We start from the raw sequence: 115,343 nt of genomic DNA on the forward strand, positions 1-115,343 counted from the left end.
CTATAGCGTCCACGACGAGGTCATCCTCTAAAAAGCTGGTCAAGATAACGATTTTGAGACCAGGAAATTCCGATAGCACTGCACGAGTAGTCTCCACACCATTCATCACAGGCATCATCAGATCCATCAGCACGAGATCGGGTAAGCCTTCATGTCCACCAGCACGCAGCATCTCCAGCGCTTCCTGTCCATTTGCTGCCTCACCTATAACCTCAAACGTCGGCTCCAGCATCAGATATGTTTTAAGACCCATCCGCACCATATCATGATCATCCACGAGCAACACTCTTATGACGCTCATGCTCTATTCCTCCTCGTCCTCTGTATCTGTTCCTAATGCTCTTTTTTCCTCTAACTCAGAGTTCCCTTGCACAAACTTAGGGATATGTACGCGTATGGTCGTTCCCGCACCTTTACGGCTAATAATCTCCACTTGTCCACCCAGTTTCTCCGCACGTTCGCGCATGGTGGTAAGACCGTATGATCCCTGTTTTTGCTGTATATGTTCAAAACCTTGACCGTCGTCGCTAATACTCAGCACAACCTGTCTTGACCCTTCACGCAGCGATAAACTGACCAGTCTAGCTTCAGCATGCTTCACAATATTCGCCATAGCCTCCTGGATAATCAAGAATAACTGATGTTCAATAGCCTCAGATAATTCTCCTTGCAGCTCAAGCTCCTTCATTCCTTTTAAGCCGTTCTGGCGGCAATAATCTGGGAACCATTTTTCCAGTGCTTCGAAGAGATTCCTGCCTTCCAGCTCCACCGGTCGCAACTGTGCAATAAGTGCTCTCATCTGCTTTTGTGCCATCTGTGACATTGCAATTAACTGATCCATTACCAATTGACCTTGAGCTTCATTAACCTTCAGCACTTTAGGCAGCGAAGAAGCCGACATATGGATGGCAAAAAGCTGTTGGCTCACCGTATCATGCAAATCCCGGGCCATACGCCTTCTTTCCTCCAACACCGCACTCTCCGCTGCCTGTTCCTTCTCAATAACCTCTTGTTCACCCAATCGCTGCAGAAGCTGCATCTTGTTCTCAACCGTATCCATCATGACATTAAATTCATGGTACACTCTCGCAAAAGACTGGTCATCACTCTCTGGCATACGAACGGACAGATTCCCTTTTGCCACCTGCAGCATATTTAGATCCAGATGATCAATCCGGCGCTGAATGCGCTGACCTGCCATATAGCCGATTACAACAGTGAACAACACGATCCCCAGACATAAGTACAGCCACATGCGATAATCCATTACTTCGATATACCCAAGGCAAGTGCCTGCATACATCAACCCGGCGCTTACGGCTCCAGTGAGCAAAAAGTAAAACAACAACAACCATTTGGTATTACTAAAGATTGTTCCCATCTAACCCACCGTTTTAACTTTAATGTCACCTATAAAAGCACTTACGTTAATGCGGACCTTTTTGCCCGCTTCTTTATAATAAGGCGTCTTGCATTGAACACTGCTCATAAATCCACTCCGAGACTGATCCAAAACTTCCATATCGCCGATAAATGAACTACTGTTCACTGAGATTCCAAGATCCATATCATTCGGAATGTACACCTTGATGTCACCTATAAAAGCGGAGATATTAATTTTCGTTTCTCCATAAGCAATCTGCGCGTTCGTCAGATCCAGTACAGTATCACCTATAAACTGCGAGACATTTGTATTCTTCAGTTGGAAATGCTCGCGACCCATGTGGACATCCCCAATAAAAGCAGAGCGATTAGTTGACTCCTTGCTGCTACTCTCTGTCTTATGGAACTCCTCATGCCATTCCCCATGTCTTCTAGCATGACGCTCATGACGTTCTTGGCGTCTGCGCTCATGACGCTCCTGTTTCTCCTGCCAACGTGATTCAGCGGTGGACTTAAAAGCTCCAGTTCCGTCCTCATCCTCTTCTTCATCTTTTTGAAGATTAATATTCCAGTCTCGCTCTCCAGAAGGTTTGCCGAATTTCTGCTCGAATTGTTCATCAAGCGTGGAATCCAGCGGCGTTGGCGGCTCCACATCCAGTGAGCTTTTTCCTGGAGGAAAGTAATCAGGTGGTGATGGTGGCGCAGGTGGCACTGGTGGTACTGAACCTCGTGGTTTAAAAATCACATAAAGACCGCCACCAATAAGCATGATTGGAATGAACATTTTGAAAAAATCTCCGGCTGAAATATCGAACCAGTCCAAATTTCGTCCAAGGAAGAACACTCCGATCGCCAGAAAGAAAAAACCGCCGATAGGTGAAGATCCACCTTTTTGATGTTCGTCTCCCGTACCCAGGAGTCGCTTCATCCCCATGAGGATCAAGATAACAGGCCAATAATTTGAGATTAAATAACCTAAGCTGAAATCGGTGTAACCCAATTGTCTAAGTAGAAACATGGCTCCAATCCCTATCAGGATCAAGCCGCCAAAAATCTGACTGGTGAACCTTCTTTTCATATTCCATTTCCCCTTTAAATTAGTGGAACGCTCTCTTCTTCAATCTTATAGCCTTAGTCTACAGGAAGGAAGCGCTCATAAACAGCGGCGAGAGAAGGAACTTCCACTCAGTCTCTAGACGGAGACGAATGGGGTAATATTCCATTTACTTCATTATATATGAAAAATGAAAAAAGACCGTCCCTCAGTTATAAACTGATTGGGACAGTCTCTTTATTCAGCAGTCTTCTGCTTCAGAAGCGCATTATTGTTGCGGTTTCTGAGCTGGCTTAGAAGTATTTCCACTTTGCTTAGTTGCGCCGTCATTCTCAACAGCAAACTCAGCATTGTATTTTTCATTCGGTGTTTTGTAGTTTTCTTGAACTTTAGATTTTTTATTATTAGCCACGTAATTCACCTCCCTTATCCCTTATGCAGCATAGATAATGCTTACTAAGAGAAAATCTCGGATGAGGCTAATGCTCTGCCCCAGTCCGTATTATGGCAAGGTGATGTCACTATTATGCATGACCAAGTGAAATTAAGTTCAATCCACCAAATTCATTGAAGTATAACCGCTAGATCTTAAATGGATTCTTCCAGCAGGGATTGCGGTACAGCATTATAAGTCTCAATTGCCTGAGTGAGCTTCTTCAGCATCACTTCTGTACATGTACCGTTTCCTCGCTTAATGAGCTGAACTACAACTGATTTTTTGCCCCATTCCTTATACACCTGTTTCGTAGTAGCAAAATACAAATCAATCTTCCGCCCTTTAATGGCAGATCCTGTATCAGCTACGATGCCGTATCCATAACCAGGTATATAAAGTATACTCCCTAACGGGATTACCTTAGGGTCAGCAGCAATAGTCGAGACTGTATTCTTATCTCTACGTACTTTAACACCTGAATAAGTGATTCCGTATTCGGGATGTTTAGATGTTTTACCTGTTGATTCATAACCCGCAGTATACCCCGTCGCCATCACTTTCATTGAAGTAATAATCTGGTCAGGAGCTGGCGCAGCTACAGGAACAGAATTCGGCGATTTTGAAGAGCCTGTGCCCCCACTCCCTTTGGTAATTGGAGCTTTAGTGCTCTGTGGTGACTTTGTAGCTACTGGTTTATTTTTTGTTGTCGCAGGAACGATCGGTACGCTGGAATATGGCTCGTTTGATAACAAGGTAGCACGGCCAGTGGTGAGAATAGCTTGTTGATCTTTGGTTCTCATTGAACCAGAATTAGCCTGAGTATGTTGCAATTCGTTCGAAAGCGTTTTGCTAATATCTGTGTGCTGTAATGTGTCTCCTGTCCCATTGGCCACAACTGCTTGATGCTTGGATTCAGGAATGATACCTGCAGCAGTCAACAGTAGGACTATTGTGACGAAAAGACACCAAAACCTCTGAAATATGCCCATTTTGTTCATGTGATAAACCTCCCCCTTATTAGCGAAGGTTTCCCGATTCACAAAATTTTATACATAAAGATCAATTTTCAATCCTTATGGGCATATGACAGAGGTCATTATTAGACGTACTTTTGGTGTTGGTTATTACAAGTAATTAGGAGATTACACGGTCAGCAATTTCCTGGGCTAGCAGCTCAATAACTTCTTGAAGCGGCTTAGCTCCCATATCGCCTTCTCCACGCTTACGGATGGAAACTGTCTCGGCATTCATCTCATTCTCGCCAACTACGAACATGTATGGTAGCTTCTCCAGCTGAGCTTCACGGATCTTATAGCCAAGCTTCTCATTACGTAAATCTGCCTCAGCAGAGATACCACGGCGACGCAGCTTGTCTGTAACTTCCTTGGCATAATCGTCGAAGGCAGTCGAAACAGGAATAACTTTAACCTGCTGTGGAGACAGCCAAAGCGGCAGTGATCCTGCAAAGTTCTCTAACAAGAAAGCAACAAAGCGCTCCATAGTACCTAAAATACCGCGGTGTAGAACGACTGGACGGTGTTTCTGACCATCGTCACCGATATATTCCAATTCAAAGCGTTCAGGCAGCAAGAAGTCGATCTGTACAGTGGAGAGAGTTTCTTCTTTGCCTAGTACAGTCTTGATCTGCACATCCAGCTTAGGACCGTAGAAGGCAGCTTCGCCTTCTGCTTCGTAGAATGGCAGACCAGCTTCTTCTACAACTTCACGCAACATACGCTGTGCAGTTTCCCACATTTCGTCATTAGCGTAATATTTCTCTGTATCCTTAGGATCACGATAAGACAACCGGAAACGGTAGTCATTAATACCAAAGTCACTGTATACCTGTTTAATCAACTCGATTACACGAATGAACTCACCTTTAATTTGATCCAGACGGCAGAAAATATGGGAGTCATTTAGAGTCATCGAACGCACACGGTGCAAGCCAGTCAATGCTCCTGACATTTCATAACGGTGCTGGATACCCAGTTCAGCAATACGGATCGGCAGATCACGATAGCTGTGCATGGAGCTCTTATAAATCATCATGTGATGCGGGCAGTTCATTGGGCGAAGAACAAATTCCTCATTATCAATAGTCATTTTAGGGAACATGTCCTCTTGATAGTGCTCCCAGTGTCCAGAAGTTTTATATAGTTCAACATTACCAAGAACCGGAGTATATACATGCTGGTATCCTAGACTTGCTTCCAGATCCACAATGTATCGTTCCAGAATACTGCGCAGTTTAGCACCCTTAGGCAGCCAGATCGGCAAGCCTTGGCCTACCAATTGATTAAATGTGAAGATTTCAAGCTCTTTACCCAGCTTACGGTGGTCGCGTTTCTTCGCTTCTTCAAGCAGACGAAGATGCTCATCGAGCTGCGCTTTTTTAATCCAAGCTGTACCGTATACGCGTTGAAGCATTTTATTCTTGCTATCGCCGCGCCAGTAAGCACCAGCTACATTCATCAATTTAAAGACTTTGATCTTAGAAGTCGACGGTAAGTGTGGTCCACGGCACAAGTCGAAGAATTCGCCTTGTTCATAGATCGAAATCACACTATCTTCAGGCAATGCTTCGATTAGTTCAAGTTTGTAAGGATCGCCTAGCTCACCGAATATTTGGAGCGCTTCCTTACGGCTAACTTCCTTACGTACGATTGGAAGGTTCTCAGAGATAATGCGATCCATTTCCTTTTCAATCTTTAGCAGATCCTCAGGATTAAGCGGATGTTCCAAATCCATATCGTAGTAGAAGCCATCTTCGATAACAGGACCTACACCAAGCTTAACTTCCTTTGTTCCATATAAACGTCTTACAGCTTGCGCCATCAAGTGGGCAGTACTGTGACGCATAACTTCCAAGCCATCAGGTGAATCCAAAGTTACGATTTCTATCAATGCGCCTTCCTCTAGCGGAGTGGACAGATCCACGACAATACCATTCAATTTCCCTGCCACCGCATTCTTGCGAAGTCCACTACTAATAGAAGCCGCTACATCATCAATATTACTACCTTCTGCGTATTCCCGAACGGAGCCGTCCGGAAGTTTAATACTTACCATTTTAATTTCCTCCTTCATTTCCTTAAGCCAAACAACAATTTTAAATTTTTCGAAACGGAAATATCCACGCATACAAAAAACGCCCGTCCCGCAAAGGGACGAGCGATTGCACCCGTGGTTCCACCCAAATTCGATTCTCTCAATCTGCTCTTAAAGCAGAGTCGAGTCAGAATCCTTCGTAAGCATGGAATAACGACCATGAACCGGCGGTTCTTACTATCCCATTTCAGGGAATTCATAACCGCAGCTACAAAGGGGTAAATCGATAGTAGGATACCGGAGGAAATTACAGCCTATGTTCCCTCTCTCTGATACGGTCCAGAACAATCCATTCATATCTTTGTCAAAGCTGTTAACGTGAATTATGGAGTAATTATAAATCTGTCCTCTCTGACAGTCAAGTCTGTAGAGGGGGCAAAATTTTGTAAACCGCGGAAACAGTCACCTACACGGACAGTTCTGCAGCCAGGAAATAGCGCTAGAACTGTCCTTAACAGGTTACTCTTCTCGGCGTTTCCCAGGTAAGCGGCCTGCACGTTTCAAAGACTCACGCAGCAAGTATTCGATATGTCCGTTTACACTGCGAAATTCCTCTCCCGCCCAACGTTCCAACGCCTCATGCAGATCCGGATCGATCCGCAATGGAAAGCTTTTCTTGGCCCCCATGATGCACCGCCTTAATACAACGAGCCGGCGTTAATGACCGGACTCGCTCCGCGCTCCGACACGATCGCCACCATCAGATTATTAATCATGGCCGCTTTACGTTCTTCATCAAGCTCCACTACACCGCTCTCTTTAAGCTGTTTAATCGCCATATCGACCATGCCAACTGCACCTTCAACAATGATTTGACGAGCAGACAGAATGGCAGAAGCTTGCTGCCGCTGCAACATGGTGCTGGCGATTTCTGTTGAATAAGCCAAATGTGTAAGCCGGGCTTCAATGACTTCTACACCAGATAAGGACAAACGCTCTTGAAGCTCAGTCGCTAACTCTTTAGCAATTTCATCTGCATTGGCACGTAAGGACATCCCAGATTCATTGAAGTTATCATAAGGGTATTTGCTGGCTACATGACGCAGCGCCGTTTCACTCTGAATCTCTACGAAAGCCATGTATTTATCTACATCAAAGAGGGCTTTAGCGGAGTTAATCACCTTAAAGACGATAACTGCAGCAATTTCAATCGGATTACCTTCAACATCATTGACCTTGAGCTTCACACTGTTAAAGTTACGAACGCGTAGGGAAACCGTCTTACGTACGCTGAACGGAATAACTGCGAACAGTCCACTCGTTGCAATAGTCCCTACATATTTGCCGAAAAAGGTGACTACAACCGACTTATTAGGTTGTACAACCGTAATACTCGTACATAGTATTGCTGATACAACGAACAGAATGACCGGTACTGCAATATACTCCTGAACAGCACCATAGATTCCACCAGCCAAACAAACTGCAATTAATGCGATAACCCAAAATCCGCTGACAGGACGAAGCGTCTTCTCCTTCATAAAAAGCACCCCCATAAGATATTCTTTTGATATGATTATGATATCACTTTTGGATAATAATGTGTATACAAAAATGTAATAAAATAATGAATTTATGTTCACAGGTAAAATAAACCTTCGAAATCTTAACCATACAAAAAACGCTTGCTGCTCAATCATCCACTAAACGGATTAACGAGCAACAAGCGTTGATTTAATTTATATATTAGTTCTGCATGATGAAATCATTATCAATCTTCGCATTAGCATCATCGAACACGCGCAGAATATCGTAGCGTGTATTCCGCTGTGCCGGGATTTTGCCTGCTTCGCGGATCAGCTGAGTAATCGATTCGATATTGACCTTGTAGGTCGCGCCCGCAGAAGATACTACGTTTTCTTCAATCATCGTACTACCGAAATCGTTGCAGCCATATTGAAGGGAAAGCTTACCGACCTCTGGTCCCATTGTTACCCAAGAGGACTGGAAGTTCTTAATGTTGTCTAGAACAAGGCGACTTATGGCTACCGTCTTCAGATATTCTTCAGGCGTTTGTCTATCCAGCTTCAGGTTGGTATTGTCCGGTTGGAAGGTCCAAGAGATAAAGGCCAAGAAACCCTCTGAATCATACTTGTTGGCAATACACTCGTCCTGAGCCTCACGCACACGAAGTAAGTGTAATGCCCGTTCTTCCATACTTTCACCAAGTCCAATGACCATCGTAGCTGTCGTATTCATACCGATCTTATGCGCTGTCTGCATGACATCCATCCACTCGCGCCATGAGCCTTTAAGTCGGCTGATCTTGCGGCGTGTGCGATCATCGAGAATTTCCGCTCCACCACCTGGTAGTGAATCCAGGCCAGCAGCATGGATTTCACGCACAACTTCCTCGAGCGATAATCCAGATACTTCCTTCATCTTCATAATCTCAGCAGGAGAGAAGGAATGCATTGTAATCTCAGGAAAACGTTGCTTAATTCCGCGAAGTATATCGGTATAATAGCTGAAAGGAAGATTTGGGTTCGTACCGCCTTGCATCAGTATTTCTGTACCATTTACAGCGATAGTCTCAGCGATTTTTTGGTAAATCGTCTCATCCGGCAATACATAACCCTCATCAGAGCCCGGTCTGCGATAAAATGCGCAGAAACGGCAGTAGACATCACATACATTCGTATAGTTAATATTACGACCAATTACAAACGTGGCCATCGGGTCTGGATGCCAGCGTTCCATTATGGTGTTTGCAGCTGCACCCATTTTCTCAATTTCGTTGCTCTCGAACAGTCGGATGGTATCTTCCAATTGGAGACGTTCACCCCGTAGGGCTTTGTCCAAAATAAGATCTATCGCACTCATCGTTCGCATCCTCCTTCTAAACCCTTAGGGGTATGGTAGAATCACAAAATTACAGGAAGAAAAAACGTTGTCTCTTTTTTCAAGGTGACAACCCTTTCTCATACAATTGAACAGTTCATTTCCTCATCGTATCACAATCTGAACAGCTTGAAAAATGCTTTTACATTCTTCGCAAATTCCTATCCAGAAGAAAAGCAGCATCGCACTAAGCGATACTGCTAGTTATACTCTATTTCTCCACTAACACTCGATTGAACATTTCTTCCTGTTACTTGGACTCAATTTCTGCCCTAGCGGCTTCTAGTGCTTGGCTAAGATCAGCAATCAAATCCTCTGCATGTTCAATACCGACGGAGAAGCGCAGTAAACGATCATCTACACCCACAGCATTTCGAATCTCCACAGGAATATCAGCATGCGTTTGTACAGCCGGATAAGTCATAAGTGACTCTACACCGCCCAAGCTTTCTGCGAATGCAATAAGACGAATATGACGAAGAAGCGGCTCTACGTATCTGGCATCTTTTAATTTGAAAGAAAAAATACCGGTATTGCCTGAAGATTGGCGATTCTGGATTTCATGTCCTGGATGATCAGGCAATCCTGGATGGAACACTTCCGCAATCGCTGAATGCTCTAATAAGTAGTGAGCGATCGCTAGTGCATTGCTCTCGTGACGCTCCATACGCAGCGCCAAAGTCTTCAAACCTCTCATCAACTGATAACTGTCTGTTGGTCCGAGCACGGCGCCAATAGAGTTATGTAGAATAGCTAATTCAGCTGATAATTCTACACCCTTGGATACAATCAGGCCTGCCAGTACATCATTATGACCACCCAAATACTTAGTAGCGCTATGAACTACAATATCCGCACCTAATTCTAAAGGCCGTTGGAAGAATGGAGTCAGCAGCGTATTATCTACAATGCTAAGTAACCCATGGTGACGTGCCCAAGTGCACACGGCTTCAATATCCGTGATCATCATAAGTGGGTTCGTTGGTGTTTCAATAAATACAGCTTTCGTATTTGGACGACGCGAAGCTTCCAGTGCATCCAAATCATTCGTGTCTACATAAGAAGCAGTGATTCCAAACTTGGACATAATCCGTTCCAACAAACGATAGGTACCGCCGTAAAGATCCAGCGAAACGATCAGATGATCACCTTGAGCAAACAAGGTAAGCACCGTTTGTATCGCTGCCATCCCTGAGCTACAAGCAAATCCTGCATCTCCAGATTCCAGTTCCGCAGCTGCATTCTCAAGCACTGAACGGGTCGGACTTTTGGTGCGGCTATAATCAAACCCTGTGCTCTGACCGAGTTTTGGATGACGAAATGCCGTTGCATTATAAATCGGAAAATTAATTGCTCCTGTGGTTGGATCTTCTTGAGAACCTATTTGAGCCAGTCTACTTTCAATCCTAAGTTTGTCATCCATGATTAATGCCTCCTAATTTATATTGTAGCGCTATTATTAGTAAACAATCGGGTCGATATCATAAGGCGTTTCTTGATATACATAGTAATTGAGCCAGTTAGAGAATAATAAATTGGCATGCGCACGCCACACTGCTGGAGGTGTACGTTCTGGATCATCTTTAGGGAAGTAATGTTTCGGCAAAGCCATCTCCATCCCTCTAGACACATCACGGTCATATTCCCATTTCAAGGATAGAGGATCATATTCGGAATGTCCGGTCACAAATATTTGTTTACCATCGTTTGTAGCCACTAGATACATACCAGCTTCTTCGGATTCCGCCAGAATCTGCAGATCTGGATTATTCTCAATATCTTCACGGGAGACATCGGTATGACGAGAGTGTGGTACATGGAATACCTCGTCAAAGCCGCGCAACAGTTTAATGTTATTTTGATTAATCGTATGAGGGAAGACGCCAAAACATTTCTCAGGCAATGCCACTTTACGAACACCAAAATGATGATATAAGCCTGCCTGTGCCGCCCAACAAATATGCATGGTTGAAGTCACATTGTCCTTGCTCCATTCAAAAATCTCTTTCAGTTCTTCCCAATACGATACTTCCTCGAACTCCATTTGTTCTACAGGAGCACCTGTAACGATTAAACCATCCAAACGGCGGTGGCTGATCTCGTCAAAGGTTTTGTAAAAGCTCTTCAAATGTTCAGCAGAAGTATTCTTGGAAATATGGGAACGCGGATGCAATAAAGTAACATCAACTTGTAGTGGCGAATTTCCAATTAAACGCAGCAATTGAGTCTCTGTCGTCTCTTTAGTCGGCATGAGGTTCAGAATAGCAATCCGTAGTGGACGGATATCCTGATGGAAAGCCTGACTTTCGTCCATCACAAAAATATTTTCTCCGGATAGTACTTCTTTCGCCGGTAAACTGTCGGGAATTTTAATTGGCATTGTCTTTCCACTCCTTAGCTGAATTTAGTTATTTTGCCGCACTGCGGCTTGCTGAACATAAAAAGACCTTCCTCGGAAATCGAGAAAGGTCATATCTACAGTCATATGTGCCTCTCTCATCTGCCAGAATGTTCCTGAAAACGATTAGACGTCTACAGAAATTCCGCAAGAATTAGCACCGTGCGTTTACACGCCGGTTGCCGGGTTTCATAGGGCTAGTCCCTCCACCTGCTCTTGATAAGATTTAGCTGTATTCAATTAAATTACTTTAAAATTCACTTTAAATCATGAACCTCCTTTTCGTCAAGTCCATACAATGCTGAAGAAGCCTCAAAATCACAATAAATTTGCTTGAAAGAGGCATACTCCGTTGTTATACTAGACAAGTATTTCATACCTGAACGAAAAGAAGAGGTGAGAAGAAGGATGGAAGGCGACCCGAGCTCGCAAATATGTGTACAGAATGAGCAACCACACAGGATAATCATCAGCTTGCCGGCGGCGGGAGCAGTTCTTCTTCATGCCCTCGAAACGTCATTTGGCCCTATGTATTGATTGTACCGCCGGCCAAGCTGATTTTTTTCTCTGTGCTTAATTTAGCAGTCCCTAGTGAAGACCTGGGGATAGGAGGAGTGAAATCAGATGAAAATCCGGCTGGTAAATGCAGGGGTTTTTACACCTATTGATGAAATTGATGAAACACTAACACCCCCAACGGAAGGGTTCTATTGGATTGACGCCGATGTTGAGGATTTGGAGCTGCTTCAGCCCTTGTTCAACCTACATGATCTTGCTGTTGAGGATTGCCTTAGCGAAGAGGATCAGCGTCCAAAGATCGAAATATACGAAAGTCACTACTTTATAGTTGTAAATAGCATCCGCTTTGACGATGAAGAAATTTTCCTACGGGCGCTCAATGTATTCCTTGGAAGACATTACATCATCACTGTCACGAAACAAAAGATCAATGAACTACGAATCCTGAAGCCTATGCTCTGGGAGCAAGAAGTAAGTGAACCGGATATGTTCCTTTACTTGCTAATTGACCTTGTCGTTGATAACTATTTCTCCGTCGGCGACCGAATTGAAGCTCGGATTGAGAAGCTGGAAGAAGATATCCTCATGCATACCAAGAAGTCACATCTCAGTGAAATTATCGGTCTGCGAAGTGAAATTCTATGGTTGAAGAAAATGCTGGGGCCACAAAAAGAAGTGATCAATACCCTAAATAAAAAAGACCTCCGTCTGATTGATGATCAGCTGCAGAAATATTTTAGCGACATTTATGAAAATGCGGTTAAAATATCTGAAACCTTTGAGACGTATCGCGATCTCATGGGCAACTTACGAGAGGCATACCAATCCAGTATCGCCAACCGCGCGAATGAAATTATGAGAGTATTTACTGCGATTACAACAATATTCATGCCCCTGACCGTAATTACCGGAATCTACGGTATGAACTTTGATCATATGCCCGAGCTTCATACGAAATATGGCTATTATGGCGTTATAGGCGTTATGTTGACGTTAGGCTGTGGGATGCTGTATGTTTTCCGCAAGAAGGAATGGCTATGAAACAAACCGGACGAATAAGCAAGACGAAGGACCTGTAACCGTAAGGTATAAGGAAGCCTTCGTCTTTTTGGTATGCGCAAATTTAAAAACTGGTCGCCATGCCCACTTTATGCGTTTGCTCTCGACGGAAACGGATGCGGATCAATCGCAGACGCTCATAATAAATATCCAATCCTTCAGCAGCGGAAAAGTCGTCGCCATACACCTTATGTAACACCGGTTTTAGGAAAAGATCCCCGAGCTCCACATAGGCATTCCATATCGCATCCTGCTCATTCTGCGGCATATTGCCAAGCTCTACATGGATTAGCTTCTCGACGGAATAACCTTCTCTTTCTAGCTCCTCTACCGCTTCTATAAGTTCACGCCGGTTCACTCCACTATTCAACTTAAGCTGTTCCAAGCCCAACCCATTCTCGATCCCCTGCAGCAAAATCCTCCGCAAGCGCAGTCGTTCTAGCTGCTTCTTATATTTGACTTCTTTCTGTTTATAAAGCCAAGAGACGAAAGACTCCTCTTCAATTACTTCATGCACCCAATTTAGAGGGAAAGCATGTTCCCTTGCCACCGCAGTAGTTATAACCAGCCAATCAGCCCCAAACTGCGCTATCTTGCCTTCTCCAACACCCGGAATTTGCATCAGTTCCTCTGGCGTATGCGGTAGAAATGTACTTAACAAGCGCAACAGACGATTACTGGCGAGAATATAGGGCGCCTTCCGTTCACTCGAAGCCTTACCACGGCGCCAAGCACATAACTCTTCATAAATGGCTTCATTGCCATAATGTTCGCTGTAATATTGAAGCTTCAGCTGTTCCTGATTACGCCCAGTAAGACTATCCTCCTCGTGGAATATCCCATCGATTAAGGGTCGATAGCCATCTCCCATCTTCACTGCTAGCTCATGCCTGTATACACAGAGCATCTCATTCCATGAACCACCTTCATACCACAAATTCTCAATGTAATTCTCCCCACCTGAAAAATCACGCCAGCCCAAACTCCAGATCCCCTCTTCCTCTCCAATCCACAGCTGGGCGTACACCTCTTGATCCACTCCAGATATTCTGGATAAACGGTTCATAAACACAATTTGCATATTCATCCCTACCTTTCTCAACATTACAGCAAGCACAATAACCTTCCGGGAAGAGCCTCCTTCGGAGCGAACAAATCCTTTTTCAATCCGACCCCGAACGCAAAAAAGCACCTCCCTCACGATAAACGCGAAAGAGGTGCTCCCTCATTAAATGCTATACTGTTAGATCCTAGAATACCATATATTACCGAACAGTCAATGTCTTTTTATACTAGCTTCTAGCTAGAGCTAATGTAGCCAATCCAATCGCTCCAGCAAGCCCTGCATTGTCTCCAAGACCTGGTGAGACAACATAATTATCGATGTCAATATTAAGCGATGGATGCTGAACATATCCGCTCAATAACTCTTGCAGCTTAGTGCGAATTAACGGGAACAGGTGGCTTTGCTTCATAACACCACCGCCCATTACGATTTTTTGAGGAGACAGAATCAGCACATAGTTCATGAGTGCATGTGCAAGATAGTGAGCTTCCATTTCCCAAGCCGGATGGTCCACTGGTAGCTCTCCTGCCGGTTGTCCCCAGCGTTTGCCGATCCCCGGACCTGCGGCTAATCCTTCAAGACAATCGCCATGATAAGGACAGTAACCCTCAAACGTATCCTCTGGATGTCTACGAACTAGAATATGTCCCATCTCAGGATGTGACAATCCATGGACCATCTGGCCGCCAACAACCGCTCCTGCTCCAATGCCTGTCCCAACCGTAATATAAAGACAGCTGTCCAAACCTTTAGCCGCTCCCCATTTACTTTCCGCAAGCGCTGCACCATTCACATCCGTGTCAAAGCCGATCGGAACGTTAAATTGCTCAGCCATTGTGCCTACCAGATTATATTGTCCCCAGTGAGGTTTTGGTGTCGTTGTTATGTAACCATAAGTAGGGCTGTCCAGTACGGGATCAATCGGTCCAAAAGATCCGATTCCGAATGCTTCTACATTCTTCTCTTTAAAATAGTCTATTACTAGTCCCATCGTTTCTTCCGGTGTTGTTGTCGGAAAGCTAACTCGGTCAACAATGGTACCGTCCTCATAACCAATCCCACATACAAACTTTGTTCCGCCTGCTTCAATCGCTCCCAATAGCTTCACAGCAATTCTCTCCCTTTCTCTAGTTAGAAGTTGAAACGCTACCCATACACAAATGAATAATATCATTAAAAAAAGCAATCACCAGCCCTAATTATACGTCGAATGAAGCGCTATCACAACAAGTATAAACGCCTTTTGCGTCCTTATAAGGACGCAAAAGGCGTTTAAGAGAGAAAGATAAGGATAATGTTTAGTATGAAACTTATACGTTCTTATAGTTTAACAAAACACCCTCCATGCATCTTTGCATGAAGGATGTCTTCTTTAACCCAAATCGCCTAACTCAATCTGTACAATTCCTCGTTCGTCCTGCACCTCAGCAATCAAATGCATCAAGCTGCCGAACTCTAGCTCCTGAAATTTGCGCGCAGCTGTTTCCCGCTGTAGTTGCCACAAGGCTTCCGTCAGCTCGCAGACCACTGGTACATCGCAACGGATTTCCGCTAGCTCTCGCGATAAATGCAGCATATCCAGATCTGCTTCGATTTTGGTACGCACACCTTTAGGGAGCAGATGCAGATTCTCAATTACACCTTCAACTGTTCCGTATTCGGTCAGCAGTTTCAGCGCAGTCTTCTCACCAATCCCTTTTACGCCGGGATAATTATCACTGGTATCGCCCATAAAGCCTTTCAGGTCAATCACCTGACTAGGCGTTAGACCCTTTTCCTCCAGCAATTCTGCAAGGTCATACACTTTATAGTTAGAGCGTCCCTTTTTCATAATGACGACCTTAACATTCTCATCAATGAGCTGAAGCATATCATGGTCACCCGTCAAAATATATACCTCAGAGTTTTCACTGTAACAAGAAGCCAGCGTACCAATGCAATCATCCGCTTCATAGCCTGCAAGTCCAATATTCGGTACCCCAAGCTCAGCTACTACATCTTTTACTAGCTCGAACTGTGGAATCAGCTCTAACGGGGCTTCAATCCGATTCGATTTGTATCCATCGTATTTCTCGGTGCGGAACGTTCCTTTGCCCATATCCCAGCAGCATACGACGTGAGAAGGCTCAAATGTGCTTACCGCATCGAAAAAATACTGCAAAAAACCATACACCGCATTCGTCGGCAATCCAGCTTTTGTCTTGCGAATATATCCTCCATAAGAGGTCGCATAAAAGGCCCGGAACAGCAGAGCCATTCCATCTACAAGCATTACACGGCCCGTTGTTTCTGCTCTCATGTATAAACCTCTCCCTTAATCGTTCATTGTATTGTTATTAAGCGCTTGTCCATGTTATTGCACAAAGAGTATTCTATCAGAAAATACATGATCTGATAAGGGATCATATAGTTACACATATGGGAGCTTATTCTTATCCTTTGAAATTAACATAAAAGACCACGCTCTCAAAATGAGAAGCATGGCCTTTTGTTGTTTAGCTAGATACGATTATTGCACAGCGGACACACGGTGTGTCTCACCTTCAGCTACTTCAAGTGTAATAAAGCTAATTAGTCCTCTACCATCAGTTGATTCCTGCTTTGCTGTGATGGCAGTGCCGTTATGGTATAACTTACTAACATTTCCAGGGAAGGCCGCTTTCCAGACAAAAGGCTCTCCAGATTGCAACGTAATTGCACTTTCTGTGTTGCCATTATGTTTAACCGTGAGAGTACGGTCGAGAATTGGGATCTCCCCCATCTCCGCCCATTCCAGAGAATGTGCAAGGGCAGGCAGTGTGCTGATTAAAGATGCTCCATTCGCCGCAATTCCCATCAATCCGGTAGCTATGGAACCAATCACGCAATAAGACACTTCTGGGTAATCCCGGCGATCTAGAGTAGGGTCAACCAGCTCCTTCAACTCGTTGAAGGCCTCCTCTTTCTCTCCATACCGATAGAAAATATCCGGCAGATAGGTTTTCCCCTCGACATTGGCTACACGATTGACTTTGACATCCTCCAGCGCCATACGCAGTTTTTCCTGATTACTGATCGAACCGTAATAGAGTGGAAGAAAGTTGCCCTCAGCATGGTAGTCCGTTACGAAGGACCGGTCTTGCAGCATCGCACCGTAGAAACGATCTTTTGCTTCATTCCACCAGTCTTTCTCGTAAAGCTGTTCCAGTTCTTTCGCCTTGTCGGCATACTGCTTCGCTTCTCCAGCTTGGCCTCTAAGACTAGCGAGATGGGCAAACGCTCGGTATCCAGAAATCTGTGCGCCGATCATATCACCGCCGAGCAGCGGATGAAGTCCAGCTTCATTGAAAGTCGCCAAACCTCTTCGGCCATACTCCGGATAATACTCCAATAGACCATCGCCATCTTTATCCCAAGTCTTCGTATATTCATTTAATGTTAATTCGAAGAATTCCAGCAGCTTGCTATCGTTTAAATAATAGTTATCGCCCGTCCATTGGTATTGTCGCCAGCTTGTGTCGATAATATCGAAGTTTGCAGGGAGATTGTACCAGAAGTCCTGGTCATTATCATAATCAACTGGGGCAGGCACATTGTCCTTAGTGATCTCCCAGTATGTACACCAGTCCCGCGATTCCGCAATGTTCTCAGCAAAACGCATGATCATATTCTTAGTATGAAGTCGAAGCCCCAGTACAGCAGCTCCATTGCTATGATGCATAACATCACGAATGCAAAAAGCTTCACGTTCAGGCAATGCTGCCTCATACCATAGCCCAACGTCATCTTCACCAAAATGGGCATATGCTAGTGCCTGCTGTTTGGCCCAGACAAAACCTTCGTTCAACTCTTTGTCAGAGGATTGGAAAGTTACTGCACCTGCTTTAGACTTTATTTCATTCAGATGAGTCATCTCAAAGTCACTCCTGTTATTCTGTTTAGCTTTCCTTAGAACCCGAGAAGGTCAGACCCTCCATAAATGCCTTTTGCGATGTAAAGAACAATAGTATACATGGCAGAGTTATTACGACTGCTGCAGCCATCAACAAATTGGTATCTGTGGCATAGGTGCCTTGAAATCCAGCGAGTCCGAGCGTGAGCGTCTTCCATTTATCGCTGTTAATATAAATCAGCGGCCCCATGAAGTTGTTCCAGGATCCCATGAAGACCATGACGCCAACAGCCATCAAAGCCGGTTTGGACAGCGGGAGGAAGATCGTCCGCCAAATTTTAAAGTAACCGCATCCGTCGATGATTGCCGCTTCCTCAAGCCCAACAGGCAACCGGGAATAAAACTGGCGCAATAAGAAAATATAGAATGCTGAGCCAAAGAAAGCCGGAACGATCAATGGATAAAGTGTATCGAGCATGCCCAGCTTTTTGAACAAAATGAACTGTGGGATCATCGTTACTTCACCGGGTAGCAGCATGGTTGAGAGGACGAGTACGAATAGGAATCCGCTTCCTCTAACCTTTAACCGAGCAAACGCGTAGCCGACAAGCGAACAGGACAGCACCGTACCTATAATGGGCAGAACGGTTGTAATCAAGGTATTAAGCAAATATTGCGGGAATGGAAAGGCCGTGAGTGCCTTGGCATAGTTGGCCCAACGCCAGCGCTCCGGCCAAATACTCATCCCCGAAACTGCAAGCTCCTCTAGACTTCGCAATGAGGCAGAGACCATCCAAACAAATGGATACAGGAACGCAACGCTCCCGATCAGCAGCAGAAGATAGGCCAGCCAGTGCCACTTTTTCTTTGCAGAATTACGCTCTTTTTTGACGGACACGACGCTTCCTCCCTCCGGTTTGCTCTGTTTCGTAGTACACCCATAAAGCACTGCTGCGGAATACAATCGCGGTGAACACTAGGATAATTACAAAGAGTACCCAGGCCAGCGCAGAACCGTAGCCCATTTTGAACCACATAAAGGCATTTTGATATAGGTAATAAGCATAGAACAGCAATGAATTATCTGGCCCTCCGTTGATCATGAAACCTTGGGTAAACGTCTGGAAGGCGCCTATCATACTTGTGACTGTATTGAAGAAAAGGATAGGCGAGATCTGAGGCAGAGTAACATGCCATATTTTTCTCGCGGCAGTGGCACCATCGATTTCGGCCGCTTCATATAAACTTTGCGGAATGTCTGACAAGCCGGCCAGATAAATGATCATATTACCGCCAACGGTCCAAAGGCTCATAATAATTACCGCAGGCATCGACCAATCCGGACTGGAGAACCAACCAGGACCTTCAATGCCAACCAAACGCAGCAGCGAGTTCACGAGACCGACATTCGGATTAAAGATCCAGATGAACAGTACCATTTGTGCAACACCCTGCACCAGTGTAGGGAGATAATAGATCGTACGGAAAATATAAATACCGCGAAGCTTCAGATTCATCAGGATTGCAATAGCAAACGACAAAATGACCTGCAGCGGAACACTTACCAATGTGTAATAAAAAGTAACGGACAACGATTTATAGAAAAGTGTGTCTTTGAACAGCATCCGGTAATTGTCCAGCCCCGTCCACTGCGGATCACTGACCACTTCCCATTTATTGAAGCTGATATAGAACGAGAAGATCATCGGGCCTACCGTAAACAATAGAAAACCGATAATCCAGACCGAAACGAACATATAAAAGCTAGCCGTTTTGGTATGCATAATCTTCTTCTTCACCAGCATTCTCATCAATACAAAAATAACAATGAAGACCAGCGCAATCACGGTCAGAAAAGGGAGAAGCGGCAGTAAATCTGCCGGCATCCCCATTCCTTCATAGAAATTGTAAATCCCTTCTATTATTCCATTCATAGTATTCTCCCGTTAGTTTTGTTGTAGGATCTTATTAATCTTCTCTGCTACCTGCGGGAATACTTCCTTAACATCCTTTTGACCAATTCCGATCGGGGTCGTATCGTCGATAGCTTTCATCTCGTTACCGATCTCATTCGTACGCTTCTGAGCTTCCTGTGCATGCTGCTTCTCCGCAGCAAGAACGAAGGCATTCAGATTCTTATCCGGATAAATGGCTTCAAATGCACTAGTAGCACTGCTCAGAACAGGAATTCCATAGGCATTTTTGTTGCCGCCAATAATTTTTTGAGTTTCTTCATTCTGTGTCAGGTGATTAATGAAAATCTTAGCCGCTTCCGCGTTCTTGCTGTCTTTGCTAAGTGCCAGACCGTTGACTTCCTTAGAACCGCCACCTCCAGGGAACGGTACTAGATCCCATTTAAAGCTTTCTACTTCAGCCATCTGCGGTAGGTACCAAGGACCAAAGTCGGTGAACATACCGATTCTGCCGCCAAGATACCAGTTCATCATGTTCTGACCTTGTTTTTCTGTATCATTCGGTACAATACCCTCTTGCTTGGAAGCAACCATATACTCAGCGGCTTTAATGGCTTCAGGCTCACCCAATGCTGATTGGGTCAGATCATCACTATAGAATTGCCCACCGAACGAATAGATCCAGTTGCCCAGGTATAGCGGTTCAGAACCAAAAACCTTGGTAGCTCCCTCACCAGATGTTAGCTTCTTGGCGATATCATTGAACTCATCAGTCGTCATTGGCTCCGTTTTGCTCGGAAGCGGAATGTCATTCTTCTCAAAAAGGTCCACATTAATTGCCATAACCTTAGGCTTAATAATGAAAGGCGCCGCGTAGGCTTTGCCATCTACACTCATGGAATCAAGCAGTGTAGGCGAGCTGAAGACGGATCCATCCACTTCTAATTCTTGGAAAGCGTTTGCAAAACCAGGTAAATCCCCTCCGGAGATCAGCATCACATCCGGTGCAGTCCCCCCGGCAATCATCGTCTGTAATTTCGTCAGATAATCCTTTTGAATCCATTGACTTTCTACTTGAATATCTGGATAAGTCTTCTTAAAGTTATCTATCGCTTGCTTAATGGCGTCAGCCTCTGACTGGGCTCCCCAATAAGCAAACGTAATTTTCCCTTTAGGAGCCCCACTGTTACCTCCAGAGTTTGAGGAGCTTTGGGCTGTGTTTCCTCCGTTACCGGAGCAAGCGGATAAAGCAATTACAACAAGCAGAGATAAAACAATCAAAGACCATTTTTTCATCATGTTGTCCCCCTTTTGAATGTTTAACTACCTTCAGATGAATGGGTTTCTGCACCGCAGCTGCTTCTGATGATCAGTTTAGATGGAAGTACAATCTTTAACGGCACTTCTCTACCACCGATACGTTCCAGCAGCATCTTTACCGCGCTCTGACCCATCTGTTCTGTATAGATTTTCACCGTCGTTAACGGCGGATTGGCATAGGCGGCCATTTCAATATCATCGATACCGACGATGGCTACATCTTTGGGAACCTTTAAGCCCGCTTCCTTCAGCGCCCTTCCGGCTGCGATAGCCATCGGGTCCGAACCGATCAAAAAGGCCTCCGGCAAGTTTTGCTTCTCAATCGCATCCTTCATGAGCTGATATCCAGTGGACATAGAAAAGTTATTACCGATGTGGACATGTTCAGGCATGTACAAATTCTTTTGCTTCATATAAGCTTCAAAGCTACTTTGCCGCTGATCCAATGAATCTGTACCGGAATTGGAGCCAAAACGATTAATGAAATCACGCGAGCTAATTAGACCGATCCTCGTATATCCAAGTCCAAGAAGATGATCTAATGCTGTTCGAGTTACTTTATCGAAGTCGTTAACAACGGAATCAAAGCGATTCTCATCCGGTGAGTAGTCCACAAAGACGACATTCTGTATCCGACTAAAAAATAAATTATAAGGATCAAACTCGAATTTCCCAATCACAATAAGTCCATCTAAACCTGACAGGCTTTCATAGGATTCATGGTTTACCCAGCGGATAGTACGAGTAATATGCAGGCCAAGCTGATTGAACTCTTTCTCGATTTGCAGTCTGATGGATAAATAATAGGGGTCCTCTGATTCAAATTGCTCCGAACAAAAGGTTACCAACCCAATTTTATAATCTTTCAGATGTGCCGCATGAGTTACTGGACGTCGCTGACTCCCTTTATATTGCAGTTGTTCCGCAGCGGACAGAATCTTTCTCCTTGTTTCCTCCAATACCGATAACGAAGGATCTCCGTTCAGCACCCGGGAAACAGTAGATGCAGATACCCCTGCCAGACTTGCGATATCACGAATAGTTGCCAAAACTAATCACCTTTTCACTTCATATTTGGGAAACACCCCTCACAATCATTTTATAGTTTAGCCAATCATTTGCCAATCTAAATTATGTTTGTTTACTAAACATCAGTGAACTTATGCGTGGTTCTAATATAACAGGGATTATTTTGTTTGACAATACTTATATTTAATCGCTTTCATCATTTATTTTCGCTATTAATGAAGCTTTTATCAGATAATAATTTATAATATATATTCTTGTTTACTATACGTTTCGTAAATATTATACTCATAACGAATGGTAAACAGTAAATATCTATTTTTTGAACTAGGAGGCATTATGAAAACTTTAATCAACAACGACTGTCCCCATGTAACTCTTATTAGCGACAACCCTTTCTTTGAGAGCACTACCACTGTTGAGACCATCGAGGAGAATCTTTTTCTGATTCATATCCGGTTAACAGCCTTGCAAAAAGATTATCCGCCCGTGTGCCGTATAGAGTGGTCTATTCCAGCAGTTGACATCCATTCCCTCTGGCATCCGGGAACGGACCGAAATAAAGCTTTTCAGGTAGATTGGGGCGATGGCTTCCAATCCAAAAGCACTTCCCTCGCGCCAGTAGCTTCCCTGTTCAACTTAAGCGGACAGAACCGCATGACCTTTGCTTTTAGTGATGCCTTGAACAATGTGTCCATTAAAGCCGGTATCCATGAAGAGGATTCCAGCTTCCTATGCTCTGTAACCCTGTTCGAAGAAGCCCTACCGAAGATGGACCATTATGAAGCTACACTTCGGATCGACCATAGAAATATTCCATACCATAAGGCGTTGGAGGATGTAACATTATGGTGGGAGACCTTACCCGGCTATAAACCGGCCGTAGTCCCTGATGTAGCCTTACGTCCTATGTACTCTACCTGGTATTCCTTCCACCAAGCGTTGAACGCCGCCGAATTAGAGGAGCAATGTAGACTTGCTAAGGAACTCGGCTGTGACAGCATTATCGTCGATGACGGCTGGCAAACAGACGACAACAATCGGGGTTACGCTTTTACTGGCGACTGGGAGGTTTATGATGGTAAGATTCCAGACATGAAATCGCATGTCGAAGCTGTTCATCGACTTGACATGAAATACATGCTTTGGTATTCCGTTCCGTTTGTAGGCAAATGCAGCAAGGTATGGGGTCAATTTGAGAATAAGCTGCTTCGCGTAGATGAAAAACTAAACGCCGGCGTGCTTGATCCTCGTTACCCAGATGTACGGGAGTATTTGATCCACACCTACGAACAGGCCGTTACAGGCTGGGATATCGACGGACTAAAGTTGGATTTCGTGGACAGCTTCAGACTCAGTCCAGATCAGAAGGAAGGAACTGCAGAGGGTAGGGATTACGAATCGGTGCCGGAAGCAGTTGACCGCTTGCTCTCCGATGTTATGGATCGATTAAAAGCCATCAAACCTGATATTCTGATTGAATTCCGCCAGACCTATATAGGCCCTCTGATGCGAAAATACGGCAACATGTTCCGAGCGAACGACTGCCCTAATGATTCTATTCAGAACAGAGTCCGTACACTTGACCTGCGTCTTCTGTCAGGAAATACAGCTGTTCATTCCGATATGATCATGTTTAACCCGAATGAACCTTTAGAGAGTGCGGCCATGCAATTGATCAACGTGATCTTCTCTGTTCCGCAAATCTCCCTGCGTCTTAATGACATCGGGGAGGATTATTTAGCTATGCTGCGTTTCTGGCTAGCTTTCAGCAGGGAGCATAGCGATGTTCTGCTCAGAGGAGCGTTATACCCACAGCAACCGGAGTTACTATATCCTTTAGTGACTGCAAGAAAAGACGACATACAAATTATCGCTATCTATGCCGATGCTGTTGTTCCTATAGATCAGGATGCTTCCCAATTATTCATTGTGAACGGAACCTATAGCGAAAAGCTAGTCATCCGAAGCTCCCTTTCCCCTGCGTACTACAAGATACAGGTTAAAGATTGTTGCGGACAACTCATCAGCTTACAAACCCAGCAAATCAACAAAGGATTACTTGAAGTGTCAGTTCCTAAGGCGGGGATAATTAGCTTTACCCGAGTACCTGGCTCCCTGTAATTCCATCTATAATTCTTGTGTTTTTCAAATAGAGTATAACAAAAAGGGATGCCACAACAGCCATGAAATGACTGTTGGACATCCCCTTTACGGATTTATACTTCGGAAGTATTGGTCCAAGCTTCAGCATATTGATCTTCTTTAAAGCCTACCGTAACTTTAACACCATCAGTGACAATCGGACGTTTATTTAGCATACCATGGCTCGCGAGCAGCTCAAGCTTCTCCTGCTCACTAAGCTGTGCCATTTTGTCCTTAAGACCCAATGCTTTATAGACTTCACCACTTGTATTAAAAAACTTTTTCAATTCTAGTCCGCTATTGGCCAGCAATTCACGCAGCCCCTCAACGGTAGGCGGCTGTTCTGCGATGTTTTGAAGCTCAAGCTCATGACCTTGAGCTTGTAGCCATTTTACTGCACTGCGGCAGGTGCTGCATTTTGGATATTGATATACTTTTAGCTTGCTCATGTTGTTCTCCTTTAATGGTAGTGATGAGTGCGCTACGCTGGCAAATTATTCTTCCGATCGCAGTTATCCTCAGATTTCTTGAATTAGTCCGCTTGTTGCGGATGAAATCCGAGGATAAAGGCGAAATTCCGTTTCTCCAGAACCAATTCACCCTCTCCGCTTAACATCACTAAGATAATTTTTACCTCAAATTCGCTTTCGGGCCTTGCTCCAGTATTTCCTCCAAGGCCGCCATATCAGGCGGCAAAGGAGCTTCAAAGATCATTTCCTGCAGCAGCACCGGATGCTTGAACGTCAGACGCACCGCGTGCAGTGCTTGACGCGGTATGGAAGCATCTAGTGCTGTAACGGACTCTAACTGTTCACTTTGAGTTAAAGTCAATTCCGGTAGATTATACAGCTCATGACGATACATGCTGTCACCAATCAAAGGACAGCCGATAGAGGTCATATGGACCCGAATCTGATGAGTACGACCACTCTCCAACTTCAGTTCAACTTTTGAACCTTGTGCGTATACGGTTTTAACCTCATACCGAGTCAGAGAAGGATAACCTTCCGGTGTCACGATACGCCGATGAGGCTCCTCAGGATCACGGTCAATAGGTCCGTCGATATCGCCGAAAGGCTCCACAGGAGCCCCATGAACAAATGCAGCATAACGTTTGTCCACTGTACCCGCAATCATCTGCTCAGAAATATGCTGATGGCTATACGGATTCTTGGCGATGACTAACACACCGGAGGTTTCCTGGTCCAGACGATGGACGGGTCGAAAGCGGAAACGTTCATTTTTTTGCGCCCAATAATGAACTACTCCGTTAGCCAGCGTATCAGTGTAATGTCCGTGTGTGGGATGCACGATGATCCCTGCTGCCTTGTTTACTACGAGCAGATGCTCATCTTCAAATAGAATTTCAAAGGGAATCGGCTGCGGTAAAATATCATCCGAAGTCTCTGTTTCCATGCGAATCTGTACAATATCGCCTGCCTTAACATGTACGCTGATATAAACACGTTCTCCATTTAATGTAATCCCTTGTTCTGTTTGCTTAAGGCGTGACATCAATTTACGTGAGACATCCATCCGTTTATGCAGGATCGTCTTCAGCAACCAGTCATCCTCTTCAGGCGGTATAATGTAAGTAATTGGTGAATAATAGCTAGTCATATTAGTCTCGGAACACCTTTTTACTGCGAATGTATTCTACATCAGTAATCCCTGCCCGTGTATTAGCCGTCCTAGCCAGCGCAAAGAAATAATCAGATAACCGGTTCAAATAAATAACCGCTTCCGGGTTAATGTCTGCATTTCGTCCAAGTGTAACTGCCCGGCGTTCCGCCCGGCGGCAAACCGTACGGCACACATGTAGAACCGAAGCTAACGGACTGCCCCCAGGGAGGATGAATTTTTCTAGTGGTGGATTCTCTGCTTGAAGATCATCAATCCAGCCCTCCAACCGTTTAGTCATCTCACTTGTTACCATATATTGACCACCATCACCTAGCTTAATAAAAGCCAGATCGGTTCCGCAATCGAATAGCTCATGCTGAATTTCCAGCAGCTGCTCGCGTACATCATCAAACTGATCGTCCTCCATCAGGCTCCTTGCCTGACCTACAAAGCAATTCAGTTCATCGATCGTTCCGTAAGCTTCAACTCGGACATCGTCCTTACCAACCCGGCCGCCAATCACTGAAGTTTGACCCGCATCACCCGTGCGTGTATAGATCACCATGGCTTACTCCTCCTATCCATTCTTCAAATCACATAATGCTAGTTTAAGCTTTCTTATATAAAAATGGCAAATGAAGAGTATAGTTAGCAACTGACATTTGGGCTTAAAGGAACAACAAAAAGAGGACCCTAGGGTCCTCTTCAACAGCATGTAGCGACGTTATTTTCCAACTGGACGCCCCTTCATGTATTCATTTATCTTGAGATCCAGTAAACTGCTAATTTCAATCACATTATCTGAAGTGAATGATTTTTCCTGCAAAAAAAGCTGCTCCATTTTGCTACGGAGTATTCTAATTTCATCTTCCAGAGAGAGTATGCGAGCAGAAGCATCACCCTTGGGGGACAGTTTCCCACTTCCAGAAAAACACTGCCCTCCATAGGAAGGTAAGTAATAATCGGCACTAAGCACAATCATCCCTCCTAAAAGTATTATTGAGCGCGTGCCACAAAATGTCATTAAAGTAATAAAAGCAACTTCAAAGCAACGCTTAATTCCAGAGTAAAATACGTCCTTGTTAGTTCTATTATAGGGGTTAATTACTCTCAAAGTAAAATAATACCATAGGATTATAGGATAGGCTATAGTCCAATTTTCTCTATTCCATTCTCTCTCGTTCCAGTTGTGTGACAAAAGCACCAATGCGTTCTATAGCTTCATTCAGTTGAGCTACTGATGTAGCATAGGAGCAGCGTAAGTAACCTTCACCACCTAAACCAAAGACACTTCCAGGTACAGCTGCCACCTTATATTCAAGCAATAATCGTTGTGCAAACTGATCAGATGTCAGTCCTGTTTTGCGCACGCTTGGAAAAGCATAAAATGCACCTTGTGGTTCATGGCACTCCAGTCCCGCATCACGCAAACCCTTAACAATCAGCCTCCGCCTTTGGTTATAAGAATCGACCATTCGATCCTTCTCTTCCATCCCATTGGTCAGTGCCTCAAGTGCAGCCACCTGGCCCATAGAAGGAGCGCACATCACAGTGTACTGGTGAATCTTAAGCATAGCGGAGATCAAATCAGGGTGACCACAAGCATAACCCATTCTCCATCCAGTCATGGCAAATGCCTTGGAGAAACCGCTGACCAAAATCGTACGGTCCATCATACCTGGCAATGAGGCAAAGCTGACATGATTAATTCCATACGTTAATTCCGCATAGATCTCATCCGAAATTACAATAAGATCATGCTTCTCTACAACCTTGGCGATCGGCTCCCAATCCTCTCGAGTCATAACACTTCCCGTTGGGTTGCTCGGGTAGCACAGAATTAGAACTTTGGAGCGTGGAGTAATCTTCGCTTCCAAACTCTCTGCAGTAAGTTTAAAGTCATTCTCTCCGATGGTTTCGATACCTACAGGAATACCTCCACCAATAGCCGTTATCGGCGAATAAGAAATATAGCAAGGTTCTGGTATGAGGATCTCATCGCCCGGCGTGATCAAAGCGCGCAGAGCCAGATCGATAGCCTCACTTCCGCCGACCGTTGCTATAATTTGATTGGCAGGATCATACTCCACTGCAAAACGGGTGTGCAAATAGTTCGCAATACCCTCCCTTAGTTCAGGCATTCCTGCGTTGGATGTATAGCCTGTAAATCCTCTTTCCAGCGAATAGACACAAGCTTCTCTGACATGCCACGGGGTCTTAAAATCAGGTTCCCCGACTCCGAGTGATATGATATCCTTGCTGCCTGCAGCCAGATCAAAAAACTTACGAATACCCGAAGGCTGAATTTGCTGTACCAGCGGGGCCAAATAAGAATTCATTGATTTGCTGTCTTCTCCGGTTAGCTGCGTTTTGTTCGTGATCATATGATTACTTCCTTTATGGAGAGATCATCAGACGGTTGTCTTCCTCATGCTCCTCGAAGATGATCCCATCCTGTTTGTATTTTTTAAGGGTAAAATTCGTTTTAGTTGAGAGTACTGAATCAATTGGAGACAGCTTCTCGGATACAAAATTGGCCACTTCACGTAAGTTTCGGCCTTCCACTTCTACCAGAAGATCGTAAGCACCTGACATCAGATAAACGGATTTCACTTGTGGATACAGGTAGATTCTCTCGGCAATGCCTTCAAATCCGCGACCCCGTTCGGGTGTAATCTGTACCTCAATCAGCGCTGTCACTTTCTCGTCATCGACTTTATCCCAGTTTACAACGGCTGCATACTTAACAATTACATGGTCCTTCTCTAATTGCCCAATCGCCGTCTTTACGTCTTCTTCTTCCTCGCCAAGCAGCGTAGCTAAGAGTGCAGTAGATCTTCTCGCGTCCTCTTTAAGCAGTTCCAGCACTTTCCTCTTTAGTTCGTTCATTTCCTTCATGCCTTCCCTCCGGATAGTTCGCAAATGACGTTGCGCTATTCATGCGTCGCCCCGCGAAAAGAGTTTAATACTAATATGACATGAATTGAGCATCTCTGCAAACAAAATAACCCCATATGATGTGAGCATAGAAGACTGTGTTTACTCAGCTAATTGGATTTATATACAAAAAACACCCGTTTACACCGGAGCTTTCCGGAATAAACGGGCGTCAGCCTTAAGGTAATGAGGTAGGATGCTTCATCCCATAACCATCTTGGTTACATTAAATGAGACGGTTGATGTTGCCCATTCGAATGAAGATGAGCGTTCGCATTGTGAGCAAAGGATCCAGCTTGTCCGGTTTTTTGCTGAACAAATTGTCCGGCTTTTTGCTGCAATTGCTGTGCAGTTTGGAGCTGTTTGTCTACATCTTGGCGCAATGCTTTTGCAGGTGCAGGATACATATTCAGTTGGGACATCTGCGTATAAAGCTCGCCCTGAAGTCGAAGCGTGTTCATAGTCATGTCGTTAAACACCCGACGAACCGCTGGACATGCCGATTCCGTAGCAGCTGTCGCATACTCACGAACCGTCCGCTTCAAATCACACAAAATGGTGTTCATTAAATCCTCATCTGGCATAAATGCTGCTGGATTCTGTGCATTCATTTTATAACCTCCTTAAGATTAATAATGCAATTATTGTGGGCTTGTTGGTGCGTACTGTTGATGCTGCTGGAGTAACTGAGTGAGTGTATCCATGTGCTGCGTGTGATTTTGGATATGCTGCAAACAAACTTGTCGGACCTGCTCGTTCTGCGTTGTCGCGGCGGTAGCCGCACATTGCTTAAGAAGCAAGTCCTCATTAGAGATGGAGTCTGCGATATATTCCAATTCTTTTCCACTTAGTGCCTGCATTTGCATTGATTGCATGAGTTGTAGTCCCTCCTTGTAGTTGATCCAAACAGGCTTTAGTATACCGCCAAAGCACACCATTTATTTGCCCAACAGCACTAGAGAGTTATGACAGAAATAAGAACATGCTGCGAATGAGACGGTAAAATGCCGCCCATACTAAATAATGGAACAAATGAAGGAGCGATCATTTTCATGAGACTAAATAGCGGCACCCCACCTTGGAGAAGCACTTTACAAGACCCACCAACTTATCCTGCGCTAGAGGATACCATTCACTGTGATTGCTTGGTCGTAGGGGCTGGAATGGGTGGAGCAATGGCATCCTATCGCTTGTCTTTAAGCGGAGCTGAGGCTGTTCTGATCGAAAAAAGACGAGTCGGAAGCGGAAGCTCACATGCCAACACAGGTTTACTACAGATATCTAACGATAAATCGTTAACCTCATGTATGAACACTTTTGGAGAAAAGAACGGCTTGCTCTTTTATCAGTTATGCCAAGCAGGGGTTAGAAATATTTTGGATCTGCCAGCCAAGCTCGATATCGATCCCCAGATCATTCCTCGCAGCAGCCTTCTATATGCCAGTACACTAGAGGATGTACCTGCTCTGCGAGAAGAATATAAGAACCTCGTTGCTCACGGATTCGATTCTGATTTCTGGGAAGAGGATAAAATTGCTTCGGTGTATTCTTTTTCTAAACCTGCTGCACTTTATTCACGCAGTGATGCAGAAGCGAACCCTTTCCGGACAGTTCACAGCCTGATCGCCAAGGCAGCAATGAATGGTGTACACGTTTATGAGCAGACCGAGGCTAAACACTATGAGTTCACTGAAGATGGAGTAATTTGCCACACAGAGAACGGACGTATTATTGCGAAGAAGGTTATTTTTGCAATGGGTTATGAAACGCAGGAGTTTAAAAAAGACCGAGGCGCTGAGCTGATCAATACGTATGCAGTGATGACCAAACCTCTGAAGGAATTCCCAAAGTGGCATGAGCGGAGCCTCCTCTGGGAAACCGCCCGACCGTATTTGTATTTTCGGACAACACCGGAGGGACGTATTATTGCAGGAGGTAAAGATGAACCGTTGACGGATCCAGAGCGCCGTGATATCAGAGTGATTTCACAAAGTCAAAGGTTATTGGAAGAGCTGGAAGCTTTATTCCCTGAAATCAAAGGCATTGAGATAGAATACTCCTGGGGTGCTGTATTCGGATCTACGCGTGATGGGCTTCCTTATATCGGCCCTCATCCCAAGTACCCTCATTGCTACTTCATCGAGGGTTATGGGGGCAATGGGACGGTGTACAGCATGATTGCTGCGGAGTTATTAACCGATACGATTGCGGGTAAACATCGGCCGGAGCTTGATCTATTCTCATTGACACGATCAGCCAAACCTTCTCCTTCTTAGAAAATGGACGTGAATAAGCAATATTGGGGTTTTAAAAAAAAGCTTAGTCCCCTTATGGTCAATAAGAGGACTAAGCTTTTTATGAGGATGCTTATGCTTTATCGGTACTCAGATTACGTACGAGCTGAATACGGTCTTCCTGCGCTAGACTGTGCTGTACATGGAAACAAGACGGGCACACATACACATTAAGGGAGAATGGAGATGTTAATACAGGTCCACCTAGTGTAGCCGGTGCAGATGGCTCGAAGCTGCTAACAAGCTGTTTACCAGCAAGGATAGTTAACTCATGGCATTGTGTACATTCCGGAGCTTCTTCCTGAATCGCTAAGATGCCCGATACACGCTCTTCATACTTATTCAAATCATAATCGTCACCGAATTGGTTGAGCGTGTTGTAAATAGGAACTACACTGTCTTTGTCGACGTCTCCCCAAAGATCATCATCATTAATAACCTCTTGTTTAGGTTCTTCTACAACTTCTTCTTCCTCTTCTTCAATGCCGTCTATCCCTACAGTAACTGTACGATATCCGTTAAGTTCATTGTTGCAGTGAGGACAATTTTCCTCGGGTCCGAATTCCTCGTCCCATACGATTTCGGTATGACACCAAGGGCACACAGTTGTTTCCATCTTAATAATCTCCTTCATACTTCACGTTTAAATTTAGTTCATCATTAAATAAATAATACCGGCTGCTATAAAAGCAATAGCTGACACAAACAGAACTCGGGTAAGAATCTTCATGATATCCTCCTAATACTCCACAAAGTGGAGCTGCTCATTTCAAAGCTTGTCCAGCTTCATCTGGAATCCTTTGTAGGGAGGTGCAAAACTTTCTATTTTTTTAAAATATAGCTGCACCGATCACATAAGACAACGAAACCGAGATCAGCATCGCTATTAGCCCAACAGCACGGTTATCTGCAGCGATCTCCTCATCAATAGAGAACACTGGGGTTAGGAATTCAAATAAAAAATAGGCAAGCAGCAGCAGCAAAAAACCGACGACCGACCACTTCATCGTCTCATAAATCGAAACACCTGATTCAATGCTGAAACGCAGTACGTTGCAAATTCCGAAGATTTTGCCACCAGTAGCCATGGCTACTGCCAAGTTCCCCTTGCGAATTTCTTCCCAGCAATTATATTTCGTTACCATTTCAAAAATAGACAGAAATACAACAAGCCCAAGAATTGCTACTGCAAAGTAGCCAAGCAAGGCACCTAGCGGATGACCCAGCAAAAGATCAATATCTCCTTGCACACTTTTCCCTTCTTTCTGCCGGGCAATCCCGCTATTGCAGCTCAGCCACGGTTACGCCTGCGCCGCCTTCATTATAATTTCCAAGCCTATAGCTCTTAACATGTCTGTGCTTACGCAAATATTCTTGAATTCCTGTGCGGAGCACACCTGTGCCTTTACCATGAATAATAGAAATTTGGCCCAGATTTCCTAAGAAGGCTTCATCAATAAAACGATCCGTCTCCATAATCGCTTCTTCCAAATTCGTACCTCGCAAATCCAGTTCTCTACGAATGTTCTCATCACGGGAGCGTTTAACGGTTGTCGCCTGCCGAAGGGGCGTTGGTACAGAGGCTGCTTTCGAAGAGAGCAGTTCCAAATCATCCAGGCTTACCTTCATCTTCATGATCCCAAACTGTACTAAAGCCTCTTTAGAGCCGCTTAATTCCACTACAAAACCTTTTTGGTTTAAGCTATCTACTTTCACTTCGTCACCAGGACCAATCGTCCGCGGAGTCTTAGCAGGCTTACGAGTAGCGGCTTTCTTACGCGGTGAAGGTTCGGCTTCATCTAGACGTCTCCGTGCTTCAATCAGCTTATGCTCTTTGACTGAAGCGCCTTCTTCCATAGCTAAGCGTCGTAAATCACTGATAATTTCCTCAGCTTCTTTACGCGCTTTCTCCAAGATTGCGCTGGCATCTTTCTCCGCTTTCTCCAGTCGTTTATCTCGCTGACTTTCCAGCTTCTCCAGCTCTTGCTGCTGTCTGCCGCGTAATTCCTCTACTTCGCGGCGGATACTCTCTGCTCGCTCATGTTCCTGTTCCGCTCCAAGTCGATTCTCTTCGAGAGAGGCAATCATATGCTCTACACGTAGATCCTCTTCCTTCACTTCGCCGCGTGCATGCTCCAGAATCGCACCTGGCAGACCTAATCGCTCTGCAATTGCAAAGGCGTTGCTTCGTCCAGGAACACCAATCAGCAAACGATAGGTAGGGCTGAGACTCTGGACATCGAATTCCATGCTGGCATTGATGACCCCTTTACGCTCATAAGCGTAAGCTTTCAATTCGCTATAATGCGTGGTAGCGACCATACGGCATTCAGTCCGGTGAATATGTTCCAGAATGGCAATCGCCAGCGCGGACCCTTCTGCAGGATCCGTTCCTGCACCCACTTCATCAAGCAGAATAAGACTCTTGGGAGTCATTCTACGCAGAATGGAAATAATATTCGTCATATGACTGGAGAATGTACTCAGACTCTGCTCAATGCTTTGTTCATCCCCGATATCTGCATAAATGGCATCAAACACACACATTTGACTACCTTCTTCTGCAGGGATGAATAACCCAGACATCGACATGAGACTCAACAGTCCAATGGTCTTGAGTGTAACGGTTTTACCACCCGTATTCGGTCCGGTTACAATAATGGAGCTATATTGGTTGCCGAGCTCCACATCCAGAGGAACCACATGCTCCGCGGGAATAAGTGGATGGCGTCCTTTGCGCAGCTTCAAATACCCGCGATCGTTCATACGAGGCTGTGTAGCCTTCATATCTCGGGCAAGACGCGCCTTGGAGAAGATAAAGTCAAGCTCACCAAGAATATCGATATCATAAGTCATTTCTTCGGCTATATCAGCTACAAGCGCTGTCAACCTATGCAATATGATCTCGATCTCCCGTTCTTCACGCAGCCGTGTTTCACGCAGCTTATTATTCATCGCCACAATGGACTCAGGCTCGATAAATAAAGTGGCTCCTGATCCGGACTGATCATGTACAATCCCACCGAAATGCGCACGATACTCCGCTTTTACAGGAATAACAAACCGATCTCCACGAATGGTTACCAGCTGATCCTGCAGCATTTTAGCAACGGAAGAAGAACGAATCATGGAATCCAGCTTCTCACGAATTCGGGTCTCTCCTCCGCGCAATTCACGGCGAATCGTAGCTAATTCAGAGCTAGCTGTGTCAAGTACATCTGCGTTCTCGTCTATACATAAACGGATGGCATCTTCTACATGTTTTTGCTCCGATAAAACATCGCTGAGTGAAAATAGGAATTCAATCTTTTCCTCCTCATGCATAGCTGCCAGGAATCGTTTGACTCTTCGTGCGCCGCCAATGGTAGTTCCCACTGCCAACAGTTCAGTTGTTCCCAACATTCCACCTATAGAGGCACGTTTTAGTGCTGCTCGAATATCGCTTATCCCGCCGAATGAAGGAATACCCTTCAGACGATCTACATTAGCCGCTTCGTCAGTGGCTTGAAGTAGCTTCTTCACACCTTCAAAATCACCGGATGGTCTTAGTTGCTCTGCAGTCATTCGCCCCATTGAGGTTTGCGTATATTGCATTAATTTATTTAAAATCTTGCGATATTCAAGCGTATGCAAAATTTTGTCGTCCAATTACAGTCACAGCTCCCTTCATAGATGTTTCCATTATACAGAATTCAAGCCAATTTCGCTATTTGGTATCGGTTAAAGCATAAAAACAAGTATTAAGGTCACAATAAGAACTGCACATATCCTTAGCTTGGGCCAAAGGAGGTTAGTACAGTGAATTTCTTGAGTCATGTGGGTCGTTTTATTGTAGCAGCGCTTGTTCTGATGGTCGTTAGTTGGATTGTTCCACAGTTCTCGGTTGGTGGCTTCTGGAGCGCTCTAATCCTTGCACTGGTGATTGCGTTACTCGGCTGGGTTGTCGAAGGAATCTTCGGCAAAAAAGCAACGCCCTTCGGGCGCGGTATCGTCGGTTTCATCGTTAGTGCATTAGTCATCTGGGTCGCTCAATTCGTAGTGAGTGGAGTCAGCGTTTCCATTCTAGGAGCTATCCTGGCGGCGTTGGTCATCGGTATTGTCGATTTGTTTTTGCCGGTATCCACGCCGTTTGAGGCAGCAAAGTAACGAAAGCTATTTACAACACAGAACCCCTATTTCCGGTTTTTTTCCGGTAATAAGGGTTCTGTGTTGTTTTTATCCATATGACACAATCTCCGCTTCATGACTCTCAGCACAATTGACCACTCTGTTCTTACCTTGCTTTTTAGCGGTATAGAGCGCTTTGTCCGTTTTACGAAAAAGAAGCTCTTTCCCATCCCCAAGCTGATAATCACAAATTCCAATGCTGACAGTAATCGGCTTATTTCCAGCCTGTAAATGCTCGATTTGAGCAATATTGATCCGTAATTTCTCTACAGCCTCATAAGACTCTGAAAAACTTTTGTCTGTAAAAATCACAGCGAATTCTTCACCGCCATACCTAGCCGCAAAATCATTTAACTCAATCATACCGCCCACCTTGTCCGCAATTACCTTAAGAACAAGGTCCCCAACCCTATGTCCGTAGGTATCATTAACTTGCTTGAAGTTATCTATATCGAAGAGCGCCAGCTGTAGTTGAAGATTGTTGCTTTCACATTGCTCCAATAATGAATCCAAATATTCATGAAAGGTTTTATGATTATATAGTCCAGTGAGTGCATCTATCTTCAGCAGCTTATCCGAAATAGCCCTCTCCACCATTAGATCTTGGCCTTCCTTCGTTAATCTCTCCAGATTTACACGCGCTTCCCGCGCACGAATAATTACAGCAAGAGCCATCCCTACAAATATTATAAACACACACTCTACTATTAAGAATTCAAGCAGCGGTTTATGTAGGAATGGCCGTTCCAACCCGAAATATACTCCCGCATAAAACACAATACTAAATAGTCCCATTAGATACAGGAGCTTACGATCAAAATAAATTAGAGCGACCATAATCGGCATCATGAGCGTCATCTGAGCACCATCGACAAAAGGCTCTAATACAAAATACATAAGGTAGGACACTAAAAATCCACAACTAACCACCCCATATTTAGGGGATTGTTTACTATAACGAAGCCACAGCTCCGCAGTAATCATAAGGACCACAATTAGTAAATTACAAGCAATAAATAAGTGCCATAGATTCGTGTCCATGGTTGTTTTTATTTGAAGTCGGTCAATATTCGACAAAAACAGCAACTGTGAGATTAATAAAAGAATAACTACCATCCAATAACCTTTTAAGATTCTACGGTGCCAAACCTCCGTATTTAGCGTATCGTTAGTGCTTGAAATATGTATCCCCTACTTTTGCACGTTAATGTAATAGCTTTCATTATAATAAATTTTAGTTATATTTTCATCATTTATTTGCAATTTACGACAAAGTTTGAACGCTCTCCCTTGTTCACGGATTTTTCACATTTAATCAAAGCGCTTACTTAAATTTTAAGTTATGATGTCTACATAATTGTCACATTTTCACTATGCTTGGACTTCTTGGGAGGAGGTTTAAATCATTAAAAAATTTGCAATTCTACTTTCAATTGTGTTCGTTATAGCACTTACAGCCTGTGGAAACAGCAATGATAGTGCTGCTGGCAATGCTAACACATCGGAGCCGGAGATCGAGGCAGAAACAGAACTTACAATTACAGCTACGAATTACAGCTTTGATCAGGAAGAATATCATCTAAAAAAAGGTGTACCCGTCAAAATTATTTTTAAAAACGATAGCGGCAATCACGGCATCCTTATCCCTGAATTCGAACTCCAGCTTAATAGCAAAAAGTCCTCGAAAGTAATTGTTCCAGAGGAAGCCGGCACATTCGAAATGACCTGTTCGATTATGTGTGGATCCGGACATAGCGGCATGAACGCAAAAATCATTGTGGAATAGATGAATCATTAAAAAGCCGATCGTTAGGGAATTGCCCTGACGATCGGCTTTTTATTTAAGTGAGAAATATAAGACATGGTGTGAAACTTATTAAACAAAGAGGGCTGACCTGAAATAGATCTCTCTACACATCAGGTACAGCCCACTTTCTTGCATCCGACATTCAACTGTCCTGTTCGATCAGTTGAATCCATTCATTATATTCATTCTGAAGCTTGGCATATTCCTCTTGAAGATTACGATGCTCATCCGTCATCTTCTGTAGCTCATTCTGATGCATCTCAAACTGGACCTGTAGCAGACGAAGTTGTCCTTGGGCCAATTCATAATTCTCGCCGACTTCACCAAGCTGCTGAAGCACCTCACTGCGTTCACGTTCAATAGATTTCTGCTTAGCCTCAGCTTCACCGGCCTCCTGCTGCCAAATATCTATCTCTTCACGCAGCTTCGCTTCCAAATCACTCCACTGCTGCTGTCGCTCGAATAATTCCTCGTACTTTTGCTTCCATGAAGCGCCGTACGCCTCTGCTTCCCTCAGAACATCCTGCTGCTCTGCAACCGTAGCAGCGGCCTCAAGGCTAGCTTCAGACAATTCCTCTAAGCGTCGAGCTGTCTCTTCGCCTTCTTCTTGCAGCAGTTGATATCTTTCCTGTAGACGTTCTCCATCTTGCAGCACTTCATCATATTGAGAGATCAGTTCCTCATAGCGTTCACGAAGTGCAGACAGTTCCTTCTGAACCTGTCCACCTTGTTCACGGAGTGCTGCAGTTTCGTGTTCTGCATCTGTACGAAGCTGAGCTTCCCGATCTAACTGTTGTACTAATCCATCCGCTTGACCACGAAGGATCTCAATCTCCTTTTGAAGCGCCAAAGATTTCTCTTCGGTCTCCAGTAGGTTCATTTCAAGCTCACTAATATCTTCCATCCGTTTATCCGAGAGCTCCTGCCAATTTGCTGCCTCCGCCATAGATCCAGCGAGTTCTTCCTGAACACGGTGCAGATTGTCATTCGTTTCCTGTAGTGACTTCCGCAGCTCTGATGCTTCATTCTGAGACTGCTGATAACGCTGGCGCAATTCTTCCAGCTCTTCATTCAACAGCGTGCCTAGCTCAGTAGCAGTACGCAGCTCTTCACTGAGCTGTTCTTCACGTTTAACCACCGCTTCATATTGTCCGAGCAGCGTCTGACGAGCATCTCGTTCACTCTTAAGACTGGCTTCAGCCGAACGGAGTCTAGACTGAAGTTGTCCTGTTCCACCACGAAGCTCAGCCAGCTGTTTCTCGAGCTCTTGAATGTTTTGCTTATGTCTATGTTCCTGAGTACCTTGTGACTGACGAAGTTCCTTATTCTTAGCAAGCTCCCGTTGTAAAGCTTCCCGTTCTTCAGCCAATTCCTTGCTTAGCTTCGTTGTCGTGCTCTCAAGCTCCTTACCCAGTGTCAACTTCGTCTTCTCGAGTTCCTTACCTAATGTTGATTTGGTTTCCTCAAGCTGTTTCTCTAAGGTTGATCTGGTCTCGGTTAACTCAAGCTCCAGAGCAGACAAGGAGTCTGAATTCTCCTTAGTCAGCGTCTCACGGATGTTCTCCAGCTCTTGCAAATGCGCTGCCTTCTGCTCTTCCAACTGCTGTAGACGGATGGCTTCTGCATTCGCTAGTTCCTCTCGATGATTCTCACGCATAGCAGACTGTTCAGCCTCATAACTTGCCCGCAGTTCCTGCAACTCCAGCTCACGCGCAAGCAGCTCCTCTTCCAGCTTCTCTCGTGCGGCTTCAGCCGCTTGGGTTGCCTCTTGCAGCTGGTTAACATGTACTTTACGCTCATTCTCCTGAATTTCCAGATGACGCTTGCGCTCTTCTTCAACCGCAGCAATCAGTCGTGTAGCTTCTTCTTTAGCCGCCGCTTCAAGGCGTTCATATTCTTCTTGTCGCTCCCGCTGAACCTCCAGCAGGCGAGATACTTCCAATCGCAGTTCACTGCGTTCACCTGTCATCATGTTGAGTTCATTTTTAAAATCCTGAACCTGAATAGCCTGCTCCGCCATATGTACTGCTGCAAGCACCGCTATGCGCGGCGTATCCAGTCTGTTGTGTGATTTAGAAATCGTGCGCATATGTTCGTCAACATAACGGGCCACTTGTTTCATATATTCAGTGCTGCTTCCGACGAGTTTATAGGAAGTTCCGTATATCTCCACGGCGACACGTGTCCGGTCCATAGCCACAGTTGTGCCCTCCTTTGTATGTGTGCGGATTCTAAGTTAGTCTTACTGTTTCTATTGTAGCTTTTTTCTTAAGCATTTGGCAAAATCCCTTGTAATCAATAGACTCTCGCTGATATCCTCCGCATTTCACTCTACCCAGAAAAAGCCGCAGCGAATCTCAGTTTCTAAATGGATTCGCTGCGGCTTTACACAATTCCTGCTATTTTCTTAATTCTGCACCAAAAGTTTGTTGAAGGACTGATAATAGCTTATCATGCACCTCTCCAACCTCTTCATCTGTCAATGTATGTTCACCGTGACGATACAGCAGTGAGATCGCAATACTCTTCTTTCCACTCTCTAACTTGCCACCAGTGTACACGTCGAATACCTGCACGGATTGCAGCAAAGTTCCTCCGTTTGCACGGATGGAAGCTAGCAGATCGCCTGCTGGTACAGTTGAATCTACAACTACTGCAATATCCCGTTCCATACCTGGGAAACGTGGAAGCTCATTATATTGCAGACGGCTTTGCGTGTTATCATACAGCGGCTGCAATAGAATCTCAGCTACATAAGTATCCACTAGATCAAGCTCTCTTTGCAGTTCCGGATGAAGCTGGCCCATAGTTCCAATCTTCACACGACCCTCGTCTCCGACTAAATATACCGACGCGGAACGTCCAGGATGATACCCTTCTGGACTATCTCCCTCGTAGATAATTCTGTCTGTAAGACCCAAATAAGCAAATACTGATTCCAGCGCACCCTTCAAATCAAAGAAATCTACAGGCTGTGCAGAAACGTTCCATTGCTTCACGGTTAGGCTACCGCTAAGCAACAACCCCAGCACCGGCAGTTCACGCGGCTGACGAGTCAACTGTTCCTCATCTGTGAAGAAGACATTGCCGATTTCAAACAACGCTAGATCGCTTTGACGACGGTTGGTATTATAGCTAGCAATATCCAATAGTTGTGGCAGAAGGCTAGTACGCAGTACACTGCGTTCTTCACTCATTGGCATAGCCAATTTAACCGCTTGTGAGCCTTCTGATAACTCAGGGAACATTTTGCTTTGTTTCGGCTGGATGAAGGAGTAACCCATCACTTCCTGATAACCGCCATGCGACAACAGGCGACGCAGTTCACGGCGGAGTGATTGCTTATGCGTCAATGCGCCTGGCGTTGTAACACCTTCAATCAGAGTCGTTGGAATATTGTCATACCCGTACAGACGAGCAATTTCTTCGATAAGGTCAACATCATAGCTGATATCGCCACGTCTAGTTGGCACCTGAACTTCGATCAATCCTTGTGCGGTATCCCCGCATTTGAAATGTAGACGACCAAACAATGTCTTCACTTCTAGCAAGGACAGATCTGTTCCGAGATAACGGTTCAGCTTCTCCAAGGACAAAGTAAGTACCTTCTCTTCTCCTGCGACTGTTCCTGCTTGCACAATTCCTTCATGCACAGATCCGCCAGCATAACGCGCAATAAGTACTGCAGCGCGATTCAATGCAGGGATCACTGCATTTGGATCCACTTCTTTCTCGAAACGAAGCGATGCTTCCGAGCGAAGTCCCAGTTGACGCGAGGTTTTACGAACGGTTCCTCCGTCAAACTTAGCGGATTCCAGAACGAGATTTACCGTCTCAGCAGTAACTTCCGTATCCTGACCTCCCATTACTCCAGCCAGAGCTACTGCTTTAGCTCCATCAGCGATAACGAGCATATGTGGCTCAAGCTTCCGTTCTTGGCCATCAAGTGTAGTCAGGACTTCACCTTCATGAGCAAGACGAACGCCGAGTTCTCCGCCTTCTATTTTATCTGCATCAAAAGCATGAAGCGGCTGTCCGTATTCGAGCATCACATAGTTAGTGATGTCTACGATGTTGTTAATTGGACGAATCCCTGCCGCCATTAGACGATTCTGAATCCACAGCGGGGATGCTGCTGATTTAACACCTGAGATATAACGAACTGCGTAATGACTGCAATGTTCTTCATTCTCAATCTTAACGGAAATAGATTGAGCAGCTGCTCCGCTGATCTCAATCATTTCACTCGCAGGATCAGGCAATTTAATGTCGCGTCCAAGAATCGCGCTCACTTCATAAGCAGCACCAATCATGCTTAGGCAGTCTGAACGGTTCGGAGTCAGATCGAATTCCAGAATTTCATCATCTAGACCCAGCAGCTTTGAAATATCTTGACCGATCTCTGTACCTTCAGGAAGTACAAGAATTCCTTCTTGCTGCTCTTTAGGAAGCAATTTATCATTGAGTCCCAATTCTTTAGCCGAGCAGATCATCCCTTGTGATAATACCCCGCGCAGCTTCGCTTTTTTGATATCCAGCCCTGGCAGCTTAGCGCCAACAAGAGCTACAGGAACGGTTTGTCCCGCAGCTACATTCTTTGCGCCACAGACGATTTGCAGATCTTCACCTTGACCTGCATCCACGATACATACGTTCAGCTTATCCGCATCAGGATGCTTTTCTTTCGATTTCACATAGCCGGTTACGATGCCGGAAATCCCTTTATTGCGGCGCTCTACTCCGTCAATTTCAATGCCGGCAGCGGTAATCTTCTCCGCTAGCTTTTCGGCGGTTACTCCTTCAATCGATGTATAATCAGCCAACCATCCGGTTGATACTTTCATGTCCGCTCACTTCCTTTATGTTTCAGATGTATTTATCTACTTGCCGTTCGATCTGCTTCCTGTGGGAGTAGTACAATTTAGGATTACTCGATGAAAGCTTCATACCCGTCCTATTTATAGCAGTCACTACGAAAAATATTGGACTTCCGATCGCTGTTATCCTCAGATTTCCTGATTAGAACCGCTTCTCGCGGTAGAAATCCGAGGATAAAGGCGAACGCTGGCGCTTCTACAGTTCCAAAATTCCTCTCCGTTCCTTCTATTAATAGTCTTTTATTAAGCAAGATCAGTAACCCAATTGCTACTTACTCCTAACCCACCAGCCAGCTCGCCCACCAAAAATCTAAACGCCCTTGAACTGCTTTACAAAACTCATATCGTTGTTATAGAAATGACGGATGTCATCGATGCCGTATTTAAGCATAGCAATCCGCTCAACACCCATACCAAATGCGAAGCCGCTATACTTAGCAGGATCATAGCCACCCATTTTCAGAACATTTGGATGCACCATGCCGGCGCCAAGGATTTCTAACCATCCGCTTTGCTTGCACAGTCTGCAGCCATCGCCGCCACATTTGAAGCAGCTTACATCCACTTCAACGCTTGGCTCGGTGAATGGGAAGAAGCTCGGACGAAGACGAATGTCTGTATTCGGGCCGAACATCTCTTGTACGAATTGCTGCAAGGTGCCTTTCAGATCACTCATCCGAATGTTGCTTCCGATAACCAAACCTTCAATTTGATGGAACTGGAAGGAATGCGTTGCATCGTCATCATCGCGGCGGAATACTTTACCCGGGCAAATGATTTTAACTGGAACTTCACCGTTCATAGCCTGCATAGTACGAATTTGTACCGGAGACGTTTGAGTACGCATAAGCAGGTCATCCGTTAAATAAAAGGAATCCTGCATATCGCGTGCCGGGTGATTTTTAGGCAGATTTAGGGCTTCAAAGTTATAATAATCGGTCTCCACTTCCGGACCTTCAGCCACACGGTAGCCCATACCAATGAAAATATCCTCAATTTCCTGAACCACTCTGCTAAGCGGGTGAACGCCCCCTTGCTGCATGCGGCGACCCGGCAGGGTTACGTCTACTTTTTCAGCCTGCAGACGTTGCTGAGTCTCTTGCTGTTGAAAAGCCTCTTGCTTCGCTCCAATAATCTCCTCAATGGCACTACGCACCTGATTCGCTACTTGCCCGATAACCGGACGCTCCTCAGCACTAAGTCCTCCCATACCACGTAGAACTTCTGTAAGCTCGCCTTTTTTACCGAGATATTTCACTCTTAGGTCATTCAAAACCTGTGGATCCATAACCTCCTGCAACTTAGCCAGCGCCTCAACCTTCAATGCTTCCAACTTCTCTTTCATGGCCGTGTACAGCCCCCTTCAATCATTGTCTAGTTCAACAAAAAAAGGCCTTTCCTCCCGGTAAGGGACGAAAAGACCGTGGTACCACCCTTGTTAGACAAGCTGATCTGTTCCCCTTAAGAGCTTCATCCCTCTTTTGGCTGGACAGATACCTATCTCACTTTATACAGAAATAACGGTCTGTGACCGGTTTCCCCTACGCTTCCTTACAAGGCAATCTTAAGGAATTCAAGGAACTGCTCCGGAGTGAACTTCGACAGCTCTGTATCCTAGAAACGCTCTCAATCACCGGCGTCTCCTCCCTGTAAGTCAGGCACTGTGTACTCTTCTCCATCACTGCATTTCACAATTCAATCTAATTGTCAGGTATCTCTTTTATGCAAGAGATATGTCTGTTTATTATATGCAAAATCTGTCGTTTTGACAAGTTCAAGCATAATTAGGGCAATTTTTATCTGGCTTTAAGCTGGCTTTAAGGTTCAGAGCCATTTTGGGGACTTTTTTTCAGCTAACGTTCAGCGGAGCTTGATAATTTCCATTATTAAGAAGGCATGGTTGTACTCAATCATAAATCACCTTCAAAATACAAGGACTTTCATACCGGGAGGGAATTACATGCATGCACGAAGAACAAAAGTAGCTGTGATCATACTTAGCGCAGCAGTTCTGAGTCAAGCTTCAGCGTATGGAGCATACGCGGCATCAACTACTACTTCATCCACCAAAACAGCAACTGCCACCACTGTATCCACTCTGGATAAACTCGGCTCGATAGCTTTAAAGAGTAACTTTAGTGTGAAGCTGACCGATGTTGGCTTTTTGACTCAGGATGGCGGCAATATTCTTACATACACCCTCAGCTATAACAATGGGAGCGGAAGCAGCATCAATCTTGTGGACTATTTCTCTAAAGTAACAACTGCCGGAGGAACCGTTATCCAAGGAAGCCCAGTAACCAGCAGTGCAACCATCAAATCTATCCCCTCCAAAAGCAGTCAATCCGTAACCTATTACGTAAACGTCGGTAAATCCACATCTTTAAATGGAGTGAAGATTTCAGTATTCGGTTGGGATTTCAGCAGTACCGATTATCAAAAAAAGCTGGGGACCTTCACCATGCCTGTTGCTTTTTCACAAGCGGTCGCTAGAGGCCAAAGTAAAAAGATAACCTTGAATAATCAGCCCGTAACAACCAAAACGGAAAGTCTGCAAATTTACAAATATAACGGTAAGGTATACGCCAAAGTAGGTGTGAGCTTAACCAATCAAGGAACCAAAGTGCTAAGTGATCCTGGACTTAAGGGATACCTCGCATCCGCAGGAGGATCTGTATTTGAATTAACGCTTGATGATGCGAGCAGTAACTACAAAGTACAGCCACAGGAAAAAAAGACGATCTACTACATGACGGAAATCCCCTCTTATATGAAGACAGACAATATGACTCTGCAGTTTGCTGCAGAAGATACCTCATTAAAATTAGCTTTGCCCATCGTCACCTATAACCTTCCCGCTGCTACCACACCAGATCTTGTCGTAGCCAGCAATGTCATCAAGAAGCTTACGATTAACAATAATACTGTCGAGACGCAGTTAAAAAGCGCCAATGTCTATGCCGACAACGGCACTGCGAAGTGGACGCTGCAATTTCGAGTAAAAAATAGCGGCAACAAGGCGATTACTTTGCCTGCTTATGAGTTTACCGTTAAAGCCGCTGAAGGATATAGCTTTCCGTTGGACACGAAGGCTTTCGCAAACCTTACACTCAAACCCCTTGAAGAAAAAATAATTGAGCTCAGTGCAGAAGTTCCGCTAACGATCGCTCAAGGAACGCTACAGCTGCAAATGACTGAACCCGCTGTAGAGGGTAAGATCATTTTTCCTACAGCCTATTATCAGATTCCTTACACACTCCAAACTAACAATTGGCAGGATACAGAATACGCGGTGGAGAACAGTTACGGCACATTTGCTGTCAAGCTTGAGAACATCCAGCGGCTACCTTGGGCAGACAAAGATCAGCTTGTAGCTAAAATCAATATTCGCAACACGAAATCGACCTCTGTGCAGCTTCCTGCATTTACAAGCGTCATTAAAGCTGGTGAGAGTGATATTAGCAGCACTTCCCAAGTTGTCACAGAAAGCACGCAAACCATACTCGGGCCAAATGAATCCGCAGACGTTTATGTCGTGGCCAATGTTCCTTACACCTACCAGTTCAATCAATTAAAAATAACGCTGCAAGAAACCTCCGGCGAAAGCAAAATTAATTTTCTTTCTTTAAGTACAAATCAGTTGGACAGCCGTGTTCAGGAAGTTGCAGCACTAAGTTCCTTCCAAATTGACCTTGAAAGTAAAAAAGCAGAAGTGTTAGAGCGCCGGACAACGGTTTATCAGGGTGCGAGCTCCAATATCATGTACACAGAACTGGAAATGAACAGTGAGGAAACACGTAAATCGGAGCAGGCTCAACTCGTAGCTTATTACAAAACGCCTGACAATCAATATTACGAAGCCGAGGTCAACCAGTCTACCACTTCCACGAGCCCTAACGGAAAAAATCTGGTTACCGTCTGGACTAAGCTTCCACTTGGAGTAGATCCTTCTCAGCTTGTTCTTTATGTCGGTGAAGGGGTATCCGAAGGAAAACTTACGGCTCCTGGCGGGAAATCAACGGGTTATATCAATACGGTGTCACTGGGTCTAAATAATGTTGCGGTGGAGTCAAAAAGTAATCTTTTGGATGTAGAATTGTTCCCTTATACCCTATCCGTTACAAATGCAGTCGCCACCGTCACTGGTGGAAAAGATACGCTAAGCACTGTCCTAACCTACAACCTGTCGAGCAGCACGCTTTACGAATCGGGTACCTATGAGCACAAGCTTGTACTAGAGCTAATCGACCCCTTCGGACAAACGATGGAGAAGACATTAACACTGGGCACAGATCTACCATTAGGGAACTTCAAGTCATACACCACAACATTCACAAGCAATCTTTACAAAACTCTAGGTGGCGGCGCGATCCGATTGAATGTATACGACGAATTCCAAGGTCATCGAAATTTGCTGGGAACTGGGACCTATGTTGTCACTTATCAGGCAGCGTCAACGACTTCAAACAACAATTCCACTTCAAACACCGATTCAAGTGCTAACAATCCATCCGACACTTAGTATGCGAGGGGTGGCCTAAGTTAAAAGAAATTTGATGATCTATGGAGGAAAGAAATGAAGAAGAAAAAAGTGTTGCTCTGGACCATCGGAGTAGTAGCTGTAGTAACAGCCGGATTGTTGGTGTATACATTTTTACCTGATAAGAGCAGTCAGGCTGCTGAAGTGCCCATTAATACAGCCACGGTTACGAAGGGCGATATCGTAGTAAATGTATCTGGAGCAGGCTCCGTCACGGCCACTGAAACAGGAAAAGTGAAAACGAAGGACGCTGGAACCGTAGCTGAGGTGCTTGTCAAAGAAGGCGACAATGTGAAAAAAGGTCAGACATTAATTACCTTCGAAGGCAATGATTTGAGCGACAATCTCAAGCAGGAACAAACCTCTCTTACCTCGCTTGAAGAGGATCTTCAGGACAAGCAGGAGCAGTATAAGAAGCTTGCCGTGGCAGGTGCCTCTGAGGATGAATTAGCCAGTGCCAAACGTTCGATTGAAAAAGCGAAAACGGATATCGCTTCTCAAATCGAAAAAATTGCATCTGTACAAGAGGATATGATCCCTCCAGATCCCCTAACCGCCCCTATTGACGGAACTGTTACAGCAGTTAACATAGCCAGCGGTGAAAAAGCGATGGATGGCTCTGAACTCATCGATATCACCGATTATGCTAATTTAAGCGTCATAGTGCAGGTGGATGAGCTTGATATTCCTACAGTGAAAATAGGGATGCCTGCTACCATTTCATTGGATGCCCTGCCCGACACTGAATTCAAGGGGAGTGTTACTAAGATTGCCAAGGAAGGCACCGTCTCGAACGGAGTCTCCCTCTTCGATGTTACCGTTGGCTTAACCACCTCCGAAGGCGCCCTTGTAGGGATGTCGGCAGAAGTTTCAGTTACAACAGCTGAGAAAAAAGATGTATTAACCGTACCTATTGAAGCTGTTCAAGAAAGAAATGGCAAGTACACAGTTTCTCTCCCTTTAACAGCGGGTTCACCGGGTTCAACCGATTCCTCAAAAGCCTCTAGCGAGGGCCAAGCACCGAGGCCTAGCGGGGCTCCCGATGCTAACGGTGGTGCTATGCCTAGCGGGGCTCCTGATGCTCGCGATGGCGCTATGCCTAGTGGAGCGCCTGATGCTCGCGGCGGTACTATGCCTAACGGAGCAGCTGGCACAAGAAACCGTGGAAATAGTAATCAGCGAACAGTTTCCGTCGAAGTGGGCATCCATGATGAGAGCAGTATTGAAATTGTCAGTGGGCTTAATGAAGGAGACAAAGTGATCATCCCTACTGTCATCTCTACCAAAACAGGTACAACTAGTACTGAGATGCAAATGCAAGGTGGCATGGGCGGTATGGGTGGCGCCGGTTTCGGCGGCGGCGGCTTTAGTGGTGGTGGTGGCTTCAGTGGAGGTGGTACTGGTGGCACGGGCGGAGCACCTGGTGGTGGCGGAGGTGGCAGTAGATGAGTGCTTTAACGCCACTGATCCAAGTCCAGAATATGACCCATGGCTATACTATGGCCGGAGAAACTATGACAGTTCTAAAAAATCTTTCCTTTACAATCGACTTCGGAGAGTTCGTAGCGATTATAGGTCCTTCCGGTTCTGGTAAATCAACACTAATGAACATGCTCGGATGCCTGGATGTATCGGATGAAGGAAGCTATCTCCTAGACGGACAAGAGGTTCGTAAGTTATCCGACAACAAGCTGGCAGTTATCCGGAATGAGAAGATCGGCTTTATCTTTCAAAACTTCAATCTCCTCCCCAAGTTGTCTGCTGTCGAGAATGTGGAGCTTCCGCTAATATACCGCGGCCTCTCACATCGAGAACGCAGAGAAACAGCGCAGCAAGCACTCCTTAAAGTTGGTTTGGAGGAGAGAATGCATCACCGACCTTCTGAGCTTTCAGGAGGTCAGCAGCAGCGTGTAGCGATTGCGCGAGCCATGGCTGGATCTCCCCCGATTCTACTTGCAGATGAACCTACCGGGGCGCTTGATACGCGAACTGGACAAGAGGTCATGCAGATGATACGAGAATTAAATGAGCAGGGTCATACAATCATCCTAATCACACATGACCTCGAAATTGCAAAGCAAGCAAAGCGGATCATTCGTATTCAGGATGGCAACCTCGTAGAAGATCGGAGGAATGCGAGGTGAAATTATTTCAAAGTATGCGGATGGCTCTAAAAAGTATTTACAGCAGTAAAGTAAGAGCTTTTTTAACGATGCTGGGTATTATTATTGGTGTATCATCCGTTATCATCCTCGTTTCTGTGGGGCAGGGAACTACTTCTCAGATTACGGAGCAGCTTAATGGACTCGGAACAAATCAACTGACGGTAAACATCACTGGCCGTGGGGCTACCACCTCCCTCACCTATGAAGAAGCCTTGGCACTAGGAGATATAGAGGGGATAGAAAATGTAGCTCCTGTGATCAGTGGCAACGTTACAGCCAAGCATAATACTGAGAATGTTAGCGTTACAGTTGAGGGCATTACACCTTCTTATGAGGACGTTAAGGATTTTCATGTACAGTCAGGACGTTTCCTGCTTGATATTGATACGGAGTACCGGCAGAAGGTAGCGCTAATCGGCACAGGTACGGCTGAGGATTTATTCGGTACAGATGATCCTGTCGGCCAAAAGGTACAGCTAAACGGGATCAGCTATAAAATCGTCGGTCTTTTGGAAGCAAAAGGCTCTAGTCTAAGTGGCTCCAACGATGATATCTTATTGATTCCTATAGCTACTGCAGAACGTCAGTTAAAAAGCAAAGGCGTACGTTCCATCACAATTGCGACGACTTCAGCAGACACTGTAGCTACCGTAAAAGATAAACTAGAGAGTACACTGGATGCTAAATTTAATTATGCGGATAATGCTTTTAGTGTCTTTGACTCTCAAGAGATGCTGGAAACTGTAAATTCTACGACAGCTACGCTTTCAATGGCACTTGCGGGAATTGCCGGCATTTCTCTGTTTGTCGGGGGGATCGGCATTATGAATATTATGATCGTATCCGTCAATGAAAGAACAAGAGAAATTGGTATCCGCAAAGCAATCGGCGCCAAAAAGTTCGATATTCTCGCTCAATTCATGATCGAATCCATTGTGCTTAGCGGATTGGGTGGGGTGATCGGTGTTGGCATTGGAGTCGCAGGTAGTTGGTTACTAGGAAAGTACACTTCACTTACAGTATCCATTGCTTGGGATATGGTACTGATATCTTTTGTTTTCTCCTTGCTTATCGGCGTGATTTTCGGAATGATGCCTGCGAACAAAGCCGCACGGCTTCGCCCCATTCATGCACTACGTAACGAATAGTAACTTCAAGTCAGCTGCCACAGTCATTATTATGACTTGGCAGCTTTTTTAACATAACAGAACGCATATTTTTGGGGCTGAGCTGGGTATCATTTACGAAGGCGTTGGGTAATAGGATTTATGGATTTGAATATAGATAAGGCAATAGGCCCATACCATAATCATTTAAATTTTTTATTATTGATATTTATTTGAGGAAGCGATTGCTCTATAAGTAGGACGTCCTATATACTTGTTGTACTACAAACTGCGATCCACACACAATTTATCTTTCCCATGCCTCAATTCCCACTATGTTACAACACCTCTTTTTTTTACATAATTACTCTCAACATCTTTGCCTGAAAATAAAACACGCCTGCCACAAATGGAAGTTCCGCAGGTTATAGTTAGCAGCAATAAGATTTGTTAAACATCTTATGCGGGGAGAAGATGACCGTGGCTGGATTTTTCGATATCAAAGTAACACGCAAACTAATCTTTATTTTCGCTGCGATCTCCATTCTACTGGTTGGAATTAGTGTAGCTTCTTTACTCTATCTAAATCACACCATTAACAGAATGTCAGATTCTTTATATGAAGATGTATTTGAGAACTCTGAGCTCATACTGAGCGCTGATCGTGATCTGCATCAAGCCGCAATCGCTCTCCACTCCTCCATGAGCTCGAACCTCACTGACGCTGAACGTGATCAGTTCATTCAGGAATTTAAGGACAATAATCAACAAGCACAAGAACGGGTAGGCCTAGCAAGTTCAGACATCAAATCTATCAACAAACCCTACAGTGATTTGAAACAGGCAAATATACTTACTGAATTAGAGAACGAGCTCCATGCCTTCGAAACATCCCTAGTCCTATGGAAGAGTACAGGAAGTAAATTGATAGCTGAACGAATGCAAATCGGATGGGACCCTGCTTCATATCATGCTGTAAGTCTGAACATGCAGTTAAATGAAGTCAGAACTCATCTAGATCAATCAGAAGACCTGATAGACACCTACGCTTTACAAGTAACAGATGGGTTCCAAGATAAAAAGAGTGCACTCTTTGCGCTATACTCATTGGTCTTCTTTATTCTGCTTCTAGTTATTATTTATCTGGGTCGCAAAATCATTTGGCTCAAAAATGAAATGCTGGAGGAACAAACACTCTATCAGCTAATCGGTGAAACCATGTCTGACTTTATTATTTTGACTGATCCTAACGGGTTGATACTATATAGCTCCCCTTCACATTCAAGTATTCTCGGCTATGTTCCTAAAAAGGGTGATCCACTCTCCAACTACATTCGTGAACCGGAAATTGCTTGGGCTAAACTAAAGAGTGTCGTTCAAGGAACCCCTCGTATCTCAGAGCTACGAATGCGTGGAGCTGAAGGGCAATGGGTATGGCTGGAAACGAAGGTGTCGCCTGTTCGGGGAAGAAATAATTTCCCAGCACAATTTATGTTAGTGTCCCGTGAAATTACACAACGGAAGCAATACGAAGAACGATTACATAAGCTAGCCTTCTATGATCATTTAACCGCGATTCCCAACCGTGCTCATTTCAAAATGTACATGGAGAATCTCATAAACCAACCCGAGGAACGGAGAAAGAATATTGCACTCGCATTGCTGGATTGTGATAGATTCAAGCAGTTAAACGATACCTTAGGACATCTGGCTGGAGACGAATTTCTCCAGCTGCTCTCTCGAGAGCTTTTGCAAACGGTTAAAGGTGTAGGCCAGGCGTTCCGGATTGGCGGTGATGAATTCGCGGTGGTACTGCACCGATTTACTTCTCCAGAAATGTTAGATGAAATGCTACAACGGTTGCTTAAGTTATTCAACAAATCTTGGTCTATTGACAATGGATCTAGCTTCCACACCTCCGCAAGTATTGGTGTAGCCCTATTTCCTGAGCATGGAGGCAGTATTAATGAACTTCTGCGTGCCGCAGATCTAGCGATGTACCTTTCCAAAGACCATGGAGGGAATGAAGCTAATCTCTACTACGAGCTTTTAGATGTAGGTTTATCCAACCAGATCATCGGAAAACCATAAGATCAACAAAAAGAGCTGTTCCGGGGGACAACTAACCCTGAAGCAGCTCTTTTTTATTTTTTTAACTGGTTAACTGCAGATGATCATCTGAGATTCCATCATTCTCCTGATCACGATCTATAACCATGACCTTGATCAGCTCTTCATCCTTGGAACAATCAATGAAGCGATCGCCATCCCCATCTTTCTCTTCCCAGTCATTTAGTCGTAATATATATCCGATAGAATCGGTATCTGGCAACACCTCAATTCGTGCAACTGCACGCCCATCCTCCATATACCGAAAGTCGCATTGTCCGTCCTGAATTCCTGTATCCCAAACCCAAAGATTCCAGCCTTGATATTTCCCATCTGGCCGCTCATAGTGTACTTCGATAATTTTGGACCGCGGTGCTGGCTCACCACATTCATCATAGAGCACCATCATCGACAAGCCTTCAATTTCCACCTCGCTACCTGCGACCTTCCGGAATGCTTCTGTCCCCGCTCGGGTATGATCCACTACCACGTTCCAACCGTTGTTAGCTTCAGGAAGAGATAGCTTTACTCGATCATTATTGGCATTAAAGATGACTGTTATATTGTTCCAGAGGTCACCTCCTGCATGATTTCTAAGCAGGTATGACACGATCCCCCCATCACAGCGCAGAAATTCCAGCGAACGCTCAATTTCCTGCCGACCATGTAGACGAAATGCCGGATGTGTACGCCGCAGTTCGATCAAACCTTTATAATATTGAAATACAGGCTTAAACATACTCTTCATGTTCCAGCGGATCGCGTTTATCGTATCACCGCTACGATAGCTATTATGATCTCCAAATTTACTGCGCAGTAGCTCATCACCGGCATGCAGGAATGGAATCCCTTGCGAGGTCAGGATGATTCCATTTGCAAGTAGGGATCGGCGCACGGTCTCATTGCAGAGAATATTCTCCAGATCTACATTCACGTAAGGATTAGCCCGTGAAATGGCATCCTGAAATCCCCCTTGAACGGTAAGCACCTTATCCCATAAATTCAAATTATCATGGGCCGTTACATAGTTCACCGATTCCACTGGGGAGTCTGTAAATTCGTGGATGGCTCCTTTGATTCCGGCTGCAATAGCCCCTTCTTTACCGTATTCCCCTGTAATGAAGCCCCGTCCCCATCCATCACTATCACCTTTGATCGCCGAACGAAAGTTATCATTGAAGACAGCATATCCTTTCCCCCGCTGCACACCTTTTAGCGTCTTTGTTGCCAGTGGAGAATCTCCACCTGTCCAAGGTTCGCCATATAACAGCAGATTAGGATTCACCTCAAGTCGAAGCTCTTCCGTTATTTCACGCATGGTCACACTATCCATCAGACCCATTAGATCAAATCTGAAGCCATCAATATGATACTCCGTAGCCCAGTAGGACAACGAATCCTTAATATATTTGCGTACCATCGGACGCTCTGTAGCCAGCTCGTTACCAACTCCCGAGCCATTAGATAAACGTCCCAAGTAGTCACGGCGATAGAAGTAATCTGGTACAAGCGGCTCGAAGGGACCCTTCTCCACAGCATACGTGTGGTTGTAAACCACATCCATAATTACTGAAATCCCACGACTATGCAAAGCCTGAACCATTTCTTTAAATTCCCGGATTCGTAGACCTGGATCGGTAGGATCAGTGCTATATGATCCTTCCGGTACATTATAATGCTGAGGATCATATCCCCAATTGTAGTCGGTATGTTCAATGGACGAACCACGCTTTATTACACTTAACTCATCTACGGTCTGGAAATCAAACACGGGCATCAGATGTACATGGGTGATACCCAATTCAACAAGATGATCAATACCTATTGTATTTCCTTCCGGATCTCTTAAGCCAAATTCGGTAAATGCTTTGAATTTGCCCTTATAGTACATGCCAGAGCTCTCATGTGAGGAGAAGTCACGCACATGCAGCTCATAAATAACCGCGTCTGCAGGATGCTGCAATGGAGGAGCAACGTCCTTCTCCCAATGCTCAGGATGGGTCCTGCGCAAATCAACGATTGCTGTTCTTAAACCATTTGCCGATACGGCTGTTGCATAAGGATCTACTGCTTCCGTCACATTTCCATCAGCAAATACAGCACGGTACATATAATATTTTCCTTTTAAATCACCTGATAACTTAGTCTGCCAGACTCCGCCGTTCTGACGCTGCATATATATAATACGCCCACTATCTGTAGAGCTCGGATCAAATCCAATGTTACGTTGATTTCCATCTGTTTCGTACATAACTAGAGATACAGCAAAAGCAGTAGGTGCCCAAACTTTAAATACACTGTACTCCACCGAGTACGTCAAGCCCAGGTCTTTACCTTCATAGACCTCTAACATTAATTCTGTATTTATAACATTTTTACTCATGAGTTAACACCATCCTATGGCTCCCTGGCTAACTTATAGGGATGCTTATAAGTCCAAATATTTCCAATTTAGATCATATTAATACTTGCACAGCTCTGCAAGTCGGTAAAGGAGTATAAACTTTCTATGGATTCATACTATTATTATATGTAAGACATATTTACAGGTTTGGGTTCCTTACCGACTTTATACTCATCACTATTACTATCGGCATAGACATCTGTGCAATAAAGCAAATAAAAAGTGAATTTAATTATTCTAAATTGAGTATAACGCTCACGTATGAACTTAAGCCAACGTAAGAAATAAAATTATCGATATACACACAAAAAAACCGACCTCCAAACATCGGAAGTCGGTAATAGTAGTTGGAACGTTATAAAACGTTTAACGGAGTAATGCATATGGAAATAGTTAGTTAGTGATGCTTTGAACAAGTGCAGCTACTTCTTCAGCAGTGCCAAGTTGCAATGCTTTTGCAGCCAGTTCCTTCATGTCGGCAGCCGACAATTTAGAAATTTGACTACGTGCTGGCAGAATTGACGTTGCACTCATACTGAATTCATCAAGGCCAAGACCTAGTAAGAGTGGAATCGCTGTTGCGTCCCCAGCCATCTCACCGCACATTCCTGTCCATTTACCTTCTGCATGCGCTGCATCAATTACATTCTTGACCAGACGCAGGATGGCCGGATTGTATGGCTGATACAGGTAAGACACCCGTTCATTCATACGGTCAGCAGCCATTGTATATTGAATAAGGTCATTCGTACCAATACTGAAGAAATCAACTTCCTTTGCGAACTGGTCAGCCAGTACAGCAGTGGAAGGAATCTCAACCATAATGCCGAGCTGAATGTTGTCAGATACTTCCTTGCCTTCTTCACGAAGCTTCGCTTTCTCTTCAAGCAGAAGATCACGGGCTGCACGGAATTCACCAAGTGTTGCGATCATAGGGAACATAATGCGAAGATCCCCATGAACACTTGCTCTCAGTAAAGCACGCAGTTGCGTACGGAAAATATCCTGACGATCCAGACAAAGACGAATCGCACGGAATCCTAAGAAAGGATTCATTTCCTTTGGAAGATCCAGATACGGAAGTTCTTTGTCGCCACCGATATCAAGTGTACGTACGACTACCGGTTTGCCTTTCATATTCTCAAGCACAGTACGATAGGCGTTATATTGAATTTCCTCAGAAGGCAGCTTATCGCGGCCCATGTATAGAAACTCAGTACGATACAAGCCTACACCTTCGCCACCATTCTCAATTACACCATTGACATCGTTTGGTGTACCGATATTAGCCGCCAGCTCCACGTGCTTACCGTCTGCAGAAATCGTTGGTTTATCACGAAGTTTCTTCCACTCTGCAATTTGCAAGTCGTAAGCTTCCTGCTTGCTAACGTACTCTGCCACTTCTGCTTCACTAGGATTAATAAGAACGTCACCGTTCAGACCATCGACAATCACTAGATCCCCAGAATTCACTTCTGTCATGACATTCTTAGTTCCAACTACCGCTGGAATTTCCAAAGAACGTGCCATAATCGCGGAGTGGGACGTACGTCCACCAATGTTTGTTGTGAAGCCTTTAACATACTTGCGATTTAGCTGTGCTGTGTCAGAAGGTGTTAAATCCTCAGCGATAACAATAACCTCTTCATTGATTTCTGCAGGACTAACATAATGAATACCCAGCAAGTGGTTCAGCAGGCGTTTGGTCACATCACGCATGTCAGCTGCACGTTCTTGTAAGTAAGCACTCTTCATGTTTTCGAACATTTCAATGAATTGTGTAGCTACTTCGTTTAGTGCATAGTCCGCGTTAACCGATTCCTGACGAATTTTATCAATTACGGGATTAATCAGCTCAGGGTCCTCAAGAATCAGCAGATGGGATGCAAAAATCTCTGCTTTCTTCTCTCCTAGTTCTGCTAAAGTACGCTCTTTAATGGTCTGCAGTTCAGCACTTGATTTAGCAAGTGCGTCATTCAACTTGGCGACTTCTGCTTCAGGATCACTGATACTAGTTTTTGTAATTGTATAATCCGGATGTTTCAGGATAAAAGCACGGGCTACTGCAATCCCTGCTGAAGCCGCGATTCCTGAAATTTTATTCATGGATTTCCCCTAGCCCTTCTTTAATCATTACATCAGAAAGTGCGCTCAGAGCTTCAGCTTCTTCGCTACCTTCAGTAATCAGAGACAAAGTGTCTCCAGCTTCTAGACCCAATGACAATACGCCAAGGATAGATTTCAATGTAACTTTTTTGCCTTTTGCTTCTGCATAAGCTTCTGTACCTTTGAATTTCGTAGCTGTATTTACCAAGGCAGTTGCCGGACGTGCGTGAATTCCATCTTCATCGATAATTCTGAATGTTGTTTGCATAATATTATCCAACTCGCTTTCTTTTAATAGAATATTTTTAAATTTATAGTGAAGGCTTCGCTCCCTTTAATGTTTAAAGGAAGCGTCCACCCTTGCACTTTTACTGAATGGTAATAATATCCTTATCACCAATAGATACCTTACCTGGCTTCTTCAAGGTTACGGAAGAGCCTTCTGGTAAATTGGAGAAAATAACAGGAGACATTACTGATGGTGCATGTGCTTTTACATATTCTAAATCCACTTCCATGATCGGCTGTCCAGCAGCTACAAGGTCGCCCTCTTCGACTAGAACTGTAAAGCCTTGACCTTTAAGCTTAACTGTATTAACCCCTATATGAACGAGCACTTCCTTACCTCCATCGGACATAATGCCGATCGCATGCTTGCTCGGGAACACATTAAACACTTTACCGTAGACCGGTGAAGCAATCTTTCCATCATCGGATAAGAAAGCAAAACCATCACCCGTCATTTTTTGGGAGAATACTGCATCGGGAACCTCAGTGATATCCACTAGTTCACCATTTACCGGAGAGACGATATCTTCTTTGATAATCGCTTCACCAGCTTCACCTGCCTGCTGTTCTTCTTCAGGCTGTGGCGTAGCCGCTACCGGCGTTGGTGCAGGTGTCTTCCCGCTAATTACATCTTGAATCTGAGATTTAATGGTATCGGAACGTGTGCCGAAGATCGCTTGAATGTTATTACCCACCTCAAGCACACCTGATGCACCTAACTTCTTCAGACGAGTCTTATCCACACCTGATTTATCTTTAACCTCCACACGAAGGCGGGTAATACAAGCATCCAGATGAGCGATGTTCTCTTTACCACCCAACGCAGACAAGATGTTTCGTGGTAAATCATCACCCGTTTTAGAAACGGCTTCTGTGTTAGTATCTTCAACCTCATCCGTATCCTCTTCACGACCCGGTGTCATCAGATTGAACTTCCGAATAACAAAGCGGAATCCGAAGTAGTAAATTACGGCAAGAGCAAGACCTACTGGAATTACGAGCCACCAAGCCGTACGGTTCGGGATAATACCAAAGAGCACGTAATCAATAAAACCTCCAGAGAAGGTCATACCAATCTTGACATTAAGAATATGCATGGTCATAAAGGACAAACCTGCAAAAACAGCATGTACTGCGAACAGCAATGGAGCTACGAACAAGAATGAGAATTCAAGCGGCTCTGTAATCCCTGTCAGGAATGAAGTCAATGCTGCGGAAAGCATCAAACCTCCGACAATTTTTTTATTATGAGGTTTAGCTTCATGATAAATGGCCAAAGCAGCTGCTGGAAGACCGAACATCATGAAAGGATACTTACCTGTTGTAAATGTTCCTGCTGTGAATTCTACGCCATCACGAAGCTGCTGCATGAAGATCCGTTGGTCACCTCGAACCAATTCCCCAGCTTTATCTACGTAGGTACCAAATTCATACCAGAACGGAGAATAGAAGATGTGATGCAGACCAAAAGGAATAAGCGAGCGTTCGATTGTTCCGAAGATAAACGCTGCGAGCGTTTTATTCGTATCAATCATACTTTGTGATACATAGTTCAGACCGTGTTGAATTGGCGGCCAAACTAAGGTCAATGCCAGACCAAGAATCAAGGACGTTACCGCAGTCATGATCGGTACGAAACGTTTACCTGCGAAGAAGCCCAGGTAGGATGGAAGTTCGATTTTGAAGAATCGTTTGTACATGGACGATGCCAATATACCGACGAGTATACCTCCAAATACCCCCGTTTGCAGTGTTGGAATTCCTAAGACGCTAGCATAGGAAAAGTCGCCTTGGCTCAGGACATAATCATTGACGCCAATTACAGTACCCATCGTAACATTCATTACGAGGAAACCAATAATAGCGGCTAGACCAGCAACACCCTCACCACCGGATAAACCGATGGCAACACCCACGGCAAATAGTAAGGATAAATTATCAAATACAATTTGCCCTGAGTTCATCAATACGTTCGCAATTGCCTGAACTACATCGTTCTCAAGTGCCGGAACGTATTGTAGAAAATCGGGGTTTACCAGCATGTTTCCTATTCCAAGGAGCAGACCGGCTGCTGGCAGTATGGCTACTGGGAGCATCAGCGCTTTACCGACTCTTTGTAAAACGCCGAAAAGCTTTTTGAACATCATGGTCACTTCCTTTCATTATTCACATTTTCAGTAAAACAGATGCCAAAAAAGGCATGAGCAACACAGTATAAAGGTTGTTATCTAACGGTAAGGTTAGATTACCCCAAGATGGGGACTAGCAACCAAAATACTGTAAATCACTCATGCCTGATCGAATCAGTTACACGCTTGGTATTCTGTTTTAATTAGGACACCGATATTGTAGCACCGTTTTTTTGTAGTGACAAGCTTTTTTTAAAATAAAAGAAAGTATAAGTTTCACTTTATACATTATCCTTATATTTCTCGCTTCGTCTCCATATCCACTTCATCCTCTTTCTTCTGGGCAAGACGTTGCAAATGAACTGTCAAATAACTGACCTCTGCTGGATACACAGGAATTCGCACTCGGTTCTCAATCACCTTAGTTAATTGCCAAGCCAAGGTATACATTTCGGGATACTCTCGTTTCATAAGACCATCCAGCGTAGAAGTCTCCCGCACTGATTCTCCACGGCGCAGTCTTTCTAGAACAAATCGTAGATGAGTCACCAACCGCGAATAATCAAGTGAATCACGTGGAATTCGATATTCGAGATTATTCTCTACAATTCCGATCAAATCACCAATCAAAAGAGAATGCTGTCTGACCTCGGAAATTTGTCTATTACTCAGCGCGCTAACGATATGAAGTGCAACAAAACCCACCTCATCTACAGGCAATTCCACGCCCATGCCTTCATTAATCCTCTCAATCGCATACTCTGCCATCTTATACTCTTCAGGATAAATTTCCTTAGTCTCATACAGAAACGGATTATGAATTGGGATATCTTGTTCATAACGCCGTATAGCAAATGAGATATGATCAGTGAGTGCAATATGAACATGCTCATTAAGTGGTTGACTACTGCTATGCATAATATATAACAAAATTTCATGTACAATCTCAATCAACTTTTCATCCACTTGGGGAAGAAGCTGTTTATATTGTTCCTGTTCTTCTTGGCTGCGGAGAATAAACATCTTCTCCACAGAGGATAGGTTAATCCGATCATGCAATTTTCGATTAAACCCTATCCCTTTGCCAATTACTACAACCTCGGAATATTGGGGATGGTCCGCAATGATAACGTTGTTATTTAACACCTTTGCTACAGTTATGCTACTCATTTTTGCCACCTCTTTTATCTCTAAACACCTGACTTCCAAGCAGCAAACGCAACATGAAACGGTACGATTAAAAAACTCTCGTTACCATCATATCATCAACATTCCGATATTAGAAGAACACTCGCGTTCTATTTTACCCGGAAGGTTCGGCTGGAGAACTTGTATACCAACGTCACGGCAATAACCATATAAGCAATCGTTCCCGCAAGAACAACTAGCGTAAATAGTGACGATGCTTTTGGAAATCCGATACAAGCGACGCTTAGTCCCAATACAATGCTGTTGACGATAAAAAAGAACGGATTTTTCATATTTAGCTCCGTGCTGTACGGTTGAAAGATATAATACATGAACAAATGGTGCACAGAGAAGAACAAGGAAAGACAAAGAATCGTTACCCAAAAGATCACTGCATCCATCAAACCCCAATCTGCACCAGAAAGCAGAAACAGCAGAGTACATGCTAAACATATGGCGACAGCAGGAATAAGATTAAGGCCACTCAATTTAATAAGACGAATCTTAAAATTGTCCAGAATCGCAGTTTGTTCACGATAGAATCCATAGCGCAACAAGCTTAGATCACAATTGTAAAACATCGCTTTGCATACGCGCTCACCTATAGAGGTATAGTTCATTATAAATACAAAAAAGGGAAGTCCACCGAGCAGAAATGCTGTAAATTCGGACGAAGTCTCCGGCGAAATAAGCATCATTAGGACAGCCACTATAAAGAGCACACCAATGATCGTTAAACGCCTCTGGATGGGTTGAATCAACAAGCGTTTATGCCTGGAGAAAAAAATAGCATTCAGGTAGGCGTAACCTGTCTTTCCTTGAAAAGCTTTCCCCATAAGTTCTTCCGACGAAAAGTCCTTCTCCTTAGTCTGAACATCTGCCACCCTTGCTTCTTTCATCATCCGGTTCATATCCAGCAATGGATCATCTATCTTGGTAACGACATCTACAGCACTGCGATAGTTAGGATATTTCCCAATATACACAGCCGCAATTCCTCCAAGTACAACGATCACAAGACTCACGGGGACACTAAATCCTGTCGCATCATTTACAAAAGCGTACCCTAGATAAAGGGGCACATAGGCAAGTAAGCCACCTAGTCCAATCACGGACCATACCCAGCTCATCTTTTTAACTAACACAATTTCTTTTTTGTCAAAAAACCAAAGATTCAGCGCCTCGGTGACTATTCTCCAGGCCGTTAACAGAAGTGTAAGCCATACGCCATGCCAAAGTGGAGCTCCAAAAATTCCTGCAAAGACGGTTAATGCTGGTACATAATAAATAAAGAACGTTAAGCCTTTAATCAATAGCGTAGCATGCATATACTGTTTCGCCGGAATTCTCATCAGCTTCACACATATATATTTATCCCGTTTGGGCTCTAATATAAATACATTCGAAACCGCAGCCACTATAAAGCTCAGAACTATAAAAATATGTAAGAACAATGCATATTGTTCGACGTGCGGCAATTCTTTGTGTGTAAGGACGATTGGCAAATAGATCACAATTCCCAAATAGGCGAACTTGCCTAAAAACCCCCACACTACCTTTAATGCAAGTACTATCCCAGCGAAGACTTGTTTTAGTGCAATGTTAGAGTAAATATCCCCTTTTAAAAGTTTGCCAAGAACAGGCAGCTTTTTGAAATAGTAAATCAGCCGATTGGCTCCGGACGAACCTCTAATCCTCTGAATGCTGCGAAGTGTACTAATCATTGTTGCCATCCTGAAGTAAAGCTATGATTTGCTCCTCAAATTCTGGACTTTGCAGAGTTTCACGCGGAATTTCTTGAAGGGTTCCATGATTTAGAATAACCAACTCGTCACATAAATCGGCGGCTAATTGCAAAATATGCGTAGAAAAAATAATGATGTGATCCTGCTTCATCTCACGCAGCAATTTCTTGATCTCAAGAGCCACAACCACGTCAAAAGAAGTTAAAGGCTCATCTAATAAAATCAAAGGCGGGCGAGTAATGATAAAGCAGAGCATTTGAATTTTATTCTTCATCCCGTGGGAATAACCCTTAATCAGCCGGTGCCGATCTTCTTCCTCAAACTTAATAATTGAAAAATAATCTTCAATGCTTTTATTCGGATCGATCTTCTCACGGTTGATGTCCATATAAAACTTTACGAACTCATAACCTGTCAGAAACTCAGGCAAAATGGGTAGGGAAAATACATATCCGATGTCCTCGTCACGAAGCGGACGGGCACTATCCTTCTCACCAATAAAGGCAGCTCCGCTATCCATTTGGATCTCACCACTCAAACAATTGAAAAGTGTGGTTTTACCTGCTCCATTCCGTCCAAGCAGCCCGTAGATCTTCCCTCTTTCAAAGGTGAAGTCTGCATCTTTAATCACCTGTTTACCATCGAAGCTTTTATGGATATGATCTAAAGTTAGTTGCACGCTCGCGCACCTCTCCTATTCTATAGCTAAGACCCAAAACATAGAGTAAGCCCGGTAGCAATCACCGAGCTTACCTTAAGTTAAATCATTCTATAGTAGTTATTGCTTTAACTAGTCTTCAGGTTGCTCAGCCACAGAAGTTGAAGCTTTGCTCGCTCCCCCCGATGCTGCAGGAGGTTGTATGGAGGTCACGGGTGTGACCGGAACAGCCTTGCTTCCAGTTGACCCTGAGGATCTAGTCGTCAGCCCTTTGATCAGGGCCTCTACGTCAATTCCAGAGACGCTCTTCAGCATCTCAGGAGCCGTAGACATCAACTGGGTTACATAGTTGCTGACACGTGCCGCACCTTCACCATTACCGGTATCTACAACCGTAAGCTTATCAATGGATGCCAGCGGCTTCGCGATTTGGCCAGCCAAATCAGGCAGCATTTTGACGATAATATCGAGCACGGCTGCTTCGCCGAATTTCTGGAAAGCTTCCGCCAGCTTTTCTTTGGCTTCTGCTTCCGCTAGACCGCGCAACCGGATAACCTCAGCATCCGCTGTACCTTTAGCTAGCTCTGCATCCGCCATCGCTTGACCTTCAAGACGCTTCTGCTCAGCTGTCGCTTTAGCTTGCGTTTCAATACTATATTGCAAGGCATCTGCCTCACGCATTCTCTTCGCCTTATCAGCTTCCGCCGCTTGCTCTACTGCGTAACGATCCGCTTCCGCTTTTTTCTTCACTTCTGCGTCGTACTGCTTCTCACGAACTTGAATTTCTTTGGCTTGCAAATCGATTTCACGTTCCTTACGTACCAGCTCAACCTTCATCTGTTCTTCAACAACGGTCTGCTTTGCACGAGCCTCTTGAATATGATAAGCCTGGTCGGCTTCCGCTTTCGCTGTATCCTGATCCCGTTTAAACGCAGCCACTTTAAGCTGGTTTTCCTTGGAGGCTTCGGCGATATTCGTATCCCGCAGCAGTTCTGCTTTTTGCCCTTGCTCTTCAGCGTTTGCCTTTTGAATTCTCGCATCCCGCACTGCTTCTGCTTCAGCGATCTCTGCATCCCGCTTCACTGCAGCTATCCGCGGTTTACCTAATGCGTCAAGATATCCATGTTTGTCTCGGACATCCTTGATAGTAAAGGAAACAATTTGCAGACCCATTTTCTTAAGATCACGTGCCGCCACGCCTTGAACCTCTTGCGCAAAACGGTCACGGTTACGATATACTTCCTCAACGGTCATCGAACCGAGAATGGCCCGTAGATGACCCTCAAGAACTTCTTGTGCTTCGCTCTTCAGCGCTTCAATCGGTTTGCCCATAAATTGCTCAGCGGCTGTCGCCACATCTTCAGTCGAGCTACCCACTTTAATAATCGCTACACCGTCAGCAATAACCGGAACCCCTTGTTCGGTGTATACTTCCGGGGTCGTCACATCGAGTTTATGAGAAAGAAGCGACATAAATTCAGCCTTCTGAAAGATAGGGAGGATAAATGCCCCGCCCCCACGTACTATCTTTATTTTACGACCAGATCCATCGTCTGAAATATGATTTTTCCCCAAGAACGACCCCGTTACGATCATCCCTTCATCTGGTCCAACCGTTTTGTAACGTGCCCAGAATGCGATACCTAGCACAAACAAAACAGCAACGACAACAGCAGGGACTAACAAATACTCAGGAATACCGAACATTAAAGATCCACTCCTCTTCTCTTTTCGAATTCTGACACCAATGCAACGCCTTCTCTAACCTCCACTACAACAACTTTAATCCCTGCCGGAAGCAGCTCATGATCAAAGCTTGCTGCCGTATGCAGGCTATTGCCGGCGCCAAACTTTACCATAATCTCACCATAACCCGTGGCGGGAACAGGAATTGTGATTTCCCCGATCTTGCCAGGCAGATCATTCATAGAGAAACCATTGGACATTTCGCTTTTTTCCATGGGCTTAACCACCCCTAGATACATAAGTACTCCCAAAAAAGCGGCGGCTAACAAAGATAAAGCAATGATCGCCCCAGCTTCCAGAGCGCTGTACCGGGTTAGAAGAATGCCCGCTCCGCCGAACACGGTTATTCCTCCTGCCAGTACGGTGGGATTCAGAAAATCTACGGATACGAAATCAAAGACTCCATGCAAAGCATCTCCGATCACATCACCCACCAGGACGCTGACTATGGCAAATATGACGCCTAGCGCCAAGCAGCCTAAATACAGCGTTTGCATATTTACTTCCTCCTGTCTTCATTCAGGACTGTCATATTACTTTAAACGAATAAAGTAGGTCATTGGTTTCACAAACTTTGGATATTTACCCATAAAAGTTCCATTCTGAGGATAAACGCACGAAAAATGCGGTCAGCAGCAGCGGAGATCAGGGACGATGTTGAGGAGAAATCCACAGTAGAGCATAAACGCAAAGAAGCGATTCATCCATTATGGAAGAATCACTTCTTTGACGTTCTATAACATCTTCTAGACTAAAGACGAAGGGTCTCTTTCGTAGAAGAATTTACTTACAAAGCCATTTTATAAATTTCAACTACATCCTCACGGTCAAGCTTGCGGAAATTACCAAACGGTCCGAAACGAACCGCCTTATCAGCCATACTGCCGATCTCGCTGTCATCAATATCATAATCAGCGAGTGTCTTCGGTGCACCAATGGAATCCCAGAAGCTACGCAGCGCTTCAATTCCTTCCAGCCCTATTTCCTTATCGTTCTTGCCCGCAGGATCAACTCCAAACACGTTTACAGCAAGCTTGCGGAAACGGGCAGGATCAGTATCGATATTATATTTCATCCATTGTGGGAACAGAATGGCCAGGCCTCCACCGTGTGGAATATCGTATACAGCTGATACTGCGTGCTCGATGTTGTGAGTCGCCCAATCTCCTGCAAAACCCATGCTAACCATACCGTTAAGCGCCATTGTGCCGCAATACATGATCGTCTCACGCAGTTCGTAATTATTCAAATCTTCAATAAGCTTCGGTGCGGTTTCGATCACCGTACGTAGCAAAGTCTCACAGAAGCCGTCTTGTACCGGTGTGTTGCCATCAGTATGGAAATAGTGCTCCAGAACATGAGACATGATATCTACCATGCCGTAGACCGTCTGATCACGTGGCAGAGTGAAGGTATTCTCTGGGTCAAGAATCGAAAATGCAGGGAATGCATGAATACTGCCCCAGCCCATTTTTTCCTTGGTCACTTCGTTGGTGATTACAGAGCCGCTATTCATTTCTGATCCTGTAGCTGCCATCGTCAGCACTGTACCGAGTGGGAGAGCATCTTGAGCAGCTGCCTTACGTTCAACAAAGTCCCACATGTCACCTTCATATTTCGCCCCAACAGCAACTGCTTTAGCGCAGTCCAACACACTACCGCCGCCTACAGCGAGGATGAGGTCGATATTATGCTCGTGACACAGCTCTACACCTTTATGTACGGTGGAAAGGCGTGGATTCGGCTCTACGCCTGAGAGTTCAGTAACCACAGCATCTATTGCGCTAAGCTCAGCCATGACCTTATCGAACAGACCGCTACGCTTGATACTACCGCCACCGTACATCAACAATACATTCTTGCCGTACTTAGGAACCTCAGTCTTCAACGCTTCCAGCGTACCCTGTCCAAAAATCAACTTGGTAGGATTATAAAAATCAAAATTACGCATATGTGTAAACCTCCATTAGTTATTTCAGAATGTTTTGCTCACTCGTATTATAAACCTCTGAATTGCCGCATTCAAATGGATTAGCTTCAAGCCACATAAATATCCCCACAAAGTGGTGCTTTACTTCGATGCAAACTCAGATACCTTGCAGGGACCCCAAATATATAACCTAAAAAAAAGATGTCCTTAAGCCTACAGGCTTAAGGACATCCCCTTTCCAAACTTTAGATCGCGCCGAAGCTCTTCACGAAACGACGGAAAGCAGCTTGCCCTTCCGGAGTCCGTTTATAGACACCCGCGTGTTCAAGAATATGTGTAAACTTGATGCCGACTTCGTTCTGCACAATCTTGACGGCTTCTTCATGCTGTAATGCCGTTCCGAAACGCTCTACAAGCTCCTGAACCCAAGCAGCGTGCTGCGCAAGTGGATGACTAGGGTCATTCTTCACCGCTTCTAATAGTGCTTGATCTCCTGCAAGGATGCTCGCAATAGAATCAAGCTCTTCCTTCAGACGACCTGGCAGAATTGCGAGTCCCATGACCTCAATCAAGCCGATATTTTCTTTCTTGATATGGTGCATCTCCCGATGGGGATGGAAAATCCCCTCAGGATATTGCTCGTTAGTCCGGTTGTTACGCAGCACGAGATCCATCTCGAAGCTGCCATCTTCTGCCCGACGAACGATTGGAGTAACGGTATTATGAGGCTGCACTTCACCATCAACTTCGCTGAACGCCAACACTTCTGCATCAGGATCACTATACGCCTTCCAAGCTTCATAAAGTGCATTGCCACACTCCAGCAATACCGCAGGATCTTCACCATTCAAACGTAATACGGACATAGGCCATTTTACGATATTAATGCTGACACCCGGATAAGATGCATGCGTGAATGCATCTTCCTTAGGCGCTTTCTGAATAGGGAAGGTGTGACGTCCACCTTGAAAGTGGTCATGCGTCAGAATCGATCCGCCAACAATCGGCAAGTCTGCATTCGAGCCAATAAAATAGTGCGGGAAAGATTCCACGAAGCTAAGTAGCCGCTTCAAGGTATCCTTGGTAAGCTTCATTGGCACATGATCATGATGGAATACAATACAGTGCTCGTTGTAGTAAACATATGGCGAATACTGAAAGAGCCATTTCTCATTATTCAGCTGAAGTGGAATGACACGCAGGTTCTGGCGCGGCGGATGATTAACCCGACCAGCATACCCAACATTCTCGCGGCACAGCAGACATTTTGGATAGACCGGCGGCGGGAGCAAGCGGGCCATAGCAATTTCCTTCGGACTCTTCTCAGGCTTGGACAAATTGATGGTCATCTCGATGTCACCGTAAGGCGAATCTTGCAGCCAGTAGACATTCTTGGAAATCCGGTCCATCCGGATATAGTTGGAATCTATGCTTAATTTATAAAAGCGATCTGTAGCCGCGGAGATACCTTTTTCAGCAGCTAAACGGTTGAACTCCGCATTTACGTCTGATGGACGGGCCATTAGGAGTCCCATAATCTTGGCATCCAGCAAGTCACGGTAAGTGTCGCTATTCTCTGGAATCAATCCGATATCAAAACCATAATCAATCAGTACATCCAGTGGAATCTGTGGACCTGTAAGTGGACTTTGATCGACCTCGCCAACGAACGGCTCACTAAATCCGAACTGATCTAGCAGCACATTACGGCTATAGTCTTCATCTGATGGAGCAATGAGCTGCTCACGTAGTGCGAACAGAACTAGCTGCTCAATCGCATGTAAGGCTTTCTGGCCAGCAGGCGTAACCTTATTCTCGTTGTGCATTTTCAATTCTCCTTAAGTAGGGTCTGATGCTCTAGTTAAGCTATGCTAAAGCCCCTTATTCTCCGTACCCCTGCGGATTGGCAGAATGCCAGTTCCAGGCGCTTTGAATGATATTCTCTAAGTCAGCATGCTGAGGGTTCCATCCAAGGATAGAGCGCGCTTTATCGGAGGAAGCTACCAGCACTGCCGGATCTCCAGCACGGCGTTCTTGAATAACTACAGGGATTTCTAGTCCTGTAACTTTCTTCGCAGTTTCAATAACCTGTTTTACCGAGAAGCCAAGTCCATTTCCCAAGTTAAAAATATTACTGCTGCTTCCGCTACGCAGATAAGTTACTGCGCGAACATGGGCGTCAGCCAGATCGCTAACATGAATGTAGTCGCGCACACAAGTGCCGTCTTCTGTAGGATAGTCGTCTCCGAATACGGCGATGCTCTCCCGTTGCTTCAAAGCGGTTTGCAATACCAGCGGAACCAAATGACTTTCCGGACGATGGTCTTCACCGATTTTGCCACTAGCATGTGCACCTGCAGCATTAAAATAACGAAGCGCTACATATTTGATACCCAGCACTTTATCAAACCAAGCCATCATGCGTTCCATAGTCAGCTTAGTTTCGCCATATACGTTTGCTGGCTCGGTACGGTCTGTTTCTTCAATCGGCACCTTTTCCGGTTCGCCGTAGGTTGCAGCTGTAGACGAGAATACGATTTTGTTCACGCCAGCTTTTTGCATAGCTTCCAAAAGGCATTGTGTACCGTATACGTTGTTGTCATAATATTTCACAGGGTCCTTCATGCTTTCACCAACCAAAGAGCTTGCTGCAAAATGAATAACCGCATCAATCTCATTCTCGGCGAACAGCTTGCCAAGCAGCTCCTTATCACGCAGATCGCCTTCGTACAGCTTGCCACCCAGTAGCGCCTCACGATGCCCTGTTAGCAAATTATCGATGACGACCACTTCTTCACCGCGATCCAACAGCTCTGCTACAGTATGAGATCCAATATACCCTGCTCCACCTGTTACTAAAATTGCCATCTGATTACACTCCCTTCAATTCTTGGACACCATTACCGATGCCGCAAACGTAGAACTCACCAACCAAGCCAGATCTTGTTGTGTATGCCTCGCCTACTTCACGAATAAAACGCTCTACATCATCTTCATGCACCAAGGATACAGTACAGCCACCAAAACCTGCGCCAGTCATACGAGAGCCGAGTGTACCCGGAATACGCTGTGCTTCTTCAACCATAATATCTAGCTCTTCACAGCTAACTTCATACAAATCACGCAAGGAAGTATGTGAGTCATTCATGAACTGTCCAAACTGCTTCAGATCATTGTTCTTTAAGACCTCAACGGATTCTAGTACACGTTGATTCTCTTCCACAACATGGCGAGCGCGGCGTCTAACAATTTCATCTGTGATTTTATCTTGATGTACTTCGAATTGTTCACGATTGAGCTGTGCCAGATAAGCTAGTGAAGAAACTTCTTTTTGCAAAATAGACAAGGCCTCATCACACTGCTGACGACGCTCATTGTACTTGGAATCTACAAGTCCTCTGCGTTTGTTCGTGTTGCCGATAACCAGTTTGTAAGCACCAGTGATGAAAGGTACCAGATTATATTCAAGCGTATCGCACATTAACAGGATTGCATGATCTCGTTTGCCATTAGCAACTGCGAACTGATCCATAATTCCAGAGTTTACACCTACGTACTGGTTCTCAGCACGCTGAGACAAGAGTGCAATCTCAACGGTATCCGTGTCGCCGCCTTCGAGAGTTAGGAAAGCATAAGCAGTCACGACTTCAAGAGAAGCCGATGAGGACAAGCCTGCGCCATTCGGAATATCACCATGGAACAGCAGATCGTAACCTTTAGATACTGGAGTGTTTTTCTTCTCCAATTCGACCATTACTCCAACCGGATAGTCGATCCATTCTCCAGTTTTGGCCTTGCCAATTTCACTATAATCAATAGATGCTTCATAAGGAAAATTAGTAGATGCAAAATTCACTTTGCTGTCACTGCGTGGACGGACAATCAATGTTGTTCCGAATTCCAAAGCTGCCGGCAGCACGTATCCACCGTTATAATCCAAGTGCTCTCCAATGAGATTAACACGGCCTGGTGCATAAAATACTTGAGCTTCTTGCTCGCTTACCCCGTACTTTTCGATGAATTTCTTTTTAAGTTCCTGTGTGCTCATTAATGCCACTCCATCCTTTCGCTGCTTCAGCCAGTGGGAATAAGTAAAGCGTTCTTTATGTATTCATTATAATAGAATCAGTCATCCTCTGATAATGCAATCATGTGTGTAATGTATGGATAAATGTGACTTCCCATAATATAATAATTACACAAATAATTGATACACCCTAAACTATAAGCCATAAAATGACAATAACACAAGAAAGGCTGTCTCAAATGGAGCATACTTATTCCGTAGGATCTAATCCCGTATATTACGATAAACAAAATCTCCATGTACTGTTTGCTGGTCAAAGTCAGACGATTCCTATGCATCAAGCTGGCCCTAAGATTTACGATTATTATTTACTTCACTTTATAGAGTCTGGCTCAGGTGTTTTCCGTACTGAACATCATCAATATGCACTGGGAAAAGGTGACTGCTTCCTTATTCATCCAGGACAGCTGGTCAGTTATGTTTCGGATAAAGATCAGCCCTGGTGCTATCGCTGGGCAGCTTTTACTGGGAGTGAGGCTGATAGCCTCGTGCTGCAGACAGGCTTTACACCTCAAAAACCTGTGGTGACTACAACGGGTGATAGCGTCATCCCAGGTGCCCTTTCCAGTATCATGCAAGCCTTCAAAGCAAACAAAGAAAGTGCACACCTAACTTCTCTAGGGTATCTTTATCTCATTGTAGGTGAAGCCGCAGATTTACTCTCTTCCTTCTCCCGTCTTCCTGGAGCTGAATCGCAGGTTAAGCGTACTGTGAAGCAAATGATCCACTACATGGCCTCCCAATATGCTCATCCAGTATCCATTGAACAAATGTGTGATACTCTTGGCTATAACCGGGCCTATCTATCCCGTGTATTTAAGCAAGAGACCGGATTATCTCCGGTGACCTACTTGCTGAAGCTGCGCATTGAAAAGTCCAGACAGCTGCTGCGTGAACGGCCCGAGCTGTCCGTGGAACAGGTAGCAGCATCCGTGGGGCTCACCGATGCTTTATACTTCTCACGCCAATTCAAACGGTTTTGTGCTCAGTCACCCACCGCTTACCGTCTCACAACGACTAGACATGTAAAAAAGACAAATCAGTAAGGGAAGCCTTTGAAAAAGGGATTCACATATTAGGCAAGTCCAATATGTGAATCCCTTTATTAAGCTGATCTTTCAGTTAGCTTCGGTTATGTTGCATATAGACTCAGATACTCAGGGTAAGCACGAAGATGTATCTCTTTTGCCCTTTTCTGAGCCATTTCCTTCAGTTCTGGCACTTGCTCCGCTTCAACATAGTCAGCGAGAACATCAATCACATCATCAAGGAGCTTCGCTCTAAAATAAAACTCAATCCGTTCCAATATTGCAAGGCCTGCTAAATCAATAACTAGATCCCTACAGTAAGTCCAATCTTTTGATTTATAGAGCGGCCAAAGTAGTACGGAATAATCCATTGCAGCGTCTCCAAAAACCGTAAGGTCATCCCAATCAATAATCCAAAATTCATTATTATCATTGACTAAGATATTCTGCCAATTCACATCATTGTGTACGATGTCCGACGCCTTTCTCTGAAAAGAAGGGTGCTGACTAACCATAATTCTCAAAGCTTCCACTTCTGTATCGAACCAATCTAAAGTGTCCGCCGTTACGAAGTCCAGCAAATGCTTTTCCGCTCTAATAATTTGCAGATCTTCTTCAAATCGATTGATGTATTCGTCAGTAAATGCGGCGGCATAATTGTAGTCCTCATCCTCACTTACAACTGCCATCCTAATTCCTTTATCCGCATGTAATTGATGAAGGGACCTCAGAACCTTTTCAACCACTGGCAGTGGATCGGAAATGGAGCTTAATGGTTTACCTTCGATAAAATCAAACACTAAACCATAAGAATAACCAGATGTTATTTCTTGTGTAATCTCCCTAATCAACCGTGGTGCCTTGTAATTATAAGTCAAATGTTCACTGATCTTAACCCACTGTTTAAGTCCCACTGCTTTTTGTTCTTGCGAGAGTTTTAAATGACGAAAGGTTTGACCATCCGTTATGCGATAAGATTGGTTTACAAACCCTCCAGGATTCCAAATATACTTAGCCTCAATCTTCGACCTATTTAAGCCTATAGATTCCGAGTTGGCTTCGGCCCACTCTTTCACCTTGTTCTCATCTTGAAGCAACTCCATCGATGCAGCTCATCCTTTCACCTACGTCTTCATCCAGTTCCATTCTCCGTTTGAAGAATAGTCTCAATGCGATCCAATTCTGCCTGCGAGAACTCCAAATGCTGAAGTGTAGCTATATTCTCTTCAATCTGACTAACTCTGCTAGCCCCTATCAATGCAGAAGTAATCTTCCCATCACGTAGTGTCCAAGCTAGTGCAAGCTGCGCCAAACTCTGGCCTCTTGAAACAGCAAGCTGATTTAACGCGTGGATCTTGCGCTTCACATCCGGTGTAATTCGGCTTTCATTTAACGCAGCAGAGGGTTTGGCCGCTCTTGATCCTTCTGGGATTCCATTTAAATACTTATTGGTTAACAATCCTTGAGCCAGAGGTGTAAAAGCGATACTGCCAACTCCGCTCTGTTCCAGCACACCCTGTAAACTCCCCTCAATCCGGCGATCGAGCATAGAATAACTCGGCTGATGAATTAAGAGCGGCGTTCCTAAGCTGTTCAAGATTCTAACCGCTTCGAGCGTCTGCTCCGCGGTATAGTTAGATAATCCTACATACAGAGCTTTGCCGGAACGCACAGCATGGTCTAATGCCTGCATGGTTTCTTCAAGAGGTGTTTCCGGGTCCGGCCGATGCGAATAATAGATATCAACATAATCTATGCCCAGCCGCTTCAGACTCTGATCCAGACTAGCCAGCATATATTTACGCGAACCCCATTCGCCATAAGGACCGGGCCACATGTTGTACCCTGCTTTTGTAGAAATCACCACTTCATCTCGATATGGAGCCATATCACTTGCAAGCACTTTCCCAAAGAGCTCTTCTGCTGAACCCGCTGGTGGTCCATAGTTGTTGGCTAGATCAAAATGAGTAATTCCAAGATCAAAAGCACGAGTGATCATTTCTCTGCCATTCTCGTAAGTATCAATTCCACCAAAATTCTGCCATAGTCCTAATGAGATTGCCGGAAGCTTAAGACCTGAGTTCCCGCAACGGTTATAACGCATGTCTTCATATCGTGCTTCATTTGCTACATATACCATTGCTTATCCCTGCCTCTCATTACGCGCTGTTTCTGTACTACCTTATCTTTAAACTACTAAGCGCAATAATAATCTGGCAACCTGCAAGCGATGAGATTATCCCTTCTAACCAAGCAGATCCTTTACACTGCCGAGTACTTTCCCAATCCGATCTGTAATCAGAAGATCAGCTTGATCATCAAAAGGTGTCGGGTCGCCATTCAGCAGCACCGTACGTTTGCCCCGGAAATAAGTGACTAGACTAGCCGCAGGCTGGACCGTAAGAGAGGTTCCACCAATCATAAGCATATCTGCAGCTGCTATCGCTTCGACAGAACTCACCAGCACCGAGTGGTCCAATTCTTCTTCATATAGCACAACATCCGGCTTAATAATACCACCACATTCGGGGCAGCGAGGGACGATCTCAGTGGTACTTAGGAGCTGCTCCAGCCCGTAATAACGTGAGCAGTCCATGCAATAGTTACGATGAATGGAACCATGCAGCTCAAGTACCTTTTGGCTACCCGCCAGCTGATGTAGGCCATCAATATTTTGCGTAATCACTGCCTTAAGCTTGCCCTGTCGTTCCAACTCTGCAAGCAGCAGATGTGCGCCATTCGGACGAGCATCGGGATGAATCATTTTACTGCGGTAAAAATCAAAAAAAATGTCCGGTGAGGACATAAAAAAAGTTCGGCTCAGCATCACTTCAGGCGGATAAGGTGAATTGTGCTGAGTCTGGTATAATCCTGCTGCCGAGCGGAAATCCGGGATTCCACTCTCTGTTGACGTACCTGCCCCTCCGAAAAAAACGATGTTGTCACAGTCTTTAATCCAAGAAGCAAGTGTCTGCAATTGATCCATATGTTGTAGCACATCCTTTCCATTAATATGCTGATCAATAGGTGATCCTTAGCTCATTATAGCTAGAAATAATCACATCTGCGTCAATCAAGTGATTTCCATCACCCATGCTGGAGATTCCAACGGCGAGGCGTAAGCCTGCACCTTTACCCAATTGCATATCTGCATTGCTGTCACCAATAATAATCGTCACTTCAGGAGACAGCCCCAGCTCCCGGCAGGCTAATTCAGCCATTTCAGGTGCGGGTTTTCCGTTTAATACTCTGTCTCTTGTAACTACCGAATGAAAATAATGAGCAATACCAAGCCAATCCAGATGCTCCTGAGTGGTCTTTGCGCCATCTGAGGTAACCACCCCTAGCTTGAGTGATGCAGCCGCGCACTGTTCCAGAAAAGGAAGAAGCCCTTCTAGAGGTTGTACCGTGCGGCGTTTGCGTAATTCATACATAGCGTCCTTAGCTATACTCTTTACACGGGTCAACGCTTCATTCCAAGGAACACCAGCAGCATACAGCTGCCATGCAAGCACACCATAACTTTCTTCTTCTGTAGCCATGGTGAGCGGCCCTGCTGGATCATAACCAATCAATTTTCCTGCAGCATCATGCTGGGTACCTAGCACTTTACTCCGATCCACGATAAAATCAGTTCCCATAATCGCAAGCTGATTTTCCATTCCACATAGTACAAGCTCGGCCCAATTCCCCCAAGTGGCTAATAGATCCAATAACGTGCCATCTTTGTCGAACAATATTCCTGAACAGGGTATGCATTCATCGTTAATCTGTAATTCTGGCATAAGTATCCTCCCTTTGTTGGAAAGACCGAAGACTACCTGATATTCCCAAGCCAATCCAGCATGGCGCGAACAGTGTCATTTTGCTGTTCTTCTTCGGAAATGGTTGCTTTTCCGTCTCCTTTTTGTGGTCCATAGCTTCCAAACTGAGCGTGATTTCCACCGACGATTGAACTATAAACCGTATTATCTGGCAAATAGGAACGTCCTTTGTTGTAGCTGTCTCTGTCAATAACCTGATCCTCTGTACCCACTACCGACAATACTGACAAAGTAGTCTCACGCAGACTACCTTTTTCATCTGGATAAGAAGCCAGGAAAAACACACCTTCCAGCTGGTCCGCATGCTCAATCGCATAACGTGACGCCATGACACCCCCAAGCGAATGCCCACCTAGAACAAAAGATTGCTTTGGATGCACACGAATAATCTCTTCTGCAGCATCGCCCTTTGTTACTGCTAAATTAAGCGGCATTTTAGCGATGTAGAACGGATGCCCCGCAGCAGCAATGCCCTTCGCCAGTGGGGAGTAAGCTTCTGGTTTCACCAGAGCTCCAGGGTAAAATATGATCGAGGCCCCCTTAGTAATTGAGGGTTCGAACGAAATCCAGTTTTCATTTTGTTCAACTGTAACTCCACCACTTGAAATCAGTGCAGTTTCGGCTTCTTCAGCCGGTGCATACGGAGTTAAATATTTCCACAACAGCAATCCGGCTACAACAAGAATGATTAGTACAATTAAACCAATACGACGCTTAGTTATTCTTTTCTTCAACATGCTCCACTCCCGGATGTTACTGCATATAAGAAAATTATAGTAGAAACCCACTGTTCTAACAACCTTCAACACATCGCCACATTTGGCACTCATGATAACGCTTTCAATAGTGAGTTAATTCACAATTCAATTGAAGAAAATCTTGTATTTTAAAATTAAAGCATCAAGCATCTTTGGGGGGAAGTCATGGTAGGGGAAAACTCGCTAGACACGCCTGGAAAGACCTTTTTTCTAAATTTACGTTTTGTTCTCATTGTTACTGTAATTGTTGGAAACGCCATAGAACCATTGATAGGCTCAATGAGCAGCTTGCATAGCTTATATATGTGGATCTTCAGCTTTCATATGCCGCTCTTCGTACTTGTTACGGGCTTTTTTGCCAATAAACACCTTACGGGTACACAAGGCCGTCGGATTATCATGCAAATCGGATTGCAGTACATTATTTTTCAAAGCCTCTACTCTGTGCTGGACGCCACCATATATCAGGTGCAGGGTATCCATCATTCCTTTTTCGCCCCCTATTTGCTCTTATGGTTCCTGGCAAGTCATGCCTTCTGGCGTATACTGATGATCGGGATGCGTAAATGGGCGCCTGCCACTCAATTCATTTTTGCTGTCGCCGCTGGAATTACCGTTGGGTACCTACAGCTTGATGGCGTATGGTTCAGCATTAGCCGCACTTTTGTATACCTGCCATTCTTCGTATTAGGTTATCATTTTTCGTTCCAGTCCTTTTCTCGCTTTTTTCAAAAATGGATTAAAATTACCGCTGCCGCAGTCTCCATCCTTCTATTCCTTCTGTTTGCATCTTGGGGATTAGACTTGCCGATAGGCTGGCTTTATGGAAGTATGACCTACATGCAGCTTGGGCTTCATGAATGGTACGCAGGAATTTATCGTCTGGGCGTTTACGGGCTACAAATCACTGCTGCACTAGCGTTTATGGGGTGGATTCCTTACTCGCTTAGCCGACTGACTGACTGGGGCTCCCGTACGTTATATGTTTTTCTACTTCACGGATTTATCGTTCGTTTTGCCGCTGTTTCTGGCCTGTACGCTTATATCAACCATTCTTTAGGTGCCATGTTATTGGTGCTTTCTGCAATCTTACTGACCATTCTCTTAGCCCAACCAAGTGTAAAAAGGCTGATGCATCCTATTGTTGAGCCCCCCGTTGGTTGGATGATCACCCTGCAGCGTGTTGCCTTAAGGCGCTCATTATAAGTGGCCTATCCCCTTGCGGATAGGTTTTTTTATACTATTTAAGGCCGGTCTCCTCATGAGAAACTTCACATTGTCCGGTAGAAAAAACGTGCTCTTTGTGATAGACTCACTAATAACAATGACTTCTCCGTTCATTAAAGGCGGGAAACGTTTATACCAAAACAGCGGCATTTTTTATAGAATCGGCTTCGCCCTTCTTCTCTAGGAAGCTCGTCCCCGTTCATTCTATAAACCGTATATACGCAGGTCTTTGGAGTTCATTGCGTTAATGCGACACTATATTTCATTGCAATTTATTTAGGGGGGAAATGTCAATATGGCAGCTAAGAAAATGCGTTCAGACATGATTAAAAAAGGCTTTGACCGTGCTCCACACCGTAGTCTCCTGCGTGCAGCCGGAGTAAAAGAAGAAGATTTCGGAAAGCCGTTTATTGCGGTCTGCAATTCCTATATTGATATTGTTCCAGGTCATGTGCATCTTCAAGAGTTCGGTAAGATCGTTAAGGAAGCGATTCGTGAAGCTGGCGGCGTTCCTTTCGAATTCAATACGATCGGCGTTGATGACGGTATCGCAATGGGACATATCGGTATGCGTTATTCACTACCAAGCCGTGAGATCATCGCTGATGCCTTGGAAACTGTCGTTTCCGCGCATTGGTTCGATGGCATGGTCTGCATCCCTAACTGCGATAAAATCACACCGGGAATGATGATGGGCGCATTGCGTGTCAACATTCCAACCATGTTCGTAAGTGGTGGTCCAATGAAAGCCGGCGTAGACAGTAAAGGTAAAAAGCTCTCCCTTACCTCCGTATTCGAGGGCGTAGGTGCTCACCAAGTCGGAAAAATCAATGACGCTGAGTTGCTTGAATTAGAACAATTCGGTTGTCCTACCTGTGGATCTTGTTCAGGAATGTTCACTGCCAACTCCATGAACTGTTTGGCAGAGGCACTTGGACTGGCATTGCCAGGTAATGGTACCATCCTAGCTGTAGCTGATGAACGCAGAGAATTTGTACGCAGATCTGCTACTCAACTGATGGAACTGATTAAGTTAGACCTTAAACCAAGAGATATCGTAACTAAAGAATCACTCGATAACGCTTTTGCACTGGATATGGCAATGGGTGGCTCCACCAATACGGTGCTACACACCCTTGCACTGGCTCAAGAAGCTGGTATCGATTATCCGCTTGAACGCATTAACGAAGTGGCTAACCGTGTTCCTTATTTGGCGAAGCTGGCTCCAGCATCCGATATTTTCATCGAAGATGTGGACCGCGCAGGCGGCGTTAGTGCCGTCTTGAATGAATTGCTGAAGAAACCAGGTGCTCTGTACGGAGACTGTATGACGGTTACCGGCAAAACATTAGCCGAGAACGTAATCGGACATGAGATCCAAGATACTTCCGTTATTCATAAGATCGATAACCCTTACTCCGAAAGAGGCGGTCTCGCCGTCCTATACGGCAACCTGGCTCCTGAAGGTTCCATCATTAAAGTAGGTGCAGTAGATGCTTCTGTTGGTGGATATCACAAAGGTCCTGCGATCTGCTTTGATTCCCAAGAATCCGCACTCGAAGGCATCGCTAACGGTAAGGTTAAAGAAGGCCATGTAGTCGTTATCCGTTATGAGGGTCCAAAGGGTGGACCGGGAATGCCGGAAATGCTAGCTCCTACATCGCAAATCGTGGGGATGGGTCTTGGTGCTAAGGTTGGTCTGATTACAGACGGACGTTTCTCGGGGGCTTCCCGCGGAATTAGCATCGGGCACATTTCTCCGGAGGCAGCTGAAGGCGGCCCGATCGCTTTTGTTGAAGATGGAGACATCATTGAACTCGACCTCAACAATCGCAAGATTGAACTCCTGGTTGACGAAGAAGTATTGGCGGTTCGCCGTACGGGCTGGAAAGAGTTTGAGCCTAAAGTTAAGACTGGTTACCTGGCTCGCTATTCCAAAATGGTTACCAACGCCAGTAACGGTGCAGTACTGAAGATTTAATTAGCAAACCCGAGTTCTATTTGTTCCTAGCATACAAGAGCAGTCCACCTTAGATAATCTATGGTCGGACTGCTCTTTTTTATTGGGCACAAGAAAAAACACCCCACAATCCATTTCTGGTTTGTGAGGCATCTATATTACGGTTCATTATATAAGACTAAATAATATCATGAATCAATTCGTTACTGTTGCTCCTGGCAATTCCACTTCTGTGAGTGAATCATTAAGTGACAACGCTTCTTCTTGGTGCGGTTTACGTTTTCTTACTGACCTTTCATCATGAGGCAGTTGCTTATTCATCTTCTTGAGTAATTCTGAGACAGGCATCAGAATTAGCTTCGGTACAAGGACCTCACTACGCTCCTTGAGCCTAGCACCACCATCTGGATGAATCACACTTAACAGGATCTTTAAGTAAAACTTGGTGGAGCGTGCAAATATGCCATCGGGCAAATCATGTACACTAAAGCCGAATTTCTCTGGCCCACGGTTAATCATACTAACCCCATAAAGTGCTTTGGCTTGCGCGAGGTTTACATCTTCGGCAATAACTTCTGCCAGCATTGGCAACCCCTTCTCCATTCTGCGGATCATGCGAATCGCAAGTTGAGCAGAAGAACGAGAATGAATACCTAACTCGAATAATTGCCTGTTATCAATATGCAGCTCAATAACTTTATCACCTTTACTCAGCAAGGTTCCATCACCAAGTTCAACAGGCTCTCCCTGATATTTACGCATTCGATAATGCATGAATGGATCGGCCGGGTTAATCGTCTTGAGCTGGAATAATACTTGGAATACCTGCTCCCAAGCCAACCAGAGTCCGACCAGTACTCGTTTACCAAAGGATAAACGCCGAATCGGTGATTTCTCCGCCATCTTGATCATGTCATCCACTCGAATACTGCGCAGTCCTCTTCTTTGGGCCTCCTGCAGCGTCAGTTCAAGGGCTACAAGCATATTCTCGGGTGCGTCCGGATCGGCACCTAACGTTGTGCCACTATCATGCAGCAGCATCACTTCACCGGGATTCAATCGCGCCAGCATCTTCTCAGTGAGACGCTGCGCACCAAGCTTCTCACGCCAATCTCCAAACATTACCGACCATAGAACAATTTCAACTTGGCGACGCTTGGAAATATCGAACAAATTGACAATCCCCCAAGGTGGACGGTAATAAGTACTACGCTCGCCTATTATGTTGTAGATAATATCATTCGTGCGCTGAATCTGCCGACGAACGGTTGCGGGCCGCATGAGCCAGTTCGTCTTGTGAACATAATTATGAATTCCAATAAGATGTCCCTCTTCATGTATCCGCCTAATAAGATCCGGATAACGTTCAGCGTTAGATCCTACTACAAAAAAGGTTGCTTTTGCATCATACTTCTTCAATAAATCCAGAAGTAACGGTGTAAATCGAGGGTCAGGTCCATCATCAAAGGTCAACGCGAACTCATTTCGCCCAGTTCCTTTACGAAAGACACGGTAACCAAAAATGCGGCTAATCATACCCGGGATAAAAGCATAAAAAGATGAGATATAAAATAACCAGAGCAGCAAAGTCTGCATATGAATTCCTCGCTTTTCCAGAGTTGACTTTGGCTCGCCTTACGTCTGCAAGCAGAACCTGTGATACGGCCAAGTGAAGTTAGATAAAAAATACGTTACCCCCTATTTTAACACATGTATCAAAGAAATAGACGGTTTTTAGGTAAAATCATGTACAATGTATTCAAGCTGACCTATCAACTTATTAAAAAAGGGAGTTGTTTATATCTATGCTGCCGTTATACAAAAAATATTGGCGCACGTTCTTCGACATTGGATTAATTGTCCTCACGGTCTATCTGGTTATGTTCGCCTTCAGTAAATTGTATCAGTTAGCTGCACCTGTATTCCTATCTTTTTTTGTATTTTTGCTTATTGAACCGCTTGCCCGTTTCTTGAACCGACGGGGGCTTGCCAAACCATTCGCTTCAGCGATCTCAGTGCTTCTGTTCTTAATCGTTCTTCTGGGTACGTTATTTGGCGCTGGGCTATTGGTCACCATCCAAGCGCTTCACTTTCAAGATAATCTTCCTAAGTATACATATGTGGTGCAACAACATTTCGTGGAATCCACAACCTACCTTCAGCAAAAAATCGAAAGCTTGCCGCCGGATATTACCGATAAAGTAAATGGCTACTTTAAAGATGCCACGAATGTTCTTACTGGATGGCTTGTTACTTTTCTAAAATATATGGTCGGTGTGCTCGGATCCTTCTCCTCCTTCATGGCTAATTTTGGGATCGCCATTATTTTAGCATTTTTCCTTAGTATGGAGATTAAAGATTGGCGCAAGATTGCCCATGACAAAATGCCAAAAACATTTAAAACTGCTTACGCTTTTTTGCAGGGCAACGTCTTTAAAGCCATCGGCTCTTATTTAAAAGCCCAGCTTATTCTGATCAGCATTACCTTTGTTATCGTACTGGTTGGCTTATTCATACTAAGGACCGGTAACGAAATCACTATGGCGCTTATCTGTGCTGTATTTGATGTCTTGCCGCTCCTTGGTGTAACGACGATTTTAGTCCCTTGGATCATCTATCTGTTTATTGTTGGCAATACCTCATTAGCAATCGGTTTAATCGTACTCCTGGCGATTGTATTGATTGTAAGACAGCTGCTTGAACCGAAGATTACCGGGAATTCGATTGGCGTATCGTCTGCTTTTCTGATGCTGTCCTTCGTCATTCTGTCCACATCCGCTTTCGGTATGGCCGGTCTGATCCTGTCGCCGATTCTGCTTATTCTGATCAAAGAACTAATTCAACAAGGATATCTTCAGAGCTGGATCTATTTGCCTCAAGAAGAGTTTATCGTTTCGCCCTTTGCTGCAAATGGCCCTTCATCTAAGAGCAAGGCCACTGCTACTCCTCCGGAGCCTCAAGCTTCTGTAGAAGACGATAATAAATCAAATATCTGACCGAATAGCTTAATGGCGAGATGCGGACTATCCGGAGCGACATTCTCTACTGCAACTGATACAGCATATTTTGGGTGATCCACCGGACCGTAGCCGATAAACCATTGATTGTTGCGTGCTACGCCCTTAACCAGCGTCTGTGCCGTCCCAGATTTACCTGCAACAGGCCAGTGTGTGCTTTGTAGACGGGTTCCCGTTCCTTCCGTTACAACTTTGCGCATCATGGACAGTAACTGGCGGGCTGTAGACTCAGAAATCCTCCCTGCTGAGGAAGGGGACAGATGTCCCGGCAGCTCCTCCAGCTTCTGCCCGTTCGCAAATGTGATTCGCTGCAGAATCCTTGGTGCCCTTACTTCACCTCCATGCAGTAGCGTTACAATAAGATTAGCTGCTTGTAAGGGTGTGACTTGTACATCCCGCTGTCCAATTGCAGTCTGTACCCTGGCTCCCTTGTCATCCGGCAGTAAGGTAGTAAAGATGGTTCCCTTTTGCTCTCCGGAAAGTGGTTTTAGAAGTGGAAACCCAAGCGTCTTCTCGGCTTGCCAGCTGATATCTCTACCGAGTCCTAGCGCCAGTGCAGTTGATTGAAGCTGGATACCGCTTAAGCGCTCTGCCAGAGCAGCAAATACAGTATTACAGGACACGGCGAATCCTTGCGCCAGCGTAAGGGGTCCGTGTCCTTTTCCTGTCAGACAAGACAATCCATATTTCTCAAATTGCCCGGAACAATAAAAAAGCTCATCAGCGGAGGTTACACCCGCTTCTAAGGCCGCGGCGGCTGTAACGATTTTGAAGATCGATCCAGGAACGGCAGCCTGGAGTGCCCGATTGTTCCACTCCCCGCCTTGCGGAGATATCTTCTCTGGATTATAGAAGGGTAAAGATACCATGGCTTCAATATCTCCCGACCCGGTATCTAACACCACTATGGCTCCTTCCTTCATTCCGGATTTGAGCGCAAGCTCCTCAATTCCCTCCTGAAGCTTCTTATCAATCGTTGTATATAAAGACAGAGGGAAATAAGGATTGCCCGGAGCTTTAACTTGAATGGGACTGCCTGGAAGGCGATTCCCACGCGCATCCACTTGAACATATGCTTCCGTGTGTCCTACCCCTTGAAGCAAAGGCTCTAATGTCTTCTCTAAACCGTCCGTTCCCGTCATAGGAACTCTAAGACCCGTAGGAGAAGCTTTAGCTCCAGCATGCATAGTAGCTTCCGATAAATAGCCTAGCCATTGCCGACCTGAAGAGATCCCATCATATCTGCGTGCGAAAGGGAGCACGCCTACTCCGTCGATCCCCAGTGCACTCACTTCTTCTGCCTGTGCCTGAGACAACGCGAGTGGTCCTTTTCCCACTGAAGATGGCCATAGCAATGGTTCTTTAAGTGACGACCGCTTATTCAGCAGTTGTTCATAGCTGACACCCAGAATCTCCGCCAGTCGGTGCATGGGTTTAGCTTCTTCGTAAACAACCTTCGTCACAGATTTCTTAGCCATCTCCTCTTGTGGAAAAAAAGCCGCCGTCCAAATGGTTTCCCCCGCAAGAGGCTGATTCTTGCGGTCATACAGACGTCCCCGACCGCTGTCCAGTACAGTCTCCCGTTCACTTTGAATTTCCGCCATCTTCGCAAGTGTATATTTTGTTCCAGGAACCGTCTGTTCCTTCATAATTAGCTGAACCCATGCCAGCCTAAGGATCAACACGGCTACAGCCGCAGATAAAATAAGAAGACCGCTGAATACACGCCGATGTTTGTTATTACGCAATGTCTTCCCTCCTGAGCAGACTCCACACCTATTATGTCCTACCTACATCCATTAGAATCGCCATAAAATGTTCATTGCAACATCACAATCCATAATTTATTTTCCAAACACAAACACTTACCATCCTTATAAGGACGGTAAGTGTTTGTGGGAGAAATATTCGGATTAAGTATGTGTGAAACGTTTCTCGGGAAATATAAGGATTGTTTATGGATTAGACTGTAGTTCCTTTGCTTTCTTAAAAGCTTCAGCTTCTAAAGAAGCGGGCAGCCTACTATCAGATACTAGCACCTTGTTCTTTGCACTGTTTCGGAATACCTCCATGGCCTGTCGGCTATAGCTGTCATAATTCGAAATCGAAACGTCCTGCCTAGCTGGAATCGAACCTTTAAGCGGATTAAAGGCATTCTGACCTTCGGCAGATCCGAGTACCCTTAACCAATCACGAACTGACTCTCGATCCTCAGCACCGCGTGACAATCCAAAAGCATCCAATTGGAATCTAAATATCCCTTCTGTACCTGGTGAAGCGTTCCAGCCAAACTGCACACCGTCCTTCAGCTTCAGATCATGTGTGAAAAAACCATTCACCCAATCACCCATAATGTTCATTGCCGCTTCTCCCTCAGCAACGAGCTTAGCCGCTTCCTGCCAGTTTCGTTCAGCATGATCAGCATTCACATAGGTCAACATCTTTGCGAACCGCTCCATCCCTTCTTTTACATGAGGATCGTCAGTATTGATTTCTCCTTTACTTAGCTTTTTATAATCCTCGGCCCCCAGTGTTCCGAGCATGACATTCGTGTAAAGAGCGCTAACCATCCACGGTTCCTTGTTTCCAAAAGCCAGCGGTGTGATGCCTTTTCTTTGTAATTGATCAGCCACCTTAAAAAACTCATCGAATGTCGATGGAACCTGAAGGTTGTTATCAGCGAAGATGGATTTATTGTACCAGAGCACATTTTGACGGTGAATGTTAAGTGGAACATAATAAATGTCATCCCCAAGACTAAGCATATCGATGATCTCTGGAGGAAATACTGTATACCAGCCTTCTTCTTCGTACAGATCATTTAACGGCTCTACCCGCCCTTCAGCTGCCCAGAGCATATTCCTTCCCTGAAAGGTATCCGGCGGTTCCCCCTCCTTCATTCGCCGTTCAAGTACTTCCTTGGCATTTCCCCCTGCACCACCTTCAACGGCAGCATTAAAGACATAAATGCCGGGATACTTTTCTTTGAATACCTTGATCAAAGCTTTTAACCCTGCTTCTTCCCCGGCCCCTGTCCACCAGCTAAAGATTTCCAACTGCGGATGATCCGACTCCGCCTCGCTTCTCGTTATTGCCTCCTGAATGTTGTTAACCGGTTCACTAGATCGCATGGCCTCCTCATCAGGAAAAAATGCAGACAAATCTTTTTCTCTTAAGTTCATACATGAGGATAAAAGCAAGCTGACAATGAGCGTGTTGGATACCAGACTAATCAGCGACCTTTTCATTGAGATTCTTCCTTCCTATAGTTCCCGCTGTATTCGTTTATTTTCTGCTTACAGTCTGCCAATGGATTGCCGAAATTCCGTCGGTGACATTCCTGTTGTCTTTTTGAATACTCTGCTGAAATAGTTAGGATCACGGTATCCAATTCTTATACTGATCTCTTTCAGCACTTGCGCAGGATCGGCTAGAAGCTCCTTGGCTTTATTGATTCGCAGGCCAGTTAAATAATCAATAAAGGTTATGCCGCAGCGATCACTAAATATTTTGCTAAAATAGTTTGGGTTCAGCCCTACATGTTCAGCCGTCTCCTCAAGCGATAGCTCCCGCCTGTAATGGTCGGAAATAAACGTCTGAGCCCGACGAATCGCGCTAGCCGAATTGTTATCGTACCAATGCTTCAACATTCGGGCCTGAAGAAAAAGTCTTGAATGGGCTTGCTCTACCAGCAGCTCTACCTGTTCCACCTCTCCGAAGCTAAGCTGCGGCAAAGGCTCAAGCCCGCTCTCCCTAAGCGTCTCATCAGCCAAAGTAAATAATCGGTGTAGTCCGCTCTTTATATCCTGGATCTCGTCACTACAGAAGAGACGAAGTTCCGCTACCCAAAACTCGAAATCTTCCTCCATCTCTCGGAACTGTCCACTACCTAAAGAACGAAGCAATCTTCGTTCCGCCTCTCTCATACCAGAATTTGAGAGCCATTCCTCTTGTGCTTGTGAGCTTTCCCCCTCATTAAGAGCACTGGCTGATAACAGCGCTTCGTGATAAGAGCCTATCAACTGATCAGTAGAAGCTGCTAAACCTCCGATTCCAACAGACAGCTGCAATGAACGGAAACGCCGGGAAGCAAATTTAGCCAGATTGGACGCAAAATCCTTAGTATTATGAATATGCTGTATTGGCAAACGGGATTTCGCATCCGGAAACATGAAGACCGGGATACGAGCTCCTGTCATCGGACCTACGAGAGAGAAGCAACTAATCTTACACTGATGCCTAAGCCAAGAATATATCTCCCTTCGTTCCTGAACACTCCATGCCTTCTCCTTCGTTGACATCACAAATACGATCGCGAATCCTGAAGATTCTGGTACACCAAGTGTATGGCTCCAATCTCTAACCTGCACTTCCTGTATTCGATCCATCAAAATAGCACTAACCCATTCGGACTCTACTAGTGATAATGTCTCTTTAAATTTGGACTCCAGCTCATTAGTTCTTTGTTTATCCTCTTTTTCTCGTGCAATCTCATGGGACATCGTGCGGATGACCTCCACGATCTGATCCTTCCGATATGGCTTGAGCAAATACTCCCTCACACCATAACGCATGACTTTACGTGCATATTCAAACGTATCGAACGCAGACATCATAATAAAACGAATCGCTGGAAACCTATCATGGATCAAGGACACAGCTTCCGTTCCATCAATTCCCGGCATTTTGATATCCATAGTGATGACATCAGGCCGTAGTTGTTCGGCGAGCTCTACAGCTACCCTACCATTTTCGGCTTCACCAACTACTCGAATCTCTGGTAGAAACCGCTCGATGATCATCCGTAGAGCACTACGTTCAATACGTTCATCATCCACAATCAGGAGCTTAAGCATGCAGGATCTCCTCCTTGCTATTATTCACACGCGTTAGCCTCAGTTTGATGGTCGTTCCCTTTCCCTGCTCGGACATAATCTCGATTACATCGTTCCTTTGATAGAAAAGCTGCAGCCGTCGTTGTACATTTCGAATTGCAATTCCATTGGAGTTCGAATCAGCGCTCACCACAGGCTCCCTTTCTTTCTCTGAATCTATGGGCGTATGTTCGGAAAAAGGAATATCTCCGCTCAAGCGAGCAATCGTTTCTGGGTCTATTCCAACGCCATTATCCTGTACCTCTACGATGACATCATTACCACTCTCGTAAATGGCCAGATGCAGTTTCCCACCCTGTTCATAGGATTCCACACCATGGGTGAAAGCGTTCTCAATAAAGGGCTGCAAAGTCAGTGGTGGTAACAAGCAATCCAAGGCTCGCTCCTCAATGTCATCCGTAAACGCAACTCTATCATCAAAACGCATCCTTTGAATAAACAAATACTCTTTAACAATATTCACTTCATCACGCAGCTGAACAATATAATTCATCTTCTTCAGATTGTAACGCAGCAAGGTCGAAACGGAATCCACCAACTCGCTTGTTCTTTCTGCGCTCTCGACATAAGCCATTTTAGAAACCATGTTCAGTGTATTAAATAGGAAATGTGGATTGATCTGATTTTGCAGACTTTTCAGCTCCATTTTCTTAACCAATTGATCGAGTTCCGATTTCTGTTTGATTTCAACCACGAGATCGCGGATGTTAGAGCGCATATTATTAAAGGTTGTTGCGAGAAAGCGCATTTCATCACGCGTATTCACCGTAACCTCCCCCTCGAAATTCCCGCGAGATATCCGATTCGCCGCAGCCGTCAATTGCTGTATGGGCTTCGTAATTCCATTGGAGAACCAATATGCAAAAATCATACACAAAATGGCTACCGAACTAAAAACAAAAACACCTAAATATCTAAAGTTCTCATTCTTTCGACTAATCAGCTCAAACACATTCCGGTAATCCGTCAGTTCGCTATTAATAATCGTCAATGTGGTCTCTTGAATATATCGGGTAATCTCACCCGATTGTTTTAAGTGTGCGTAGTAAGCATCCTGGTTGCCTAGATCAAAAGCTATAAGGCTTTGCCGGCTCTCTGTCATGTAGCTGTCTATCATATTGCTATAGTTATCAACGAGCAGTTGATTATGATCATTTTGTAGAATATTTACTAGTAAATCCTGTTTGTTATTAAGCTTCATAATGGCAGTTTCATACTGCTTCAGGGTCTCATCTCCGCTTCGATTCCGGAGCACATACTGGTTCATAGCATCATTAACATCAGTGGCATCCTGGTATAGCTCATTAAGCAGAAAAAATCGGTGCAGAACTTGATCGTATGTCCTTGCCATATTGATATTATCTATGTAAAGAAAGACGAAAACACTACTAAGTAGTACTATAAAAGCACTAAAAAAGATCATCAGCTTGCTTTTAATACGAATCATGGCCCGAAGTCCCCCTTTCCGCGGGAAATTTCCTCTTTGCGGACCACATTGGCATCCGTATTAAAGATGGTAACAATCTTTTTCCCTGCTAGATAATCCACCATCAGTTCCACACTTTTTCGTCCCATCATGTACGGTTGCTGCACTATAGAGGCATCTATGATGCCCTCTTCAATGAATTCAAGCGTTTCCGGTAAGTCATCAAAAGCAATGATCCGCGCCTGCTGATTTTTACCTTTCAGCATTTGGGCAATCCCCAATCCATCCAAAGAACTTGTACCCAAAAAAGTGTCTATCTCCGGATGCTGATTCATGATTTTAAAAGCTATGACTTCTGACTGAATCCGATTAATGTTTGATTCTTCAATTTGTACGACATGGATACCAGACTCTCCATCAATTGCATCCATAAAACCTTTAACCCGCTGCTGTTGATTCGTAGAGGTAAAGCTCCCGGTCACAATCCCAACTTGACCTACACCCTTCGATTGCTGAACAAGTGTCGTTCCAGCTAAATATCCAGCCGTGTAGTTATCAGTGCCAACATAGGCAATCCGCCCGCTAGATGGTGCATCCGAATCAATAGTAATGACAGGGATACCTTGTTTAACAGCTTCAGCAATGATGGGATTAAATTCCTTATCGTTAAGCCCTTGTGTCAATATTCCGTCTACCTTCGATGCAATAGCTTTATCTATGATTCGAATTTGCTCTCTCTTATCTGCTTGGACGGGTCCGAGATATTCCAGCGCAATCCCTTCTTCTGCTGCTGCTCTCTGAGCACCTTTCTCAATTTCACGCCAATAGGGATTATCCAATTCTTCCGAAATTAAGACCAGATGTAGTAGTGGCTTTTGCGCGGGCTTTCGTTCGGCTAGTAAATGATCGTAATACAACACTTTTCCAGTAAACAAGCCAGTAAAACATAGGGAAATGGACAGTAAGAGCAGCATGAAAATATAAAAAGGTCGCCGAAGTATATTTATGGTGTTCTTCCCCCTCTAGCATTGTTTATGCTAATAAGAATGCGCTTACATTAAAATAATAATAGATACTATAGTAAATATAGTCAATTCCCGATTCCAAAAAAAACTGCCCCAAGCTACTTATAGCTTGAGGCAGCTTTGTCATTCCTGCTTACGAAGGGAAAAGGCTATGGTGCAACAGTTAAAGCCTCTTGCGCGTAATCGGCAATGACCGGATGAACCAAAAGATTTAGTGGTTTGACTGGAATCAGTACACTGTTGGTGGTTTTCACTGTCAATAGCGATTCCAACTGGAAGTACGTATTCAGTTTCTCTCCTGCGGAAGAGGAACCGATTCGAACCGCATAAGTACCTGGATCAGCTACCCAAGCATGGCTGCTCTCATCGAAGGAAGCCAGATCCAGACTATTTAGTGTGAACGTTAGGGTCTGATGCTCTCCTGCATTCAATAACGCTGTCTTTTGGAAAGCCTTCAATTCCTGAACCGGTTTATTGGCTCCCGGAGCGCTTAGATATAGCTGAACTACCTCTTTACCTGCAACTGTACCGTTGTTATATACATCCACGGTTACAGTCACACTTCCTGCTGCAGAATCAAAAGCATCTGAACTGATCTTAAGATCGCGGTAGCCAAAGGTTGTATAGGAGAGGCCATATCCGAATGGATAGGCAACCGCACTGCTTTTGCCAAACGTATCATAGTAACGGTAACCCACATAAATATCTTCCTCGTACTTCACTTCCGCACTATTTCCTGGAAAGTTATTAGCGGAAGGAACTACACCATAACTTGTAGGAAAAGTCATTGGCAGCTTGCCCGATGGGTTCACAGCTCCGGATAATACATCGGCAATCGCATGGCCTGCTTCCTGTCCTGGCTGCCAAGCCAAGAGAATAGCATCCACTTTATCTTTCCAGGAGATCATTTCAATCGGACCGCCGATATTCAGAATCACGGAGACCTTCTTACCTTGCTCATGGTAAGCAGTTGATACCTTATCAATCATATCCAGCTCTGTCGCTGTCAACAAAAAGTCACCCTCAGCATTTTTCCGGTCTGCACCTTCACCAGATATTCTGCTGATTACAATAATGCCCGTCTCGGAAGAAGCTTCTGCTGAATTAATCTCATCCGCTGATAATACCTTTTCCGGAAGTGGTGGATAGGCCAAGCCGCCAAAGCTGCTCACTGGACCGTATTCCGGCTTCTTTCTTAGCTCTGTAATATATTCTTGATAGCTGACATTTAAAGGTTCATATACGCTGTAGCCTGCGTCACTAAACCCTTCCACAATGGATACAGTATGCTCGACATTGACATCGCCGCTGCCAGTTCCGCCTTTGACGGTTTCAATCTGAGCATTTCCGAAGAGGGCTATATTCGTACCTGCTGCGATAGGCAACGCCTCAGCTTTATTCTCCAGCAGCACCATACCTTCTGTTGCGGCTTGACGAGAGGTCACTGCATTTGCAGTAAGATCAGGCTTGTTGCTGTGTCCGATCCCCTTAAAGGATGGAGATTTCACTACGACTTTCAAAATTCTTTTTACGTTAACATCCAGTTGTTCTACGTTCAGATCACCATCGTTCACAGCTTTAGTAATCGCTGAAATGGCTGCCGCATTTCCTGGCATGATGAGGTCGTTGCCTGCAATCATATTTTGCGCCCGGTTCGAGCCCCCGCCCCAGTCCGTCATTACAAAACCTTGGAACCCCCACTCATCGCGGAGAATTGTGCTCAGTAGATCTTTATTTTCGGAGGCAAACGTTCCATTGATTTTGTTATAAGAGCTCATAACAGACCATGGCTGCGAATCTTCCACTGCGATTTCGAACCCTTTCAAGTAGATTTCGCGCAGTGCTCTCTCTGAAACGACTGTGTCGATAGACATCCGGTTCGTTTCCTGATTATTCGCGGCAAAATGCTTAATTGTCGTTCCGACCCCATTCGCCTGAACCCCATTCGTAATCGCCGCGGTCATTTTTCCTGAGATGAGCGGATCTTCGGAATAATACTCAAAGTTTCTGCCCCCCAATGGATTGCGGTGAATGTTCAGCGCGGGAGCCAGATATAAATCCACACCATACTCCAGTAGCTCATTCCCCATCGCATTACCTACTTGGTTAGCCAAGGCTTCATTCCAAGTCGCTGCAATGGAAGTGGCGATCGGGAAACCTGTAGCAAATGTGGTAGCTTCACCCTGTTTCGTGTTGATGCGGACTCCCGCTGGTCCATCTGCCATGATTAACTTGGGAATCCCAAGACGTGGCAACTCATAAGAACCACCAGCAGCTCCAGCTACCTTCGTGCCTGAACCAGCACCGACAACCAGCGAAGCTTTTTCCTTAAGCGTCATTTCACCAATAACGGCATCAATGGATGCTTCGTCTGTCAGTACAACCAGACTTGCGTCGATAGTGTATTTTAATTCAGCTATAGGACTGGATGGGATACCAGCTTTAACTGCCAAGGCTTTAATTGTAGCCGTCTCTTTATCGGCACCTACAATCGTAATTAGTCCTTGATATACGATACTGTTTTCAGTTGGTGTACTTCCGTCAAGTGTGTAATAAATTGTAGCGCCGGATGTTGAGGTGAGCGTAACCTTAGGGCCACTCTTATATACACCAGGCTCTGGAAAAGCAGTAGGCACTGCCGCTCCAATTACATAATTGAATTCAGCAACTTTACTTGTCTTGCCGTCTTTAACCGTTAATGCCTTTACTATTGAGGAGGCCGTAATACTGATTCCAGACCGTGAATTATACTGCTTGGTCGTATTCATTACCGATGCTGCAGGTGCAGATCCATCGGTAGTATAAAAGATGGTTGCGCCACTCGGAGCAGTCAACATTACCGTCTGAGCTCCATAATAAGTTCCTGACGGGATAGAAGCTGTTGGAGCAGCAACGAGTCCTTCTTCAGGTTCAGTTCCGGGATCAACAGCTTTTTTGTATTTCGCTGTCCGGGCATCGTTAATTACGCCGCTCCAGTTCATCCCGAAGGCAAAGTCATAAGCATTCCCTTCAGAATCTACATAGACTTTCATATCATGGGATACATCCTCATACTGCTCCTCTACCGTCTTCATGTCTTTAGGCATTTGCATAGGCAGAAGGGCCGATGGTTCATATGCACCTACCAGAATATCGAAGATCGCTTGATTCTGAATGCCAAAGTTCGCAATAATCGCATCCGCACGATCTTCGAATTCAGCAACAATCGTTGGATTAGACATCGTTAGGGAAACGACTACTGGTTTATCTCCCATTGCTTTTTTGGTATCAAGCACCAGATCAAGATCAGACTCATTGGATGCCGTAGTCTTCTTTCCCTTGTAAGAACGGTTCAATACATCTCTTGCATCACCAGCCAAACTCGTTTCACGTGCATACTCCGCTGTATATGGACGATACTGCAGGCTGATCGGGATATACCCATTACCTCCGGCATCTACGTCAGCTTTGCTGTAGCCTGCGCCAGTTTGCGGATTCTTGATAAAGACAATCGCGCTGTCAGCTTGAGCCGGATCATCCGTCACATTGAAGTATTTCTTCAGCTGATCAATGTTGACAGGATACGAATACGATTTGGTAGCTGCATCATAAGTTTTTGGAACATAAACTTTCTCATCTTTTTTAAGTGGAAGTACATGGTTATCTTTGTTTTTCAGCATAATGACTGACTTTAATTGGGCCATATAACCCTCTGTCATAAACTCCTTGTTACCCACAGTAGCTTTTGTTTCCTCTACATCAAGATATGGATTCTCAAATAGCCCTGCATTAAAAATATTAGTAAGTAGTCTTACTGCTGACTCTTCAAATCGTGTCCGTATCACCTTCTCGCCTTGTTTCTCAATTCCTATTTGATACGCTGCAATGATAGGTTTGGAATCGTTATTTCCACCGAATTGGTCGACACCGGCCATGATGATTCGATAATGACGTTCCGCAACTGTGTAATTTTCTTCTACACCCCATGGGCGGTTACCAAATAACTCAACAGGTCCTTCATCGCCTGTGATTCCCCAGTCTGTTGTGATTACACCGTCGTAATGATACGTATTCCGTAAAAGATCGGTGATTACATAAGGACTATACGAGTTCCCTACATTCTCTCCATTCGCCTTATCCTGATTAAATGAGATTGTATAATACGGCATAACTGCAGCGGCTTTTCCAGTCGGTCCTTCCAGGTCAAATGCTCCTTTTGTAAAAGGAATCAGATGCTCATCGAAGTTATTTCCCGGATAAACAGCATACTTTCCATACCCATAGTGTGCATCTCGGCCACTCTCGCCGGAACCCCCACCTGGCCAATGTTTGACCATAGCATTCACACTCTCATTGCCCCATCCATCGCTGCTGCCCGGTGTAGTCTGAAAACCATCCACATAGGCTCTTGCCATATCAGCAGACAGTTTAGAGTCCTCACCAAATGTTCCGCTGAAACGAGTCCAGCGCGGTTCCGAAGACATATCCACCTGAGGGGATAAAGCTGTTGCGATGCCAAGCGCCCTGTACTCTTTAGAAGCAATTTCGCCGAAATGCTTCGTCAGATTGGCATCGAAGGAAGCAGCAAGACCTAGTGCCTGCGGCCACATCGAGATCGCTCCACCTGATCCTTCGTTATACTCTGCGTTAGCTACAGTGCTATGACGAGGGTCCGAGCTGTTATTAGCTGGGATACCAAGCCCAATCTTCTCCACTAAGGCTTGGGCATTGTTGTTCCAACGGGCAGCCACCTCAGGGCTCTCAACCGTAGTAATCAATACATGCCGCAAGTTATCTTCTGTCAAGAATACTTTCTGTTGGTCTGTTAGATCGGATGCCAATGCACCGCTTTCCGCCAGCGGTTTTCCACCATAAGTTCCCCCACGGAATCCCGAAGCTGAGGCTGCTGGTATGGATTGATGACCACTGTACAGCATAAGTCCGGCAATTTGCTCCACAGACATTTGCGAAGCAAGATCCTTAGCTCTTACTTCTGTGCTAAGACGCCAATCCTCATATTTGTCGAGCTTGCCGTTTTTATTCAAATCTTTAAATGCTAACCCATCTACGGTTAACAGAGCTACCCCTGATTGTGTTGAGTATCCTAAGGTTTCTCCACCAGGATTGGTCACTGTACCAATCGTACCAACAACGCTTTGGCTCCATTTCGTGCTACTGCCTCCATTATTTGAGCCTGACCCGGACCCTCCGCCGCCAGTAGCAGGACTGCTGGTTGGCTTAGCCGCAGTATCTTTACCATCATTAGTAATTGTTCCTTGGCCAACCTCTTTACCATCAATGATCACACCTGAAGTTTGTACCACGATACTGGTCACATTTTTCCCACCAGTTATGATTGTTCCCTCTGCTCCTGGCCGGATAGTGATCGTTCCCACCTTCGCCCCATCATTGATTACAATAACGGTAGGAACTAAAATTTCCATAGATTGGATTGCAGTGGACCCTTCGGCTACAACTCGAACCTTTCCGCCTTGCTTATTAATGGTTACACCCGACAAAGTACTACTCTTCAAGTGAATACTGTCTATTCCTCCGCCGCTTACAAACGTGGTTCCAGATACGGTTACTTGATCAAGTGTAGCCTCTCCGTTACCGATACCTGCGGTTAAATATAAATCTCCACTCACTTTGCTACCAGATAGGATTGCTCCTGAAGCAGTAATTAGCGCAGAGCCCGTGATCGCCGTGGCATCATAAGTACCTGCAGCATTGTAATATCCTTTTGCCATACCATCAATAATCTTAATGACCTCAGCACGTGTTATGGACCCCGTTGGTTTGAATGTACCATCCGTATACCCGTTGATAGCCCCTTTTTGAGTAAGGATGCCAACCGCTGAAGCAGCATAAGCACTTATAGAAGCAGCGTCCGAGAAGGATAGAGAAGCCGTCCCTGCCTGTTTCAATTCGAACACACGAGCCAGCATGGTTGCAGCGTCCTGTCTCGTTAAGTAATTATCTGGTTTCGCAAGATTACCTGCAAAACCTTCAAAGTAACCTGCTTGACGTGCGATCAGCACATCAGCTGCATACCATTTCCCGCTCGGTATATCGTTAAAGCTATTGCTTGTTTGCTGTGAAAAACCGAATAATCGGTTGAGCACTGCCACAAATTCTGCTCTAGTTACTTTTCCGTTTGGTAGGAAGCTTCCATCCGTATATCCATTTATAATTCCGCTTGACGCCCATTTTCCTATTGATGATTGCGCCCAATGCCCGTTTACGTCCTTAAAACTCGCAACCGTTTGAACATTTGTAATTTCAGCGGCAAACGCCCCTGGATTCACAGATGAGAATAACAACGCAGCGACTGCTAAGCTACTGGCCAGCTTTCTAGCTATGGGCATTTTCTTAACTTTTAGGCTTGAACTGTTTTTATATTTTGTCAACATGCCATCCTCCTCAGTAAAATATGTAAACGCTAACAATACCGTCTAACAAAAAGATCTCTTCAGTTCACCCCCTATTTGATAGACATATTATAGCTTGAGGTTTGGGATGGCTTATCTAGACTATCTTCAGATGCATCTGGATTATTTTATACTCGCTACATGCCGCTCAAAACAAAGAACCGCTTCTCCTAAAGGAATAAGCGGTTCTTTAATTTAGTATTCTGTTAAGGCTACCCTACACGCTGAATTTCGATAATTTCTCCTTTAACTGCAAAGATGCATCCTCCAGCTTCAAAGAAAGCTCTACCAAATGATCACTTACACTTTGTTGCTCTCCACTAAGTGAGGCAACTTCTTGAGAGGCAGCTGATGATTCCTCAGCTATTGAGCTTACGTTGCTCATCGAATCGGATAGAACCTTTTGCGATTGACTCAGGCTGTCCATCGACACAGTTACAGCATTCAGACGGGCGATAAAATGCTGCATCTGATCCTGCACAGATACGAAGATATCGCTAGTGCTCTGCACGGAAGTCATTTGCTGATTAAAGAGAGGTGCAACTTCTGAAAGGACCACAACCGTCTCGTTCATATCTCTCATAACGGTATCTGTTATTTCTGCCACAACAGCAATAGATTCTTTCGATTGATCTGCAAGCTGGCGTATTTCATCGGCTACCACCATGAATCCTCGCCCGGCTTCGCCTGCTCTTGCTGCTTCAATGGTGGCATTCAGAGACAAGATATTCGTCTGCTGAGTAATATTTTGCATCACATTAAGAACCTTCATAACGGAAGATGCCGTTTCTGTCAGCTCGTTAACCTTCATCACAAGCTGATTCGTCTTCAGGCCCGTCCTATTCGTCTCATTAAGTAATTCTTTCAACCTGTTGAAGCCTTCCTCACTGAGTTCGCCGATGCTATGTGCGGTGTGATCCATCTCGTGAGTAGCTGAATTGACTAAATCCATCTGTACCGAAATTTGCCCCGTCAACTCATTGCCACGATCAGCTTCCAAGGCCAGACTGCCTGCACCACCCGCAATTTCTTCCGTGGCCGCAGCAATATCCATAGCTGCATCAGCTGTCTTGCGCGAAACACCGCTAAGCTCATCGGCGGTTTCCAGTACCTTCCGAGCGGTTTCATTCGTATGGATAACCAGCTCTGTTATTCGTTCCATCATCATGTTAAAAGAACTGGATAACTGACCGATCTCATCACGTGATGTGATATTCGTACGCACCCCTAGATTCCCTTCGGCTCCCTCTGACATCAAATTCTTAAGTCTGGTCAGCGGTCGAGATACCATTCTGAACATCCAATACCCTATTAAAATAGCGATAACAGCAGCTACAGCAACAATAATATAAGTAGTCTTGAGAATACGCAGCGCGTCTTTCGTCAAGTTCTCAGCCGGTACAACACCAAGTAACCTCCATCCCGAGGTTTCTAGTGTTCCGTATACAGCTAATATAGATTTCCCCTTCTCATCCTTTGTTGGCAATGAGCCTGCTGTATTCTGCAGACCACCCAGAAGCGTCCCTCCCAGATTCAAATATGTATCCGTCCCCACTTGCTGGGAGGAGGCTATCAATTCATCCTTATTCGTTAGCAATTGCATGTAGGAGCTTGTTCCAAGATCCACTTTACGAAGCTGATTTTCTAATTCGCTAATTCTAATATCGTTAATGACTATGTATCCTGAGCTTTCAGAATCACCAGCAATCGATTTGGCCAAATGGAAAACACCTGACGTATTTCCTTCCTGGCCCTGTAATTCACGTGGAATCCATACACTCTGTGGCTTCTCCTCTAGCTGCTTAAACCATGAGGATTCTCTGAAACTCTCAATAAAAGCGCTATCTTTTGTACCCGCCGAAGAAATCGGAAAATCTTTATTCATCGGAATAAGGTATACGGCCTCCACACCGTTTGATGCCGTGAGCCAATCATTTAGCTGCGCACTAATCTGGTTAGATAGTACCTTACGTTCCTCATTACTTGTAGTGGGATTATTCCCTTGTTTGAGTGCATTTTGAATTTCATTGTCGTACAAGATTCTACCTAGACCATCCTCATAACGTAACAATTCCACATCAAACTTCTCAGCGGTTTGAACGACTGTCTGTTGATTGGCTGACAGCGCATTCGTCTCGATCGTATGCTCAGCTACGGAATAGGAAGTGTAGCCGAGAGAGAGCACGAGCACCATCGTCGAAACAAAGAAGATGAGAAAAAGCCGCACCCCAATGGATTTGGATGGATGCAGCTGGAATCGTCTTTTTTCTTTTTTCACTTGTACTTTCATCTAATCATTCACCACCGTTGTCGTCTGTTATGCCTACTGGCTTATCGTTTACAAGGTCATGAACATTTGTAACACCCGATCGGAAAGATATGGCAAATACTCATGACCGTACTCATAATAAACCATAAGCTCTTTGGGCGCTAGTACTTTGTTGTACGCGGCAATCTGCGTTGAAGGTGGACAAATCACATCGGATAACCCTGTAACCCACAACATTTTGGCTTGAATTCGCTCCGCGAGATTCTGAATATCGATGTAACCCAGTCTATTAAAAATCTCGTCCTCACGTAAATGATGGGGATCAAAAAAGCGGAAATAATAGTTAATTTCCTCATAAGCTGACGTAGTGATATCAAGCTCCCAAGCCCGTCTATAATCTGAAAGAAACGGATACACAGGAACGGCCATGCTCACACGCGGCTCTAATGCTGCACAAGCTACAGTAAGCGCTCCGCCTTGAGATAAACCAAAAGCACCTACTCGTGCTGGATCAACTTCCTCCATAGCCATCAATATTCGAGCAGTCTGCGCTGTATCCAGAAACACATTACGATAGTAAAGGTTGTGCGGATTAGGATCGTCAATGCCGCGAATAATATGTCCACGAATGGTTGTGCCTTTTACTGTAAGATTATCCTCGGAAAGTCCGCCTTGTCCCCGGCAATCCATCGCAAGGACACTAATTCCATGGGCCGCATAAGTCACCTTCTCCATCCAATCCCCGCTGTCACAGGAATATCCATGAAACATCACGACACCAGAACCTTTTTCTGAACCCCTTTTCTTCGGTCTTACATATTTACAATGGATTCTTGCTCCGCCAACACCGGTAAAATACAGATGAAAACATTCCGCCAGCTCGCTGACGAACTCCGCAGGCTCTAGTTCATAATCTAGTGACTGGGCGTCCAGATCATGCAAAGCCCGCTCCCAAAATGCGTCAAAGTCGACTGGTTTTGGGCTGCTTCCGTTATATTTTTTTAATTGTGACAATGTCATGTCGTTTCCCATATTAAGGTCCTCCTTAAGGTTTTTTCACTTAAAAAACAATGGAAACGGAAAACCCGCTTATGTGAGTTTTCCGTTAGTTTCTACTAATAACAAGAGCTCGCTAGTTGCACTTTGTGCAACTATTACAGCTAAATATGTTGTGTTGTTCATTTAATTGCACTCTATACAACTAAAATTGCTCACAGCGGGGTTTCCGGGGCAAAATCGCCTGAAATAAGTGTACAATGTGCAACTATTTACACTAAACACCACCAAACAGGTTAGTTTAAGTGCACTTTGTGCAACTAGCGGCTTTAGCCTAGACATACTGGCGTCTCATGAATGAGCTCATAGTACTCACTCGTTGCTCTTTGGCTGCAATTTGTGCAATAGAATCTCTCCATATGAGCGCCCGTCTTTGTTCTATTGCACTTTGTGCAATCAGTTCGAGCGAAACCGAGCATAAAAGTGATTTTTGCGGAAAACCATTGCAGAGAGTGCAATAGATTCTATTTTTCAGACGAAATCGAGAGTTTCTATTGCAGAGAATGCAATGAAAAGCCCAAACCACAGAACACAAAGCACGCAACGTGCAGAACCCAGCATACAAAATACAGCACACTACACGCCGCACACTTTTTTCGAACGCTGCTCAGCCACCAAATATCTACCCAACTTCACTCTACCTAAAGCTTGTTCCTCAAAGGTTGTTCACCCTATTAAATTTTACCTAAACCCGCATCATCGCCAACCTCTTCATGGGTGTCGATGACATAGTTGACGATTTCATCAACGGTTGTATATGCAACGCCTACATAAGTGTCAGCAGCGCCATAATAGATGGCGATACGGCCCGTTTCTGCATCATGCAGAGTGGCACATGGGAACAGAACGTTATTCACAAAACCTCTTTCCTCATACCATTCTTCAGGAGTTAGCACAAAATTTTTCGAGCGATATTTTACTTTCGAAGGCTCGTTTATATCCAAAATAACTGCACCCATGCTATATACAAGACCGTTGCAGGTTCCTGTAACGCCATGGTAGAACATCAACCAGCCTTCTGTAGTTTCAATCGGTGCAGGTCCGCCGCCAATCTTGACACTTTGCCACCAGCCTTGGCCACCTTTACTCATGACATGGCGGTGTTTACCCCAAAATACAAAGTCAGGGCTTTCACTAAGGAATACATCACCGAATGGTGTATGTCCGCTGTCACTTGGACGGGACAACATCACGAAGTTATTATTGATTTTTCTAGGGAACAATACACCGTTCCGGTTGAAGGGCAGGAATGGATTTTCCAAGCTGATAAATGTTTTGAAATCTTGCGTTTTAGCAACACCGATAGCTGCGCCGTAAAAATCTGTACACCAGATAATATAAAATGTATCTTCGACCTTAACCAGACGTGGATCGTAAGCATAACGCGGCTGATAAGAGTTACCTTCTTCATCTATAAATCGGATCGGCTCATCATCGATTTTCCAATCTAGACCGTCAACACTATGTCCCATGCGCAAATGCGGACGCGTTGTGTTATCTTCTACACGAAATACTCCGATAAAACTACCTTCAAACGCAGTAACCGCACTATTAAAAATACGGGCTACACCTTTTGCAGGATTTCTTTTGATAACCGGGTTATCATTATGTCTCCAAATCGGGTTCTCATAGCCAGCAGGCTTATCCTGCCAAGGCATGTTCGGGATGTTAATCGCACTTGCTCCAACCAATTTCACTTCACTCATTAGTATTCCCTCCAAATGTATGCAACTTTTCAGTATGCTATTTTATCTAGTACTGCTATGAAATCTACTACTAAGCTTACTTAACGGAACCTTGTGAAAATCCATTGTAGATATACTTTTGCAACGCGGTAAACACAACCAATGTCGGAATAATCGCGATCATAATCGCCGCACATATTACTTCCCACTGCGATCCATATGGACCTTTAAACTTAAAGAGTGCTGTGGAGATCGTTTGGAGATCTGTTTTCGGCATATATAGGAAAGGAGTGTAAAAATCGTTATAAATATTTACGCCCTTCACAATAATTACTGTTACAATCGCCGGTTTCAGCAGTGGCAAAATAATTCTCCAATAAATCGTCCAATACGAAGCCCCGTCCAGCATCGCGGATTCATCCAGTGACTCGGAAATCGAATCCAGGAACTGCATGAAAATATATACAGCGATAATATCCGTACCGAGGTACATCACGATGGGTGCCCATCTGGTATTAAACAGGCCCAAGTGATTGATGATTTGGAAGGTTGCCACTTGCGTTGTAACACCCGGAATCAGGGTAGCAATCAGAAACATACTGATAAGAACTTTACTGCCTTTAAATTTGAAGCGGGATAAAATATAAGCCATCATCGAACCCGTCAGCGTTGCACCCAGGATAGAGATCACAACGATAATGACAGTGTTTTTAAATCCTAGAAGCATTTTGCCATCAACAAAAGCCTTAGTGTAGTTGGAGAAATTCAGCCAATTCTCTGGCAGCGTTAACGGTCCGGTTGAAGCGTATTCCGGCCCTGTTTTTAATGAGGCAAAAAATACAACTACGATAGGTATCAATGCTGCAAGTGCTCCCAAAATCAAGGTGAGATATTTGAATATACTAGCAGTGGTATATTTTACAGAATGCATAGTTTATTTCTCCTCCTTGATCAGAACGCGCTGCAAAATAGTAACTACTATAACGATACCCAGCAAAACTACGGCCATCGCTGACGCTAATCCAACTTTGCTATATTTAAACGCTACATCGACCGTCTGAATGACAAATGTGCTACTTCCGTTAGATCCGCCTGTCATGACGTATGGAATTTCAAACACACCAATAGCGCCACTGACCGCAAGGATCAAGTTCAATTGAAGAATACGTTTAATACTTGGCAAAATAATATGCATAAACTGATGCCATCTGTTTGCACCATCAATCTCAGCAGCTTCATAAATATCCGAACCGATCGAGGAAATAGCCCCAAGGAAGATCAGGAAGTTCATCCCCATGTATCTCCACAGTGACGCCCCTGCGAGCGAGAAGTTAATCAAATTCGGATTGAGTAGCCACTTCTGCTGTAAACCGCTGAGTCCGAGCAGGTTAAGAATCGTATCTAGCGTTCCATCTGGTTTGAAAAAGAACAGAAAGATAAAGCCGATCGCTACACCGTTTAGCAAGGTTGGGAAGAACAAAATCCCTTTGAATAAATTTTTCATGCGAACACTAAAGCTCAGTATGGTTGCAAAATACAAAGCAAGTGCCATCTGAATAAAGGTAGTGAAGAAATAATACAAGCTGACCTTAAATACGGAAAAATACTCCGGTTTCGTAAAAATGGTTTTGTAGTTTTCTAACCCAACGTACTCCATATTTTTACTTAGGCCATTCCAGCTGGTGAAGCTGTACCGAAACATACTGATTACTGGATAATAAGCAAATGTGAGTAGTAATACGATCGGCACTAATGAGAACAAGCATATGATGGCAATCCGTTGATTTTTGTAACTCAAATTCGAAAACTTGAACACCCGATACACCTCCAGAAAAGCATCCTCATTTATTTATGACTCGTTTAAATGTGAAGGGGGAAATGCCCGTTAGCATATCCCCTCCCACATCCACTACCGCCTATAGCATTTAAGAAAGCTTATAGTTGTTACTGTGCTGTGACTTTAGCGCGAGCGGCTTTCCACTTGTCGTTGAGGTCCTTCATGATGTCATCATAGGATTCTTTTCTGTTGCCAATTGCGGCTTCAATAATCCGTTTCTTGAAGTCTGGTTGCCAAGCACCGATTTCGGCTTGTTTGTCGATTTCATCAGACCAGCCTTCTTCGCCGGCTTTAGCAGCTGCAAGTGTATCAAAGGTTACTTCAGTGCCTTCATATTGTTTCAGAATTTCTGGAAGCTCTGCACCGATAGCCGGGCTCATACCGCCACCTTCAGTCGTTGGGTAGCCAGATTCATTAATGAACCAATCCACCCAAGCTCTAGCAGCTTCTTTGTTTTTACTATGAACGCTGACACCCAGATTGTAGTCACCAGCAAGTGGTACAAGGATTTTATCTGCATTCGTAGGGAATGGCATAAAGCCGACATCATCTGGATTCGTTGCTAAACCTTTGATTTGACCGATTGCCCAAGATCCAAGAACCATCGTGCCGATTTTTCCGTTAGCCAGATCCGCTTTGGAAGATTCCCAGTCTGTAGTCGTTGGATCTTCTTCAATCAAACCTTTTTGTGCTGCATCATACAGGATTTTGTACAGCTCATAGTGAGGTTGGCCTGGAACATAGTTATCGTCGCTAGCCACTTGACCAATGTTCACATAATCACGGTTACCAGCTACTGTAGCCAAATCCGCTTCCCATTGGGTCAATGTCCAGCCAGCTGCGTAGTTTGTGTACAGAGGCACAGCTTTCGTTTTATCTTTAACAGATTGCAGAGCAGTTAAGAATTGTTCAGGCGTTCTTGGAACCTCTGTAATCCCAGCATCTTTAAAGACTTGTTTGTTGTAAATAATACCGTTAAAGTTGATGGTCATTGGAATTCCGTAAGCCATTCCGTCTACTGCTCGTTCTTCCACACCTGTATATTGTTTTTGCATATCTTCGAGTGTACCCAGTGGTTCGAAGAAATCGGGAATATCTTTAATAGCTATGCTTGTAGGTAACAACAGAACGTCGCCATAGTCACTAGTGCTCATGCGAATTTTAATTTGATCTTCGTAAGTAGCAAGCGCTTCAAAGTTTACCTTTACATCAGGATATTTCTCATTGAACTTAGCCGCATACTCTTTGAATACGGTATCAACAATATCCGTTCTTTGCGTAATGACCGTGATATCCCCTTTAATATCCTTGGCTGCTGCATCATCAGCCGGAGCTGCCGTCGCCTCTGTTGAGGATCCATTGCTTCCTGTGTTTTTAGCACCTTCATTGTTGGTGTTGTTGTTTGAGGAACAACCGCTAAACAATCCTGCCATAAGTGTCAGTGCCATCAAGCCCATCATTGTTTTGCCTTTTTTCATGCTTTTACGACCCCTCTCTTCAATTCGACTCTAATTTGGTTTAATAACAAAAATGATAACTTTTATCATCACCATCAATTTAATAGAGTAATCACTATTATCAAAATCACTGAAATACTCTTGAAAAAAAGTGATGATATCGCTTACAAACTCATTATAGATCTATTTTTAACGCAAAACGATGGTTTGAATTGCTTTTTCTGGTCTTGTATTTGTTATTTTTGTTTTTGTTATGGTGTTTTTATTATCTAATTTATTGAAAATAACCACAAAAAAAGAGAGCTTATCGCTCTCCTAAATAATAGCTTCCTATATAGGACTAAAACTCACGTTCCATTTTCGGTAATTTACAGCCACTTTTATAATCCTTAGGTGTCATACCACACATTTTCTTGAACAATTTATTAAAATAAACCGGATCACTATAGCCAACCTTATCGGCAATTTCATAATTTTTTAAGTCGGGATGCTCGATCAGCAATTCTTTCGCCTTAGTAATACGAATTCGAATTAGATAGTCGGTGATGGTTTGCCCCGTCTTTATTTTGAACAACCGGCTGAGGTAGCTCGCATTCATACCGACGGTCTCCGCCAAACGCTCAAGTTCGAAGTTCTGATCATACTCCCTCTCCAGTATGCTTTTAGTCTGTTCAACTACGTAATGCTCACCACCATCTGCCGCTTGAGAGAACATCTCCTCCTGCTCTGTGACGTTCTTTTTCTTTGTATCCTCTACTCTCTTGAGCAATTCATATAGCTGAGTCTTATCAATAGGTTTTAGTAAATAATCCATCACCCCATGGCGGATTGCTCGGCGGGCATATTCAAATTCACTAAAACCGCTAAGAACGGCAATAGGTATATCCTCCATATGTCCTCTAACCTGTTCAATCAACATAAAGCCATCCATTCTAGGCATTTTGATATCTGTAATAAGCAGATCAATGTCATCTCGGGATAACTTTTCAAAATGCTCCCAGGCTTCCACCCCGTTACCGTAGGATCCAATTACATGTACATCTAGCTCCATCCTGGATGTGATTTTTTCGAGCCCCCTGCGAATGACCTCCTCGTCGTCCGCAATCATAACATTTATCATTTGAGCACTTCCCTCCAGTTGTATCTGCCAGTTATTATGATTGCTCCATCATCACGAATAGAATTCTTCCTATGTATTACGTCAATGTACGATTACACTCTTTTATAGTCTTGTATTTACTATAACGAAAGTTATTCTAATTTCCCAGCTGCAACTATAAATTGTCCTTGAAATCATCTTAGAAAAAGTATATAACTAAATTAAGTTGTTATTATAAACTAACAAATTAATAATAACTATATAACAAAATTATTTTACTAATTATTCTCTTTTCTATTTTCAATGTAAGGTGGGGATTCTCGATGGTATTTAACAACGAATACATTGCAGGTATAACCTGGGGCTTCTCGGGTACACGCGGTTCATGGAAAACGGAAGAAGCGGAACGTTCGATGGAACTCATGTCTTCAGTCACTGGAGCGAACTGGACGGCCATTGCCTTTAGTGCGCTTCAAGCTACCGCTCATTCTACGGAAATTCCCTACTGGGAGGCGCCAACCGTTACCGACGAAGAAGTGAAACAGTCCATCAGTAAAGCGAAGTCACTGCAGCTAAAGGTATGCCTGAAGCCGATCGTTAATTGCGCGGACGGAACTTGGCGTGCTCACATTAACTTTTTCGATAAGGATGTTCCTTGCGAGCCTAAATGGTCGGAGTGGTTCAGCTCTTATACTAAATTTATTCTGCATTATGCTGCTATTGCTGAAGAAACAGGCTGTGAGATGTTCTGTATCGGCTGCGAGCTTGTACAAACGGATAGACGAGAAACCGAATGGCGTATGCTTATTGCCGAGGTTCGGAAGGTTTACTCAGGAATTCTTACTTATAATTGCGATAAGTATCAGGAGGATAACGTGACCTGGTGGGATGCGCTCGATGTAATTTCTTCAAGTGGATATTATCCAGCCAACGATTGGGAAGCTCAGCTCGACCGGATTGAGCATGTGGTGAGATCACAGAATAAGCCATTCTTTTTCATGGAAGCGGGTTGCCCAAGCCGAAGCGGGAGTGCGGCGATCCCTAATGATTGGACCTTGAAGGGTGAACCAAGTCAAGCAGAACAAAGCAAATTCTATCAGGCAATGTTTCAAGGCTGTGAGCGCAGAGATTGGGTTCAGGGCTTTATGCTTTGGGATTGGCCTACTCATCTTTATCCAATTCATGAAGCAGAACACAATGATGATTATTGTATGTATGGCAAACAAGCCGCTGGGATCATCAACGAATACTTCACCTCGAAAATCAATAAGTAATGTGAGGAGTGACTACTTACCAATGATTATTTCACCAGAATTATGGTTGACCCAGCTTGAGGATGAGCTACAGGGTAATATTCTTAGTTTTTGGATGAAACAGACGAAGGACGAAATCAATGGCGGTTTTGTTGGTGAAATCGACAATCAGCTGAACATTGCACCTGACGCGGAGAAAAGCCTTGTGCTTAATGCCCGTATTCTTTGGTCCTTTGCCAGCGCTTACCGGAACTACGGCAAGATAGAATATCTGGCCATGGCAGAGCGTGCCTATGCCTATTTGATGGATCATTTCATCGATAAGGAGTATGGCGGATTATACTGGATGGTGAATGCTGAAGGCAAACCTTCTCAGGAGAAAAAACAGATCTACGGCCAAGCTTTTGCTATCTACGCATTGGCTGAATTCTACCACGTGACTGGACGGCCTGAGGTGTTAGATGAGGCCATTCAAATATTCCGGCTTGTTGAGAAATATGGCTATGATTCAACTTATAAAGGTTATGTTGAAGCTTTATCTCGGGAATGGCAAATCACGGATAACCTCAGTCTTAGCAGCAAGGACTTGAATGAAAAAAAATCTATGAATACCCATCTGCATGTTCTGGAAGCGTATACCGGTCTCTATCGAGTATGGAAGTCAGAGGAGTTGGCGAGTACGCTGGCTGAGCTAATCGAAACGATGCTGGACCATATCATTGATAACGAAGGCAAGCATTTTCATCTTTTCTTAGATGAGGCATGGAATGTAAAGTCAGATATTATCTCCTATGGACATGATATCGAAGGCAGCTGGCTGCTTGTGGAAGCCGCAGAAATACTTGGCGAAGAAAAGCTGCTACAGCGTGTTCGAACCGTCGCTATCTCCATGGCAGAAGCTGTTCTTGCAGAAGGTATAGATACCGATGGCGGGATATGGAATGAAGCTGATCCGAGCGGATTGCTAAGCAAAGATAAAGATTGGTGGCCGCAAGCGGAGGCGGTTGTTGGATTCTATAATGCTTATCAGCTGACCGGTGACAGCAAATTTAACGAGGCTGCCCAAGCCTCCTGGACTTTTATCGATAAATATATGGTGGATCACAAACAAGGCGAATGGTACTGGGGCGTGGACGAGAACCATCTGCCCCTCCCTCACGCAACCAAGGTTAGTGCCTGGAAATGCCCTTATCATAACAGCAGAGCCTGCTTCGAAATGATCGCACGACTGAATTCAACCCTAAAGGAGACTGTATAATGTCATCGTTATTTCATGAACGCAAACAACAATTAACAGAACGTTATGAAGCGCTGATCACCCGTAAAAATGAAAAGCTTCCTTATGGAAACGGTATTTATGACCGTTATGCTTATCCACTGCTTACCGCTGAGCACGCTCCTCTAATCTGGCGTTACGACTTCAACCCTGACACCAATCCTTACTTCGCTGAAAGAATCGGCGTCAACGGCGTTTTCAACCCGGGTGCCATTGCACTGAACGACAAATTCTATCTCGTTGCCCGTGTTGAGGGCAATGACCGCAAATCTTTTTTTGCTGTAGCAGAAAGCGACAATGGCGTAGACGGCTTCCGCTTCTGGGATCATCCAGTCGTGTTGCCTGAGACAGAAGTTCCGGATATCAACGTTTACGACATGCGCTTAGTAAGTCATGAAGATGGCTGGATCTATGGCCTCTTTTGTACAGAACGCAAAGATTCAGACGCCCCACACGGTGACCTTTCCAGTGCAGTAGCACAATGTGGTATAGTTCGCACAAAGGATCTGAAGACCTGGGAACGTCTGGCCGATCTTAAGACAGGTTCTGCTCAACAGCGCAATGTCGTGCTCCACCCTGAATTTGTGGATGGAAAATACGCCTTCTACACTCGCCCACAGGATGGCTTTATTGATGCAGGCTCCGGTGGCGGTATTGGCTGGGGACTCTCGGATACGATTGAGGATGCCGTGATTACAAGTGAGACAATCATGGATGAGCGCCACTACCATACCATCAAGGAAGTTAAGAATGGCCAAGGTCCAGCTCCAATCAAAACACCAAAAGGCTGGTTGCATATCGCACACGGTGTGCGAAACACTGCCGCTGGGCTTAGATACGTCCTCTATGCCTTTTTATCTGGTCTGGAGGAGCCAAACAAAGTCACACATTCACCAGGTGGTCATTTCATCGCACCAGACGGTGAAGAACGTGTCGGTGATGTCTCCAACGTTGTATTCTGTAACGGTGTAATTGCACGCGATAACGGTGAGATCTATATCTACTACGCTTCCTCCGACACCCGCATCCATGTAGCAACAACTACGGTTGATCAAATGTTAGATTACGTACTGAACACACCAGAAGATCCACTCCGCTCTTATGCTTGTGTAGAGCAACGTATCGCCCTCATCGATCGTAATTTAGCGCTGTAAATAAGAGTTCAGAGTCCTTAAAAATCAACAGAGCAGCGATTCTCCTTAATGGAGGGTCGCTGCTCTGCGTTTTTGATCATTCTGTGTCCCCTAGCACGTTACTATGGGTATTTGATAGTGTTTACTAATGCTCTTTCGACTTGTAAATCTGTTCATGGATACTCCCTTATTGTAGATAAATATCCATACTTTTTAGCCGTTTAATGATTAATTCCTATAGATTAAGCTCAAAATAGCTCAGTAATCCCCTAACTCCAAGGAGGCTGAGATATAAATGTTCAAACGTATGGATGAGATCATGATCGAAATTCCTGAAGTTGAGAAGCCAGATCCCAATGCTGCTGCCGCTGTACAAGAACTGCTTGGCGGAAAGTTCGGAGAAATGTCGACCCTTAACAATTATCTCTATCAATCCTTTAATTTCCGTTCAAAAGACAAACTGAAACCCTTTTATGATTTGGTGATGAGTATAACAGCGGAAGAGCTAGGCCATGTGGAGCTAGTTTCGCATGCCATCAACAAATGCCTTCGAGGGTCAACTAGTTATAAAGAGCCAGATTCCACCCCTCTAGGGTCCGTAAAAGATGCGCGTTTATCCTATCACTTTCTGGCGGGGGCTCAAGGTGCTATGCCTTTTGATTCAACGGGGAATCCATGGACCGGAGCAAATGTATTTAATAGCGGCAACCTAGTGGAAGATCTGCTACATAACTTCTTCCTCGAATGTGGAGCCAGAACACATAAAATGAAAGTTTACGAAATGACGGACCATCCAGCTGCACGCGCTGTAGTCGGATTTCTCTTAGTGCGCGGTGGTGTCCATGTGGTCGCTTATGCCAAAGCCATCGAAATCGCAACAGGTGTTAATGTAACGAAACTCGTGCCGGTTCCTTCGTTAAATAACAAATCGTTTAGTGAAGCGAAGAAATATGAGGAGAAGGGTGTGCATACAAAGCTGTACACCTGGAGTGACAGTGACTTCGGCGCCATCGATCAGATTTGGAAGGGAACCCACCCAGAGGATAACCTCCCGCTTGAAGTCATTAAGGGAGCACCTAAAGGCTTCCCGATCCCCGTAGCTCCTGCTGTCGAAGAGGAGTTCGCCCCAGGAATCTCCCCCGAAGACTTTAAAGAAATTGCCAAACGTCTCAAAATGGCTGGAAATATTACCGAATAATATTTAAAGTGAATCTGGTGAGGAATTTACGCAGCGTCTTCCTCACCATAGGTTCACTTTTTTTAATTGTACAAAGCCCGATATTCATCCTCCAGCATAGACATCAGAATCATGTTATGAAATTCTCCGTCTACATAAAGAGCATCCCTCTCTACACCATCGTGCTTGAAACCAAGCTTCTCATAGACATGAATGGCTCTTGGATTAAAAGGATATACACCCAGATGGATACGATGCAGCTTCAAGGCTTCAAAGCCATATCGCAGCATTTGAGTCATAGCCTCAGTACCGTAACCCTTCCCTCTATGTTCATGACTACGAATCCCAATTCGAATATTTGCGCTACGGTTGTCCGGATCTATTTCGTTCAAAACCACTTCTCCAATAAGCTCATCCGTTTCCTTGACGATAATCATAAGATCCACACGATCCTCAGCTGGAACACTAATCTTTCGAATCCATGCCGAAGTTTGCTCGCGAGAGATTTCCCCTTGCGACCCTGTTAGACGACCCATCTCATCATCAAGTAAAAATTCGTAATAGGCCTCCAGATCGGACTCTCCTACACCACGCAGATGAATATTTTCGCCTTCGATCTTAGGTATTGCAACTGCTTCTGACATAACTGAATTCCCCCTAACCAAAATTCCATGGCTTTCAATTATTTTTAATCGGCTGATTTCTAGTCTCTCGGTATATCCACAGAATCACGATGCACTATGTCTGCTGCAATCAGGATCTTCTCCAGTGGTGCAGAGGGATGCCCAATCCGACTTAGCAGTTTCTCCACTGCCGCCCGGCCCATCGCTTCTTTAGGGACATGTACAGTAGTAAGCGGCGGAACGCCTCTTGAGGCATCCTCAATATTATCAAAGCCCGTGACCGAGATATCCCCTGGAATATTAAGACCTTCTGCCTTCAGGATATCACTGACCGTAAGTGCTGTTTTGTCATTGGCGCAGACCAAGGCGGTTGGGAGTGTCTTAGCTTTTTTCCGCTTCATCACCCAATTTTTAAAATCCTCTTGGAATACATCTTCCTCCACCCCTTCTAAAAAGAGATTCGCATCATCTTCCAAAGGCAGTCTTATCCCACTCTCCTCCAGCGCACTCCGGAAGCCAATCCACCGATCCCGAAAACTGCGTGAAAATCCAATATTTCCGATAAAATGCATTTGTGTATGGCCTGTCCCCATCAAATGATTAGTAAGTCGAGCCATGGAATCCACATTGTTCGCGAATACAGTATCACTTGGAATTAATGGATCTTCATGGTCAATCAACACCATCGGCAGACCGATGCGATGTACCTCAAGTAGTAAAGAAGTGGAGATTTCACCCACACCTACCAAACCAAGAATCCCGCTTGGGTTCAAGATATTCACGAAATTATCCGCACGATTCTCAGAGATGATCACCATTCCAAGTCCTTCTTGATCCAGCGCAAGGGCAATACCGTCCACAATTTTCCCCCAATACAAGGAATCCTGAGTTTGCGAGCGGATATTCGGCATTAATACAAGCACAGATTGCTTATTCCGATCACTCCCCCCTACCGGAGGAGTCCGTTTGACACCTTGGACAAAAGCATTTTTTTGCGTAAAATAGCCTAACTGCGATGCCGCTTGAATCACTCGTTCTCTGGTCGTCTCATTAACTCCAGCTTTACCAGATAGTGACTTGGAGACAACAAATTTGGATACACCGAGATGATCAGCTATTTTTTGCATGGTGACCTTTTTAGCCATATTAAAACCTCCAGAGATTGTAATAAAATTAATGTTAAACTAAAGTTAAGGCTGAGAAGTTACCTGTGTAGCTACCCGCGCTTCCGTCCATTTTGCATTTAATTCGTCAAAAGACTTTTGTAAATCAGGCGCAGCAAGTAACTCTTGAATATAATCTCCGGACCAAAAAGACAGCTTAGCTCCATTTGCCAGATCGATGAACGCATCACTTTGTACCGTGCCATAAACCAGCTTAGGTTCATAAGATAAAAATTCACGGTACTGCGGCAAAAAAGGGTTCAGACTACCATCAGCAGGAAGGAATCCCCAATCATCTGAATACGAAGTCTCTTTTACAAAAAAATTCAACCAAGCCATAGCAAGCTCTTTATTCTTACTGTATTTGCTAACACCCACGAACCAGTCCGGATTGATCGGTGCATAGTGAGTACTGCTATTATCATAAGGAAATGGGAAGAATCCGATATCATCTGGTGAAGCCCCCACATCAAGCACTTGACCAACCGCCCAATTTCCAAGTAAATACATGCCAGCTTGACCTTTAGCGAGTCTAGTCTTAGAGATCTCCCAATTGTTCGAGAAGAGTTCATTCTCTACATAACCTTTAGCAATTAAGGTTCGAGCAATGGAAATGGATTTCCCCCACTCATTATTAAGCTGCCATGGACTATCCTCATTTACCATATTATTTAGGTACTCAGGGTTGCCTGTCATATAATTGACCAGACTATTTCCCCATTCACGCAGTGGCCAGACGGCTCCATAATTCATATACAGCGGGATAATTCCAGCCTCTTTTAATTTAGCGCAAGCTTCGTAGAATTGATCCAGTGTCTGTGGAACTGCGGTAATTCCTGCTTTTTCGAAGGACCTTTTATTATAGACAATCCCTACCGTGGTAGTTCCCGTAGATAGCCCATATCGCTTACCATCATAAGTAGCAAAAGAAGTGAAGCGCTCACTAGCCGAAGTTTCTTCATCCAACGGTTCGAAAAAATAATCCAGTTCCTTTGATGGTAGATTCACAGGAAGCAAAAGTACATCTCCGGCGTCCTTGGTGGACAGTCTTACCAGAATGTCCGTTGCGTAATTGGATAAACCTTCAAATTCAACATTCGCTTCGGGGTACTTTTGCTTAAATTGGTCTGCGTACCCTTGAAAGGTTCCGTTCTCAATCAGATCTATTCGATTGGTCATCATGACTATGGTGCCGGATAAGTCAGACTTCACCTCGTTTCCAACTGGAGGCACTGTAGATTCCGTCTGCTTGGTGTTGTTCTCACAGCCACTAATCGATAACAAAATGAGAAGCAGCAGTATGGTACGCGTAGTCCAGTGTAATCTCATCCCCATCAACGGACAGCCTCCTCTTATTTCAGTCAGATAATCTAATCATTTCCGGTTCCAGCAACGGCAGTGACAAAATAACATCCGTCCCTTGTCCAAGCTCACTATATACCTCAATTCCAAAAGCCGCTCCATAATGAAGGCGCACTCGCTGCTGTATATTTTTCATACCAATGCCCCCATTGATACTTTTCTTAGGAGGACTTTCTTTCTGCAGCCCATCGTTCAATCTCTCCAAAGTGATCTTATCCATTCCACAGCCATCGTCCTTAATATGAAAGAACAGCATTTGCTCAGTCATCTCACAACGGATACTTAAATGCATTTGTGGTTTATTATCATCCAAGCCATGATAAGCAGCATTCTCTATGATCGGCTGGAAGACCAGCTTGATAATAGAATAATTATCTAGCTCCTTCGGTACGTCGATCTCGAGTACGAAACGATTAGGATAGCGACAGTTCAGCAGCTCAACATAATTGCGTACATATCCAAGCTCTTGCTTCATTGTCGTTTTGCCGCTCAAATCACTTGTACTATACCGTAGCAGTTTACCTAAAATTGAGATCATGTCCGCAGCTTCAATATCATCATTGAGCTCAGCGGTCATTCGGATCGACTCCAGCGTATTATAGATAAAATGAGGATTAATCTGACTCTGCAGTGCGTGAAGCTCCGCTTCCTTCTTCTGTTCTTCAATTCGGTAGATATCCTGAATTAACTGCCTGATCCGAGCCAGCATTCGATTAAACTGATGCCCGAGCAGACCAATCTCGTCACGCCGTCTAACCCTAAACATCACATCTAGATCGCCGCCCTGAACCTTTTTCATCAGTTGAATCATCTGCGATAGTGATTTAGTGAGTGCAAAGGAAAGGATAATGGAGATAATTAACGCAAGTACTATGATACTTAATGTAGCAGCGAGCGTTGTATTACGGGTTACCTTCACATCCCGCATTAACACATCTACAGGAATCGAAATAATGGCCTTCCAATTGGTCTTGTTAGAGCTTGAGTAAATATTTAGAAAATCTTTTCCGTTGACTGAATCATAGAAACTCCCGGATTTCCCATCGACCCTTTTGAATAGCTCTGAATCAGATACATCCGTGGCAAGAAGTTTTTTGTCACTGTCGTACACGACCATCCCCATCTCATCAACGATCAAAGATTTGCCATGTGTTACTTTATCCAGCTCCGTAACCCGATTCTCCAAATTGCTAATATTCGCTTCAACCGCGATCAGCCCAATCGGATTTAACAAACCATCCACGATTTTGCGAACAACGGTAAAAGCATATCGAGTGCTCTGCAAATTACTCGTAAATGATTGGGTACCAAACAAAAGGGCCTCTCCGCTGGAATCCTTCGTCTGCTGACTCCAGTACTTATAGCTTTGATCGAGGTCGAGCCGTACTCCACCATCCTTGGCAGAATAATAACCATTCCCATGCGCGTCAAAAATATAAACCGTGTTCGCGCCTCGCTTAATATTGTTAATAAATGAAATGTTGCCTTCTATGCCCCGCTGAATGGACAACAGTAAATCAAAATCTCCGGGTAACAATGTAGCACTGCCTGATTCGCCACCCATGATCTCTTTCTGCTCATGATAGTGGTTCGAACGAATTAAATTTTGTTTAATATCGTTCACATAGGCTGGCATAGATGAAATACGCTTCATATCTTCGATATAATCATCTACTCCATCCATCATTTGATCAATTAGCTTCTCAGAATAAGCAATGGTATTGCCCTGAATAGATTCTGAATAACTCTTATAAGTAAACACACTAATGAAGGTAAGCGGAAGGGTAATAATTATTAAAAAGACGAGGAGCAGCTTGCGTTCCATACTCATGTCCCCGATAACGGACCACCAGCCAAAGATGCGTTTACCTTTCATACGGTCCTTCTCCTTAACCCTTTTTTACCTAACTTGTTATTATTATTTACCTAACAAAATTATTATACGGGGAAGTCCTTCTTTACACAATAACAAAACCGCTTCCTCATAACGAAGAAGCGGTTTTGTTATGTAAATCATAAAAAATTAGTTAGGGACCCACTTATTTTATCGTGAATAATGACAGTTTGTCCTTTAACTGTCCTGAAGCACTTTCCAGCTTACCTGACAATGAAACGAGTTGATCACTTACACTTTGCTGTTCATTACTGAGTGAAGCCACTTCTTCGGAAGTCGCTGATGATTGCTCAGCTACAGCACTTACGTTACCCATTGCTTCCGACAACACAACCTGTGAATGATTCAAGCTACTGATCGCTGTTGTCACCGATTCCAGACTAGTAATGAACTCATCCATCTGTCCTTTTACGGATACAAAGATATCGCTCGTGCTCTTCA

The 115,343-nt window shown here is 44.6% G+C and carries 90 protein-coding genes, 2 pseudogenes, 1 riboswitch and 1 other annotated feature (2 of these 94 running past the window's edge); of the genes and pseudogenes, 19 read left to right on the forward strand and 73 right to left on the reverse strand.

Going from position 1 to position 115,343, the window contains the following annotated elements; all coding sequences use genetic code 11:
• The 11 genes from ACFWMP_RS06465 to metA form a co-directional block, all read right to left on the reverse strand.
• Positions 1–301, reverse strand: the beginning of a protein-coding gene (locus tag ACFWMP_RS06465) for a response regulator (RefSeq protein WP_042186223.1). 353 nt of this gene lie to the left of the window's left edge; 301 of the gene's 654 nt are visible here — the first part of the coding sequence; it begins with the start codon at positions 299–301; the stop codon falls past the left edge of the window.
• 3 nt (positions 302–304) lie between these two features.
• Complete coding sequence (locus ACFWMP_RS06470; RefSeq protein WP_042186220.1) at positions 305–1,381, reverse strand: HAMP domain-containing sensor histidine kinase; 1,077 nt, start codon at positions 1,379–1,381, stop codon at positions 305–307.
• The gene (liaF, locus tag ACFWMP_RS06475; protein ID WP_042186218.1) at positions 1,382–2,461 is read right to left on the reverse strand and encodes a cell wall-active antibiotics response protein LiaF; all 1,080 of its coding nucleotides are present in this window, start codon (positions 2,459–2,461) and stop codon (positions 1,382–1,384) included. It abuts the gene before it with no gap.
• Positions 2,462–2,705: 244 nt separating this feature from the next.
• Positions 2,706–2,849: a hypothetical protein gene (locus ACFWMP_RS06480; RefSeq protein ID WP_156113077.1), complete on the reverse strand. Its 144-nt coding sequence runs from the start codon at positions 2,847–2,849 to the stop codon at positions 2,706–2,708.
• Between the two features lie 176 nt (positions 2,850–3,025).
• On the reverse strand, positions 3,026–3,526 hold the full coding sequence (locus ACFWMP_RS06485) for a 3D domain-containing protein (RefSeq protein WP_379423528.1): 501 nt from the start codon (positions 3,524–3,526) through the stop codon (positions 3,026–3,028).
• A 481-nt stretch (positions 3,527–4,007) separates the two neighbouring features.
• The gene (gene thrS / locus ACFWMP_RS06490; RefSeq protein ID WP_042186216.1) at positions 4,008–5,945 is read right to left on the reverse strand and encodes a threonine--tRNA ligase; all 1,938 of its coding nucleotides are present in this window, start codon (positions 5,943–5,945) and stop codon (positions 4,008–4,010) included.
• A 498-nt stretch (positions 5,946–6,443) separates the two neighbouring features.
• On the reverse strand, positions 6,444–6,611 hold the full coding sequence (locus ACFWMP_RS06495; RefSeq protein WP_379422614.1) for a type II toxin-antitoxin system antitoxin: 168 nt from the start codon (positions 6,609–6,611) through the stop codon (positions 6,444–6,446).
• An 11-nt stretch (positions 6,612–6,622) separates the two neighbouring features.
• A complete protein-coding gene (locus tag ACFWMP_RS06500; protein ID WP_042186213.1) occupies positions 6,623–7,465 on the reverse strand; it encodes an SPFH domain-containing protein in 843 nt (280 codons plus the stop codon).
• Positions 7,466–7,670: 205 nt separating this feature from the next.
• Positions 7,671–8,807 carry a cyclic dehypoxanthinyl futalosine synthase gene (gene mqnC / locus ACFWMP_RS06505; RefSeq protein WP_042125644.1) on the reverse strand — a complete coding sequence of 379 codons (1,137 nt, stop codon included), beginning with the start codon at positions 8,805–8,807 and terminating at the stop codon, positions 7,671–7,673.
• Between the two features lie 268 nt (positions 8,808–9,075).
• Positions 9,076–10,248 (reverse strand): aminotransferase class I/II-fold pyridoxal phosphate-dependent enzyme, encoded by a 1,173-nt coding sequence (locus tag ACFWMP_RS06510; protein WP_379422617.1) that lies wholly within the window; start codon positions 10,246–10,248, stop codon positions 9,076–9,078.
• 36 nt (positions 10,249–10,284) lie between these two features.
• Complete coding sequence (gene metA, locus ACFWMP_RS06515) at positions 10,285–11,205, reverse strand: homoserine O-acetyltransferase MetA (RefSeq protein ID WP_042186211.1); 921 nt, start codon at positions 11,203–11,205, stop codon at positions 10,285–10,287.
• 113 nt (positions 11,206–11,318) lie between these two features.
• Positions 11,319–11,449: riboswitch (SAM riboswitch) on the reverse strand.
• 398 nt (positions 11,450–11,847) lie between these two features.
• Between metA and corA the strand changes: the two genes are divergently transcribed.
• Entirely contained in the window at positions 11,848–12,783 is a 936-nt protein-coding gene (corA, locus tag ACFWMP_RS06520; protein ID WP_042125638.1) for a magnesium/cobalt transporter CorA, read from the forward strand.
• A gap of 82 nt (positions 12,784–12,865) precedes the next feature.
• Here the strand turns inward: corA and ACFWMP_RS06525 are convergent, their stop codons facing one another.
• From ACFWMP_RS06525 to ACFWMP_RS06560, 8 genes are all read right to left on the reverse strand, one after another.
• The gene (locus tag ACFWMP_RS06525) at positions 12,866–13,882 is read right to left on the reverse strand and encodes an HRDC domain-containing protein (RefSeq protein ID WP_379423530.1); all 1,017 of its coding nucleotides are present in this window, start codon (positions 13,880–13,882) and stop codon (positions 12,866–12,868) included.
• Positions 13,883–14,093: 211 nt separating this feature from the next.
• Complete coding sequence (locus tag ACFWMP_RS06530) at positions 14,094–14,975, reverse strand: ROK family protein (RefSeq protein WP_042186209.1); 882 nt, start codon at positions 14,973–14,975, stop codon at positions 14,094–14,096.
• 264 nt (positions 14,976–15,239) lie between these two features.
• Complete coding sequence (locus tag ACFWMP_RS06535) at positions 15,240–16,166, reverse strand: 5'-3' exonuclease (protein ID WP_379422620.1); 927 nt, start codon at positions 16,164–16,166, stop codon at positions 15,240–15,242.
• A gap of 210 nt (positions 16,167–16,376) precedes the next feature.
• On the reverse strand, positions 16,377–17,759 hold the full coding sequence (locus ACFWMP_RS06540; protein ID WP_042186205.1) for a glucosidase family protein: 1,383 nt from the start codon (positions 17,757–17,759) through the stop codon (positions 16,377–16,379).
• Between the two features lie 25 nt (positions 17,760–17,784).
• A complete protein-coding gene (locus ACFWMP_RS06545) occupies positions 17,785–18,636 on the reverse strand; it encodes a carbohydrate ABC transporter permease (RefSeq protein WP_379422622.1) in 852 nt (283 codons plus the stop codon).
• Complete coding sequence (locus ACFWMP_RS06550; protein WP_339246261.1) at positions 18,614–19,672, reverse strand: carbohydrate ABC transporter permease; 1,059 nt, start codon at positions 19,670–19,672, stop codon at positions 18,614–18,616. The genes ACFWMP_RS06545 and ACFWMP_RS06550 overlap by 23 nt, the downstream gene beginning before the upstream one ends.
• A 12-nt stretch (positions 19,673–19,684) precedes the next feature.
• Positions 19,685–20,950: an ABC transporter substrate-binding protein gene (locus tag ACFWMP_RS06555; protein WP_379422625.1), complete on the reverse strand. Its 1,266-nt coding sequence runs from the start codon at positions 20,948–20,950 to the stop codon at positions 19,685–19,687.
• 20 nt (positions 20,951–20,970) lie between these two features.
• On the reverse strand, positions 20,971–22,020 hold the full coding sequence (locus ACFWMP_RS06560) for a LacI family DNA-binding transcriptional regulator (protein WP_042186198.1): 1,050 nt from the start codon (positions 22,018–22,020) through the stop codon (positions 20,971–20,973).
• A 316-nt stretch (positions 22,021–22,336) separates the two neighbouring features.
• Between ACFWMP_RS06560 and ACFWMP_RS06565 the strand changes: the two genes are divergently transcribed.
• Positions 22,337–24,121 (forward strand): glycoside hydrolase family 36 protein, encoded by a 1,785-nt coding sequence (locus ACFWMP_RS06565; protein ID WP_379422627.1) that lies wholly within the window; start codon positions 22,337–22,339, stop codon positions 24,119–24,121.
• A 95-nt stretch (positions 24,122–24,216) separates the two neighbouring features.
• Here ACFWMP_RS06565 and ACFWMP_RS06570 read toward each other — a convergent pair whose 3' ends face one another.
• On the reverse strand, positions 24,217–24,591 hold the full coding sequence (locus ACFWMP_RS06570; RefSeq protein WP_379422629.1) for an arsenate reductase family protein: 375 nt from the start codon (positions 24,589–24,591) through the stop codon (positions 24,217–24,219).
• Between the two features lie 14 nt (positions 24,592–24,605).
• Here ACFWMP_RS06570 and ACFWMP_RS06575 point away from each other — a divergent pair, with 14 nt between their 5' ends.
• Positions 24,606–24,755, forward strand: coding sequence for a hypothetical protein (locus ACFWMP_RS06575; protein WP_379422631.1), 150 nt, complete (start codon positions 24,606–24,608; stop codon positions 24,753–24,755).
• A 17-nt stretch (positions 24,756–24,772) separates the two neighbouring features.
• Here the strand turns inward: ACFWMP_RS06575 and ACFWMP_RS06580 are convergent, their stop codons facing one another.
• From ACFWMP_RS06580 to ACFWMP_RS06610, 7 genes are all read right to left on the reverse strand, one after another.
• Positions 24,773–25,762 carry an RluA family pseudouridine synthase gene (locus ACFWMP_RS06580; protein ID WP_379422633.1) on the reverse strand — a complete coding sequence of 330 codons (990 nt, stop codon included), beginning with the start codon at positions 25,760–25,762 and terminating at the stop codon, positions 24,773–24,775.
• A 1-nt stretch (position 25,763) separates the two neighbouring features.
• Complete coding sequence (locus tag ACFWMP_RS06585; RefSeq protein ID WP_379422635.1) at positions 25,764–26,330, reverse strand: cob(I)yrinic acid a,c-diamide adenosyltransferase; 567 nt, start codon at positions 26,328–26,330, stop codon at positions 25,764–25,766.
• A 159-nt stretch (positions 26,331–26,489) separates the two neighbouring features.
• On the reverse strand, positions 26,490–26,747 hold the full coding sequence (locus ACFWMP_RS06590; RefSeq protein WP_081382958.1) for an aspartyl-phosphate phosphatase Spo0E family protein: 258 nt from the start codon (positions 26,745–26,747) through the stop codon (positions 26,490–26,492).
• A gap of 181 nt (positions 26,748–26,928) precedes the next feature.
• Entirely contained in the window at positions 26,929–28,149 is a 1,221-nt protein-coding gene (locus tag ACFWMP_RS06595) for an aminotransferase class I/II-fold pyridoxal phosphate-dependent enzyme (RefSeq protein ID WP_042186187.1), read from the reverse strand.
• Between the two features lie 13 nt (positions 28,150–28,162).
• Complete coding sequence (locus ACFWMP_RS06600) at positions 28,163–28,663, reverse strand: Lrp/AsnC family transcriptional regulator (protein ID WP_042125589.1); 501 nt, start codon at positions 28,661–28,663, stop codon at positions 28,163–28,165.
• 260 nt (positions 28,664–28,923) lie between these two features.
• Positions 28,924–29,313 (reverse strand): spore coat protein, encoded by a 390-nt coding sequence (locus ACFWMP_RS06605; protein WP_042186183.1) that lies wholly within the window; start codon positions 29,311–29,313, stop codon positions 28,924–28,926.
• 30 nt (positions 29,314–29,343) lie between these two features.
• Positions 29,344–29,577: a spore coat protein gene (locus tag ACFWMP_RS06610; protein WP_042186181.1), complete on the reverse strand. Its 234-nt coding sequence runs from the start codon at positions 29,575–29,577 to the stop codon at positions 29,344–29,346.
• Positions 29,578–29,754: 177 nt separating this feature from the next.
• On the opposite strand from ACFWMP_RS06610, the gene ACFWMP_RS06615 reads away from it, so the two are divergent.
• Entirely contained in the window at positions 29,755–30,978 is a 1,224-nt protein-coding gene (locus ACFWMP_RS06615) for an NAD(P)/FAD-dependent oxidoreductase (protein WP_339246246.1), read from the forward strand.
• 91 nt (positions 30,979–31,069) lie between these two features.
• On the opposite strand, the gene ACFWMP_RS06620 is transcribed toward ACFWMP_RS06615, so the two are convergent.
• From ACFWMP_RS06620 to ACFWMP_RS06630, 3 genes are all read right to left on the reverse strand, one after another.
• The gene (locus ACFWMP_RS06620) at positions 31,070–31,612 is read right to left on the reverse strand and encodes a hypothetical protein (protein WP_052404205.1); all 543 of its coding nucleotides are present in this window, start codon (positions 31,610–31,612) and stop codon (positions 31,070–31,072) included.
• A gap of 214 nt (positions 31,613–31,826) precedes the next feature.
• Positions 31,827–32,246, reverse strand: coding sequence for a DUF350 domain-containing protein (locus ACFWMP_RS06625; protein WP_042125581.1), 420 nt, complete (start codon positions 32,244–32,246; stop codon positions 31,827–31,829).
• A 31-nt stretch (positions 32,247–32,277) separates the two neighbouring features.
• On the reverse strand, positions 32,278–34,644 hold the full coding sequence (locus ACFWMP_RS06630) for an endonuclease MutS2 (RefSeq protein ID WP_339246238.1): 2,367 nt from the start codon (positions 34,642–34,644) through the stop codon (positions 32,278–32,280).
• 150 nt (positions 34,645–34,794) lie between these two features.
• On the opposite strand from ACFWMP_RS06630, the gene ACFWMP_RS06635 reads away from it, so the two are divergent.
• Positions 34,795–35,142 (forward strand): phage holin family protein, encoded by a 348-nt coding sequence (locus tag ACFWMP_RS06635; protein ID WP_042186173.1) that lies wholly within the window; start codon positions 34,795–34,797, stop codon positions 35,140–35,142.
• Between the two features lie 69 nt (positions 35,143–35,211).
• Here the strand turns inward: ACFWMP_RS06635 and ACFWMP_RS06640 are convergent, their stop codons facing one another.
• Positions 35,212–36,279: a GGDEF domain-containing protein gene (locus ACFWMP_RS06640; protein WP_052404204.1), complete on the reverse strand. Its 1,068-nt coding sequence runs from the start codon at positions 36,277–36,279 to the stop codon at positions 35,212–35,214.
• Between the two features lie 319 nt (positions 36,280–36,598).
• On the opposite strand from ACFWMP_RS06640, the gene ACFWMP_RS06645 reads away from it, so the two are divergent.
• Positions 36,599–36,949, forward strand: coding sequence for a cupredoxin domain-containing protein (locus ACFWMP_RS06645; RefSeq protein WP_339269787.1), 351 nt, complete (start codon positions 36,599–36,601; stop codon positions 36,947–36,949).
• 163 nt (positions 36,950–37,112) lie between these two features.
• Here the strand turns inward: ACFWMP_RS06645 and ACFWMP_RS06650 are convergent, their stop codons facing one another.
• The 3 genes from ACFWMP_RS06650 to pheS form a co-directional block, all read right to left on the reverse strand.
• Positions 37,113–39,164 carry a hypothetical protein gene (locus ACFWMP_RS06650; RefSeq protein WP_483874821.1) on the reverse strand — a complete coding sequence of 684 codons (2,052 nt, stop codon included), beginning with the start codon at positions 39,162–39,164 and terminating at the stop codon, positions 37,113–37,115.
• A 205-nt stretch (positions 39,165–39,369) separates the two neighbouring features.
• Positions 39,370–41,814, reverse strand: coding sequence for a phenylalanine--tRNA ligase subunit beta (gene pheT / locus ACFWMP_RS06655; RefSeq protein ID WP_339801923.1), 2,445 nt, complete (start codon positions 41,812–41,814; stop codon positions 39,370–39,372).
• 343 nt (positions 41,815–42,157) lie between these two features.
• On the reverse strand, positions 42,158–43,192 hold the full coding sequence (pheS, locus tag ACFWMP_RS06660; protein WP_042186167.1) for a phenylalanine--tRNA ligase subunit alpha: 1,035 nt from the start codon (positions 43,190–43,192) through the stop codon (positions 42,158–42,160).
• Between the two features lie 60 nt (positions 43,193–43,252).
• Positions 43,253–43,538: a binding site (T-box leader), on the reverse strand.
• Between the two features lie 269 nt (positions 43,539–43,807).
• On the opposite strand from pheS, the gene ACFWMP_RS06665 reads away from it, so the two are divergent.
• The 5 genes from ACFWMP_RS06665 to ACFWMP_RS06685 all read left to right on the forward strand — a co-directional run bounded on the left by ACFWMP_RS06665 (position 43,808) and on the right by ACFWMP_RS06685 (position 51,749).
• The gene (locus ACFWMP_RS06665) at positions 43,808–46,369 is read left to right on the forward strand and encodes a hypothetical protein (protein WP_379422643.1); all 2,562 of its coding nucleotides are present in this window, start codon (positions 43,808–43,810) and stop codon (positions 46,367–46,369) included.
• Between the two features lie 54 nt (positions 46,370–46,423).
• Positions 46,424–47,836, forward strand: a complete 1,413-nt coding sequence (locus tag ACFWMP_RS06670; protein ID WP_379422645.1) for an efflux RND transporter periplasmic adaptor subunit — start codon at positions 46,424–46,426, stop codon at positions 47,834–47,836.
• Positions 47,833–48,531 carry an ABC transporter ATP-binding protein gene (locus tag ACFWMP_RS06675; protein ID WP_042186162.1) on the forward strand — a complete coding sequence of 233 codons (699 nt, stop codon included), beginning with the start codon at positions 47,833–47,835 and terminating at the stop codon, positions 48,529–48,531. The genes ACFWMP_RS06670 and ACFWMP_RS06675 overlap by 4 nt, the downstream gene beginning before the upstream one ends.
• A complete protein-coding gene (locus ACFWMP_RS06680; RefSeq protein WP_156113076.1) occupies positions 48,528–49,700 on the forward strand; it encodes an ABC transporter permease in 1,173 nt (390 codons plus the stop codon). The genes ACFWMP_RS06675 and ACFWMP_RS06680 overlap by 4 nt, the downstream gene beginning before the upstream one ends.
• A 438-nt stretch (positions 49,701–50,138) precedes the next feature.
• The gene (locus ACFWMP_RS06685) at positions 50,139–51,749 is read left to right on the forward strand and encodes a diguanylate cyclase domain-containing protein (protein WP_379422648.1); all 1,611 of its coding nucleotides are present in this window, start codon (positions 50,139–50,141) and stop codon (positions 51,747–51,749) included.
• Between the two features lie 61 nt (positions 51,750–51,810).
• Here the strand turns inward: ACFWMP_RS06685 and pulA are convergent, their stop codons facing one another.
• The 13 genes from pulA to ACFWMP_RS06750 all read right to left on the reverse strand — a co-directional run bounded on the left by pulA (position 51,811) and on the right by ACFWMP_RS06750 (position 70,009).
• Entirely contained in the window at positions 51,811–54,150 is a 2,340-nt protein-coding gene (gene pulA, locus ACFWMP_RS06690) for a type I pullulanase (protein ID WP_379422650.1), read from the reverse strand.
• Between the two features lie 414 nt (positions 54,151–54,564).
• Positions 54,565–56,277, reverse strand: coding sequence for a phosphoenolpyruvate--protein phosphotransferase (ptsP, locus tag ACFWMP_RS06695; RefSeq protein ID WP_379422652.1), 1,713 nt, complete (start codon positions 56,275–56,277; stop codon positions 54,565–54,567).
• A complete protein-coding gene (locus ACFWMP_RS06700) occupies positions 56,270–56,545 on the reverse strand; it encodes an HPr family phosphocarrier protein (protein ID WP_042131974.1) in 276 nt (91 codons plus the stop codon). The genes ptsP and ACFWMP_RS06700 overlap by 8 nt, the downstream gene beginning before the upstream one ends.
• A gap of 100 nt (positions 56,546–56,645) precedes the next feature.
• A complete protein-coding gene (gene ptsG, locus ACFWMP_RS06705; protein ID WP_379423533.1) occupies positions 56,646–58,709 on the reverse strand; it encodes a glucose-specific PTS transporter subunit IIBC in 2,064 nt (687 codons plus the stop codon).
• 279 nt (positions 58,710–58,988) lie between these two features.
• On the reverse strand, positions 58,989–59,864 hold the full coding sequence (gene glcT / locus ACFWMP_RS06710; RefSeq protein WP_339246209.1) for a glucose PTS transporter transcription antiterminator GlcT: 876 nt from the start codon (positions 59,862–59,864) through the stop codon (positions 58,989–58,991).
• Positions 59,865–59,992: 128 nt separating this feature from the next.
• Positions 59,993–61,606, reverse strand: coding sequence for a hypothetical protein (locus ACFWMP_RS06715; RefSeq protein WP_379422654.1), 1,614 nt, complete (start codon positions 61,604–61,606; stop codon positions 59,993–59,995).
• Positions 61,599–62,306 carry an ABC transporter ATP-binding protein gene (locus ACFWMP_RS06720; RefSeq protein ID WP_341049357.1) on the reverse strand — a complete coding sequence of 236 codons (708 nt, stop codon included), beginning with the start codon at positions 62,304–62,306 and terminating at the stop codon, positions 61,599–61,601. Before ACFWMP_RS06720 ends, ACFWMP_RS06715 begins: the two co-directional genes overlap by 8 nt.
• A gap of 111 nt (positions 62,307–62,417) precedes the next feature.
• Entirely contained in the window at positions 62,418–63,992 is a 1,575-nt protein-coding gene (locus tag ACFWMP_RS06725; protein WP_052404202.1) for a flotillin lipid rafts scaffold protein FloT, read from the reverse strand.
• The gene (locus tag ACFWMP_RS06730; protein WP_283910889.1) at positions 63,992–64,528 is read right to left on the reverse strand and encodes an NfeD family membrane protein; all 537 of its coding nucleotides are present in this window, start codon (positions 64,526–64,528) and stop codon (positions 63,992–63,994) included. The genes ACFWMP_RS06725 and ACFWMP_RS06730 overlap by 1 nt, the downstream gene beginning before the upstream one ends.
• 290 nt (positions 64,529–64,818) lie before the next feature.
• On the reverse strand, positions 64,819–65,982 hold the full coding sequence (locus ACFWMP_RS06735) for an iron-containing alcohol dehydrogenase (RefSeq protein WP_379422657.1): 1,164 nt from the start codon (positions 65,980–65,982) through the stop codon (positions 64,819–64,821).
• Positions 65,983–66,206: 224 nt separating this feature from the next.
• Positions 66,207–67,787, reverse strand: a complete 1,581-nt coding sequence (locus ACFWMP_RS06740) for a UDP-glucose--hexose-1-phosphate uridylyltransferase (RefSeq protein ID WP_379422659.1) — start codon at positions 67,785–67,787, stop codon at positions 66,207–66,209.
• A 55-nt stretch (positions 67,788–67,842) separates the two neighbouring features.
• Entirely contained in the window at positions 67,843–68,829 is a 987-nt protein-coding gene (gene galE / locus ACFWMP_RS06745) for a UDP-glucose 4-epimerase GalE (RefSeq protein WP_042186143.1), read from the reverse strand.
• A gap of 4 nt (positions 68,830–68,833) precedes the next feature.
• Positions 68,834–70,009 (reverse strand): galactokinase, encoded by a 1,176-nt coding sequence (locus ACFWMP_RS06750; RefSeq protein ID WP_379422662.1) that lies wholly within the window; start codon positions 70,007–70,009, stop codon positions 68,834–68,836.
• A 188-nt stretch (positions 70,010–70,197) separates the two neighbouring features.
• Here ACFWMP_RS06750 and ACFWMP_RS06755 point away from each other — a divergent pair, with 188 nt between their 5' ends.
• The gene (locus ACFWMP_RS06755) at positions 70,198–71,094 is read left to right on the forward strand and encodes an AraC family transcriptional regulator (RefSeq protein WP_339302279.1); all 897 of its coding nucleotides are present in this window, start codon (positions 70,198–70,200) and stop codon (positions 71,092–71,094) included.
• Between the two features lie 86 nt (positions 71,095–71,180).
• Here ACFWMP_RS06755 and ACFWMP_RS06760 read toward each other — a convergent pair whose 3' ends face one another.
• The 5 genes from ACFWMP_RS06760 to ACFWMP_RS06780 form a co-directional block, all read right to left on the reverse strand.
• The gene (locus tag ACFWMP_RS06760; protein WP_042186136.1) at positions 71,181–72,179 is read right to left on the reverse strand and encodes an aminoglycoside phosphotransferase family protein; all 999 of its coding nucleotides are present in this window, start codon (positions 72,177–72,179) and stop codon (positions 71,181–71,183) included.
• 29 nt (positions 72,180–72,208) lie between these two features.
• Positions 72,209–73,216: an L-glyceraldehyde 3-phosphate reductase gene (mgrA, locus tag ACFWMP_RS06765; protein ID WP_379422665.1), complete on the reverse strand. Its 1,008-nt coding sequence runs from the start codon at positions 73,214–73,216 to the stop codon at positions 72,209–72,211.
• 105 nt (positions 73,217–73,321) lie between these two features.
• Positions 73,322–74,062, reverse strand: coding sequence for an NAD-dependent protein deacylase (locus tag ACFWMP_RS06770; protein WP_076284245.1), 741 nt, complete (start codon positions 74,060–74,062; stop codon positions 73,322–73,324).
• Positions 74,063–74,096: 34 nt separating this feature from the next.
• Positions 74,097–74,861 (reverse strand): HAD family hydrolase, encoded by a 765-nt coding sequence (locus tag ACFWMP_RS06775; protein WP_379422667.1) that lies wholly within the window; start codon positions 74,859–74,861, stop codon positions 74,097–74,099.
• A gap of 32 nt (positions 74,862–74,893) precedes the next feature.
• On the reverse strand, positions 74,894–75,637 hold the full coding sequence (locus ACFWMP_RS06780) for an alpha/beta hydrolase (RefSeq protein ID WP_076284247.1): 744 nt from the start codon (positions 75,635–75,637) through the stop codon (positions 74,894–74,896).
• Positions 75,638–75,823: 186 nt separating this feature from the next.
• Here ACFWMP_RS06780 and ACFWMP_RS06785 point away from each other — a divergent pair, with 186 nt between their 5' ends.
• Together ACFWMP_RS06785 and ilvD are read left to right on the forward strand one after the other, a co-directional pair.
• Complete coding sequence (locus ACFWMP_RS06785) at positions 75,824–76,864, forward strand: acyltransferase family protein (RefSeq protein WP_379422669.1); 1,041 nt, start codon at positions 75,824–75,826, stop codon at positions 76,862–76,864.
• A 316-nt stretch (positions 76,865–77,180) separates the two neighbouring features.
• Positions 77,181–78,866: a dihydroxy-acid dehydratase gene (gene ilvD / locus ACFWMP_RS06790; RefSeq protein WP_042125516.1), complete on the forward strand. Its 1,686-nt coding sequence runs from the start codon at positions 77,181–77,183 to the stop codon at positions 78,864–78,866.
• A gap of 174 nt (positions 78,867–79,040) precedes the next feature.
• On the opposite strand, the gene ACFWMP_RS06795 is transcribed toward ilvD, so the two are convergent.
• Positions 79,041–80,381: a polysaccharide deacetylase family protein gene (locus ACFWMP_RS06795; protein WP_483874820.1), complete on the reverse strand. Its 1,341-nt coding sequence runs from the start codon at positions 80,379–80,381 to the stop codon at positions 79,041–79,043.
• A 269-nt stretch (positions 80,382–80,650) separates the two neighbouring features.
• Here ACFWMP_RS06795 and ACFWMP_RS06800 point away from each other — a divergent pair, with 269 nt between their 5' ends.
• Positions 80,651–81,841 carry an AI-2E family transporter gene (locus ACFWMP_RS06800; RefSeq protein ID WP_042186122.1) on the forward strand — a complete coding sequence of 397 codons (1,191 nt, stop codon included), beginning with the start codon at positions 80,651–80,653 and terminating at the stop codon, positions 81,839–81,841.
• On the opposite strand, the gene ACFWMP_RS06805 is transcribed toward ACFWMP_RS06800, so the two are convergent.
• From ACFWMP_RS06805 to ACFWMP_RS06875, 15 genes and pseudogenes are all read right to left on the reverse strand, one after another.
• On the reverse strand, positions 81,802–83,610 hold the full coding sequence (locus ACFWMP_RS06805) for a peptidoglycan D,D-transpeptidase FtsI family protein (RefSeq protein WP_042186120.1): 1,809 nt from the start codon (positions 83,608–83,610) through the stop codon (positions 81,802–81,804). The genes ACFWMP_RS06800 and ACFWMP_RS06805 overlap by 40 nt on opposite strands.
• A gap of 207 nt (positions 83,611–83,817) precedes the next feature.
• A complete protein-coding gene (locus ACFWMP_RS06810) occupies positions 83,818–85,110 on the reverse strand; it encodes an ABC transporter substrate-binding protein (RefSeq protein WP_379422672.1) in 1,293 nt (430 codons plus the stop codon).
• A gap of 48 nt (positions 85,111–85,158) precedes the next feature.
• On the reverse strand, positions 85,159–86,718 hold the full coding sequence (locus tag ACFWMP_RS06815; RefSeq protein ID WP_339246171.1) for a response regulator: 1,560 nt from the start codon (positions 86,716–86,718) through the stop codon (positions 85,159–85,161).
• Complete coding sequence (locus tag ACFWMP_RS06820) at positions 86,711–88,204, reverse strand: sensor histidine kinase (RefSeq protein ID WP_379422675.1); 1,494 nt, start codon at positions 88,202–88,204, stop codon at positions 86,711–86,713. Before ACFWMP_RS06820 ends, ACFWMP_RS06815 begins: the two co-directional genes overlap by 8 nt.
• Positions 88,201–89,157, reverse strand: coding sequence for a sugar-binding protein (locus tag ACFWMP_RS06825; protein ID WP_379422677.1), 957 nt, complete (start codon positions 89,155–89,157; stop codon positions 88,201–88,203). The genes ACFWMP_RS06820 and ACFWMP_RS06825 overlap by 4 nt, the downstream gene beginning before the upstream one ends.
• Positions 89,158–89,357: 200 nt before the next feature.
• A complete protein-coding gene (locus ACFWMP_RS06830; protein ID WP_379423535.1) occupies positions 89,358–92,081 on the reverse strand; it encodes a glycoside hydrolase family 3 C-terminal domain-containing protein in 2,724 nt (907 codons plus the stop codon).
• A gap of 54 nt (positions 92,082–92,135) precedes the next feature.
• Positions 92,136–94,328 (reverse strand): annotated as a pseudogene (locus ACFWMP_RS06835) (glycoside hydrolase family 3 protein); the annotation flags it as partial.
• Between the two features lie 639 nt (positions 94,329–94,967).
• Positions 94,968–95,600, reverse strand: a pseudogene (locus ACFWMP_RS06840) (S-layer homology domain-containing protein); the annotation flags it as partial.
• Between the two features lie 235 nt (positions 95,601–95,835).
• Positions 95,836–97,908: a methyl-accepting chemotaxis protein gene (locus ACFWMP_RS06845; protein WP_379422679.1), complete on the reverse strand. Its 2,073-nt coding sequence runs from the start codon at positions 97,906–97,908 to the stop codon at positions 95,836–95,838.
• A gap of 48 nt (positions 97,909–97,956) precedes the next feature.
• A complete protein-coding gene (locus ACFWMP_RS06850; RefSeq protein ID WP_379422681.1) occupies positions 97,957–98,919 on the reverse strand; it encodes an acetylxylan esterase in 963 nt (320 codons plus the stop codon).
• A 698-nt stretch (positions 98,920–99,617) separates the two neighbouring features.
• Positions 99,618–100,649: a glycoside hydrolase family 130 protein gene (locus ACFWMP_RS06855; protein WP_379422683.1), complete on the reverse strand. Its 1,032-nt coding sequence runs from the start codon at positions 100,647–100,649 to the stop codon at positions 99,618–99,620.
• Between the two features lie 76 nt (positions 100,650–100,725).
• On the reverse strand, positions 100,726–101,559 hold the full coding sequence (locus ACFWMP_RS06860; RefSeq protein ID WP_042186110.1) for a carbohydrate ABC transporter permease: 834 nt from the start codon (positions 101,557–101,559) through the stop codon (positions 100,726–100,728).
• A gap of 3 nt (positions 101,560–101,562) precedes the next feature.
• Positions 101,563–102,444, reverse strand: a complete 882-nt coding sequence (locus tag ACFWMP_RS06865; RefSeq protein ID WP_042186108.1) for a carbohydrate ABC transporter permease — start codon at positions 102,442–102,444, stop codon at positions 101,563–101,565.
• A gap of 128 nt (positions 102,445–102,572) precedes the next feature.
• On the reverse strand, positions 102,573–103,943 hold the full coding sequence (locus tag ACFWMP_RS06870; protein ID WP_042186107.1) for an ABC transporter substrate-binding protein: 1,371 nt from the start codon (positions 103,941–103,943) through the stop codon (positions 102,573–102,575).
• A gap of 319 nt (positions 103,944–104,262) precedes the next feature.
• Positions 104,263–105,042, reverse strand: a complete 780-nt coding sequence (locus ACFWMP_RS06875; protein ID WP_042186104.1) for a response regulator transcription factor — start codon at positions 105,040–105,042, stop codon at positions 104,263–104,265.
• A gap of 302 nt (positions 105,043–105,344) precedes the next feature.
• Here ACFWMP_RS06875 and ACFWMP_RS06880 point away from each other — a divergent pair, with 302 nt between their 5' ends.
• The 4 genes from ACFWMP_RS06880 (at position 105,345) to ACFWMP_RS06895 (ending at position 109,881) form a co-directional block, all read left to right on the forward strand.
• Entirely contained in the window at positions 105,345–106,295 is a 951-nt protein-coding gene (locus ACFWMP_RS06880) for a glycoside hydrolase family 113 (RefSeq protein WP_379422687.1), read from the forward strand.
• 22 nt (positions 106,296–106,317) lie between these two features.
• On the forward strand, positions 106,318–107,532 hold the full coding sequence (locus tag ACFWMP_RS06885; RefSeq protein ID WP_042186100.1) for an AGE family epimerase/isomerase: 1,215 nt from the start codon (positions 106,318–106,320) through the stop codon (positions 107,530–107,532).
• Positions 107,532–108,704, forward strand: coding sequence for a glycoside hydrolase family 130 protein (locus tag ACFWMP_RS06890; RefSeq protein ID WP_042186098.1), 1,173 nt, complete (start codon positions 107,532–107,534; stop codon positions 108,702–108,704). Before ACFWMP_RS06885 ends, ACFWMP_RS06890 begins: the two co-directional genes overlap by 1 nt.
• Positions 108,705–108,978: 274 nt before the next feature.
• A complete protein-coding gene (locus tag ACFWMP_RS06895) occupies positions 108,979–109,881 on the forward strand; it encodes a manganese catalase family protein (RefSeq protein ID WP_076284263.1) in 903 nt (300 codons plus the stop codon).
• Between the two features lie 62 nt (positions 109,882–109,943).
• Here the strand turns inward: ACFWMP_RS06895 and ACFWMP_RS06900 are convergent, their stop codons facing one another.
• The 5 genes from ACFWMP_RS06900 to ACFWMP_RS06920 all read right to left on the reverse strand — a co-directional run.
• Positions 109,944–110,504, reverse strand: a complete 561-nt coding sequence (locus tag ACFWMP_RS06900) for a GNAT family N-acetyltransferase (RefSeq protein ID WP_042186094.1) — start codon at positions 110,502–110,504, stop codon at positions 109,944–109,946.
• 59 nt (positions 110,505–110,563) lie between these two features.
• Positions 110,564–111,628, reverse strand: coding sequence for a LacI family DNA-binding transcriptional regulator (locus ACFWMP_RS06905; protein WP_042186092.1), 1,065 nt, complete (start codon positions 111,626–111,628; stop codon positions 110,564–110,566).
• A gap of 45 nt (positions 111,629–111,673) precedes the next feature.
• Positions 111,674–112,981, reverse strand: a complete 1,308-nt coding sequence (locus tag ACFWMP_RS06910; RefSeq protein ID WP_339246145.1) for an ABC transporter substrate-binding protein — start codon at positions 112,979–112,981, stop codon at positions 111,674–111,676.
• Between the two features lie 22 nt (positions 112,982–113,003).
• Positions 113,004–114,884: a cache domain-containing sensor histidine kinase gene (locus ACFWMP_RS06915; RefSeq protein ID WP_042186090.1), complete on the reverse strand. Its 1,881-nt coding sequence runs from the start codon at positions 114,882–114,884 to the stop codon at positions 113,004–113,006.
• 163 nt (positions 114,885–115,047) lie between these two features.
• Positions 115,048–115,343 carry the final stretch of a methyl-accepting chemotaxis protein gene (locus tag ACFWMP_RS06920; protein WP_042186088.1) on the reverse strand. 1,882 nt of this gene lie beyond the right edge of the window, so the window shows 296 of its 2,178 coding nt (coding positions 1,883–2,178); the start codon falls outside the window, past its right edge; the stop codon is at positions 115,048–115,050.

Origin of the sequence: Paenibacillus sp. NPDC058367 (genome assembly GCF_042723305.1) — a bacterium.
GTDB lineage: Bacteria > Bacillota > Bacilli > Paenibacillales > Paenibacillaceae > Paenibacillus_AQ.

Excerpts from the sequence above, each read along its gene's own strand:
- ACFWMP_RS06470 (WP_042186220.1), bottom strand. The coding sequence starts at position 1,381 with ATGGGAACAATCTTTAGTAATACCAAATGGTTGTTGTTGTTTTACTTT.
- liaF (WP_042186218.1), bottom strand. The coding sequence starts at position 2,461 with ATGAAAAGAAGGTTCACCAGTCAGATTTTTGGCGGCTTGATCCTGATA.
- thrS (WP_042186216.1), bottom strand. The coding sequence starts at position 5,945 with ATGGTAAGTATTAAACTTCCGGACGGCTCCGTTCGGGAATACGCAGAA.
- ACFWMP_RS06495 (WP_379422614.1), bottom strand. The coding sequence starts at position 6,611 with ATGGGGGCCAAGAAAAGCTTTCCATTGCGGATCGATCCGGATCTGCAT.
- ACFWMP_RS06500 (WP_042186213.1), bottom strand. The coding sequence starts at position 7,465 with ATGAAGGAGAAGACGCTTCGTCCTGTCAGCGGATTTTGGGTTATCGCA.
- mqnC (WP_042125644.1), bottom strand. The coding sequence starts at position 8,807 with ATGAGTGCGATAGATCTTATTTTGGACAAAGCCCTACGGGGTGAACGT.
- ACFWMP_RS06510 (WP_379422617.1), bottom strand. The coding sequence starts at position 10,248 with ATGGATGACAAACTTAGGATTGAAAGTAGACTGGCTCAAATAGGTTCT.
- metA (WP_042186211.1), bottom strand. The coding sequence starts at position 11,205 with ATGCCAATTAAAATTCCCGACAGTTTACCGGCGAAAGAAGTACTATCC.
- corA (WP_042125638.1), top strand. The coding sequence starts at position 11,848 with ATGAAAATCCGGCTGGTAAATGCAGGGGTTTTTACACCTATTGATGAA.
- ACFWMP_RS06525 (WP_379423530.1), bottom strand. The coding sequence starts at position 13,882 with ATGCAAATTGTGTTTATGAACCGTTTATCCAGAATATCTGGAGTGGAT.
- ACFWMP_RS06535 (WP_379422620.1), bottom strand. The coding sequence starts at position 16,166 with ATGAGAGCAGAAACAACGGGCCGTGTAATGCTTGTAGATGGAATGGCT.
- ACFWMP_RS06540 (WP_042186205.1), bottom strand. The coding sequence starts at position 17,759 with ATGACTCATCTGAATGAAATAAAGTCTAAAGCAGGTGCAGTAACTTTC.
- ACFWMP_RS06550 (WP_339246261.1), bottom strand. The coding sequence starts at position 19,672 with ATGAATGGAATAATAGAAGGGATTTACAATTTCTATGAAGGAATGGGG.
- ACFWMP_RS06555 (WP_379422625.1), bottom strand. The coding sequence starts at position 20,950 with ATGATGAAAAAATGGTCTTTGATTGTTTTATCTCTGCTTGTTGTAATT.
- ACFWMP_RS06565 (WP_379422627.1), top strand. The coding sequence starts at position 22,337 with ATGAAAACTTTAATCAACAACGACTGTCCCCATGTAACTCTTATTAGC.
- ACFWMP_RS06570 (WP_379422629.1), bottom strand. The coding sequence starts at position 24,591 with ATGAGCAAGCTAAAAGTATATCAATATCCAAAATGCAGCACCTGCCGC.
- ACFWMP_RS06575 (WP_379422631.1), top strand. The coding sequence starts at position 24,606 with ATGGTAGTGATGAGTGCGCTACGCTGGCAAATTATTCTTCCGATCGCA.
- ACFWMP_RS06580 (WP_379422633.1), bottom strand. The coding sequence starts at position 25,762 with ATGACTAGCTATTATTCACCAATTACTTACATTATACCGCCTGAAGAG.
- ACFWMP_RS06585 (WP_379422635.1), bottom strand. The coding sequence starts at position 26,330 with ATGGTGATCTATACACGCACGGGTGATGCGGGTCAAACTTCAGTGATT.
- ACFWMP_RS06590 (WP_081382958.1), bottom strand. The coding sequence starts at position 26,747 with ATGATTGTGCTTAGTGCCGATTATTACTTACCTTCCTATGGAGGGCAG.
- ACFWMP_RS06595 (WP_042186187.1), bottom strand. The coding sequence starts at position 28,149 with ATGATCACGAACAAAACGCAGCTAACCGGAGAAGACAGCAAATCAATG.
- ACFWMP_RS06600 (WP_042125589.1), bottom strand. The coding sequence starts at position 28,663 with ATGAAGGAAATGAACGAACTAAAGAGGAAAGTGCTGGAACTGCTTAAA.
- ACFWMP_RS06605 (WP_042186183.1), bottom strand. The coding sequence starts at position 29,313 with ATGAATGCACAGAATCCAGCAGCATTTATGCCAGATGAGGATTTAATG.
- ACFWMP_RS06610 (WP_042186181.1), bottom strand. The coding sequence starts at position 29,577 with ATGCAATCAATGCAAATGCAGGCACTAAGTGGAAAAGAATTGGAATAT.
- ACFWMP_RS06615 (WP_339246246.1), top strand. The coding sequence starts at position 29,755 with ATGAGACTAAATAGCGGCACCCCACCTTGGAGAAGCACTTTACAAGAC.
- ACFWMP_RS06620 (WP_052404205.1), bottom strand. The coding sequence starts at position 31,612 with ATGGAAACAACTGTGTGCCCTTGGTGTCATACCGAAATCGTATGGGAC.
- ACFWMP_RS06640 (WP_052404204.1), bottom strand. The coding sequence starts at position 36,279 with ATGGTAGTTATTCTTTTATTAATCTCACAGTTGCTGTTTTTGTCGAAT.
- ACFWMP_RS06650 (WP_483874821.1), bottom strand. The coding sequence starts at position 39,164 with ATGGACCGGACACGTGTCGCCGTGGAGATATACGGAACTTCCTATAAA.
- pheT (WP_339801923.1), bottom strand. The coding sequence starts at position 41,814 with ATGAAAGTATCAACCGGATGGTTGGCTGATTATACATCGATTGAAGGA.
- pheS (WP_042186167.1), bottom strand. The coding sequence starts at position 43,192 with ATGAAAGAGAAGTTGGAAGCATTGAAGGTTGAGGCGCTGGCTAAGTTG.
- ACFWMP_RS06665 (WP_379422643.1), top strand. The coding sequence starts at position 43,808 with ATGCATGCACGAAGAACAAAAGTAGCTGTGATCATACTTAGCGCAGCA.
- ACFWMP_RS06670 (WP_379422645.1), top strand. The coding sequence starts at position 46,424 with ATGAAGAAGAAAAAAGTGTTGCTCTGGACCATCGGAGTAGTAGCTGTA.
- ACFWMP_RS06675 (WP_042186162.1), top strand. The coding sequence starts at position 47,833 with ATGAGTGCTTTAACGCCACTGATCCAAGTCCAGAATATGACCCATGGC.
- pulA (WP_379422650.1), bottom strand. The coding sequence starts at position 54,150 with ATGAGTAAAAATGTTATAAATACAGAATTAATGTTAGAGGTCTATGAA.
- ptsP (WP_379422652.1), bottom strand. The coding sequence starts at position 56,277 with ATGAATAAAATTTCAGGAATCGCGGCTTCAGCAGGGATTGCAGTAGCC.
- ACFWMP_RS06700 (WP_042131974.1), bottom strand. The coding sequence starts at position 56,545 with ATGCAAACAACATTCAGAATTATCGATGAAGATGGAATTCACGCACGT.
- ptsG (WP_379423533.1), bottom strand. The coding sequence starts at position 58,709 with ATGTTCAAAAAGCTTTTCGGCGTTTTACAAAGAGTCGGTAAAGCGCTG.
- glcT (WP_339246209.1), bottom strand. The coding sequence starts at position 59,864 with ATGAGTAGCATAACTGTAGCAAAGGTGTTAAATAACAACGTTATCATT.
- ACFWMP_RS06715 (WP_379422654.1), bottom strand. The coding sequence starts at position 61,606 with ATGATTAGTACACTTCGCAGCATTCAGAGGATTAGAGGTTCGTCCGGA.
- ACFWMP_RS06725 (WP_052404202.1), bottom strand. The coding sequence starts at position 63,992 with ATGTTCGGTATTCCTGAGTATTTGTTAGTCCCTGCTGTTGTCGTTGCT.
- ACFWMP_RS06730 (WP_283910889.1), bottom strand. The coding sequence starts at position 64,528 with ATGCAAACGCTGTATTTAGGCTGCTTGGCGCTAGGCGTCATATTTGCC.
- ACFWMP_RS06735 (WP_379422657.1), bottom strand. The coding sequence starts at position 65,982 with ATGCGTAATTTTGATTTTTATAATCCTACCAAGTTGATTTTTGGACAG.
- ACFWMP_RS06740 (WP_379422659.1), bottom strand. The coding sequence starts at position 67,787 with ATGCACAACGAGAATAAGGTTACGCCTGCTGGCCAGAAAGCCTTACAT.
- galE (WP_042186143.1), bottom strand. The coding sequence starts at position 68,829 with ATGGCAATTTTAGTAACAGGTGGAGCAGGGTATATTGGATCTCATACT.
- ACFWMP_RS06750 (WP_379422662.1), bottom strand. The coding sequence starts at position 70,009 with ATGAGCACACAGGAACTTAAAAAGAAATTCATCGAAAAGTACGGGGTA.
- ACFWMP_RS06755 (WP_339302279.1), top strand. The coding sequence starts at position 70,198 with ATGACAATAACACAAGAAAGGCTGTCTCAAATGGAGCATACTTATTCC.
- ACFWMP_RS06760 (WP_042186136.1), bottom strand. The coding sequence starts at position 72,179 with ATGGAGTTGCTTCAAGATGAGAACAAGGTGAAAGAGTGGGCCGAAGCC.
- mgrA (WP_379422665.1), bottom strand. The coding sequence starts at position 73,216 with ATGGTATATGTAGCAAATGAAGCACGATATGAAGACATGCGTTATAAC.
- ACFWMP_RS06770 (WP_076284245.1), bottom strand. The coding sequence starts at position 74,062 with ATGGATCAATTGCAGACACTTGCTTCTTGGATTAAAGACTGTGACAAC.
- ACFWMP_RS06775 (WP_379422667.1), bottom strand. The coding sequence starts at position 74,861 with ATGCCAGAATTACAGATTAACGATGAATGCATACCCTGTTCAGGAATA.
- ACFWMP_RS06780 (WP_076284247.1), bottom strand. The coding sequence starts at position 75,637 with ATGTTGAAGAAAAGAATAACTAAGCGTCGTATTGGTTTAATTGTACTA.
- ACFWMP_RS06785 (WP_379422669.1), top strand. The coding sequence starts at position 75,824 with ATGGTAGGGGAAAACTCGCTAGACACGCCTGGAAAGACCTTTTTTCTA.
- ilvD (WP_042125516.1), top strand. The coding sequence starts at position 77,181 with ATGGCAGCTAAGAAAATGCGTTCAGACATGATTAAAAAAGGCTTTGAC.
- ACFWMP_RS06795 (WP_483874820.1), bottom strand. The coding sequence starts at position 80,381 with ATGATTAGCCGCATTTTTGGTTACCGTGTCTTTCGTAAAGGAACTGGG.
- ACFWMP_RS06800 (WP_042186122.1), top strand. The coding sequence starts at position 80,651 with ATGCTGCCGTTATACAAAAAATATTGGCGCACGTTCTTCGACATTGGA.
- ACFWMP_RS06810 (WP_379422672.1), bottom strand. The coding sequence starts at position 85,110 with ATGAAAAGGTCGCTGATTAGTCTGGTATCCAACACGCTCATTGTCAGC.
- ACFWMP_RS06815 (WP_339246171.1), bottom strand. The coding sequence starts at position 86,718 with ATGCTTAAGCTCCTGATTGTGGATGATGAACGTATTGAACGTAGTGCT.
- ACFWMP_RS06820 (WP_379422675.1), bottom strand. The coding sequence starts at position 88,204 with ATGATTCGTATTAAAAGCAAGCTGATGATCTTTTTTAGTGCTTTTATA.
- ACFWMP_RS06825 (WP_379422677.1), bottom strand. The coding sequence starts at position 89,157 with ATGCTGCTCTTACTGTCCATTTCCCTATGTTTTACTGGCTTGTTTACT.
- ACFWMP_RS06845 (WP_379422679.1), bottom strand. The coding sequence starts at position 97,908 with ATGAAAGTACAAGTGAAAAAAGAAAAAAGACGATTCCAGCTGCATCCA.
- ACFWMP_RS06850 (WP_379422681.1), bottom strand. The coding sequence starts at position 98,919 with ATGGGAAACGACATGACATTGTCACAATTAAAAAAATATAACGGAAGC.
- ACFWMP_RS06855 (WP_379422683.1), bottom strand. The coding sequence starts at position 100,649 with ATGAGTGAAGTGAAATTGGTTGGAGCAAGTGCGATTAACATCCCGAAC.
- ACFWMP_RS06860 (WP_042186110.1), bottom strand. The coding sequence starts at position 101,559 with ATGCATTCTGTAAAATATACCACTGCTAGTATATTCAAATATCTCACC.
- ACFWMP_RS06870 (WP_042186107.1), bottom strand. The coding sequence starts at position 103,943 with ATGAAAAAAGGCAAAACAATGATGGGCTTGATGGCACTGACACTTATG.
- ACFWMP_RS06875 (WP_042186104.1), bottom strand. The coding sequence starts at position 105,042 with ATGATAAATGTTATGATTGCGGACGACGAGGAGGTCATTCGCAGGGGG.
- ACFWMP_RS06880 (WP_379422687.1), top strand. The coding sequence starts at position 105,345 with ATGGTATTTAACAACGAATACATTGCAGGTATAACCTGGGGCTTCTCG.
- ACFWMP_RS06885 (WP_042186100.1), top strand. The coding sequence starts at position 106,318 with ATGATTATTTCACCAGAATTATGGTTGACCCAGCTTGAGGATGAGCTA.
- ACFWMP_RS06890 (WP_042186098.1), top strand. The coding sequence starts at position 107,532 with ATGTCATCGTTATTTCATGAACGCAAACAACAATTAACAGAACGTTAT.
- ACFWMP_RS06895 (WP_076284263.1), top strand. The coding sequence starts at position 108,979 with ATGTTCAAACGTATGGATGAGATCATGATCGAAATTCCTGAAGTTGAG.
- ACFWMP_RS06900 (WP_042186094.1), bottom strand. The coding sequence starts at position 110,504 with ATGTCAGAAGCAGTTGCAATACCTAAGATCGAAGGCGAAAATATTCAT.
- ACFWMP_RS06905 (WP_042186092.1), bottom strand. The coding sequence starts at position 111,628 with ATGGCTAAAAAGGTCACCATGCAAAAAATAGCTGATCATCTCGGTGTA.
- ACFWMP_RS06910 (WP_339246145.1), bottom strand. The coding sequence starts at position 112,981 with ATGGGGATGAGATTACACTGGACTACGCGTACCATACTGCTGCTTCTC.
- ACFWMP_RS06915 (WP_042186090.1), bottom strand. The coding sequence starts at position 114,884 with ATGAAAGGTAAACGCATCTTTGGCTGGTGGTCCGTTATCGGGGACATG.